We start from the raw sequence: 91151 nt of genomic DNA on the forward strand, positions 1-91151 counted from the left end.
TGGGGGACGTCGATGTCGGAGAGCTGGGCCAGCAGCAGGTCCAGGTTGGCCTTGTCGTCGCCGTGGGTACCGGCCCAGCGGGCGGAGAAGATGCCGGGGGCGCCGCCGAGTACGTCCACGCAGAGGCCGGAGTCGTCGGCGACGGCCGGGTGCCCGGTGGCCGCGGCGAGGGCGTGGGCCTTGAGAAGGGCGTTCTCGGCGAAGGTGACGCCGGTCTCCTTGACGTCGGGGATCTCGGGGTACGCGTCCGCGCCGACGAGTTCGAGGTCGAGGCCGGCGTCGGCGAGGATCGCGTGGAGTTCGGTGATCTTCCCGGCGTTGCGGGTGGCGAGGATGAGACGGGTCATGTCCCCCAGTATCGGGGACGGGACAACGGCGCAGGTCGGCGCATGGCCCCGGCCGTCGCACGGCACCGGTCGGGACCGGACCCGCCGGGACGCGAACCCCCGGCCAGAGGCCACCCGATGGGCTCTCAGAGCCTGCCGGGTGGCCTTCGGCCGGAAAGCGGACGCGGCATGGCGCGTGCGATTCCAAGGCACCGGGAGGGCCCGGTAGCGGAGCTACTCGGTCGTCCCGGCAACACCGGAAGCGCGTGTGCCAGGACGTGACCGCCCGGCCAGAGGCCACCCGGCAGGTTCTCAGAGCCTGCCGGGTGGCCTTCGGCCGGAAAGCGGACACGGCATGGCGCGTGCGATTCCAAGGCACCGGGAGGGCCCAGTAGCGGAGCTACTCGGCCGTCCCGGCAACACCGGAAGCGCGTGTGCCAGGACGTGACCGCCCGGCCAGAGGCCACCCGGCAGGCTCTCAGGGGGTGCAGATCTTGCCGATCTCCTTGGCGGCGTCGGCGACGGGGGTGACGTCGGGGGCGGCATCGCCCTTGTCGATGGCGGTGCGGACGTTGTTGACGGCGGTGGTGAGGTGGTCGACCGCCTTGCCGAGGTCGGCGTCGCCGGTCCGGTCGCCGAGGTCGCCGAGGTTCTTCTCGATGTCGTCGAGGGCCTCGGACGCCCGGCCGGGGTCGTCGGAGGCATGGGAGACCGCCTGTCGCAGGTTGTCGACGCTGCTCGCGATGGCATCGGCGGTGCGGACGCAGTCGAGCGCCTTGTCGACGGCGCCGCAGCCGGTCGCCGCGGTGAGGGCGAGGCCGAGGGCGGCGAGGGTCAGCGCGGTGGCGGTGGTACTGCGGCGGGTGGTGGCGGCCATGGTGCGGTTCCTCCCCTGGTGCGGACACGCGGACGGGCGCACGGTTCGACCCGTGCGCCCGTGTGCGTGAGGACGCGTCGCGGTGCGTGTGCGGTTGCCTCGGTGCCGGAGGAGGGGATCCGCGCGATGGCACGGGGGAGGCTACGGTCCCGCCCGGGGCGTCACGCGCCGAGGGTGCGGGCGAGGGCCTCGTGCTGGAGGGCGGTGAGGTCGGCGCAGCCCGCGGTGGCGAGGTCGAGGAGGGCGCCGAGCTCCTTGCGGTCGAAGGGGGCGGCCTCGGCTGTGCCCTGAACCTCGACGAAGCGTCCGTCGCCGGTGCAGACGACGTTCATGTCGGTCTCGGCGCGGACGTCCTCCTCGTAGCAGAGGTCGAGGAGGGGGGTGCCGTCGACGATGCCGACGCTGATGGCGGCGACGGTGTCGGTCAGCGGCTTGCGCCCGTGCTTGACGAGCTTCTTGTGCTGGGCCCAGGCGACGGCGTCGGCGAGGGCGACGTAGGCACCGGTGATCGCGGCGGTGCGGGTACCGCCGTCGGCCTGGAGGACGTCGCAGTCGAGGACGACGGTGTTCTCGCCGAGGGCCTTGTAGTCGACGACGGCGCGCAGCGAACGGCCGATGAGCCGGCTGATCTCGTGGGTGCGGCCACCGATCTTGCCGCGGACGGATTCGCGGTCGCCGCGGGTGTTGGTGGAACGGGGCAGCATGGAGTACTCGGCGGTGACCCAGCCCTCGCCGCTCCCCTTGCGCCAGCGGGGGACGCCCTCGGTGACGGAGGCGGTGCAGAAGACCTTGGTGTCGCCGAAGGAGATGAGTACGGAGCCTTCGGCGTGCTTGCTCCAACCGCGTTCGATGGTGACGGGGCGGAGCTGTTCGGGGGTGCGGCCGTCGATGCGAGACATGGCGCCGACCCTATCGGGTGCCGGGGTGTCGGCCGTTCGGGTGCGGTGCGCGGCCGGTGGCGTGGGGCTGTGCCTCTTCGGGTGCGGTGCGCGGCCGGTCGGGTGCGGTACGGCCACAGGCCCCGTCCGGAGGGGCGGGGCCTGTGGGGTGCCGGGGGTCCGGCTCGGCCGAAGGACCGTCAGCAGGTTCGGCGGGTTCCGCAGGTTCGGCGGGGTCGAGCGGGGTTCCGGCGGAAGGTCCGGCCGGTCACATCATGTCTTCGATGTCGGCGGCGATCGGGTCGGCGTCGGTGCCGATGACGACCTGGATCGCGGTGCCCATCTTGACGACGCCGTGGGCCCCGGCGGCCTTGAGCGCGACCTCGTCGACCTTGCTGGGATCGTGGACCTCGGTGCGGAGGCGCGTGATGCAGCCCTCGATCTCGTCGATGTTCTCGATACCGCCGAGCCCGGCGACGATCTTCTCGGCCTTGCTGGCCATGGCGTTCTCCCTGCGTGTTCACATGCGTGCGACGGCCCACCCTGGGTCCGTTTCGTCACCGTAACGCACGTTTGGCCCAGCTTCGCGAGCGGGCGACTGGACCGTCCTCAAAGATGACGATCACCGGCCCCCGTGTTCCGGGCGGGTTACGAGCCGGGGAGCAGGAGGGGGGCAGGCTCGCGACGCCCTGCGAGTCCGCCTCGGACTCGAAGCCGCTTGACGCCGCCCACCACTCCACCCCCTCCGGCTCCCCAGCTCGTTACGCACCGTACCCCGAGTGGTCTACACCAGTTTGCAACGACTGCCGAACGCCTCGTGTTCCGGGAGGACGCCGATGAGCTCCAGCAGCGCCGCCGCGGTGCCGCGCAAGACATGGTGGAACACCTTCTTCCAGGGCCTCCAGAAGATGGGCCGCAGTCTCCAGCTCCCGATCGCGGTGCTGCCCGCCGCGGGCATCCTCAACCGGCTGGGCCAGTCCGACGTCTTCGGCGCCGACGGGCTGGGCTGGACGAACGTCGCCAAGGTGTTCGCGGCCGCGGGCGGCGCCCTGCTCGACTCGGGGCTCGGCCTGCCGCTGCTGTTCTGCGTCGGTGTCGCGATCGGCATGGCGAAGAAGTCGGACGGCTCGACCGCGCTCGCCGCGGTGGCCGGCTTCCTCGTCTACTACGCGGTGCTGCACGCCTTCCCGGTGGACTGCGCGCCGGGCTCGACGTTCACGTCGAGCGGCACCTGGTTCGGTACCTGCGTGACCGGGGACGCGAAGGTCACGGCCGCCGAGTACCAGAACCCGGGGGTGTTCGGCGGCATCGTGATGGGACTGCTGTCGGCCTGGTTCTGGCAGCGCTACCACCGGGTGAAGCTGGTGGACTGGCTGGGCTTCTTCAACGGCCGTCGGCTCGTGCCGATCATCATGGCCTTCGTCGGCCTCCTCTTCGCGGCCCTGTGCGCCTGGCTCTGGCAGCCCGTCGGGGACGGCCTGACCAGCTTCTCCAAGTGGCTGGTGGACCTGGACTGGGTGGGCTCCGGCATCTTCGGCATCGCCAACCGGGCCTTGCTGGTCATCGGCCTCCACCAGTTCCTGAACACCTTCGTCTGGTTCCAGTTCGGCGACTTCACCAAGCCGGACGGAACGGTCGTGCACGGTGACATCAACCGGTTCCTGGCGGGCGACCCGACGGCCGGACAGTTCACCTCGGGCTTCTTCCCGATCATGATGTTCGCCCTCCCGGCGGCGGCACTGGCGATCTACCACTGCGCCAAGCCGCATCGCCGCAAGGCGGTCGGCGGCATGATGCTCTCGGTCGGCCTGACGTCGTTCGTGACGGGCATCACCGAGCCGATCGAGTACTCCTTCCTCTTCGTCGCGCCACTGCTGTACGGGTTCCACGCCGTGCTCACCGGTGTGTCGATGGCGGTGACATGGGCACTCGGAGTGAAGGACGGCTTCAGCTTCTCCGCGGGGCTGATCGACTACGTCATCAACTGGAGCCTGGCGACCAAACCGTGGCTGATCATTCCGATCGGCCTCGTCTTCGCCGCCGCCTATTACGTGATCTTCCGGTTCGCGATCACCGCTTTCAACCTCCAGACACCGGGGCGGGAGCCCGAGGAAGTGGAGCGGGAGATCGAGAGCGATCTCACGAAGTAGCACGTCACACGGGCCTTTCGGCCCGGTCGGCATGGGCCCTCGGACTCTGTTGTCCGGGGGTCTTCGCCGCGTCACCGAGGGTGGACGATCACTCATGCGAAGTAGTCGGAATTCGCAGGTTCCTTATCCAACCCACACCGTGCTACAACTGGTCTAAACCACTGAGTGGTACAGACCACGTGGCGCTCTGCCGCGTTCTTCGAGTCACCGCCTCCCCCCTCGTCCATGACCTGGGCGGTGCCTTGCCCCCATGGAGGAATTGATGTCCACGGCAGACGCCGCGTCCGCGGCCACGAAGAAGAAGGGCGCCGGCGCGATGGCTGTCATGCAGCGCATCGGCCGCAGCCTGATGCTGCCCGTCGCGGTGCTGCCCGCGGCCGCGCTGCTGGTCCGTCTCGGCAACGACGACATGCTCGGCAGGGATTCGTTCCCGGCCTTCATCACCAAGATCGCGTCCTTCATGGCCGCGGGCGGCAACGCGATCCTCGACAACATGGCGCTGTTGTTCGCCGTCGGCATCGCGATCGGCTTCGCCAAGAAGTCGGACGGTTCGACGGCGCTCGCCGCCGTCACCGGATACCTGGTCTTCCAGAAGGTGCTGGCCACCTTCACGGACAGCAACCTCCCGCAGGTCGCGACGGTCGTCGACGGCAAGGTCGTCATGGCGGACGCCCCGGTGGACGCGAAGGTCCTCGGCGGCGTGGTGATGGGCATCGTGGTCGCGCTGCTCTACCAGCGGTTCTACCGCACGAAGCTGCCGTCCTGGGCCGGCTTCTTCGGCGGTCGCCGCCTGGTCCCGATCCTCTCCGCGTTCGCCGGTCTGGCCATCGGCATCGTCTTCGGCTACATCTGGCCGGTGCTCGGCACCGGGCTGCACAACTTCGGCGAGTGGCTCGTCGGTTCGGGCGCGGTCGGCGCGGGCATCTTCGGTGTCGCCAACCGCGCGCTGATCCCGGTCGGCATGCACCACCTGCTGAACTCGTTCCCGTGGTTCCAGGCCGGTGAGTTCCAGGGCAAGAGCGGCGACATCAACCGCTTCCTGGCCGGTGACCCGACGGCCGGGCAGTTCATGACGGGCTTCTTCCCGATCATGATGTTCGCCCTCCCGGCGGCCTGCCTCGCGATCGTGCACTGTGCCCGTCCGGAGCGCCGCAAGGTGGTCGGCGGCATGATGTTCTCCCTCGCGCTCACCGCGTTCGTCACCGGTGTCACCGAGCCGATCGAGTTCACGTTCATGTTCATCGCCCCGGTGCTCTACGCGGTGCACGCGGTACTGACCGGTGTCTCGATGGCCCTCACCTGGGCTCTCGGCATGAAGGACGGCTTCGGCTTCTCGGCGGGCGCCGTCGACTTCTTCCTGAACCTCGGGATCGCGAGCAAGCCGTGGATGCTGGTGCTGGTCGGCCTCTGTTTCGCGGTGGTCTACTACGTGGTGTTCCGCTTCGCGATCACCAGGTTCAACCTGCCGACGCCCGGCCGCGAGTCCGACGAGGAACTCGCCGAGCTCCTCAAGGCCGAGGCGAAGTAGGGGCGGGGCGACGCAACGGGTCGCCCGTACGGCGGAGCCCCGCCCCCTCCCCCGGTGGATCCGGAAGGAGAGGGCGGGGCTCCGCCGTTTCCGCGCTCAGACCTCGTAGACCGCGCCCGCCGCCGCCACCTCCGCCGGGCCGCGGTAGACGGCACGGGCGTCGGCCAGGTTGCGGTCGGCGTCGGTCCACGGCGGGATGTGGGTGAGGACGAGCCGTCCGACCCCGGCGCGGGCGGCGATCTCGCCCGCCTCGCGGCCGTTGAGGTGGAGGTCCGGAATGTCCTCCTTGCCATGCATGAACGATGCTTCGCACAGGAACAGGTCGGCGCCCTCGGCGAGCTCGTCCAGCGTCTCGCAGGCCCCGGTGTCGCCGGAGTAGGTGAGCGTCCGGCCGTCGTGCTCGATACGGATGGCGTACGAGTCGACGGGGTGGCAGACCCGCTCCGTGCGGACCGCGAAGGGTCCGATCTCGAACGAGCCCGGCTTCAGCGTGTGAAAGTCGAAGACCTCGCCCATCGCCCGCTCGGACGGGGTGTCGCCGTGGGCCGCAGTCAGCCTCTGCTCGGTGCCGTCGGGGCCGTACACCGGGAGGGGCACGGGCCGGCCCCCGTCGTGCCGGTAGTAACGGACGACGAAGTACGCGCACATGTCGATGCAGTGATCGACATGGAGGTGGCTGAGGAAGACGGCGTCGAGATCGTAGAGTCCGATGTGGCGCTGCAGCTCGCCGAGGGCGCCGTTACCCATGTCGAGGAGCAGCCTGAAGCCGTCGGCCTCTACGAGGTAGCTCGAACACGGCGATCCCACGGACGGGAACGAGCCGGAGCATCCGACGACGGTGAGCTTCATGGAGCGTGAACCTCCGAGACGTGGGAACGGGGAGGGTTCGTGCGGGCTGTTGAGCGGGGTCCGTCGAGCCTAAGGCGCGAAACTCCCGGTCGCTCCTCCGCGGCCGTGCGTTGTGGGGGAACTCACCTGCTCTGTCACCGGTTCGACGGAAGCGGCGGGGTCGCCGGTACGGTCGGTGCATGAGCATGTCGTGGTGGTGGATCGCGTTCGCCGTTGTCGTGCTGCTCGCGCTGGTGGCGGCGGTCGCCGACGGGCGCGGCCGGGGCGGGCGGGGGCCCGGCGGACGCCGGGGCGGGGCGGCGGGTACGCGCGCCGCCGGACGGCCGGGCGGGCGGACACGTCCTCCGGCGGGCCCGGGACGCGGGCCGGAACCGGGGCGCGCGCCGCGGCCGGGCGAGATCTGGTGGGCCGAGGTGCCCTACGAGGACGGGCCCGGGGCGAAGGACCGGCCCTGCCTGGTGCTGAGGGTGCGGGGCGGCTCGGCGCTCGTCGTGAAGATCACCAGCAAGAACCACGCGGACCGGCCGGGGGTGATCGCCCTGCCGGCGGGGACGGTGGGGGACGAGCGGGGGCGCGCGAGTTTCCTGGAGACGGACGAGTTGCGGGAGGTCGCCGTGCGGGTGTTCCGGCGACGGGTGGGCGTGGTGGCTCCGGAGGTGTGGGAGCGGGTGCGCGGTCTCGGATGAGGGCTCACCGGACGGACCTGCCGGCCGCGGCTCGCCCGGCGGGCTCCGAAACGGGCGGGGCCGCCCCGGCGGAGCGTCACGGGCGACGAAGCTCCGCCGGGGCGGCCCCGGCCGGTCGGGGACTCGGTGCGGATCAGGCCCAGAGCTGGCCGTGCAGGGTTTCGATGGCGGCCTCGGTCGTCGGGGCCGTGTAGACGCCGGTGGACAGGTACTTCCAGCCGCCGTCCGCGACGACGAAGACGATGTCGGCGCTCTCCCCCGCCTTGACCGCCTTCTTTCCGACCCCGATCGCGGCATGGAGCGCGGCGCCGGTGGAGACGCCCGCGAAGATGCCCTCCCGCTGGAGGAGTTCGCGGGTGCGGGTGACGGCGTCCGCCGAGCCGACGGAGAAGCGGGTGGTGAGGACCGAGGCGTCGTAGAGCTCGGGGACGAAGCCCTCGTCGAGATTGCGCAGCCCGTACACCAGGTCGTCGTAGCGCGGCTCGGCGGCGACGATCGCGACGCCGGGCTTGTGCTCGCGCAGATAGCGGCCGACGCCCATGAGCGTGCCGGTGGTGCCGAGGCCCGCCACGAAGTGCGTGACGGACGGCAGGTCGGCGAGGATCTCGGGGCCGGTGGTGGCGTAGTGGGCGCCCGCGTTGTCGGGGTTGCCGTACTGGTACAGCATGACCCAGTCGGGATGCTCGGCGGCGAGCTCCTTGGCGACGCGCACGGCGGTGTTGGAGCCGCCCGCCGCCGGCGAGGAGATGATCTCGGCACCCCACATGGTGAGCAGGTCGCGCCGTTCCTGGGAGGTGTTCTCCGGCATCACGCACACGATGCGGTAGCCCTTGAGCGTGGCCGCCATGGCGAGCGAGATGCCGGTGTTGCCGCTGGTGGGCTCCAGGATGGTGCAGCCCGGCGTCAACCGGCCGTCCTTCTCCGCCTGTTCGACCATGTGGAGCGCGGGGCGGTCCTTGATCGAACCGGTGGGGTTGCGGTCCTCCAGCTTGGCCCAGATCCGGACGTCCTCGGACGGCGACAGCCGCGGCAGGCGGACCAGCGGCGTGTTGCCCACCGCGGCGAGCGGACTGTCGTACCGCATCAGCGCATGCCCGCGCGTCGCCCGGCTCCGGCGGCGCCCCCGGCGACGGCCGGGAGGATGGTGATGCTGTCACCGTCGCTGAGCTCGGTGGAGATGCCCTTGAGGAAGCGGACGTCCTCGTCGTTGAGGTAGACGTTCACGAAGCGGCGGAGCTCGTCGCCGTCGACGATGCGCTCACGGATGCCGTTGTGGCGGCTGTCGAGGTCCGTGAGGAGGTCGGCGAGGGTCGCTCCGCTGCCCTCGACGGCCTTCGCGCCGTCGGTGTAGGTGCGGAGGATGGTCGGGATGCGGACCTCGATGGCCATGGCGTGGGCTCCTGTCGGAAGCTCGGAAGCGGGGAGAGGGCGGGGAAGGAGGCGGGGGGGGGCGGAGTGACATGGGCGCGCTGCCCTGACCCCGCGCGGGGGTTCGGTGCGTGGGGAGACCGGTCCGCGGTGGCCGCGGATCCGGCTCAGGCCCTGCGTCCGGCGGGCCGGTGGTTCGTACAGATCGCGCTGGAGAGCCTGCACAGGTCGACGTGCAGCCGCGCGACGAGCAGCATGCCCGGCGTCTTGTCGCTCACGTCATGGGGAACCATGCGGTCATCGTATCGATTCCCGACCGCCGAATCCGAGTGTGATCTCACCTGTTGGATGAACGACGTTCGACAGATGGACGGAGCCGCGGCGGAGCCGGCCCCGTCCACCCCGCCCGGGACCCGGTCCGGGCCCGGCGTTCGGCGTCAGGCGTCAGGCGTCAGGCGGGTTCGTACGCCTCGACGATCTCGACGTCCTCCTCGGTGATCTCGCCGTCCACGATGCGGTAGGAGCGGAACTGGAAGGGGCCCGCGTCGTCGGCGTCGGCGGTGGAGACGAGGACGTAGTGGGCGCCGGGTTCGTTGGCGTACGTGACGTCGGTGCGCGAGGGATAGGCCTCGGTCGCGGTGTGGGAGTGGTAGATGATCACGGGTTCCTCGTCCCGGTCGTCCATCTCCCGGTAGAGCTTGAGGAGATCGCCCGAGTCGAACTCGTAGAAGGTGGGCGAGCGGGCGGCGTTGAGCATCGGGATGAACCGTTCCGGTCGGCCGGTCCCGACCGGCCCCGCGACCACGCCGCACGCCTCGTCGGGGTGGTCGGCGCGGGCGTGCGCGACGATCTGGTCATGGAGCGCCTGGGTGATGGTCAGCATGGCGCCAGGATAGGACCGAGCGGCGGGAGTTCCGAGGGATGGTACGCACCGGCCCGCATGCTGGACATCGTCCCGAGTGCGGGGCGGGTGACACGGGTGACGCGAGTGACCGCCCCCTCCCCGAACCCGGCTCCCCGGGACCGGGCTCAGCTCCCCGGGACCGGGCTCAGCTCCCCGGGACCGGGCTCAGTTCTTCGTGAAGGACCCGTTCCCGGGATCGCGGGCCTTGAGCACCAGGTACGAGGCACCCAGCGCGACCGCCCAGAGCGGGGCGCAGTAGAGCGAGATCCTGGTGTCCTCGTCGATGCCCATCATCACGACGACCACGCCGATGAACACCAGGGCGAGGACGCTGGTGTACGGGGCGCCGGGGGTCCGGAAGCCGGATCGCGGGAGCGCGCCGCGGTCGGCGAGGCGCCGGTAGCGGATCTGGCTGACCAGGATCATGATCCAGGCCCACATGCCGGAGATGGTGGCGAAGGAGACGACGTAGGTGAAGGCGTCGCCGGGCCACCGGTAGTTGACCCAGACCCCGACCAGCATCAGGGCGGCGGAGAAGGTGGTCCCGACGAGCGGGGTGCCGCTCGCGGTGAGCCGGGTGAACAGCCGCGGGCCCTGCCCGTTCAGCGCGAGATCGCGCAGCATGCGGCCGGTGGAGTACATGCCGGAGTTGCAGGAGGAGAGGGCCGCGGTCAGGACGACGAAGTTGACGATGCCCGCGCCGATCCCGAGGCCCATCTTCTCGAAGGCCGCGACGAACGGGGGGACGCCGGGCCGGAACTCGGTCCACGGCACCACGGAGAGGATCATGACGAGCGCGCCGACGTAGAAGACGGCGATCCGCCAGGGCACGGTGTTGATGGCCCTGGGCAGCACGGTCCCCGGGTCCTTGGACTCCCCCGCGGTGACGCCGACGAGTTCCACGGCGAGAAAGGCGAACATCACGATCTGCAGGGTCATCAGCGTGCCCCCGATACCGTGCGGAAAGAATCCGCCGTCCGCCCAGAGATGGGTGACCGAGGCGGTGTCGCCCGCGTCGGAGAATCCGACGGTGAGAATTCCGGCGCAGATGAGGATCATGCCGACGATGGCGGTCACCTTGACCATCGAGAACCAGAATTCGAGCTCCCCGAAGACCTTGACGGAGATCAGGTTCACGCCGTACAGGACGACCGTGAACAACAGCGCCGAGACCCACTGCGGAATACTGAACCAGTACGTCATGTACTGGGCGGCCGCGGTGACTTCGGTGATGCCGGTGACGACCCAGAAGAGCCAGTAGGTCCATCCGGTGACGAATCCCGCGAACGGGCCGACGAATTCCCGGGCGTATTCCGAGAAGGCGCCGGAGACCGGGCGGTACATGAGGAGTTCGCCGAGGGCGCGCATGATGAAGAAGATCACCAGGCCCGCGACGGCATAAGCCAGGACCAGGCTGGGCCCGGCCTTGGAAATCGCCTTTCCCGCACCGAGGAAGAGTCCGGTACCGATCGCACCGCCGATGGCGATCATCTGGATCTGGCGGGCGCCGAGGGCTCGTCGGTATCCCTCGCCGGACCGGTCGCCGTCCATGACCACCGCGGCCGGCTGTTCGTCGTGCCCTTCGTCCACCTGCGCCGATGTCATGTGCCGCGCCTTTCTCCACGCCGTTGCGCGCCGTCGTGGCGGCGGACCGGTCCCCGGTCCCCCGGGCAGGGGCGGGGTGCCGCCGACGTTCCGCGACGTGTCGGCGCCCTCGGGATCAGTGTGGGGCCCGGCGCGGGCGCACACCCGGGCCGCGGACGGGCGGGACGCGGCGCTCAGCGCCCCGTCGGGCGTGCGCGGCGGGGGAAATCGGGCGAGGTTTTCCGGCCGTCGTGGCGGCGGCCGTTCCGGTGACGTCGTCACCGGAACGGCCGCACGGGGCCGGTACCGGACAGCCCTACGAGCTGGGGAACAAGAGAGGGGTGGAGCAGCGAGCCCGTCCTCCATCGCTCCCCGGCCCGTTACGGCATCAGCGTCTCCACGAGGGTTTCCTGGAGCGCGCCGAGCCACAGGTAGGCCATCACCATCGGCTTGCGCGGATCGCTGTCGGGCAGCCGGTAGAGCGATCCGGCCTCGCCCTCGTCGTCGTCGGAGACGTCCAGGCGGGTGCCGATGGTGAGCCGGAGGTCGTTGAGGGAGCCGAGCCAGTTGCGGCATTCGTCGCCGGTGAGCGTGAGCACGGCGCCGCCGTCGCCGTCGATGGTCAGGGCGTCCAGGGTGCGTACGACGGCGAGTGCGTCCTCCCGTTTGCGGGAGCGCAGGTCGTTCTCGGTGAAGCGACGGAACTCGGCCGAGGCGGCGCGCAATTCGCTGTCGTCGTCGCCGTACGCGTCGGGGAAGAGACGGGCCAGGGCGGGATCGGCGGGCCGCTCGCTGGGGCCCTCGGCGAAGAGGGCGGCGAGCGGGTCGGCGCCCTCGGCGGGTTCGACGCCGGGGCCGATGAGCTCCAGCAGCTGGACGGCGAGGGAGCGCAGGATCGCGATCTCCACCTCGTCGAGCGCGACGGCCGCGCCGCCGTCGGGGGTGGCCTGGAAGTGGCCGGCCATGGGTTTACTCCGATGGTGGTTCGGACGGGGCGGGGCCGGGCCGTGTCGCCGCGGCCGGGAGGGCGCTAAGGGCTGTCCCGCAATCGGTGGTGGATCATCCGCGGTCCTGGGTCAGGGTGGCCCACAGTCCGTAGCCGTGCATGGCCTGGACGTCGCGCTCCATCTCCTCGCGGCTGCCGCTGGAGACGACGGCACGGCCCTTGTGGTGGACGTCCAGCATCAGCTTGTGCGCCTTGTCCTTGGGGTAGCCGAAATACGCCTGGAAGACATAGGCCACATAACTCATGAGGTTGACCGGGTCGTTGTGGACCAGCGTCACCCAGGGCACATCGGGCTCGGGGACGACAACGCTCTCCTCGGCCGATTCGGGACGCTCGATCTCTGTAGGGGCGACGCTCACCCCTCCCATGCTGCCACCCGACAGGGGGCATCGCACAAACGACCCGACATCTCGTCACTCTGACGAAATAGGGGTAGCATCCGGAACATGAACTCTGCGGACCTTGGGCGACGGGTCGGTGTGCCGTCGACCGCGCTCTTCACCGACCAGTACGAGCTCACGATGGTGCAGGCCGCGCTGAAGGCCGGCACGGCCGACCGGCGCTCGGTCTTCGAGGCCTTCACGCGCCGGCTGCCGGAGGGGCGGCGCTACGGCGTCGTCGCGGGCACCGGCCGGGTACTGGACGCGGTGGAGAACTTCCACTTCGATGACGAGATGCTCGCCTTCCTGCGCGAGCAGGATGTCGTGGACGGGCCCACGCTCGACTGGCTGGCCGACTACCGCTTCGGCGGGGACATCTGGGGCTACCAGGAGGGCGAGGTGTACTTCCCCGGCTCGCCGGTCCTGCGCGTCGAGGGTTCGTTCGCCGAGTGCGTGCTGCTGGAGACGGTGGTCCTCTCGATCCTCAACCACGACTCGGCGATCGCCGCCGCGGCGTCGCGGATGTCGGCGGCGGCGGGCGGGCGCGGGCTGATCGAGATGGGCGCGCGCCGCACCCATGAGCTGTCCGCGGTGGCGTCCGCGCGCGCCGCGTACGTCGGTGGCTTCGACACCACTTCCGACCTGGCCGCGGGCTTCCGCTACAACATCCCGACCGTCGGGACGAGCGCCCACGCCTTCACTCTGCTGCACGACACCGAGCGCGACGCGTTCCGCGCCCAGGTCGACTCGCTGGGCCGGGGCACCACGCTGCTGGTCGACACCTACGACGTCGCCGAGGCGGTCCGTACGGCGGTGGAGGTCGCGGGCACCGGGCTGGGCGCGGTGCGGATCGACTCCGGCGATCTGCTGCTGGTCGCGCACCGGGTGCGGCAGCAGCTTGACGAGCTGGGGGCCACCGGGACGAAGATCGTGGTCACCTCGGACCTTGACGAGTACGCGATCGCCTCGCTGGCCGCGGCGCCGGTCGACGCGTACGGGGTGGGCACGCAGGTGGTGACCGGCAGCGGGCACCCCACCTGCTCGATGGTGTACAAGCTTGTCGCTCGTGCCGGAACGGCCGATCCGGCGGAGCCGCTGCGTCCGGTGGCCAAGAAGTCGCTGGGCGCCAAGACGTCGGTGGGCGGCCGCAAGTGGGCCGCGCGCCGGCTGGACGAGGACGGGGTGGCCGAGGCGGAGGTGATCGGCACCGGTCCGGTACCGGCGGACCTCGCCGACCGGCAGCTGCTGGTCGAGCTGGTCAGGGGCGGCGAGGTGATCGCCCGCGAGCCGCTGGACGCGGCGCGCGAGCGGCATATCGCGGCGCGGGCCGGGCTGCCGATGTCCGCGATGCAGTTGTCCCGCGGGGAGCCCGTGATCCCCACGGAGTTCGTATGACGGAGTGCGGCTCGGGGCGCCCGGCGGCGTCGGCCGGCCGACGCCGCCGCGAAGACACGGCCCGGGCTCGCGTCCCCGTCCGCTCCCCCTCCACATCCATGTGACCGCCCTTCCCCCACCCTCCTCCCCCCTCAACGAAGGACACCCGTCATGCACCGCGCGTTGATCGTCGTGGACGTCCAGAACGACTTCTGCGAGGGCGGCAGCCTCGCCGTGGCCGGGGGCGCCGACATCGCCGCCGCCATCACCGACCTGATCGGCGAGGCCCAGGCCGGGTACCGCCACGTGGTGGCCACCCGCGACCATCACATCGACCCGGGCGGTCATTTCTCCGACCGGCCCGACTTCGAGCACTCCTGGCCGCCGCACTGCGTCGCCGGTACGGAAGGGGTGGGATTCCACCCGAACTTCGCGCCCGCGGTCGCCTCCGGCGCGATCGACGCGGTCTTCGACAAGGGCGCCTACGCCGCGGCGTACAGCGGTTTCGAGGGTCTCGACGAGAACGGTACGGGGCTGGCCGACTGGTTGCGGACCCACCACGTCACCGAGGTCGACGTGGTGGGCATCGCCACCGATCACTGCGTGCGGGCGACGGCGCTGGACGCGATCCGGTCGGGCTTCACGACCCATGTACTGCTCGGCCTGACGGCGGGCGTGGCCGAGGAGACCACGGACCGCGCCCTGGAGGAGCTCCGCAGGGCGGGCGTCAAGCTGTCCGGCAAGCCCGTGGTGTAAGCCCCGCGCCTCGGAGCCGCCACGCCTCCGGGCCCGGCGTCCGGGCCCCCGCGCGTCAGGACCTGCGCCCGCCTCGGACCCGCAGCGGCTCCGGACCGGCGTCCCGGGCCCCCGCGTCTCGGGCTCCACACGTCCCGGGCTCCGCGCGTCCCGGGCCCAGGCATCTCAGCCACGTCCTGGCACGCACGTGCTACCGGCGTCGCCGGAATGACCGAGCAGCTCCGCCACCGGCCCCCGGCGCCCGGGAATCGCACGCACCATGCCGCACCCCCCTTCCGGCCGAAGGCCACCCGGCGGGCTCTCAGGCAGGTCGGCCGGTCGGTGCGGCGGACGACGCCCACGGGTACCGGAGCGGGCCGCCACCGGCCGGGGACGGGCGGTGGGCCGATGCGGCGGCGGACGCGGCCGCTGAGGGCGCGGCGGGGCGGAGCAGGGCCCGGATGGGGTGCCAGAGCTCCTGCGCCCGCTCTGGTCTCGCCCGCCAGAGCACCCCGTCGGGGTGGTGCAGCACGGCGGTGATCTCGTCGGGCGTCGGCGGTTCGGCGTTCCCTCGCAGGTAGACCGCGCGCAGTCCCAGATTTTGCAGCCGGGTCAGGGCGCGGGCCCGGTTGGCCGCGTGCACCAGGACCCGGACCGAGGCGCCCGGGCCCGCTCCGTCCGTGGGCCGGGGCAGGGTGATCGCCACCACCACACTGCCGTTCGGCAACTTGCTGAACCCTCCGCCTGCCATGATCCGCGCTCCCCCGTGAGACACCGTGTCAATAAGGATGTGAACAAGACGCACCTAAACACGATCGGCCGCCGCCCGCTAGAGGGCGACGGCCGATCAAGCCCTGACCTGCAATGATGCGGAATTACTTGTGCGAGGGGCCAACCTTCACGATCATCGTCGAGCCGTTGCGGGGCTCGCTGACGATCTGGATCCGGGTGTTCGTGTCAGCGACCTGAACGCTTCCGGTCTTGTTCTCCGCATACCAGTAGGTTCCCTTGTGGTCGTCGAAGACCGGGATACCGGACTGCGGCTTGATCCGCACCGGCACGTCGGCGTTGTGCAGCGTGAAGCCGTCGGTCCGGTAGTGGCTGAAGGGCGCGTCGAACGGCTGGATCTTGTTGCGGATGATCGTGCCGTCCGCCCACTTCAGCGGCTTGGCGTGCGAGTCGATCGGCAGGATCAGACCCTTGCCCGGGTGGACGGAGACGTTGTTGTCCTTCTGGGAGAGGTCCCACTGCCAGATGAGCAGCCCGTTCTGGTACGGGAAGTGCTCGACCCAGTCCGGACGGGTCTTGGAGAAGCCGAAGTTGTACGGGCCGACCTTGAGGGTCTTGTCGTAGCTGACGTACTGGCGGTTCTCCGCGATGTAGTACTGCGCGTAGTCCTTGGTGAACGACTCGCCGACGCGGGAGAAGCCCTTGGCCGTCCAGCCGTTGTCGTCGCCCTCGGCGTCGTCCGAGAACAGCACCGCGCCGTCGGCGGTGACCGAGATGGTGTCGGCCGCGAAGCCGATGCCGCCCGCGCCGCCGTCGGTGGCGTAGCGGAACCGGATGTCGATCTTCTTGCCGGCGTAGGCGTCCAGCGGGAAGGAGAGCTGCCGGTACGCGCCGGAGACGTCGGTCAGGGCCGGCTTGTCGCTGGCGTCGCGCGGGAGCGCCTTGCCGTCGGCCGTGCCGTCGATCGCGGTCCAGCTGGTGCCACCGTTCTCCGACACCTCGGTGTAGAGGAAGTCGTAGTCCTTCTCGATGTCCCACCAGCCCGCGAGGTCCAGGCTCGCCGTGGACTTGCCGGTCAGATCCACCGAGCGGGACAGCGTGTTGTTCAGGTTGTCACCAGCGTCGCTCCACCACTGCTTGGAGCCCTGCGCGGGCTTCGTGACCGTGGTGCTGACGGGCTTGTCCGGCAGCTTGACCAGGAGGGCCTGCTTGTCCTTGGTGTTGTACTCGGACACGCCCAGCTTGTGGGTGGACTTCGTCGCGGCCTTGGCCTCGGCGTAGTTGAGCCAGCCGAGCTGGAGCTTGTCCCAGGCGGTCATGTCGCCGGGCAGGTCGCCGATCTCGCCCTTGCCCTTGCCGAGCCAGGAACCCGCCGACATCAGGGACCAGAAACCCACCGAGTTCTCGGCGGTGTTGGTGGTGTCGTACAGGTCCGGCAGGCCCAGGTCGTGGGCGTACTCGTGGGCGAAGACGCCGAGGCCGCCGTTCTCGGGCTGCGCGGTGTAGTCGCCGACCCAGATGCCGGTGTCGCCGATCTCGGTGCCGCCGGCCTTGTTGAAGGACGGGCCCTTCGCACCGGCGTCGGTGCCGTAGGCGTACCAGCGGTGCGCCCAGACGGCGTCGGTGCCCTGCACTCCGCCGCCGGCCGACTCGTCCTCGCCGGCGTGGACGATCTGGAAGTGGTCGATGTAGCCGTCCGGCTCGTTGAAGTCGCCGTCGTTGTCGTAGTCGTAGCGGTCCCACTGGTCGTACTGCGCCAGATCGGCCTTGATCTGGTCGGTGGTACGGCCCTTGGCCTTCTGGTCGGCGGCCCAGGCGTTGACGCCGTCGCGGACCATGTCCCAGACGTTGGCGCAGTTGGTGGAGCCGCAGTAGTTGGATCCGTAACGCGCTTCGTTGTACGGGACCTTGACCCAGTCGGAGACCTCTCCGTCGACCGAGTAACGGCCGGAGGAGGTCTTCTCGTAGTAGGTCTTCAGCGAGTCCTTGCCGGTACCCGTGCCGAAGTAGAGGTCCTGGAAGTGCTGCTGGTTGTAATCGGCCTGCCAGGCGGTGCTGTTGTCCTTCTTCGGGTCCGGCTTGGCGATGCTGTTGTGCGTCGGGCCGGGTTCGCCGCCGTACTTCTTGACGGGAGGCTGCGGACCGTCGCCGTCGGGGTCGTACATGGTCGTGTCGTCGACCTGGTCGCCGAACTCGACGAGGATCGTGAAGATCTTGTCGGTCTTCTCGCGGCCGAGCTCGACGTACTTCTTGTCGCCGAGCTTGACGACCTGGGAGCCGCCCCGCTTCGCTATCTTCTTGTCGCCCGATATGACCTGCTCCAGGGCGGCCTGACGCTGGGCGTCCTGCTGCTTGCTGTACGGACCCTGGAGGTCGTGGGCGTCGCCGTTGCTCGAACCCGGGTCACGGCGTTCGACCTTGGCGCTCCCGGCTCCTGACGTCTGGCCATCGGCCTGAGCGGTGGTGAAGGCGGAAGCGGTGGCAGCCATGGCGGCCATGGCCACGACAACCGCCGCGCCGCGCAGCGCCCGTCTCTTAGTACTCACGTGATGCAGTCCTCCCCGGCGTCCGCGGCAACGGCCTGCGAGTGTGGTGAGGGCCGCGCGCGGAAACGCGTCACAAGTGACGTCATTCGACCGGAGTCGCGAGAGAAAAGACAGATCTTGACTTGAACAGGCCAAGTGCACTATGCGGGAGTCGGTTTCCGTTATCCGGACATTCGCCCCATCCACAACCAGTGTTCCCCGACGTGTGGTTGAGGACGCGAAGTCGAGGAAACGAAACGGGAATGGCAACCGGAATGACTCCGTGCGCCCCCCGTGCACCGGCTTCGCGGCTTAGGTCACGCTTACCGCCGGTCCCTCTCGGGCATCCGTCGTCGTAGAGTCGATCGACAGTGCGACCGCGTTGAGAGACTGCCCATCCGATGCCCCGAGGACGGATACCGCCATGCCGCGTATCACCGCCGCACAGTTCTCCTACGGTTCGGTCACCGTCGTCTTCTCGACCCTCGCCATGCTGCTGCTGTCCCGTACGGAATCAGGGATCGGCGTCGCCGTCGTCGGGGCCGCCGCGCTCGCGCTCGGCCTGCTGGTGGCCGTGACCGTGCCCCAGCCGTCCCACGCGAAGACGACGAAGGCGGCGAAGCCTGCGAAGGCCGCGAAGGCCGGAACCGCGGCCCGCGCGGACCGGGCGCACGTGAACCAGGACGCGGTCTCCGCCGCCGTCGAGGCCGAGGGTCTCGCCCACGACGGGGTACGGGCCGCCTCGTCGGCCCACGAGGGCGAGCGGCCCGCCGCGGCACGAACCGAGAAGCCCCGGGACGAGCACTCCCTGCGGCACTGACCCGCACCGGTCAGTTGGTCTGCACGACCACCGTCTTCGCCGCCTTGTCCTGAAGGCCCTGCCGGTACGGCTTGTCCGTGAACATGAGCACGATGTTGATCAGCCACCACAGGCACGGGCAGCACAGCAGCGCCGGCAGCCACAGCACCACGGCCCGCAGGAACGACGTCCCGGCGTCCGGCACCCGTCCGTCATTGAGCATCGCCACCCGTAGCTTCAGCAGCCGCTTGCCGAGCGTACGGCCGTCCTTGTGCGTGAAGTACGTGTCGTACGCGACGTACACCACCAGCGCGATCAGCGACCAGAGCAACTGATGCCCGTTGTACGTCTGGCTGAACAGATCGCTGACATCGCTGTTGCTGCTGTTGCCGCTGTTCGACATCTCGACCGCACCGCCCCACGGCAACGAGATGAGGTACAGCGGGATCGAGATGATCAGGAAGTCGATCAGCCGGGCCAGAATCCGCTTCCCCGGCTCGCCGAGCGGCGGCATGCCCGCCAGCGGGTCCACTCCGCCGTACGGGCCTCCGCCGCCGTAGGGGCCCGGACCGTACGACGGCGGTGGGGGCGGGGGCGGCATGCTTCCGTACGGCGAACCCGACGGCGGCCCCTGTGGTTCCTGAGGGCCCTGAGGTTCCTGGGGTTCCTGAGAACCCCAGGGCTCCTGCGGCTTCTTCCGGAACGGGTCGTCCTCGGGCGGCTGACCGGACGGCGGCTGATCGTTGCTCATGGGGGCAGTGCACCCCGGTCGGAGGACCCCCGCAACGGCTCAGGTGCGTTCGGGGGAACGGCACCGCCCGCTCGCGGCCCTCACCCCGATGGCCCACCGTTCGGCCCCCGCCCGACGGGTCTGAGATCACCGACGGGCAGGAAGCAGCCCGATCGTCCGGAAGCCGTCCGACGGGCTCTCAGTCGCCTCAGTCACCTCAGTCGCCTCAGTCACCTCAGTCACCTCAGTCGGCGACGAAGGTGTGCGCCGCCTTGTCGTGCCAGCACTGTCGCCACGGACGGTCGAAGACGCACCACAGCACATTGACCACCCCGACCACCAGGATGCCCAGCACCCCGTAGACCAGCCAGCGGCGCAGCGCCGCACCGAACGACGGGGACTCGTGCGACTCGATGTCCCGCACTTCGAGCCCGCACAGCTTCTTGCCGAGCGTGCGGCCCCACTTCGCGGTCGGCAGCGCCTCCAGCAGAACGCCGAGGACGAGGAAAGCGCCGAGCAGCGCGCCGAACAGACCGGCCGTCGTGGGGTCCACGAGCCAGACGGTGACGGTCCGGCCGGACAGCTTCGCCGCGTCGATCTTTCCGTCGATGTGTTCCATCGCCCGCGAGACGAGAGGAAACCCGATGGCACCGACGAGTGCGACCAGCACCACCGTGTCGACGAGCCGGGCGGCGAACCGCTTTCCGAGTCCGGCGGGCCGGGCCGACGCCTGGGCCTGCGCAAGCTGCTGGAACGGGTCGTCGACCGGGGGTTTCCAGGGCACCACCGGCTGGTCCGGCTGCTGCCCGCTCGACGCGCCGAAGGGCGGGGGCGGCTGCTGGGCCTGGTGCGGGAAGTGCGGCTGTTGTTGCTGCGGCTGCGGCTGCGGCTGCGGCTGCGGCTGCGGCTGCGGCTGCGGCTGCGGCTGTCGCGACCGGGGCTGAGGCTGGGGTTGGGGTTGGGGTTGGGGTTGAGGCTGGGGCCGATGGGGCTGTGGCTGGGCGTGGGGAGACAGGTCGGGCCGGGCGAGCTGCTCTGGCTGCTGGGGCTGCTGGGGCTGCTGGGGCTGCTGGGCCCAGGAGGCACGGCCGCCGCCGCCCGGTCCCCGACCGGCTGTCGGTACCGGGGCCGAATTCGGGACCACCGCGGGGTTCGTTCCCGGCTCCGCGAGCGGGGCGGGGCCTGCGGACGCGCCCTGGACCGGGGCCGGTGCGCCGGTTCCCCGGGACAGCGCCCGGATCGCCATCGTCCCGTCCCCGGGTGCCTGTTCCGGCGTCGCGGCGGCGGGCGGCCGGGCGCCCGGCCCCACGGCGCGGATCGTGACCGTACCGTCGGCGGGCGGTTCTCCGCCACGGACGTCGCCGCCCGCGGCGGCACCCCGGCCCGTGTCCCCGTCACGCGTGCCGGGCAACCCGCCGCCCGCGGGCGCCTGCGGCGCGGGGCGCCGCGGATCCGCGGGAACGAGGCCGGCGGGTGGCCGGACGGCCGGTGCCCGGTCGTCCGCAACCCTTCCCGCCGACGCTTCGTCAAAGGGGGCGCGGCCACCGGGCACCGGGCCCGCCGACATCCGAGGATCCCATCCGTCCACCGCACCCGAACCGGAACCCGGACCGGGGCCGGGGCCGGGGCCGAAAGCTGGGCCGCCGTCCACGCCGGAGACGGGTTCCGGCGACGGGCCGGAACCACCCGGTCCGGTGGGCTGCGCGCCGGCGCCCCAGGAGATCCGCCGGTCGCGCTCGCCGCCGAAGCCGGTCTGCCGGGAGGCGTCGGCCTGCCAGGCCGTCGCCGGCCCCGGACGGTGGCCCTCCTGCGGCTCCTCGTCGAGAAAGACAGGACCCGTCTCGTCCACCGGCACACCGGCGGACGAGGCCGACGGATTCGCCGGGTTCGGCGGCGGCTCCGGCTGCCACCCGGCGGGCGCCGCGGGCATCGGCTCACCCTGCTGCGGGGCGGGCCGACTCGTGCCGGGCACCCATGAAGCGCCGTTCCAGTACCGGACGTATCCGGGAATGGAGGGATCGGGGTAGTACCCCGCGCGGGGGCTTTCGTCACCGGGTGCCGGAGTTGGGGCGCTCATCACCGTGGTCCCGTATCTCTTCGAGGCCTCAATTCAACGGGTCCACATCTATCAGACACCCGCCTTCCGCCGGGTCCGTCCAGGCGTTTGACCGGCTTTCCGGTCGTCCGAAAAGTTTTTTCCCGAAGTCGCGTCATAGTTGGCGGGGAGGGCGCTCTCTCCAGTGCGGGCCGGTCGTGGGACCGGCTCACAGGCACTGAGAGGACGCACTCATGGACACCATCGTGGAACGCGAGCTGGAGCTCAAGCTGGTTCTGTCGCCCGAGCGCAGCATCCCCATCCCCGCCCGGTTGGAGTACCGCACGCAGGACCCGTTCGCCGTGCATGTCGCCTTTCACATCGGCTCGGACTTCCCCGTCCACTGGACCTTCGCCCGCGACCTGTTGGTCGAAGGGGTGTTCCGGCCGTGCGGTCACGGCGACGTGCGGATCTGGCCGACCAAGGTCGACCGGCGCAACGTCATCTTCGTGGCTCTGACCTCGCCCGACGGCAACGCCCTTCTGGAGATGCCGTCCGCGGCGGTGGCGGCCTGGGTGGAGCGGACTCTGCGTCTGGTCCCCCCGGGCACGGAGACCGAACGGCTCTGCCTCGACGAGGCCCTGGCCGAACTGCTGGCGCCGTTGCCCGCCGACGACCTGTGGCTGAGCGACCCGTGGTCGTCGGACGAGTCGCAGAACGACGAGGTGTGAACGGCCGAGCAGCGGAAGAGAGACGGACGGGTACGACACCGACGGACGAGGCGTGGACGTACGGCACGTCGCCGGGGCGTGACGGGGCCGGGTACCGGGGCGTGACGGGCCGGGTACCGGACCCCGTCCACTCCGCGCCCCCGTCCGCGTCTCGTCCCCCGGCCGCTTTCCCGTCCCCGGCCGTTCCCCGACTCCGGGCCAACGAGCGGCTCCCGGCCACCCGGGAGACTCCGATCGCACCGCCGATTTCGGCCGCACAGCGGCTCCCCGCCATCCGGCAGATTCCGACCGCACGGCGGTTTCCGACCGGATGTCAGATCACCTTGCCCGGATTCAGCAGCCCCAACGGGTCGAACGCCTGCTTGATGCCCCGGTGCAGTTCCACGCCCACCTCGCCGAGCTCCCGTGCCAGCCACTCCTTCTTCAGGACGCCGACGCCGTGTTCACCGGTGATGGTGCCGCCGAGTTCCAGGCCGAGCGCCATGATCTCGTCGAAGGACTCACGGGCCCGCCGGGCCTCGTCGGCATCGGTGTGGTCGAAGCAGACCGTGGGGTGCGTGTTGCCGTCGCCCGCGTGCGCGCAGACACCGATGGTCAGGCCGTACTTCTCGGCGATGACCGCCGTCCCTTCGAGCATCGCGCCGAGCTTCGAGCGGGGTACGCACACGTCGTCGATCATCGTGGCCGAGGCGACGGCCTCCAGAGCGGTGAGCGCCATCCGCCTGGCCCTGAGCAGCAGTTCGGACTCGGCGACATCCTCGGCCGGCACCACCTGGGTGGCTCCGGCGGAAGTGCACAGCTCACCGACGGCCGCCAGATCGGCCGACGGTTCCGGGGTGTCGAAGGCGGCGAGCAGAAGCGCCTCGGTGGAGTCGGGCAGGCCCATGGCCGCCAGCCGGTTGACGGCCCGGACCGTCGTACGGTCCATCAGTTCGAGGAGTGACGGCGTGTGACCGCGCTCCATGATCCGGCAGATCGCATCGCAGGCGGCTGCCGCACTCGGGAACTCCGCGGCCATGACCAGTTGCCGCGGCGGTCGCGGCTTCAGCGCGAGCACTGCCTTGACGACGACACCGAGACTGCCCTCCGAGCCGACGAGGAGCCGGGTGAGGTCGTATCCCGCCACGCCCTTCGCGGTCCGGCGACCGGTGGTGAGCAGCCGTCCGTCGGCGAGAACGACGTCCAGACCGAGCACGTACTCGGCGGTGACCCCGTACTTCACGCAGCACAGGCCCCCGGAGGCGGTACCGATGTTGCCGCCGATGGTGCACGTCTCCCAACTGGAGGGGTCCGGCGGGTAGTGGAGACCATGTTCCTCGACGGCCCGGGACAGCACAGCGTTGATCACGCCCGGTTCGACGACGGCGATCCGGTCGACCGGATCGATCTCCAGGATCCGGTCCATCTTCACCAGGGACAGCACGATGCAGCCGTCGGAGGCGTTGGCCGCGCCTGACAGCCCGGTACGCGCGCCCTGGGGAACGACGGGGACGCGCAGAGCCGTCGCCGTGCGCATGACGTGCTGGACCTGCTCGACCGTGCGCGGGAGAACGACGACGGCAGGCGTGCCCGCGTCGCAGAAACTCGCCATGTCACGGGAGTACGAGGCGGTGACGTCCGGATCGGTGATCAGAGCCTCGGCGGGCAGCCCCGCACGCAGTCGTTCCAGAAGACCGGTCATGGTCCAAGCGTGGCACCCGGGCCCATTGGTGTGAACCCGTCCGCTGCGACCTTCGCGCAGCGCAGCGCGATGATCCTACCGACGCAGAGTGATCGGCATGGACGTCATGCCGCAGCAGTCCCCGGAGCCCTCCGACTCGTCCGCGCCTCTCCCGCCCTCCCCGAAATCCCCGGCCCCCTCGGATTCCTCCGATTCCCCGGTCTCCCCGGAGAACCGGAAACCCCAGGAAACCCAGCACCCCGAGGAGGCCCCGCAGTCCCCGCAGGCCCCAGAGACCCCGCAGTCCCTGAAGTCGCCCGAGGCACCCGAGGCACCCGAGGCACCCGAGGCACCCGAGGAGGATCTGCCGCCCCTCACCCTGCGCACCGCGCTGCGCCGGTCCGCCTGGGGAGCGGTCGCGGTCGCGGTGCTGGTGACCGGTGCGGTGGTGGCCGTGCCGGAGGACGAGCAGCGGTCCGCACCCCCGGCGCCCGGGGCGGTCTCGCGCGCTCTGCGGGCCGCCGATCTGGGGTACCCGGCCTCGCTCGCCGATCTGACGGCGCTGATCGGGGACCGGCGGCGGTGGGTGGCCTCGCACCCCTCCGACGCGCGGTCGTGGGCCGTGCTCGGCGGGGCGTACGTGGAGTGGGGACGGCGTTCCGCCGATACGACGTACTACGCGCGGGCCGAGCAGGCGCTGAAGCGCTCACTGCGCACCGAACCGGGTGAGCGGGACAACACGGCCGCCCAGGTGGGGCTGGCGCGGCTCGCCGATGCCCGGCACGATTTCGGTGCCGCGAAGGAGCGGGGCGAGGCGGTACGGGCGCGGCAGCCGATGGAGTGGGCGGTGTACCCGGTCCTGATCGACGCGTACGACGGCCTCGGCGACCTCGGGGCCGCGCGCACGGCGGTCCAGCGGTTCGCGGCGCTGCGCCCCGGGGTCGAGGCACTGATGCGGACGGCGCGAATGCACCGGGACGGCGGGCGGGACGAGGACGCGGTGGCCGCGGCGCGGGAGGCGGCGGACCGGGCGAGCACTCCGGCGCAGAAGGCGGAGTGCTTGCATCTGCTGGGCGAACTGGCCTGGGAGCGGGGCGAGCCGCAGGAGGCGGTGGCGCAGTACGAGGCGGCGCTGCGGGTCGACCGCACCCATTACCCGTCACGCGCGGGCCGGGCCAGGGCTCTGGCGGCGCTCGGCCGGACGGACGAGGCGGTGCGCGACTACGAGACGGCTCTGGCGGACCTGCCGAGACCTGTCTATCTGCTGGAACTGGGTGAGCTGTACGAGTCGCTGGGCCGCGACGAGGAAGCACGCACGCGGTACCGGCGGCTGCGCGAGATGCTCGCCCGGGACCAGGACCGGAACGTGGACGACGCGCTGCTGCGGGGCCGTTTCGAGGCCACGCACGGAGAACCGGCCGCGGCGGTGGCGCTGCTGACGGCCGAGTGGGCCCGGTCGCACCGCAGCGCGGCGGTGGCGGACGCGCTGGGCTGGGCGCTGCATCTGTCCGGCGACTCGGCGGCGGCGCTGCCGTATGCGCGGCGGGCGGTCGGTGCCGGTGGGTGGAGCGCCGTGTACGCGGCCCATCTGGGGGCGATCCAGCAGGCGTTGAAGGACTACGGTCCGGCGCGCCGGAACCTGGAGGAGGCCCTGCGGACCAACCCGCGCTTCTCGCCGCTGGAGGCCCCGGCCGCCCGGCGGGCCCTGGACGCCCTGGACCGCCTGCCGACCGTACTGCCGGACGGCGTACGACCGGCCCCGACGCCGGTGGACGAGTCGGTGGCACCGACGCCCGTACAGCCGCAGCCGCCCACGTCGGCCCGGCCGTCCGCGCCCGCCCCCGGGCCGCCCGCGCCGGGTGCGCCGGCACCGCGGCCCCGGGCCTCCGCCGGGCCACCGGTGCCGCAGACCGCACCCGTCCACTGACGGAGGTGCGGGGCCCCGGAATCGTCCGGAGGCCCCGCCCGTGCTCGCCGGTGTCCGCGTCGGCACCGATGTCCGACAGCGGCCTCGCCGGTACCGGCGCCGGTACCGGCCCCAGTACCGGTGTCCGAGTCGGCTCAGAGGTTGCCGCGCTTCTCCTGCTCGCGCTCGATCGCCTCGAACAGGGCCTTGAAGTTGCCCTTGCCGAAGCCCATCGAGCCGTGGCGCTCGATCATCTCGAAGAAGACGGTCGGGCGGTCCTGGACCGGCTTGGTGAAGATCTGCAGCAGGTAGCCGTCCTCGTCGCGGTCGACGAGGATCTTCAGCTCGCGCAGGATCTCGACCGGGACCCGGGTCTCGCCCGCCCACTCGCCGAGGGTGTCGTAGTAGGAGTCGGGAGTGTCCAGGAACTGGACGCCGGCCGCGCGCATCGCACGCACCGAGGCGACGATGTCGTTGGTGGCGAGCGCGATGTGCTGGACACCCGCTCCGCCGTAGAACTCCAGGTACTCGTCGATCTGGGACTTCTTCTTGGCGATGGCCGGCTCGTTGATCGGGAACTTGACCTTGAGCGTGCCGTCGGCGACGACCTTGGACATGAGCGCGGAGTACTCGGTGGCGATGTCGTCGCCCACGAACTCCTTCATGTTGGTGAAGCCCATGACCTTGTTGTAGAAACCGACCCACTCGTTCATCCTGCCGAGTTCCACATTGCCGACGCAGTGGTCGACGGCCTGGAAGAAGCGCTTGGCGGGCGGCTCGACGATCGGGGTGGCGGCGACGTAGCCGGGCAGGTACGGGCCGTCGTAGCCGGACCGCTCGACGAGGGTGTGGCGGGTCTTGCCGTAGGTGGCGATGGCGGCGAGCACGACCGTGCCGTTCTCGTCCTTCACCTCGTGCGGCTCGGTGAGTCCGAGAGCGCCGTGCTCGACGGCGTACGCGTAGGCCGCGCGGGCGTCCGGGACCTCGATGGCCAGGTCGATCACACCGTCGCCGTGCTCGGTCACATGGTCGGCGAGGAAGCGGCCGTGGTCGGTGGACGCCTTGATGACGGAGGTGAAGACGAAGCGGGCGGAGCCATTGGTCAGCACGTAACTCGCCGTCTCCCGGCTGCCGTTCTCCGGTCCGGAGTAGGCGACCAGCTTCATGCCGAAGGCCGTCGAGTAGTAGTGGGCGGCCTGCTTGGCGTTGCCGACGGCGAAGACGACCGCGTCCATTCCCTTGACCGGGAAGGGGTCGGCCTGCCGGGCTGTCTCGGGGGTGGTGTGCAGAGTCTCAGTCATGCCGGAAGCCTCCCGCCGCTTCGCAAGGTGCGCAATAGTTTGCGAAAACGCTGAGCAATCTGTACAGCACAAGGCCAACATGGCCGGGCTATCTGTACATGATGACCATCACAGTGAACTCTACGGCGACTCCCGGAGGCGTGCCATGGCGATCGATCATCTGGACGGGCGGCTCATCGTGCTCCTGGCCCGCGAACCGCGCATCGGCGTCCTGGAGGCGTCGCGTCGGCTGGGCGTGGCGCGCGGCACGGTGCAGGCACGGCTGGACCGTCTTCAGTCGAATGGAGTCATTCGCGGATTCGGCCCGACCGTCGATCCGGCGGCGCTCGGCTACCCCGTCACCGCCTTCGCGACGCTGGAGATCAAACAGGGTCAAGGGGCCGATGTCCGGGCCCACTTGGCGGGCGTCCCGGAGGTGCTGGAGCTGCACACCACCACCGGGCACGGCGACATGCTCTGCCGGCTCGTGGCCCGTTCCAACGCCGATCTTCAACGGGTGATCGACCGGGTTGTCGGTTTTGATGGCATCGTCCGGGCCTCCACGGCCATCGTCATGGAGAACCCGGTCCCGCTGCGCGTCATCCCGCTCGTCGAGCAGGCCGCGGGGGACGACGACTGAGCCGAGGAGTGGCGTGTGAGCTTCTGGGAGTACCTGGGCAATCGGCACCAACAGCTGCTCACCGACGCGTTCCAACACGTCAGTGCCGTGTTCCAGTGCATGGTCATCGCCACCGCGCTGGGGGTCCTGATCGGGGTCGCCACCTATCGCAGCGGATGGGCGGGGTCGCTGGCCATCACGTCGACGGCGACGGTGCTCACCATTCCCTCCCTCGCCGCGATCGGTCTGCTCATCCCGCTGGTGGGGCTCGGGGTGGCGCCCACCGTGATCACGCTGACGTTGTACGGGCTGCTGCCCATCGTCCGTAATTCCATCGTGGGGCTGCGCGGTGTCGATCCGTTGCTCGTCGACGCTGCGAAGGGCATCGGAATGTCCCGGCCGGCCCGGCTGTTCCGGGTGGAGCTGCCGCTGGCCTGGCCGCCGATCCTCACCGGCATCCGGGTGGCCACGCAGATGCTGATGGGCATCGCCGCCATCGCCGCGTACGCGTCCGGCCCCGGTCTCGGCAACGAGATCTTCCGCGGCATCGCCTCGCTGGGCAGCGCCAACGCGATCAACCAGGTGCTCGCCGGAACACTCGGCATCGTCATCCTCGCGCTGCTCTTCGACGGCGCGTACGTCCTGCTCGGACGGCTCACCATTCCCAGGGGGATTCGTGCCTGAGACAGCCGCCCCCGACCCCGAGTCCCAGGGCCCCGGCGCCGGTTCCAGTTCCAGTTCTGGTTCCGGTTCCGGTTCCGGTTCCGGTTCCGGCCTTGGTTCTGTTTCCGGTTCTGGTTCTGGTTCTGGTTCTGGTTCTGGTTCCGACCGTGGCCGCGACGGCGGCTCCGGCAGCACGGCCGCCGACCGCACCGGAGCGCCGAAGGCCACATCCGGCGCCACCATCCACCTCGACAACCTGACCAAGCGGTACCCGGGCAATCCGAACCCGGCCGTGGACAACGTCTCGATGGACATCAAGGCGGGCGAGACGGTGATCTTCGTCGGCCCGTCCGGCTGCGGAAAATCCACCACCCTGAAGATGATCAACCGGCTGATCGAGCCGTCCTCCGGCCGGATCATGATCGACGACGAGGACGTCACCGATATCGACCCGGTGCGGCTCCGCCGCAAGATCGGCTACGCGATCCAGTCGTCCGGGCTCTTCCCGCACATGACGGTCGCGGAGAACATCGCCCTGGTGCCGAAGATGGTCGGCTGGTCGAAGTCACGGGTGAAGGACCGGGTCGAGGAGATGCTCGACCTCGTGGGGCTCGACCCGCGCGAGTTCCATGGCCGCTATCCGCGCGCCCTGTCCGGCGGACAGCAGCAACGCGTGGGCGTGGCACGCGCGTTGGCCGCCGACCCGCCGGTGCTGCTGATGGACGAACCGTTCGGCGCGGTCGACCCGATCACCCGCGACCACCTCCAGGACGAGCTGATCCGGCTCCAGCACGAACTGCACAAGACCATCGTCTTCGTCACCCACGACTTCGACGAGGCGATCAAACTGGGCGACCGGATCGCCGTCCTGCGGGAACGCTCGCACATCGCCCAGTTCGACACGCCGGAGGCGATCCTGACCAACCCCACGGACGACTTCGTCTCCGGGTTCGTGGGGGCCGGGGCGGCGCTGAAGCGGCTCAACCTCACCCGGGTGCGCGATGTGGAGATGGCTCAGTTCCCGACGGTGACGGTGGACGACCCGCTCCAGTCGATCTTCAACAAGCTGCGCATCGGCCCGCACAACGAACTGCTCATGCTGGACCGCAGAAACCGCCCGTACAAGTGGCTGCGGCGCGGCGACCTGATGCGGGCGCGCGGTTCGCTGGCCCGTGCCGGGCAGTTGGTGCACGACACGGTGACGCGGGACGCCACGCTGCACGACGCGCTGGAGGCGGTGCTGACCGACAGCGGCGGCCGGGTCGCGGTGACCGGCCGGCGCGGCGAGTTCATCGGTGTCGTCGACATGCACACCCTGATGAACTCCGTGCACGAACTGCTGGAGGCCGACCGGCTGGCCGCCATCGAGCACCAGCACGACCTGGAGGAACTCCGCGCCCACCAGACCGAACAAGAGCTGGAGGGCGGTGCGGACGACGCATGACCCCCGATTTCCCCTCACGCCCCGAACCGGCCCGGGCCCGGCGTTCCTCCCGCCCGGCGCGCTCCGGACCGCCCGGGCCGTCCTCCGACAAGGACCGCCCGCCCGGCGAGCACGACGTCAAGGGTCACGCCTTCCGCGACGAGGAGGAGCAGCCACCTCCGCCGCCCGCGAAACCCCGACGACGGTTCACCTGGCGCAAGCTGCTGGTGCTGCCGGTCGCGTTGGCGGTCGTCCTGGCCCTCACCTACCTGTGGATCACCAACGTCCACCTCGACTCGATCGCGCGGAACTCGCTGACCAGGGCGAACGTGCAGCTGCGCTGGTGGCAGCATGTGCGGCTGACCGTGATCTCGACGTTCTGGGTGCTGATCATCGCGATTCCACTGGGCATCGCCCTGACCCGGCGCACCCTGCGCAGGGGCGCGCCCCTGGTCACCGCGCTCGCCAACATCGGTCAGGCGACCCCGGCGATCGGCCTGCTGGCGCTGCTGGTGATCTGGCTGGGCATCGGCCCGTCGACGGCGATCATCGGCATGGTGATCTACGCGGTGCTGCCGGTGTTCTCCAACACGGTGGCCGGGCTCAAGGCGATCGACCCCAGCCTGGTCGAGGCGTCGCGCGGGATCGGGATGTCCTCGATGGGGACGCTCGCCAAGGTCGAACTCCCCCTCGCGGTACCGCTCATCCTGGCCGGGGTGCGGACGGCACTGATCCTCAACGTCGGCACGGCGACACTGGCCACGTTCGTCGGCGGCGGTGGCCTCGGCGACCTGATCACCTCGGGCATCCAGACCCAGCGCATGCCGGTGCTGGTGCTGGGCTCGGTACTGACCGTGGTGCTGGCACTGCTGGTGGACTGGCTGGCCTCGCTGGCCGAGGTGGCGCTGACGCCGCGCGGACTGGAGGTGGGGTGAGATGGCGTCGCACGAGGCACGTGCCGCGCGTGCCGGGCTCGTGGGGGCGGTCGCGCTCACGATGTCACTGGCGCTGACGCTCTCCGGCTGCGGGCTGAAGAGCGGTTCGCCGATGGTGGACGACGTGCGGCCCGGCTCGGTGGGCCAGGACCTGCCGCTGAAGGGCGCCTCGCTGACCGTCACGTCGAAGAACTTCAGCGAGAACATCGTCCTGGGGCAGATGATCGGTTTGGTCTTCAAGGCCGCGGGCGCGGAGGTACTGGACCGGACGAACCTGCCCGGCTCGATCAGCGCGCGCGAGGCGATCGTCAAGGGTGACGCGGACGCCATGTACGAGTACACGGGCACCGGCTGGATCACGTATCTCGGGCACTCCAGACCGATCGCGAACCCGACGAAGCAGTGGCAGGCGGTCCGGGACGAGGACCGGAAGAACGGCGTGACGTGGCTGCCGCAGTCCACGCTCAACAACACCTACGCACTCGCCATCAGCAGGAAGAACAACGCGAAGTACCACCTGCGGACGCTGTCCGACGTGGCCGCGCTGGCGAAGAAGAACCCGTCGGCGGTGACGATCTGCGTGGAGAACGAGTTCGCCTCGCGCGACGACGGGCTGCCCGGCATGGAGAAGGCGTACGGCATGTCGCTCCCGGCCGGCAACATCAAGAAGATGGACGCCGGGATCATCTACACCCAGGTCTCGAAGTCCAACTCCTGCCTGTTGGGCGAGGTGTACACCACCGACGGCCGGGTCAGGGCGATGAACCTGGACGTGCTCGTGGACGACAAGCACTTCTTCCCCAACTACAACGCGGCGCCGGTCGTCCACACCAAGACCTTCGAGAAGTACCCGCAGATCGCGAAGCTCCTCGACCCGCTCAGCAGGAAGCTGACGACGCAGGCCGCCCAGGAGTTCAACGCGAAGGTGGACGTGGACGGGCAGGACCCGCACGCGGTGGCGAAGGAGTGGCTGATCCGGGAGGGATTCATCAAGAACGGCTGATCCGGGAGGGACTCACCAGGAACGGCCGATCCGGGAGGGACTCACCAGGAACGGCCGATCCGGGAGGGACTCACCAGGAACGGCCGGCGCAGGCCGCCCCGTCGTCCCTGTCAGTCCCCATCGGCCCTGGCCGACCCCACCACCCCTGCCGCCCCCGCCGCTCCTCTCGAACGGTCGGTCAACCAGGTGCCTCCGTGCACGAGTTGGCACCGGTCCACGCCCGCCAAAGTTACAAAGAAGTCGATGCAAAGAAGTACTTGCAAAGCGTTCTTTGTAAGTCTACGGTGAGTGCATGCCCGGACGAGAGAACGGCGGCAGCAACCCCGCCGAAGACCCGAACATCCACATGGTCGACGCCCGCACCCTGCGCGGACTCGCCCACCCCCTGCGCCTGCAACTGCTGAACGCTCTTCGGGAGTACGGTCCCGCCACCGCCTCCGGCCTCGCGGACCGGCTCGGCGAGTCCAGCGGAGCCACCAGCTACCACCTGCGGCAGCTCGCCTCGTACGGCTTCGTCGAGGACGCCCCGGAACACGGCAAGGGCCGCGAGCGCTGGTGGCGGGCCGTCCACGCGGGCACCGCCTTCGACACCGGCCGGTTCCTGGACCATCCGGATCCGGCGGTGCGCAGCTCCGTCGGCATCGTGCTCCACGAGATCGCCACCACGCACGCCCAGGAGCTGAACACCTGGCTCGGCACGATGCACGAGTGGTCCGAGGAGTGGCGGAGCAGCTGGGACATCAGCGATTTCAAGGTGCGCCTCACCCCCGAGCTCTCCTCGGAACTGATCCAGGAGGTCCACGACCTCATCGAGAGCTACCGGGGACGAGTCCCGGACGACGCCGAGGGAGCGGCCACCGTCCGCACCCAACTGCACTTCTTCCCCCGTCCCGCCGAGTGACGTCTTCGCCGTCCCCCGGCGCCTCCGCCCGACACCGCACCGCACCGCACTGACTGCGCTCACCACACCCACCGCACCACACCGACCGGAAGGACGCCCGTCATGAACGCCGACACCCACCTCTGCCTGCACCACGCCCGCTCCGCCGAACTCCGCGAGGACGCCACGCAGTTCCGTCTCGTCAAGTCCGAACCGCGTACCGAACTGCGTACCCGGCTGGGCTGGGCCCTGGTCGAGCTGGGGCTGCGCCTCCTGCCCCGCAACCCCGCCCGTTCCGGCCGTGGCTCGCTCGTCCCCGGTCCGGCGTGAACGGCCCGGAGAACCGCGCCCGCATACCGCTCGCCACCGTTCTGGCGGCCAACTCCATATCCACGGCCGGGACTTCACTCACCCTGATCGCGGTTCCGTGGTTCGTCCTGGAGACCACCGGCAGTGCCGGTCGGGCCGGAGTCGTCGCCTTCTGCGCGACCCTCCCCATCGTCGTCTCCGCCCTGATCGGTGGACCCGTCATCGACCGGATCGGGCGCCGCCGGGTCGCTGTGATCTCCGACCTTGTGTGCGGCATCGCCGTCGCCGCCGTCCCACTGCTCCACCGGGCGGATCTGCTCACCTTCTGGATGCTGTGCGCGCTGATGGCCGTCAACGGGCTTCTGCACACCCCGGGAAACACGGCGCGCTACGTCCTCGTGCCGGACCTGGCCGAACACGCGGGCACCACCCTGGCCCGCGCGGCCGGTCTCTTCGACGCCGTGTCACGTGGTGCCCGGATGGTCGGGGCCGCGCTGGCGGGCATGCTCATCGCCCTGGTCGGTGCGGAGACCGTCCTGCTGCTGGACGCCGCCACGTTCGTGACGTCCGCGCTGCTGATCGCGGCCGGCGTCCGGGGAATCCGCGCCGCCGAACCCCAACCGGCCGCGACACCCGTGTCCCTGCGAACCTACGGCCGTGAACTGCGCGAGGGCTACTCCTACTTGCTGGGAAACCGGCTGCTGCTCGCGGTCGTGTTGATGGTCCTCTTCATGAACGGCACCGATCAGGGCTGGAACGCCGTCCTGCTGCCGGTGCACGCCTCCACCGAACTGGGCGGAGCCGCCGACATCGGACTGCTCACCGCGCTGTTCGGCGCGGGCGGACTGGTCGGCGCGCTGCTGTACGGGGCGATCGGGCACCGCTTCTCGCGGTGGACCGTCTTCACCGTGTGCGTGCTGCTGTCCGGTGCGCCCAGGTACGCGGTCGCCGCGCTGACCGGGACGACGCTGCCGCTCGCGGTGACCATGGCGGCGGGCGGTGTCGCGGCCGGGGCGCTGAACCCGATCCTGACGACGGTGATCTACGGAAGCGTCCCCGATGAACTGCGCAGCCGGGTCTCCGGGGTGCTCACCGCGGGCGCCGAACTTGCCATGCCGGTGGGCGGTCTCGCCGCGGGCCTGCTGGTGGAGGGTGCGGGCGCCCGGGGTGCGCTGCTCGCGATGGGGGCGGTCTATCTGCTGGCGACACTGAGCCCGCTGGTGTTCCCGGTGTGGCGCACGATGGACGGGGCCGGAGCGAACGCCCCGGGTCGTACGGACACGAAGAACGACACGAAGAACGACACGAAGAACAGTACGAGGAACAGTACGAGGAACGGCACGACAGGGCCGAGAGCGGCGACGACAGTGGGAGCCGGGACAGGGCCTGGTGCGGAAACACCGCGAACCGCCGTATCCGAGCCCTCCGCACCGCGGACCGCCGCACGGAAGCCCGCCGCACGGGAGTCCGTACCGGCACCGACCGGGCCGGTCAGCAGCTCGGAACCTTCTGTCCCCGCTCAAGCGCCTGGAGCGAGGACACCGCGCCCTTCAGAGTCGTGACCGGAATCAGCCGGAGCCCCTTGGGCAGTTCGGCGCCCGCCTCCTTGCACTCGGCCTTCGGGACGAGGAAGACGGTCGCACCGTCGCGGCGCGCGGCCTGCGTCTTCAACGACACCCCGCCGACCGCCCCGACCTCACCGTTCGCCTGAATCGTGCCGGTGCCCGCGACCGTGCGGCCGCCCGTGAGATCACCGCCGGACCCGTCGCCGTTCAGTTTGTCGACGATGCCGAGGGCGAAGAAGAGTCCCGCGCTCGGGCCGCCGACATCGGCGAGGTGCAGTGAGACGTCGACCGAGCCGGGGGCCTTGCCGAGGTAGTTCAGGGCCGCGTCGACGGCGGAATTCTGCGACTTCCTCATGTCGTCGAGGTTGTGCTTCTCGATCTCCTTCTCGGAGCCGCCGGTCGGGTAGACCGAGTCCCGGGGCATGACCGCGCGGTCCGTGCGGAACCAGCCGTCGATCACGTCGCCGATGCCGACATCGGCGGTGGGCCCGGTCGCGACGATCGTCGTCATCCGCAGCTCGCCCCTGGTGGGACGGGTGGGCGCGCCCTTGATGCTGATCACGGGCGTGCCGTGGTCGTCCCCGAGCACGTTCGCGGTCGAGCCGGGCTGCGCCAGCGTGAAGGGCAACGGCGCGAACGCGGCCACGCCGAACAGAGCGAGGACCGGCACGGCACACAGGGCGAGGGCACGGGGGCGTGAGAGACGAGTGAGCACCCGCCCAATCTAACGGCCTCGTGCGCCGGCGTGCCGACCGTCAGTGTGTGCGCCGGGCGCCCATCGCCATGGCGAGCGCCACCACCCAGCCGATGAAGGTCCAGCCGAGGAAGAAATTGATGACAAATACCGAGCCGGTGTTCACCCCGCGTCCCAGGGCGATGAAGAAGGGCACGAAATAGACCGCGATACCCACGACGACGAGAAGCAGGAATACGGAACCGTCCATCATTGATCCCCCTGATCGATCCCCCTGATCGCTGCACGCCGCGATCGGAACGCAAGCTCCGAAAAGATATGGCCTGGACCGACCTCGGCGTAGGCGCGAACCGGCCAGAGTGTGTGTTCCTCGCGTCGGGGCCGGGGGCGTCTCCACCCCGGCCCCGACCGCGAGGACCGGCCCCGGACGCCGACCCCGCGGGACGTGCCCCGCACCCACCGGACGCCACCACCGCAGGACGTGCCCCGCGCCGGCGGACGCCGGCCCTGCGGGGACGTGCTTCGCGGGGCGTGTCCCGTGACCTGTGGCGGCCCGGCCCTACTTCAGTGCCTCCGCCACCTCCCGGGCCGCGTCCACCACCCGGGGCCCGACCCGTTCGGGCACCGAGTCCGAGAGCATCACCACGCCCACGCTGCCCTCGACACCCGTCACCCCCACCAGCGCGGCCGCCGCACCGCTCGCCCCGGCCTCCAGTTCGCCGTGGGTGAGGGTGAACGTCTCCTCGCCCGCCGGCTGTCGGCGGGCGGCGAGGATCGCCCGGCCCGCGGCGCCCCGGTCCAGCGGGTGACGGAAGCCGGCCCGGTAGGCCACGTGGTAGTCGGTCCAGGTCGGTTCGACGACGGCGACCGCCAGTGCGTCGCTGCCGTCGACCAGCGTGAGATGGGCGGTGGCCCCGATGTCCTCGGCGAGGGACCGCAGCGCGGGCAGCGCAGCCTCCCGTACGAGCGGATGCACCTGACGGCCCAGGCGCAGCACGCCCAGGCCGACCCTGGCCCGGCCGCCCAGGTCACGGCGGACCAGGGCGTGTTGTTCCAGGGTGGCAAGCAGACGGTAGACCACTGTTCGGTTGACGCCGAGTCGGTTGGACAACTCGGTGACGGTCAGGCCGTGGTCGGTGTCGGCGAGCAGTTTGAGGACTCTCAGTCCCCGGTCGAGCGTCTGGGAGGTCTCCGCGGTCACGACGCCCTCTCCTCTTGTGGTGAGCGGCGGCGGCTGGTTCCCACGAACTGCGCGAGCACCGGTCCCATCGGCGACGCACGGAGAGGCCGCCTGCCTGGCCAAGACACCGGCTGCGCTCCGCGGCGGCATTGCCACGAAGCGTTCATTTTTTGGACAGTAGCGAGCCAGTCCGCTCAGCGGAAGACCTCGTCCAGAATCCGGGCGTACACGAAGAAAGAATTCTGATGAAGAGACAGAAGCGCCGGTCAGCGGGGCGACGGCCGATTTTCGGACGTCTACGCGCGTCCAGGTCGGCCGACGCCTCCGCGACACTCCGTGTATCACATGCGAACGTTCGTTAACTCACCGTGAACGATTGTTGCGCGATCTTTCCGTTCACGAGGACCTCGCAGACCCTGATCGCCTTCGTCGCCGGATCGCGGACGGTGAAGTTGAGCGCGAAGGTGCCGTCGAGTCCGACGATCCGGGTGACGTAGCTGTCCGCGGTCTGCTTCCCGTCCGCGGTGCGCCCGGTCGCCGAGACGGTGGCGACGGGGGCGAAGCCCCGGCCGGTCACCTGGACCACCGTGCCGACGGGCCCTTCGGGCGGCGACAGCGCGAACGCCGGTCCGGCGGGGACGGTCCCGTCCTTGACGGTGAACGACGCCGTCTCCGTACGGGGGTTGACGAGGACCTCGCGGACCCGGATGGCGACGGTGTCGGCGGCACCGACCGTGAAGGTCTGCGAGAAGGCCCCGCCCAGCCCGACCACCTTGGTCCGCACCGGGTCGGAGGTCTGCGACCCGTCGGCCCGCAACCCGACGACGGACACCGTGGCGACGGGCGCGAAGCCCTGCCCGAGTACGGTGACGGCGGTTCCCCGCGGCCCGGAGGACGGGGTCAGGACGACGAAGGTCGGGGCCACGGTCAGCGGGGCAAGGGCCTCGGCCCCTCCGGCGGTGACCCGGAGCGCGTACACCGCTCGCGGAGTGGATCCGGCCACGGTGACCGTGCCCGTGAGCGTTCCGTCGCCGTCGATCCGGAGGGTGGAACCGCTGATCCGGCCGGTGTCGCAGGCGCTCCCGTCGGCGGCGCACAGCGCGGCGGACGGCGTGGTGCCCGACGGCCAGTCGCCCCCGGACAGGGCGAGCGTCCCGCCGGGCTTGACCTTCGCCGCGCCCGCGGAGAGCGTCGCGGAGGCGTCGGTCACGGTGAACGGCGTGGTCAGTACGGTGCCCGGGTCGTTGCCCTCGTCGACCTGGATCGCGACGATGCCCGGGTCGGAGACGGTGAAGTCGGCGGCGAACGTGCCGTCGGCGGTGCTCTTCGTGTAGACGGCGGTGTCGTCGAGCGTCGCCCCGTTCGCGTCGAGCCCGACGGTGTTGATCCACCGGTCCTGGTGGTACTCGGTGCCGGTGACCCGTACGACGCTGCCGAGGGGTGCACCGGAGCGGGAGAGCGCGATGGCCCTGGGCCCGCCGGGCACGTACGCCCGGACGGTGAGGGGCGCGGTCGCCTCCTTCGCGCCGTCGCCGACCTTCACCAGGTACGAGCCGTCGGCCACGGCTCCCGCGTCGGCGAGCACCGCGCTGCCGGTCAGCTCCCCCGAACCGCTGATGGAGAGGGTGTGCGAGACGAACTTGCCGGGGTCGCAGCCACCACCGTCCACCGCGCACAGCGACGGTACGGCGGTGGCACCGGCGGTCCAGAGGCTGCCTGACAGGGCGACACCGGTGGACGGCCGGACGGGCGTCTCGGGGGCGGACAGGGTGGCGGGCAGGCCTGCGGTGCCCTCGGCGTCCACGGTGCCGATGGAACCGCCGCCGCCGGTCACGTCGCACGGGGTCTCGTAGGTGGAGCCGAGTACCTTCGTACGCGTCAGATTGCGCACCGGAGTGAAGGCGATCGGCCCCTTCGCGTCGGCGGGGATGAGGAAGTCGCCCTCGTACGGCGGGATCTCGATCGGCTTCCCGGACGGGATGTCGAGGTTGACCTGCGGTCCGGTGACGGTGACCGTGCCGGTCGCGCCGCCGGACATGGCGAGGTCGATGCTCGGGGTGGTGGGCACGTCGCTGAGGCTGAGTCCGCTGGTGGCGGGCGACGGCCCCAGGACGACCTTGGCGTGGACCTTGCCGCCCGGGTCGACGACGGCCGGGGACAGTTCGACACTCATCTGCTGCGGCCCGGTCGCCTGCCCCTGCCCGGCGGGCAGGACGCAGTGCACGGTCGGGGTGACCGTACCGGCGTGTGCGAGGGGGGCGAGCGCGACGGTTCCTCCCGTCCAGACCAGCGCGGCGCCCGCGGTGAGGGCGACGGCACGTCGAAGCGCCGCACCCGGCCTCTCCACCGTTCCCCGGCCCCGGATTCTCCCTCCCCGCGCCCGTGCGCGCGCGTCTGCCGTCCGTCTCGGTTTCTTCGCCCCTGCCGCTCTCGACCGTGGGAACATGCGGGTCCTCCATGACTACGGGAATGCTGTGGCTGTGGACGGGAATGCTGTGGCTGTTGTTTCGGCTGTGGCTGTGGTTTGCCTGTGGCTGTGGCCCTGGCTGTGGCGTCGGTTGTGGCTGATACGGAAGTGCCACATGGCCGTACGGCCGAAAGATCGACGCCCGCCTGCTCCCTGACAGAACGGAGCAGACGGGCGCCTGCGGGCGCTCCTCCCGGCGGCTCTCAGAGCAGCGTCAACGTCAACGTGGCGCTGTACTCCCCGGGCCTGGTGAATCCCGGCACCGTCAGAGTGAGATCGGCATCGGCGTCGAACCGGCCTCCGGTGAACGGACGTGAACCGTCCGGATCCATCCTGCAGAGGCTCGCCGCCTCACCGCCGAGTGCGGCGGGCGAACCGGCCACCGGCGCCCCCACGCTCCCGCTCCGGGCCGTGCAGACAGGTGTCCACCGGACGGCACCCGCCGGGACGGTGCCGCCGTCGGCACTGGTGAAGTCGGTGAGCGTGGCGGTCAGGGACCAGCCGCTGTCGACGCCGCGCGCGTCCTCCACCTCGACCCGGTTGAGCCGGGAACGCTGCACACCGCTGCCGGTACCCAGGACCGTCGTGCCGAAGTCCACGACATCGCCGTCCTGGACCATGGACAGGGTTCCTGCCCGGACCGAGGTCCGCAGCTTCTGGTCGGCGCTGCCGCCGCCCCCTCCCCCGCCCGTGGAGACGGTGAACGGGACGGTCCGTACGGTCGCCGGGTCGTTGCCCTCGTCGGCCTGGACGGCGACGACCGCGTCGGAGATCACGGTGAACTCGACGGCGAAGGTGCCGTCCGGGCCGCTCTTGACGTAGACCGCGCTGTCGTCGATCCCGGCGCCCGCCGCGTCGAGGCCGATGACGTTGATCCAGCGGTCCGGGTTGTAGTTCCTGCCGCTGACCGTGATCACCGTGCCGACCGGGCCGCTGTTGCGGGAGAGCGCGATCTCGCGGTCGCCGGCCGCCACGGCCTCGACCGTGAGGGGGGCGGTGGCCTCCTTCGTGCCGTCGTTGACCTTCACCTCGTACCTGCCGTCCGGCACCGCCCCGGCCGGGGCGAGGGTGGCCGTGCCGTGCAGCGTTCCATAGCTGTCGATGGTGAGGGTGTGGCCGCCGAACTTCAGCGGATCGCAGCCGCCACCGCCGACGGCACAGAGCGACGGGACCGGGGTGCCGCCCGGGGTCCACCCCGAACCGCCCAGCGCGACGGGGGTGTTGGGACGCACCGCATCGGTCGGTGCGGTCAGCGTGGCGGGTTCGGATCCCGCGCCCTCCACCGTGACGGCGCCGATGGTTGCGCCTCCGCCGACCACGTCGCACGGTGTCTCGAAGACCGAACCGAGCACCTTGGTCTGCGTCAACGTGCGGACCGGGGCGAAGGAGACCGTCCCGGAGGCATCCACGGGAACCAGGAAATCCCCCTCGTACGGCGGGAGTTCGATGGGCGTACCGGCCGGGACGTCCATCGTGAACTCGGCGCCCCGCACGGTGACCGTACCGGTCGCCCCGCCGGTCATCGCCAGGTCGATGCTGGGAATGGTGGGCACGTCCTGCAACGGGATCTGGCTCGTGGCGGGGGACGGGCCCAGTGTGACCTTCGCGTGCACCCTGCCCCCCGGCGCGACGACATCGGGCGACAGCTCGACGGTCATCTCCTGCGGGCCGGTCGCCTCGCCCTGCCCGGCGGGCAGGACGCAGTGCACGGTCGGGGCGACCGTGCCGGAGGCCCGTACGTCAGCGGATGGCGAGGACCCGACGGGGAACCCGGCGGCGACCCCGACGGAACTCAGCGACAGCACAAAACAGGCGGCGAGCAGACCGATCACACCAGGTCTTCGTCGTCGGATCACCAGACACCCCTCCAAGGCCCATCGATTGCGCACATTGAGGAGGCCGGTCGCGGAGAAGTCAAGAGAGAAAAGAATGATCCTTCCGCGACATGCCCGAAAGGCATTTCACGAGCATTTTTCACGCACCGGTCGACATCTCTTGACATCTCTGGAGGGCGCCGTTTCACTGCACCCGACATGCCGGACCCGGCAGCCGGACACGCAATGGACCGCCCTCCTTGGCCCACCCCGCGCTTTCACTCCACTTGGCTCCACTTCCGCTTGGCTCCACTCCACTTGGTTCCACTCCACTTCGTGTCACTCCGTGTCACCCGCGTGTCCACACATCACGAATCCGCGCCTCCGAATCCCCGGATCCCCGGATCTCCGGATCTCCGGATCTCCGGACCTCCGAACCCGTGAACGTCGAACACCTCGCGCACGCGGTACACATTGCGCACGCCGCGAAGAAACGAACTCGCGAGGAAACAAACTCGTGAGGACGCACCGATGCGAATCCGAGGATCTTCGAATTCGCTCGACAACCGGAAGGAATTCATCCCGCCATGTCGATCAATCCGGCGCCGTCACCGACGGCAGGAAATCCGAACCGAAGACACGTCCGCCTCCCGCTGGTGCTGGCCGCGGCCTGTTCCGCGGCAGCCGCACTGGCCCTGGCCCCGACGGCCCATGCCGTGGCCCCGCTCACCGCTACCGCCACGTACGACTGCGGAGCCTGGGGCAGTGGCCTCGCCACCCTGACCGCCGCCGACTCGGGCACCGCCAAGACCGTAAAGGTCACCTCCACGGCGATCACGATGCCTCCGGGCACCAGCGCCGACCCGAACAGCATCACGACGACGCTCAAGCTCACCAAGACCTCGGGCGGCGTCACCAGCCAGGTGCAGTTCTCCGGCAAGACCAACCCCGGCATGAGCGGCGGCAGCCCGATCACCCTGGGCCCGCTGAAGCTCACCTCCGGCTCCCTGGCCGCGGGCGACAGCACCGATTCCACGGTGCTGCCCACGCCTCCGAGCACCACCCAATGGTCTCTGCAGATCGTGGCCTCTTCCCCGACCTCGGCCACCGTCCCGTGCGTGGCCACGTCGGCCCAGTCCACGGCCTTCGTCTGGTGACCGCCCGCTCCGCAGCCGGTCGCCGGTGACCTATCCGCCGCGCGCCCGGAACCACCGGGCCGGTGGCCGTCCGCCCGCCCGGTGACCGTCCGCACCGAACACACGCCCCTCTCCCATCCGCACCGCCGCACGCCGGATTCGGAATCCCGGTCCCGGCTTCCGGCTCCCGGCTCCCCGCTTCCGGCTTCCGGCTTCCGGCTTCCGCACCGATGACACCGGCCCGGGGCAAGGACTCGTGTCCCCGCCCCGGGCCGTTACCCGCATCAGCACGCCGTGGTCCCGCCGAGCCAGATCCGGAGCTCCGGGCACCAGCCCTCGACTGCCCGGCACCGCCTCGCGCGCCCGGCGTCACCGCATCCGGCGTCACCGCATCCGGGTCGCCCATTCCTGGACCTTCTTGATCCGCTGCTGGATCTGCCCCGCCGTGGCCTCCGCACTCGGCGGCCCGCCGCACACCCGCCGCAGCTCCGTGTGGATCACCCCGTGCGGCTTGCCGCTCTGATGCGTGTACGCCGACACCATCGTGTTGAGCTGCTTGCGGAGTTCCAGCAACTGCTTGTGCGTGACCACCGGCCGTGCCTCGGCCGGCTTCTCCAGCAGATCGGCCTCCCCGGCCGGCTTCTGCCTGCTGTGCGCGATCTGCCGGGACTGGCGCTTCTGAAGCAGCAACTGCACCTGGTCCGGCTCCAGCAGCCCGGGAATCCCCAGGTAGTCCTGCTCCTCCTCGCTGCCGGGGTGCGCCTGCATGCCGAACTCGGCACCGTCGTACAGCACCCGGTCGAAGACCGCGTCCGACTCCAGCGCCTCGAACGGCAACTGGTCCTCGGTCTCCTCGTCCTCCAGCCGCTCGGCGTCGGCGAGGAGCTTGTCCTCCTCCGCGAACGGGTTCTCCTCGTCACTGCCCTTCTTCGGCTTGTCCAGGACGTGGTCCCGCTCGACCTCCATCTCGTTGGCGAAGCCGAGCAGCATCGGAATGGTCGGCAGGAACACCGACGCGGTCTCGCCCCGCCTGCGGGAGCGCACGAAGCGCCCGACGGCCTGCGCGAAGAACAGCGGCGTGGAGATGGTGGTGGCGTAGACGCCCACGGCCAGGCGCGGCACGTCGACCCCCTCCGACACCATCCGCACCGCGACCATCCAACGCGAGTCGTCCCCGCTGAACTGGTCGATCCTCTTCGACGCCGCCTTCTCGTCGGAGAGGACCACGGTGGCCTTCTCGCCGGTGACCTTCTTCAGGATCTTGGCGTACTCGCGCGCCGACTCCTGGTCGGTGGCGATGACCAGTCCTCCGGCGTCCGGAATGCCCTTGCGGACCTCGGTCAGCCGCTTGTCGGCGGCGACCAGCACGTTGGGGATCCAGTCGCCGGTGGGCGACAGGGCGGTGCGCCAGGCCTGCCCGATGGCGTCCTTGGTCATCGGCTCGCCGAGCCGGGCGGCGATCTCGTCACCGGCCTTGGTGCGCCAGCGCATGTTGCCGCTGTAGCTGAGGAAGATCACGGGCCGGACGACACCGTCGCCGAGCGCGCTGCCGTAGCCGTACGTGTAGTCGGCCGAGGAACGCCGGATGCCGTCGTTCCCCTCCTCGTACGCGACGAACGGAATCGGGTTGGTGTCGGAACGGAACGGTGTACCGGTGAGCGCGAGCCGCCGTGTCGCCGGGTCGAACGCCTCCAGACACGCCTCGCCCCAGGACCTCGAATCACCGGCGTGGTGGATCTCGTCGAGGATCACCAGCGTCTTGCGCTGCTCACAGCGGTTGCGGTGCAGCATCGGCCGGACGCCCACACCGGCGTACGTCACCGCGACGCCGTCGTACTCCTTGCTCAGCGGGCCCGCGCTGTAGTCGGGGTCGAGCTTGATACCTATCCGGGCCGCTGCCTCGGCCCACTGCTTCTTCAGGTGCTCGGTCGGCGCGACGACGGTGACCTGCTGCACCACGTGGTGATGCAGCAGCCATGACGCGAGGGTCAGCGCGAAGGTGGTCTTCCCCGCGCCGGGGGTGGCGACCGCGAGAAAGTCGCGCGGCTGCTCCTGGATGTACTTCTCCATGGCGCCCTGCTGCCAGGCTCGCAGCTTGCCGGCCGTGCCCCAGGGGGCGCGGCCGGGAAAGGCGGGTGAGAGGTGGTGGGAGGCGGTAGTAGTCACGGTCTCCGGTTCGGGTCTCTCGGGTACGTGGGTGCTGTCCGTACGGGCCGGGACGGGCCCGCAGGCGATACGACAACCGGGCCACCCTACCGGGGGGTCGACCGGAACCCCGTATGGACGACCGGTGGTTCACGGCCGCTGAGACCCTCTTCACAGAGCGCCGAACCGAGCAGCCGCCCGGTGAACCGCGGATTCGGACCGGCCCCTCGTGGACGACACCTCCGCCTCGCGATCGCACGCACCCCGCCCCGCCGCCGAGCGCCGCGAAGGCTGCCCCGCGCCCCGATCCCCACGGCCCGATCCCCGCACCCTGCTCCAACCCGACCCGGCCCGAACGGAGACCGACCCACCCCGGCCCGACTCGGACAGTGCCTACCTGCCCCGGCCCGACCCGAACGAAAGCCGACCCAGTACAGCCCAGCACCACCCAATACGACCCAATACAAGCCAATACAAGCCAATGCAAGCCAATACGACTCAATCGGTCCAGATCCGAATGAAAGGCCCTAAGGCTTCGTCCGTACCCGGGACGCCACCCACGCCCCCACCAGCGCCACCCCCGCCATCGGCAGGAAGACCACCGCGAACGCGCCAGGATGTGATCCGGAGGAGGCCCCCGCCTCCGCGGCCTCGTGCACGGCTCCCACCGCCCCGCCGCCCAGCGCCGCGAAAGCCGCCCCGCCCGCGGCCAGCAGCAGGACGTTCGACAGCCCGTCGGAGATCTGGAGGGCCGCGGAGTTCGCCCCGGCCTCCTCCGGTGCCGACAGCTTCAACAACAGCACGCTCGTCGACGCGAGCACCATGCCCATGCCGAAACAACCGAAGGCCCAGGCCACGGCCACGGTCCAGACCGGCACCGCGTCGATCAGCACCGAGGGCGCGGCGGCTATCGCGGCGGCGACCAGCACCATGCCGCCCACCATCAGCCGTTCCCGGTACGGCTCCAGCCGCGGCCGGGACTGCACGAACGAACCGAGCGCCCAGGTCCCGCCGCCGGCCGCGAGCGAGAACCCGGCCATCGTCGGGCTCAGTCCGCGCTGGGTCACCAGCATCAACGGCACGAAGGACTCGGCGGCGATGAACGACCCGGCCGCCACCCCGCGCAGCAGCACCACCGACGGCAACCCGCGCACCGCCCGTCCGGTCCCCGGCGGCAGCAGCCCGCGCACGGCGGGCACCAGCAGGGCGAAGCCCACGGCGGCGGGAAGCAATGCGAACCAGTTCCGCTCCTGACCCGCGTACTGGAGCAGCCCCGCGCCCAGCGAGATAGCGAACGCGAGCAGAATGCGGCGCCGGTCGAAGGGCTCGGCGGCGGCCGACGGGTCGGGCGGCCCCGACGCCCTGCGCCGGATCGCCGGCAGCGCGAGCGCCAGCGGGAACACCACCAGCACGGGGATGCCGACGAAGACCCACCGCCACCCCAGATGCTCGGTCACGCTCCCGGAGGCGAGCGGTCCGACGACGGACGGAATCACCCAGCTCGCCGCGAACGCCGCCATGATCGACGGTTGCAGGTGTCCCGGGTACGCCCGGCTGATCACGACGTACAACGCCACGATCACCAGCCCGCCGCCGAGCCCCTGCACCGCCCTCCCCCCGACGAACATCCACATGCTTCCCGCGGTCCCGGACAGCAGCAGCCCGGCCCCGAACGCGCTGATCCCGGTCGCGAGCGGCCCCAGCGGCCCGCGCCGGTCCGCCCACTGCCCGGACAGCACCATGGCGAACAGGCTGGTCGTGAAGTACGCCGAGAAGGCGAACGCGTAGAGCGCGATGCCGTGCAGCTCACGCGCGGCGACCGGCATCGCGGTCCCCACGGCGGTCGCCTCGAAGGCGATCAGGAAGACGACGGAGACGATGCCGACGCTGAGCGCCCGATAGGTCCGCCCGAGCACCCCTCCGGTTCCGGGCCCCTCGAACCCGGAGGACGGTTCGGTCCCAGACTCATCACCGACGGTACGGACATCCACAGTTCCGGTATCGACAGCTCCGGTATCAGCGTCTCCGGGCTCCAAGGCACTCATGAGCCCCAGCGTAAGGGCCACATCCCCAGGTCGGCCCTGCCACAAGACGGTTCCCCCCTCGGCCGATGGTCGTAGGACCGGCGCTCCCTTCACAGAGAAACCCACCCACCCCACAAGGGCACACGCCCACCCCATGAGGGGCACTCGCCCACCGCCCGCGAACAAACCCGCCCCGCCATTCATGAACGGCGCATGGCAGTCGTGTTGCACCCCGCGCCGCCCCCTTGAGCCGCCCCGGCACCCGCCCCTACGTTCGAACCACAACGAGAAACACACGGCCGTGTGCCCGAGTGGTCAGGGGCTCGACTGCAACTCGAGTGACACCGGTTCGAATCCGGTCACGGCCTCCGGACGAACGCCGCCGTCCCCGCACATCCGGGACGGCGGCGTTCCTCGGTCCCGCAATCAGCTCCCGCAGGGCAGCGTCTTGCGGTATGCCTCCAGGTAGGGACGGCCTCGCTCCGGCTCATCCACCACGTGCCCTCAGGACGCGCGAGCCGAATCCTTACGGCTGAGAGACCCTGCATTCCTCTTCGCGTTGCGGCACTCGAAAGCACTGCTCAAATTATTCTTCCGCGCTCACACATTCCAGCCCGTTCGGATTCGGCATGGAAGACCGATGACATGCCGTTCGCACCGATCTCGATCTCGCCGTGGAGGATGCCTCACGGAACCGGTCTTCTCGGTGTCGCACGAGCGGAAAGTCTCACCCAAAAAAGACGGCGGAACAATCTGGTAAGAAAAAAACCGGCAGGTCTTCCCTTTCCCTTCCGATCGGCCTGCCCCTACTCCGGAAGAACCTTTGGTATCTGCGGAGAGTTGATGCAATCCAATCCAACCGCGAGCGTACGCGCAAATTCTGCCAGCATCTTCTTGCGCAACACGAGATCGAGTCCGGAATCACGCACTTCGATCTCCAAAGGCATGTCACGCATCTGCCCGGAAGGCGCCCCCGGAACTCCGCACTCAAACAGCAGCCTGGTGCCCGCCCCGCTCTCCCGGGTCTCCATGAGTACTTGGCCGTTCACCTCACGCCAGGTAGCGGCATACCTTGGCTCTCGCATGAGATTCAAAGGCGTGACGGACCACTCGACGGTGGATTCCACTTTGCGAACACGCTTACCTTTCCAGACATTGATGGAGCAAGCCGTGTAGGAGTGATTCCAATAGACATCGTCCTCCTGCTTTGACCAGGCGTTCGCCTCGCGTGCCAGATCCCCAAGAAGCACCTTGGGCGTACGAGGAGCACGAACCTCAAGATCACCTCCACCCCCAAGAGCATCGACCGCAGATCCCACATTCTTCTCACCCAGAAAATTGTGACACTTCGGGAATGCCTGTGAGGTCGAAGACTCCTCCTTCTCCCCCCCTGAACAACCGGACACCACAGCCAAACACATCACTGCAGAAAAAATTACCCGAAGCGAGAGAACCATCTTCTTCACTTCTAGCTGACCCTCTCGAGCTGATCAACGGAATCGCGACCGTTCCGATACTGATTCTCGACCAACGGCAGCAGCCCATGCCGTTCCTGAGATGTCATGCCCACCGAGTCCGCATAGTTCAGCAGTGGGAGCACAGCGCTCCGCTGCCCCGCCTCATCATTGGAATCGATGGCGTCCAATGCCTCATCATCATTCTTGTACTCATTATCCTTGAGGTACTGCAGCGTGTCAGTGGCGTACCCTGTATCCACGGCGGATCCGACAGTTTCCATCACCACGGGAACAGCAGTGACAGCAACTACACCCGCCGCCGGCCCCAGCACGACAGCGGATCCCACACCGATCACTGCGGACAGGGCGCCGCTGACTCCGCTCTTTCGCCACTCCGCCTTCTTTTCCAGTTCCAGGTTCTTTGCTTCCTCGTCATTCTTGTACTCTTGGATGATCGCATGGTCTCGCGCACCATCGAGAATTCCGTGAATCTTGGCCCCGTTTCCTCCGAAGGACAGAGCCTCATCTTGCCTTTCAGCACCAAAGGACTTCAAGCCGCTGGCTTCGTATACCTGCTGGGCAGACATCAACGTCTTGTATCCTTCCTCGTCTTGCGCAATCGATGCCAGGAATCGACGAGTAGCCATTTCCCCGAAATCTGTCCTGCTTGTTCCATCACTGCTCCTCGCGAACAAGTCGCCCCGACCGACCTCATCTCCCGCACCGCCGAAGTTATACGTGGAATAGTTCAAGGCATCAATATAGGCAGCCCCCATACGTGCCAGGCTGCCCTTCAGTGCCTCGTGCCGTTCCATCAGTCCCGAATCCTTGCCATAACTTTCGATGACGTCCTTCATGATGCCCGCAGTGACATCATCACGCCTCAAAACGGGCGAAGGATCGTCCCAGGAATGTCCGGTGGTAGCTGCTTCGAGGGCCTTTCCGAGCGCGTCAGGCATATACTCCTCGGACTTCTTCACCCCATCGGCCACCTGTCCCGACGCATCCGCGAAATCCTTGTAATCTTCATTTTGAAAGAACTCCAGATAGCCGCCGATCTTCTTTCCATCTTTATCCGTACCCAGATCAGCGACCCCAGCCCCTGAAGTACCGTCCTGGCCATAGACGGTCGGCTCCTCGGAGAAGAACTGCTTTGCCGCAGCCGGACTGTGACCCAATGCCTCCAGAACCCCGAGCACCGGGTCGTATCCCGCCCCGTTCACCCCTGACGGATTGAAGGGGTTCGCGGCGCCGCCTCGCATGTCCTTCGAGGCGTAGAAGAAGCCGTGATCCTTCTGACGCAACTGGACCACATGTTCGGCGATGGGATTGAGGAAATTCGGATCGTAGTTTCCGTACCTCAACATTCCACCGAGCAACTGATAGCCGAACGGGCCGTCGTCGTACCTCTGCAACGGAATGCGTTGAGTCCCGAGCTTGCGCAATTCCGGACCCCACTCTGCAGTAAAGTTCTTGTCGTGGGAAGCCGTGGCCAGATTGAGCCCCAGGTTTTTCTGGAGCTCCTGGACATCCTTGAGCCGCTCCTTGTCCGCCTCCGTCGGCCCGTACGCGTTCATCGAGAGCTGACCGAAGAAGGCGAGCGACTTCTCCGGTCCGAGGTTCTTGTAAAAGTTCTTCGCGAACTCCACGGACCCGCTGTTGTCCCGCAGCAGTTCATTGAGCGCCTGGAGCTGAACGTGCGTAAGGTCTCGCCCCTTCGCCGCGAGTGCGGCGGCACGGTCCGCTTCTTCCTGGTCCAACTTCGTGTACCTCGGCGCGTCGAAGTCCTTGCGATCGGCGACGTTCGCTTCCAACGCGTTCTTGAAAGCGGTATCCGTGTCGTTGCAGTTGTCGACAATCGAGTCAATCTTTTTCTGCCACGACGTGATCGTGGCCTTCTGCTGGCGCAAGAGTTCGGGGTAGTCCGGATCACGCTGAGCCGCGCCCACCACCTCATCCAGCGGATGCCGGGCCGCGACCTTCCCCTTGCTGTCGACGTGGATACCGGCCTTCGGCCCCTCCTCGTCCCGGATGCCCATCAACTCGTCCTTGGCCTTCTTAATGGCCGCATGAGCGTCGTCGAGGATCTGCTTCATGCCCTTGGCCTCGGCTGCCGCGTCCTCGAACTCCTTGACCGTCTTGCCGATGAACCCCTTGGTGACCCCGGCGTTCACGCCTTTCCACTCGGCCTTGTCCGCCTTGGCCTTCATCCCGTCACGAGCATCCCCGGCCAGGCGCTCCAGCTTTGTGACCATCTCGGCCCAGTCATCGACCGCCGTCTTCAACTTGCCTACGGGTGCGTCGACGATGTCCTCGAACTTCAGCATGTTCCCGATTCCCCCGCGTACTACTTCAGGTACTCGTTCAGCTTGGAGACAGAGAGCAGATCACCGACGATCTGGGCATCGTCCTTCGCGTGGGCAGCCTTGCTGTAGTCGAGGTGATTCGAAATCTGGGCGCAGGAATCCAGCAGGGTCCTCAGGTGCGTATTCCACCGGTCATGGACCTTCAACAAGGCCGAACCGCTGGAGAAGTTCCCATTGGTCAGAGAAGTCGCTGCCTCGAACGTCGCCGGCCGGGCGTGGTCACCTTCTTTGGAAAGCCGGGTGTGCAGATCGTATGCCTCATGCCCAATGGCTCCGAGACTGTCCTGATTGACCGCTAAATCAGCCTCACCGGACTGCGACCTCCCCCCGGCGTTGTCATCAACACCGTTGAGCCGCGTATTGACCCGTTGCGTCGACTCCTCACGCAGCGCAGCCCACTCCGCTTCAAACGCCATGAATCCCCCGGTTGCCTTGCTCTTCGAGCTCCCACACATACACGGCTTCAGTCGCGCATCCGCCGATCGCTCAAGATATCAACGCGGGTTTGCCATGGAAAAGACAGGAACGGGACACTCCGACACGCGGCGCATGGCGCATTCCGATACGGTGCTCGACCGACGCCGACGCACAGCGATGAGGTATGAAAACCATCCGCCACGCGCCGCTTCCCCAACATGCCGCTTCAGTCGACTCCATTTCCCCGGGGCCCCGCCCCGTCGCACCCCGGTCGGCGCCGACAGCTTCCCTCGGCCCACCGGCCCACCGGCCCACCGAGCTACCGAGCTACCGAGCTACCGATCCAGCCTGGGCCGTGGTTCATATCGGGAACACATGGAAATGCGCCGGCACCGCCACGACCGACGACACCGATACTGCCGCCACAACGACGACGCCAAACAGCCCGGCCGCGCCCCCTCCTGGGAGACGCGGACCAAGCCGGGCTGCTCCTCGCCCTCAGCCGGCACCGACGGCGCTGCGGAACTCGTCCATCGTCATCGTCTTGTCGTCCGACGGCATGGAGATCGTCATCTTCGCGCCGAAGTCACCGAACGTGGTACTGCTGGTCCTCCCGTTCTGCGAGGTCTCCTGCTTCAGCACGTAGTTCGGAGACTCGGGGCTGATGAAGTAGACGTCCTCCCCCACTCCCGCCGACACCTGGATGGCCTGCGCCTTCGTGCTGCCGATGGTCGTGTCCTTGTCCGGGGCGAACTGTCCGTCCGAGGAGACAGCGAAGTAGCTGGTGCAGTCCCCACCGGTGTCGCTGCTCACGTAGCGGTCGGCAAGGTTGGACGGAACGGTGATCTGCTGCCCCTTCTCCGCCAGTGTCGCGGCGAACAGGGGGGCACTGATGTAGTTCTTGCCGTCCTTGCAGTACATGCTGCCGCCCTCCGTCTGCGGCGTGCCGCCGACCTCCATGCGGAAGCCCTGCTTCGGGTCCCAGGACATCTTCTGGGTGGCCCCCACGAAGGCAGTGGTCGTGCCCGTGGCGCTGAACGATGTTTCGCGCATGGCCTTGTTGACCGCCTCGATGCGCGCCGAGACCGACGATCCCCCGCCACCGGACGAGGAATCGGATCCGTCGCCGCAGCCGACCGCGGCACTGGCGAACACCACAACGACGGCAAGGGTGCGGAGAGCTGGTTTGGTACGTCGAGCGAGCACGGATTTCCCTTCGGGAACGGCAGGCGGAGGATGCAAGCACCCTCTCACAGCGCACTTGGGCCGCATCGGACAGGCGTCGCGCGGCAGACACCCCAATCGCACCCTGGCACATCGCGGTCGCCCGGAAGCCCGGGGATGACCAACTCCTTCTCAGGTAGGCGCCACTGGGCTCTGCGCCCGTGAAAGAAGAACGACGAGGAGAGGCAGGTCAACGTGGTCTGGGAGGAATGGGAACAGCGGAAGGCTGCGGTCATGGAGAGCAGGTCGGCGCATACGCGGCTCAACCAGCTCCCTGCCGACGCTGGAGGTGGTGGCGAGGATGGGGATCTGGTGGTCCACAACGACCAACTGGGCAAACTCGGCAATATGGCGTTCGACCTGCGCGAGAGGTTCGGAACGGCTGCCGACCACGCGCGGCCGAGCACCTTCACGGCGTCCGTCGACCTCTTCAACGATGGACTCGACATGGGCTCCGCGCTCACAGAACTGCACGACGCGTGGAACACCCAACAGCAGACGCTCAAGGAAGCGTGTGCCCACATCTCCAACCATCTGGACTTCACACGCGCTCAGCACACGAAGGACGAACAGCACATCGAGACCAGCATGCGGAACGCAGCGGGCGACCGGATGACCGTCTCCAGGATCAACGAGTACCTCAAGTAGCTCGAATCGGGAGCTGAATTCACATGGCAGCGGGAACGCTGACCGTTCAGGAACTCACGGATCTCCGCCTGGGCACCCTGAACACCGCGGTATCCGACTGGGAGGTCATGGCCGGCAGGCTGGAGAACCTCACCACCGGCGGCGACGGCGGAGTCAACGCCGGGGATCGGGAGAGAAAGGCCAACGCGGCGGACTGGAAGGGCGTGAACGCCACCGTCTCACGGGAGTTCGTCACGAAGACAGCCACCCAGTTCGCGGATGCCGCAGCGGAGGCCAAAAGCGTCCTGGGCATCCTGCGAGACGCCCACACCACGTTCGCCAAGCACCAGGAAAATCTGCGCACCGCCATCGACGACCTGGCAAAGCGCAACATCTACGTCACCGACAAGGGTCAGGTGACCGCTTCGGTGCCATCCGGCGCAGCCGCAGGGGACGCCGACATCCACAACCCCACGGACGAGGAACTGGACGCGGGCCGACGAAGGATCGTCGAGATCCTTTGGGAGGCGGCCGAAACCGATCGCATCGCAGCCCGCGCGCTTCGCCAACTCGCTCGGGACGCATACGACTTCACCGACCAGGGAACGACCGGTCTGAAGGACGCTGACCGTGAGCAGGGCGAGGCGGACGCACGGTACTGGCAGAAGGAAATCGCAAAGGGCCACGTCGACCGATGGAGCGAGGAGAAACTGGCCCGCTTCAACGAGACCCTGAAGAACCAGCGTGACAACCCCGGCTTCACCGAGAACATCGCGCTCGGTCTGGGCCCCGACGGGACCCTCCAGTTCTGGCGCGACCTCGCCGACCCGGGCCGCGGCCATACCCCCGAGGGGGACCGGGCCAAGCTCCTCGGTGACGTACAGCACAACCTCAGCATGTCCCTCGCCAACGCCTCGCACAACCACAGCCCCGAGATGGAAGCGTGGAAGAAGGACCTCATAGCGGCCGGATCCATGCAGTACGGCCACGACGGCGTCATGGCCAAGCCGTACGGCTTCCAGATCATGAGCAACCTCATGGTCAAGGGAAAGTTCGACCACGCCTTCCTGCATGACTACGGCAACGCCCTGCGCACCTTCGAGACCAAGACGAAGAAGCCGTACGACCCTGCGTCGATCTGGGGAAACCCCGGTCTCGCCGCACAGCTCGACTACACGGAAAAGGGCGCCGACGGCACGTACGGGGAGCCCGGCAGCGACCCCATGTCCGGATTCCTCACGGCCGCCTCCCACAACCCTGCCTTCGCCACTGAGCTCTTCAACCGTGACGACATGGCCGACTACCTGCTCAAGGACCGCGAGTTCTACGACGAGGACGATCCGTACGGAAGGGGCGACGGCACCATGCAGTCGCGGGACGCGCTGGGCAAGGCACTGCTTGCAGCTGGCAGCGGAGTGGACCCGGACCAGCCGCCCGCAGTGACCTCCTACGACCACACGGACGCCCAGCGAAAGGTCCTGGACGGGGCTCTGAAGCGCCTGTCCGGACTTGGCAACGACTACCCGCCCGAGCTGCGCGATGACATGGCACTCCTGCTGGGAAACCACGGCAAGGTCGTCCACGCGTCCATGAGCGACGCCAGCGGTGTCCCTGTGCTCGACAAGGACCAACTGCTTGAGGTCACCAAGCAGATCTCCCGGAACCAGGACTCGTACGGCATCCTCAACGAGCAGATGAACGGTGCCATCCTCTACGACATCCAGCACCAGGAGAAGCACCCCGAGGACAGCCTCCACCAGGCCGGTTCCACCATCGGCTTCCTGGAGGATGCGCGCAAACTGTCCATCAACGACAAGGAGGCCGGCGACATCCGGGACGCCACCTGGAAGAAGGCGTGGACCTACCACGTCGTCGGTGGTGCCCTCACACCCCTTGGTGGCGGAACCATCGGCGATCCCTTGCAGCGCGGCGTGGATGCGGTCACCACCGCTTGGCTGGAGAACGAGAGCGACCGGATCTCGGAAGGGGCGACCGAGGACAGGAAGTCGAACTACGACCGTCGCGTCAAACAGCTGAAGGCCATCGCGGACTACTGGTACGAGCGCAATTCCGACTGGGCCGAGGAACCCCATCGAGACGGCTATTCCAAAGAGCAGGGAATCTACGACCAGATCAGGGCCCATGCGAACGATGGCCACGACGATGCCGAAGCAACCGCGGGAACAGCGTGATCAAGAAATCCGGCCGGACGATGACAGCGCTGGCCTTCTGCGTGGTCGTCACCGCGTCCGCGTGCTCCGGCGGTGGCCGCGAGTACGCCCTCCCCACCAAGGTGTGCGATGTCGCCGTGGGCAAGGAGATCTCTTCCGTCCTGCCCGACGGGAAGGAGCTCACACAGCGCCCGGACACGTCCGGCGTCGGCGACCGTCTGTACCGTCACGACTGCTCGGTGTCGGTCGATCACGACCTGGCACTGCTCACAACGGTGACGGAGACGAACGAAAAGGTCGACCCCATGCGGGAGATCGCCACGTCGTTCTTCACGAACCGAGAGAGGATCACCGGCATTCCCTTCTCGGGCGAAGGCGCGCTGGGAGATGAATACGCCGAAATCACCGCGAAATGCTCCGCCCGGGGAAGCGCCTACCTGCATACCGAGGTCAGTCTTTCGGGGCAGAAGCGGCTCACCTCTGACATTCCCCAACGCCGCAAGGACCTGAGGGAGTTCGTCATCGCCTTCACGCGTGACGCCAAGCATGCATACGGCTGCACCGCATAGAACGCTCCCCACCGCACAGGGCGAGACGGCGCGCCGGGTCCCTCAGGGTGCCGGAGCGCGCCGCCTCGTTCCGTGATCGGGGCCCGGTCCGGCAGCGCACGCCCGGCCCGGCCCCCGGGTCCGAGGACAGGCTTGAGTAGGCCCCCCTGTTGTGCCGACACTCGGGGGATCTTCATGTACAGGCCGCACTCCGGTTCCGTCCGGCAGGTCGGGCCGTACTCCGTCATCACCCGGCTCGACACGACCGGCCCCGGAACCATGCCCGTACCAGAGCGGCGCTCTATCGCGCGCACTGCTGACGGCGAGCGGACCGTCCTGCTGAGCATGCCGCTCGACGGTACCGATCCCGAGCGATTCCTCGTGGAGGCGCGGGCCGCCCAGAACCCGCTCGGGCCATGGGCCGTCACTGTCACTGACTGATCCCGATCCGGCCCGTCACCGTGGTACGCGCACGCCTACGAACCCGTCCTCCCTCTCCCGACGGTCCTGGCCGTCCACGGCGGTCCGCTCCCGGAGGACACGCTACGCAGGCTCGGCACCTGCCTTGCGGAAACGCTCATCGTCCTTCATGCCGCCGGAGCGACACACGCCGGAATCTCGCCCGCGGTCGTGTTGCTGGCCTGGGACGGCCCCCGGCTCACCTGTCACGGCGCGGCACGGACCGCCGCACCGGACGGCACGACCCGCGATCCGGCCGCACGGCCTCGGGCCGCCGACATCCGGCGCGCGTTGGCCCCTCCGCGCCCGGCCTGATTCCGTCCCCCCTCCCCCAGCGTCATCGATCAGGGTCCGGGAGCGTTCCCGTTGCCCGGGCGGGTGATCGCGGCCCTCGCCCGCCAGTCCGCAAAAGTCCTCGCCGCCGAACTGTCCCTGCCCACCGGCCCCGGCTTCCTCCCGCCGACCGGAAGCTGACCATGCTCGAACCGCTTCTCCACGACGACCCGCACCCCATCGGTTCCTACCGGCCGACCGCCCGGCTCGGCAGTGGCGGCATGGGAACGGTCTACCTGGCCCGCTCCCCGGGCGGCCGCACCGTAGCGCTCAAGACCATGCACGCGCGGATCGCCGCCGGCACCACCTTCCACACCCGCTTCCGCCTCGAAGTCGATGCGGCCCGTTTCATCGGGGGTCTGCACGGCGTCCGGGTGCTCGACGCGGACCCGCTCGCCGAAACGCCGCCGACGCCGCCCGTGCCACGCAGCGCCGGTATGTCCCGCCGCAAACTCCTCGGCGTCGCGGGCGTGTCGGCAGCGGTCGTGGGCGCGGGCGTCTGGGCCGGGACGGAACTCCTTGGGGCAGACACGTCGAACACCGCCGCGTCGCACGGAAAGACCGGGCCGAAGAAGTCGGACCTGCTGCGCCCCCTGTGGACGTACGACGGGGTTGGTTCCCAGAGATACGGGACACCGTTCTTCCACGGCAACACCCCCGTGGTCCTGAGCATCGACCGCCTGGTGGCACTGAACCCCCGCAACCGGCAAGGAACGCTGGCAGTCCAGAAGGCCGGCGTCCCTCGGTCAGACCGCCGCCGACGAATCCCAGGTCTACTTCGTCCTTCCTGACGACAAGAAGCGCCTGGCAGTCGTCACGCTCGATGGCGCCGGCGAGCCGGACCGCACGATCTCACACTGCCGGGCGTGAAGGCCCTGGGTGCCTCCCAGACGGCCGCCGCCCTTCTCCACACCTCGGACGACACACTCCACCTCGCCGCCGGGCGCGACACACAACTCCGGGCCAGGGACTGGTATCTCCTCGCGGTGGACACCGTGTCGAGGAAGGTCCGGTGGCAGAGGCCCTTCAACAAGAAGGAAAAGGATGAAGAGGATCCGTGGTTCGACAGCGGCATGTGGTTCGCCATAACCGTCGGAGACGTACTCGCTCTCGGCGACGCGTTCAATTCTCTGGGGCTTCACGCCTACGACAAGCGCTCGGGAAAGCATCTCTGGTCGAGCAGGATCGAATTGGGCCGACGGCACCACCGCACCGGTCGCCAGTGGTGCGGAACTCGCGGACGACGGACGGAACATGTACGTAGGTGCCAGCCTCGTCCCATCCATACGCACATCCGACGCCACCGTCATCTGGGAGTTCGGCAGCTTCCGCGACTTCGGGAACGTCCCTTCGCTCGCCACACACTACGGAGCGCCCGCCCTCCACAAGGGGGTCGTGTACGCGGCGGAGCGCACCGGAGCGCTACGTCCCGCGCCCGGCGCCGACGGAGGCTCCGGGGCGACGGGCGCGACGAAACATGTTCACCTGGCCGGGTCGCCCTGGTCCGGAGCACCGCGGTGGGGCGCACCGGCCTCCGGACCGCCCGGCGGCGGCACCTGAGGTGCGTACGGCTGCTGCGACGGATAGGCATGCGGAGGCTGATACGGCTGCTGCTGGTAACCCTGCGGCGATTGGTAGAACTGATGGGACGGCTGCTGATAGACGTGCGGCGGCTGATGTGGCGGCGAGGCAGAGGCCGCAGCCCGCCGCCGCCGGGAGCGAACGACACCGAAGGCCGCCCCGGCACCGACGACCGCGACCCCGGCCACACCCAGACCAACCCAGAGTCCGGTGTTGCCGCCCTGATCGTCGGCAGCCGGAGACGCCGCAGAAGGCTTGGCACCCTCACCGGCGCCGTCACCATCCTTGGACGGCTGGGTGGAGGGCGACGGAGAGGCGGACTCCGCCGCGGCGAGATCGGGCAGCGGGTACTCGTCGGCGGGACCGGGATCGCCGGGGTTCTTCAACGCGATCCGGGGGCGGACGACCCCATAGCCGACGTTGTCGTTGCGCTTCACACCGTCGGACGGCCCACCGGCGGTATTGAGCAGAACCCGCAGCACCTGGTTGTTGGTCCACTTGGGGTGCTTGGACCAGATCAACGCGGCCGAAGCGGAGGCGAGAGCGGTGGCGTCACTGGTGCCATTGGACTTGCACATTCCAGTGCCTCCGCCGCAACTATGCACTATGTTCACACCCGGGGCAGTCAGATCGACCTGCGGACCGAACTGAGAGAACTTCGCTCTGTACAAGTCCTGCCCGATCGCCCCCACCCCCACAACCCCCGGAGTCGCGGCAGGGTACTCAACCTGGTTTCCCTTATCTGCACTGTTACCCACGGCGGCGAACACAAGTGCCCCTTTGTCCAGGGCATACCTGACGGAATCCGTGAGCTGCCGCGAGCCGCCAACTGCGTTACCGACCGAGGCATTGATGATTTTCGCACCATGATCGACCGCGAAACGAATGGCTGCAGACAAGTCTTCGTTGAAATTTACGTTCCCTGTCGCTCCATTCACCTTACCGGTATCGTCACGCAGACGAATCGGGAGGATTTTCGCTCCGGGGGCGAGCCCGAAAGAACCACCACCACCACTCACATTGCCAGTTCCAGCGATGATGCTCGCGATACCCGTGCCGTGGCCGTCGTAGTCGGTGAGCTCATCTCCTGGAGAATCCTTCGCCAGGTCGAGCCCTTTGAGCACCTGCCCACGGAGGTCCGGGATGGACGTGTCCACACCAGAGTCGACCACCGCTACGGTGACGTCCTTCCCTGTGCTCAGCTCCCACATCCGCTCGGCCTGCATAGCGTCCAGGTACCACTGCCTGGAGCGGACCGACTCCGCATACGCGGGGCCGACGCCGACCAGCAGCAACGCAGCTGCGGACGAGACGGCAAATCCACGACGGACAACCGCTGCGGTGCTGGTACGCATCCCATTCCCTGTTTCTGGTGTCGGCTGCTCAGTCGATAACCGGCGGGACGACCCGTCGGTCACCCTGCTGCCAGGTTTCCTCGTCCTCGACGAGGTAGTCCGGACGTCCCCGCTCATCACTGCGTGAGTCTCCGCCCTTGGGCTGGATGGATCCTCCACGGCCCATCGGCCCGACGCCCCGACCGGAGTCACCAGTTGATGAGCTTCGTACCAGGCCGGTACCGCCGGGCGTGAAGGGGCGAGCGCCCGCGCGACCGGGCTGCTGAGGACGTCCCCCCACGACGCCGCCTGTCTCGCTCGCCAGTCGACGGCCGCCGACGATTCCGCTTTGGCCACCGCCCCCGGTCCCACCCATCCCGGGTCCGTGCCCCATCATCCCGCGACCGGTCTGAGTACCCTCGCCACCGGCCACGGGGCCCCGCGAAAAACCTGTCGCGGAACGACCGGTGGGCTGCGTGACCTGACGGCCACCTGTGATCCCGCTGTCCTGCGGTGGCCTTCCCGAGGGCCCCACCACTGTTCTCCCTCCACCCGAAGACATGGGAGGACGAGGAACAGCCGTCTCTCTGCCACCACCCGTGGACGTCGGACCGAGCTGCACCACGGACTTGCCGCCCACATTGGGGGACAAGATGGGAGGCAGGACGGGCGGGGCACCGTCAACCTTTCCCGGACCCGACACACCGGGTTGAGGCAATGGGGGATTAGGCGCGGTCGTCGGCGGCGTCGCGAGGCCATCGATCTCCATGCCCACCGGGCGCGACGCGGTACCACCGACCGGAGGGGCCACACTCGCGTGCACGGTTGCGGGTGCCACACCGGCAGACGCCCCATGACCGACAAAAGCCGTTGAGATGCCGGGCGCCACCGCACCGGGGGCACCTGCTGTTCCACCACCACCAGGTATGTAGGTGTCGTCTCCGCGTAGGTCATCCGTGTCCGGCGCGATCACTGTCGGCGGCGGCGGGAATTTCGGCATCTTCAGCTTGCCGAGCCCATGCGACGACTGCTCGTACGCCTGGGAGAGGTTCGTCATCGCCCTGGCCATCGCGTCATGATCCGTACGGAGCTCCGCGTTCAGCTTCGTCACCAGCGCCGACGCGTCCGGATCGTTCGGGGTCGAGAGAGCCGCCTCCAGGGACGCCTTCGCGTCCGGTCGGAGATCGGGCGCCGCGCCCTTGGCGGTGACGATCGCCTCGGCGGCTTCGCTGAGGGACTTCGACGCCCCGTGACCGTACTGGGCAAGGCTCAACGTGGCGTTGGCGAGGTCAGCAGTCCACGTCCGGAACGACTGCGCCCCCGCGCCCTTCCAATTCACCCACTGCGGACGAATCTTCAGCTCTTCGCCGATCTTGTCGATCTCGGTCGCCGCCTTCGACAGCCGGTCGGCCGCGGCCTGGACCGCCTCGTTGTTGGCCTGGCTCAGCCACGCCATCATCTCCTCGTGGGACTTGCCACTGAACGATGTCGTCATCCCGCTCCCCCATTCTCACCCGGTGTCGAATTAACGATCCTGATCATCAGGTGCCCGCGACGCTCTCCGTAGCAGACTCAGACTGCGCGGAAGTCGGCTGCGCGGCACCCTGCTTCGTCTCCTCGGGCACCGGGTTGTACACCCCGTCGTAGTGCTCCTGCGTGGCTCCCTTGATCGCGAGCATGCGCTGACGGATGTCGAGGTCGAGGTTCTCGTAGCCCTTGTGCGCCGCCAGGACCGCGATGCTCATTCCCTCGATGCTGTCCGACAGCAACTGCGAAAGGGTTTCCAGCTCCGTGACGACCTTCTTGTACGACCCGTACAGGGAGGTCGCCTCTTTCCACGCCTCGTTGCCGAACTGCCCCTTGCTGATGGCGACTTCGCCCACGGTCTTCGAGTTCGCCGGGGACTTCTTGAGGTCTTCGAGGATTTCGTCGATGCGTGTACGGAACTTGGTGAACGACTCCAGCTCGGTGACCAGATCGCCCACGGCGGTCTGCGCGACGGCTCCGATGGCCGTGACGCCTCCGAAGACGCCAAGGGCGCCGAGCCCGCCCACGATGGCCGCGTTGGCCGGAGACCCCGCCCCCGGTTCACTCTGTCCCACGGTGTTCTCCCCCGTCCGGCAACAGCCGACTACTGCTTAGGGGTTCACCTTAATCAGCCCCCATGACAATGTGCACCTCCGGGTTGCAGGTGCAACCCGGATCACGCCATCGGTGCGGGGGGGGTCAGGACGCGGGTACCGCCACTGCCGCCTGCGGGCGGATGGGGAGGCGGTTGATCGGGCGACCGGTCGCGGCGCGCACGGCCGCCGCGACGGCGGCCGGAGAGGTGACGACGGGCACGGCGGAGGCCGGCTTGGCGCCGAAGGGGGCGACCACGTCGCGGTCCTCGATGAGTTTGACGATGCGAATGTCGGGCGCGTCGAGCGCGGTCGGGAGTGCGTATCCGGTGAGGTCGGGGTGGCGGACCAGGCCCCGGGCGGTGCGGAGGTTCTCGGTGAGGGCCGCGCCGATGCCCTGGGTGATGCCCGCCTCGATGCGGGTGGCGAGCTGGGACGGGTTCAGGACCCGGCCGACGTCCTGGGCCACCGCCATCTCCACCACGCGCACGGAGCCGAGTTCGATGTCGACGTCCACCACGGCGCGGATCGCGCAGAAGGCGAGCCCGACGAAGGCGTCCCCCTGGCCGGTTTCGTCCAGCGGCTCGGTCGGATGGGGGCGGCACTGGGCGGTCGCCCAGAGTTCCTTGCCGTCCATGGCCTCCGTGACCGTGGTGGACAACACGCCGTCGTACGACGTGATCAGGCCGCCGCTGATCTGCAGCAGCTCCGTGGACATGCCGAACTTGTGGGCCAGCGGCTGGAGGAGCTGGGTCCGGACCATCTTGGCGGCGCGTTCCACCGCTCCGGCCGACACCCAGGTGTGGCGGCCGTGGGTGGCGGGACCCGCCGGGGGCTGGTCGGTGTCCACCGGCGCCACGTGCACCTCTTCGATGCCCAGCGTCTCCTGGACGACCTGGCGCGCGAGCGTCGAGAAACCCTGGCCGGTCTCGACGGCGGCGCAGATGACCGTGGCCACGCCGTCGTGAACCCTGACCGTGGCCGTGGAGACCTCGTCGGCGCCCTCGGCCCCGAGCATGTGGACCATGCCGAGCGCGTAGCCGACCCCCCGCCGCACCGCACCCGGTTCACTCGCGCCCTCCGGCCCCCCGGGGAGCAGCCAGCTGTCCTCGGGAGCGTCCTTGGGGAGTTCGGGGAGGGGGAAGTCCCTTACGGCGTCCAGGAGTTCGGCGACCGGTGCGGGACAGGTCACCGTCTGGCCGGTGGGCAGGATGTCGCCGGTGGCCAGGGCGTTGCGCAGGCGCAGTTCGGCGGGGTCGATGCCCAGCTTGGCGGCCAGCTTGTCCATCTGGCCCTCGTACGCGGCACAGACCTGCATCGCGCCCTCGCCGCGCATGTGACCGGACGGCGGGTTGTTGGTGCGGACCGCCCAGCCCTCGATGAAGGCATGCGGTACGACGTACGGGCCGCAGGCGAACGCGACCGCGGCGGCCAGTGACTCGGACGAGGAGTCGGCGTAGGCGCCCGCGTCGAGCAGGATCTGGGCCTCGACCTTCACCAGCCTGCCCTCGGCGTCCGCGTGGTGGCGGTAGCGCAGCAGCGTGGGGTGGCGGTGGGGGTGGCCGAGGAAGGACTCCTCGCGGGTGGCGGCCAGTTTGACCGGGCAGCCGGTGCGCAGTGCGAGCAGGCCGAGCGGGAGTTGGAAACCGGGGTCCTCGCGGTCGCCGGTCGCGCCGGGGACACCGGTGACGACGACCTTCACCCGGTCCGGTTCGAGGCCGAAGCAGGCGGCGGCGAGGTCGCGGTCGGTGTGCGGGTCGGTGGAGGCGGTGTAGAGCTCCACACCGCCGTCGGGGCGGGGCACGGCGAGTCCGGCCTCGGCGCCGATCGGGGCGGGGTCCTGGCGGCCGATGCGGTACAGGCCGTCGACGACGACCTCGCCGGTGATCTCCGGGTCGCCGTAGCACAGCGGGATGTGGCGGATCAGGTTGCCGTCGGGGTGCAGCGGTTCGGCGGCGAACGCCTGCTCCGGGTCGGTGACGGGTTCCAGGACCTCGTACTCGACGGCGATGGCCGCGGCGGCGAGGCGAGCGGTGTCGGGGTGGTCGGCGGCAACCGCGGCGATCGGCTCCCCGTGGTGGCGCACGAGGTCGGAGGCGAAGACCGGGCGGTCGACGACCTTGCGCCCGTACGCGGTCTCGCCGGGGACGTCCGCGTGGGTCACGACGGCCCGTACCCCGGACATTTCGACGGCGCCCGAGGTGTCGATCGAGAGGATGCGGGCGTGCGGGTGCGGGGAGCGCAGGACGGCTGCCCAGAGCAGCCCCTCGGCCCAGAGGTCGGCGGCGTAGGGGAAGGTGCCCTCGGTCTTGGCACGCGCGTCGGCGGGCGGGAGGGAGATGCCGAGGCCGAGCGTGGGCGGCTCGGGGTCGGGGCTCCCGGTCGACGGCGCGGTGATCCGTGTACTGGTCGTGTGGGCGGCGGTGGCCGCGTCGTTGCTCACGCCATGCCTCCGTCCTGCGGCTGCGGCTGGACACCGGCGGCGCCGGGGGCCGTCTGGTGCGGGATGCGGACCTCGTCGGACTCCGGGGACGTGGAGTCCGGCGAGGCGGGTTCGGTGTGTGCTTCGCGGCCCGCGACGACCTCGTTCACGGCGTCGAGGATGCCCCGGTAGCCGGAGCAGCGGCAGAGGTTGCCGCAGAGTGCCTGGCGCGTCTCCAGTTCGCTGGGGGCGTGGTTGCCCTCCAGCAGGTCGTGGACGGTCATCGCCATGCCGGGGATGCAGAAACCGCACTGGACGGCGCCGCATTTGGCGAGGGCGCGCTGGACGTCGGACGGTTCGCCGTTCACGGCAAGGCCCTCGACCGTGCGTACCTCGCTGCCCGCGGTGGTCGCCGCGGGGACCAGGCAGGAGGCGACCAGACGCCCGTCCACCTGGACGTTGCAGGCGCCGCACTCGCCTTGCGAGCAGCCGTCCTTGGCACCGGCGAGACCGAGGCGCTCGCGGAGTACGTAGAGCAGCGACTCGCCGATCCAGGCGTCGGTGACGGGGCGGTCGGCGCCGTTCACGTGCAGCACGTAGGAGACGGCGGGGTGTTCGCTCGGGGCGTCGGGGCGGGTCGGCTCGACGGCGGGCAGTGGTTCGAGAGCGACCGGCGGTTCGGGAGTGACCGGCGGTTCGGGAGTGACCGGCGGTTCGGGAATCACCGGGGGTTCGGTAGTGACCGGGGGTTCTGGGGTCACCAGGAGTTCGGGAGTGACCGGAGGTCCGGGAGTGACCGGGGGTTCGACGGCGGGCGGCGGCTCGGCGGCAACCTGCTGCTCAACGGCAGGCGGCTCGGCGGGACCCCGGTCCGCCGGACCCCGGTCGACGGCGCCCGGACCGGTGGGCTGTGGCTTCGCGGACCCGGCCGCGGCCTCCGATGTCTCGGCGGGCTCGGACGGGGTGGGAACGGACTCGACGTGAACGGAGTCGACGTGAACGGGCCCGGCAGGAACGGGCCCGGTCGGAACGGGCTCGGTGGTTCGCGCTTCCGGCATCGCGGGTTTCGACAGGGTGTCCGTCGAGGCTTCCGCCGGGACCTCTGCCGGGACCTCCGCCGCGGTGCTCGATGCCGTCGCTCCGGTGGGCGCGTCGGTGGCGGTGGTCGTGTCCGGTACGGGGGCGGCCTCCGCGTCCGGGGCGGCCACGACATCGGCCGGGACCGGCCCGGGAACGGCGGCGTCCCCCGCGACGGGTGCCGACGCGGGCGACGACGGGGGCCCTGCCACGGCTGCGGGCCCGTCCCCGGCGGGCGGCCCCCCGTCCGCCCCGGCGGTCCGGGAGAAGTCCTCGTACACCGTGGGCGATGCCCCGTCCTGTGCGGCGGGGTCCGTCGTGGACGGCCGGCCCGATGGGGCGGCGAGCGACTCCGTCGCGGACGTGGCCGCGGCTTCCGGCGCGAGTGCGGACCCGGGGCCGGGTCCGGGTACGGCCTCGTCGTCCGCGCCGGGCACATAGCTGTCGTCAGGCGCATAGCTGTCGGCGGGCACATAGCTGTCGGCGGGCACATGGCCGTCGTCGGGCGCATGGCCGGTGCTGCTCCCCGGCCGGGCCTCGGGCTCGGGGTCCGGCCCGGGTTCCGCGGTCGGCTGCTGGGTCGCCCACGGCGCGGGCGCGCCCCCCGGCAGCCTGGCCGGGGGCGTCCGGTCCTGGTACCACGGGGCGGCCAGTGCCGAGGCCGCGAACTCGCCGGACTCATCCGGAAGGTCGCCCTCGGCGACCGGAATCGTCCACTGCCCGGTGTGGCCGGAACCCCCGGCCGGAGTAGTGGGATCGGTGGGAGCGGTGGGGCCGATGCCGGTGTTGTGGTCGTCGGGCCGGGCGTCGTGGCCGGGCCGGACCGCGGCTTCCGAGTGAACCGCGTGGTCGGTGTGGTCGGTGTGGTCGGTGCGGATCGGTGGACCGGGGAGGCCGGCCGGGGCCTCGTGGGCGCCGTGACCGGTGTATCCGGGATGGCCGGTGTGATCGACGTGGCCGGTGTAATCGGCGTAACCGCTCAGGTCGGCATAACCGCTCAGGTCGGTGTGGCCGCTGTGATGAGTGGGGCCCGCGAACTCGGTGGAGGTGCCCCCCGACTCGAACCCGGCGGGCATGGTGTCCCCGGGCCCGAACCCGGCGGACGCGGCGTCCCCGGACTCGAACCCGGCGGACGCGGTCCCCCCCGGCCCGAACCCGGCGGGCGCGGCGTCCTCGGTTCCGAACCCGGCGGGAACGTCCCCGGTCGGCTCGGCGGGCCGGACGGGTTCGGCGGGCTCGACCGCCTCGGTGAAGTTCCAGTGACCCGTCGCGGCCGGTGTCTCCCCGTACGTCCCTCCGTACGGCGCCTGCTGCGGATATCCGTACCCGTACGGCGCCTGCTGCTGGTTCGGATCCGGCCAGTGCACCGCGTCGGGGGCCTGGGCCGCCACATGCCCCTGGGACTGCCGCTCCGTGACGGCGTCCTGGTCCTGTGCGTCCCGGGGGCCCACGGCTCCGTCCTGGGGCTGCACGACCCAGTTGCCCGTGGACGCCGGGTCGAACCCCGCCGCGGGGGTCAGCGGCACGATCATCGGCGGTACGTAACCATGGCCGGGCGCGGCCAGCGGGATGTCCGCCAGGTCCTCGGGCGGCAGTTGGACGAAGGCGGTCGCGTCGGCGTCGTACTCGCCGCCCTGCGGCGTCGGCCGCCAGCCTCCGTGCTGCGGCGGCCGCTGCTCCCGCTGCCCGTTCCGCTCGTTGTGGTCCTCGTTGCTCATGACAGTGCCCTCCCCAGCGCGCGTCGGGCCAGTGTGGCGACGGTACGCCGCAGGTGCAGTACGGCGGGGGACAGCGGTGGCGCCTCTCCCCCGTCGGCGGACGGTGCCTGGTCCGGGATGCAGGCCGCGGCGACGTACTCGCCGAAGGCCGCCAGCGCGTCGGGGGCCAGACCGCGTTCGCCGTCCCAGTCGATCAGCGAGGCGATCCAGTGCTCGGCCTCCAGCGGCCGCAGCGGCATCGGCGCGATGGCGCCGACCGCGCAACGCACCCCGCGACGGGCCGGGTCGAGGACGATCGCGACGGACGCGGAGGCACGGCCGGGGCCGGTGCGGTTGGTGACCTTGAGGAAGACCTGGGGGGCGTGCAGCAGCGGTACCCGGACGAAGCCGATCAGCTCGGCGGGTTCGAGCATGTCGCGACCGGCCAGCAGGTGCGAGACCGGGATCTCGCGGCGCGCGCCGCCCGGTCCGGCGATGACGAGGTGGGCCTCCAGCGCGGCGAGGACGGGCAGCGCGTCACCGGTCGGGGCGGCGGTGGCGATGTTGCCGCCGAGCGTTCCGGCGTTGCGGATCTGGGGCGGGCCCGCGGCGCGCGCGGCGGCGGCCAGCGCGGGGATGAGGGCGGCGAAGTCGGGCCGTCCCATGCGGGCGTGGGTGAGCCCCGCACCGAGCAGGGCGTGACCGTCCTGGTAGTGCCAGCCGCGCAATTCGCTGATGCGGCCGAGGCCGACCAGCCCCGAGGGACGCAGCAGCCCCTTGTTGACGGCGGACATCAGGTCCGTCCCGCCCGCCACGGGAACTGCGGCGGGCATGGCGCCGAGTGCCGCCACGGCCTCGTCGAGCGAGGCCGGCAACGTCACGGACTGCGTCGCCTGCGGTGCGTGCGTGGTCAACCCAGCTGCCCCTTCCCGGTGTCCCGGCTGTCCGGCTCGTATCGCCGTACGGTACGTGCTCGGAGCCCGGACGTGGCAACTCTGGCACATCTTCCGACCGGACCGACGCGAGGGTCCACGAAGGACGCATCCGTCCACCGACAGGGGGATGATCCCACTTCGTCCCGCTTGGACGCGAAGTGAGAATTGTCGCGGTTCGGCGAATCCGGCGTGGAGCGCGGGGTGTTCCGTGCCCTCGGCGGGCGGGCGTTCCCCGCGACCGGGAACGGCTCCGGCCGCCGCACTCGCCAGGAGCACGACGGCCGGAGCCCGGTGAGGGATTCGTCCCGGACCGGATCGGGATCACACGTTCGGGGGTGGTCCCTCCAGGGGGCGTCCGGCCACTCCCGGGCGCTGCTGCCAGGGCAACGGACCGGACGGTGGCCGGTAGTCGACGCCGAGCGCGTCGAGTCGGGCATAGTGCGCGGCCAGTCGGCGCTCGAAGGCGGCGAAGTCCCGGTCCGCGGAGGCGGGCAGCGGCGACCAGGCGACCTCCGCGAACGCGGCGAGGCGCGGAAAGACCTGGTAGTCGACGCGGGCCCGGTTCTGCATGACCTCGGTCCAGACGTTGGCCTGGGTGCCGAGGATGTGCCGGGCCGCCTCCTCGGAGAGGCCCGCGGGCACGGGTTCGAAGCGGTAGACGTCCTCCAGGGTCCGGATGAAGCCGATGGGCATCGGCTCGTCGGGGCCGCCGTCCTGACGGTGGTCCAGGTAGACGTGCTGCTCCGGGCACATCACGACGTCGTGGCCGGCCTCGGCGGCCGTGATGCCGCCCCCGTAGCCGCGCCAGGACGACACGGCGGCACCGGTCGGCAGCCCGCCCTCAAGGATCTCGTCCCAGCCGATGAGGCGGCGTCCGCGCGCGGTGAGCCAGGCGTCGAAGTGGCGGATCACCCAGGACTGGAGCTCGTCCTCGTTGGCGAGGCCGAGTTCGTCGATCCGGGCCTGGGCGGTCGCGGAGTCCTTCCACTGCTCCTTGCGGCACTCGTCGCCGCCGACGTGGATGAACGGCGAGGTCTCGGCGGGGAAGAGTTCCAGGACCTCTTCGAGGACGCCCTCGAAGAAGCGCAGGGTGTTGTCGGTGGGGGCGAGTACGTTGGCGTTGATGCCCCAGGTGTCCCAGACGGAGAGGGCGGTGGTGTCGATGACGTCCGCGTTGCCCAGTTCCGGGTACGCGGCGATGGCGGCCTGCGAGTGGCCGGGGATGTCGATCTCGGGGACGACCCGGATATGCCGCTCGGCGGCGTACGCGACGATCTCGCGGATGTCGTCCTGCGTGTAGTAGCCGCCGTGCGGGGTCTCGTCCCACAGCTCCGAGGCCCGGTGGCCGTGCTTGGTGCGGCGCCGCCAGGAGCCGACCTCGGTGAGCCGGGGGTGGCGCTTGATCTCGATGCGCCAGCCCTGGTCGTCGGTGAGGTGGAAGTGGAAGACGTTCAGCTTGTGGGCGGCGATGAGGTCGAGGTAGCGCAGGACGTCGTCCTTGGGCATGAAGTGCCGCGCCACGTCGAGCATCATGCCGCGCCAGCCGAAGCGGGGATCGTCCTCGATGCGGGTGAAGGGGACGAGGCGCGGTGCGCCGGGCCTGACCGGCGCGCGGCGGAAGGCTTCCGCTCCCAGGAGCTGGCGCAGGGTCTGCGCGCCCCAGAAGACGCCGGCCGGGCTGCCCCCGGTGATCTCGACACCCGAGCCGGGCGCGGAGACGAGGCGGTATCCCTCGGCCTCCAGCTCCGGGTCGAGGGAGAGCCGGATGGTGTGCGCCGCGCCCTCCCCTCCGGGGCGTGCGCCGTCCTCGCCCCCGGCGTGCGCGGTGTCCCCGACACCGCCGGGTGCGAGCGGGAGGCCGAAGGCGGCGCCGAGCGTGGAACGCAGCCAGCGTTCGGTGTTCTCGGTGCCGGGGGCCGCCGTGATGGTGGTGGCGGAGTCCAGCGGAAATCCGCCCGGTTCCGCGTCACCGGCATCACCGACGCGTACGGGTGCCGGGATCAGGTTGATGCCCATGTCCATGACGTCAGTCAGTCCTTTACCGCTCCGCCCAGTCCCGAGACCAGACGGCGCTGTACGAGTACGAAGAAGACCAGAACGGGAATGGTCATCACCGTAGAGGCTGCCATGATCCCTCCCCAGTCGTTCTCATCGGGTTTGAAGAAGACCAGCAGCGCCATCGGGAGCGTCGACTGGGAGGTGTCGCTGATGATGAACGACTTCGCGAACAGGAAGTCGTTCCAGGTCGAGATGAACGAGAAGACGCTGGTGGCCACCAGGCCGGGGAAGACCAGCGGGAAGAGGATCTGCCACAGGAAGCGGGTGCGGCTGGCGCCGTCGATGTACGCGGCCTCCTCCAGCGCCTCGGGGACGGCCTTGACGAAGCCGCGCAGCATCCAGATCGCGAACGGCAGCGAGAAGGCGAGGTGCGGAAGGATCAGCGAGCCGAGGGTGTTCAGCTGGCCGAAGTCCCTCATCAGGAAGAAGAGCGGGATGGTCAGCGCCTCGACCGGCACCATCTGCGCCACCAGGAACATGATCAGCAGCGTGGTGCGGAAGCGGAATCTGAACCGGGTCACCGCCGTCGCCGCCAGGAAGGCGATCAGCGCGGAGACGATGACGACGGTGCCCGCGACGATCAGGCTGTTGAGGAAGTAGCGCCCGAAGTCGTTCTGTTCGAAGACCCGGCGGAACGAGTCCAGCGACGGCGACAGGGTCCACGGGCGTGGTTCGGTGGACTGGATCTCGCCCGCCGGTTTCAGTGCGGAGAGCACCATCCAGTACAGCGGGAAGGCGACCGCGGCGGCGATCAGCAGGGCCGCGGCCTCGGCGGCCAGCCGGCCGGGCCGACGGATCCGCAGCATGTTCCGTGCGCTCACAGTTCCTCCCCCTGGCGCCGCATCAGGCGCAGGTAGACGAGGGTGACGGCCAGCAGGATCAGCAGCATCACGACGCCGATCGCCGAGCCGAGGCTGTACTGCGAGGACGCGAACGCCTTCTGGTACGCGTACACGTTGAGCACCAGGTTCTGGCCGGCGATGCCGCCGCCGCCCGTCATGACGTAGATCTGGGTGAAGACCTTGAAGTCCCAGATGATCGACTGGATGGTGACGACGACGAGGATCGGCCGCAGCATCGGGGCCATGACCGAACGCCAGATCCGCCACTGCGAGGCCCCGTCGAGCGAGGCCGCCTCCAGCACCTCGGTGGGGATCGCCCGGATGCCCGCGTACACGGTCACCATCACGAACGGGAACGAGCACCACAGGACTTCCATGAGCACCAGGGCGAAAGCGCTGTAGCGCCCGTACGTCCAGGAGAAGTCGCCGAGCCCCAGCACCCGGTTGACGGGGCCGAAGTCGGGGTCGAAGAGGAACATCCAGACGGTCGAACCGGTGATCGCCGGGGTGGCCCAGGCGCCGAGCGCGGCCATCATCAGGACGAGCCGGGGCACCGCCCTGACGCGGGTCAGCAGGACGGCGAGCGCGCAGCCGACCAGCAGCGTCGCCAGGACGCAGGCGGCGGCGAAGACCACGGTCGCCAGGAGGACCTGCCAGAACTGGCTGTCGCCGAAGAGCGTCGCGTAGTTCCCGAACCCCTGGAAGGTGGTCGGCTCGCCGCCGCTGACCTGGGCCTGGCTGTATTCCAGAAAGGAAATCAGGCCAAGTTGATAGATCGGGTAGACGAGCAGTCCGCCGAGGAGGACGAGCGCGGGCAGGAGGTAGAGCCAGGGCGTCCAGCCGGAGCGGCGCGCGGGTGAGGCGGCGCGGCGGCGCGGGCGGGAGGACGGGCCGCCCGCGCCGGACGTGCCGGGTGTGTCGGGCGTTTTGTACGCCGTGCTGTTCGCGGTCACGGTCAGCCCGCGTCGGTGAACGCGGCGTCCATCTTCTTCGCCGCGTCGTCCGAGGCCGCCGCCACGTCCTTGCGACCGCTGACGATCTCCTGGAACATCGTCGGCAGGATCAGCGAGGAGTCGATGCCGCCCCAGCCGGCCGAGGCCGGGACGAACTTGGCGCCCGCGCCGAGCGTCTTGACGAACGGTTCGACGAACGGCTCCTTCTTCGCCACCTCGGCCCGCACGTCGGTGTACGTCGGCAGGAAGCCCATCGCGTCGAACATCTTGGCCTGCGCCTCCTTGCCTGTCAGGGACTTCATCAGGTCCACGGCGAGGGTGCGGTGCGAGCTGCTCTTCAGCACGCCGATGTTGTTGCCGCCCGCGAACGCGGGGGCGATGGAGCCCTCCGCGACGCCGGGCAGCGGCACCACGGCGTACTTGCCCTTCACCGTGCCCGCCTCGACGGCCGCGTGGCTGAAGTCGCCGCCGATCGCCATGGCGGCCTTGCCGGAGGCGAAGGCGGTGACGGTCGCGTTGCCGCCCATCGCCGCGCACTTGGCGGCCGGGCAGTTGTCGTCGCCGAAGAGCGAGGTGTACGCCTCGATGCCCTTGCGGGCCTTGTCGCCGTTGATGGCCGCCTTGTACGTGCCGCCGCTCTCCTCGGCGAGTTCGCCGCCGTTCGCCCAGATGAACGGCATCGCGCCGTAGGTGTACGCGCCGCCGACCGCCAGCCCGTACAGGTCGGGCTTCTTCTGGTGGATCTTCTTCGCGGTGGAGATCAGTTCGGCCTGGGTCTTGGGGGCCGCGATGCCCAGTTCCTGGAAGACGTCGGTGCGGTAGTACAGCGCGCGCACACCGACGAAGAGCGGGGCGCCGTAGATCTTCCCGCCGACCGTGACGGACTGCTTGGCGGTCGGGTCGGTGTCCTTGGCCTCGTCCCAGGCGGCGAACTCCGCGCTGATGTCCGCGAGTCCGCCGTCCTTGACGTATCCGGCGGTGTCGGTGTTGCCGTACTCGATGAGGTCGGGCGCGCTCTTCGGGTCGTTGAAGGCGGCCTTGATGCGCTGGGCGCGGGTGTCGACGGGTATGTACTCGATCTCGGCCTTCACCCCCTCGTGCGCCTTCTCGAACGCGGCGACGGCCGCGTCGACGACCTGTTCCTTGGGCTTGTTGCCGACCTCCTGAAAGAGCCAGACCCGCAACGTGCCGGTCTTCTCGTCGCCCTTCGCCCCGGTGTCGGAGGTCTGCGGCGCGCAGGCGGTGGCGGTGAGTCCCGCCAGCACAAGCGCTGCGGCCGGTGCGGCAATTCGGGCAGAAAGCTTCATCCGGGAACACCCCTACCGGTAGGCATTGCAACATGCGCAACGCGCGTTTCGTTCTGCACAACTGGCAGGAGAGTAGGTGCGCGCGGGGGCGCCGACAAGTGGTCTCAACCACTCTGTGACCCGGGGGTGCAGCCCGTGCAACGCGAAGGGTCCCCGGGGCGCGCGTTCACGCGCGCCCCGGGGACCCTTCGCATGGTGCCCGAACGACCGGGACGGCCCCCGCGCCGCCCGCGGATTCCTCCGCACGGCCGGGTCTTCCGTCCCGCTCCCCGACGGGCCGCCCCCGGCAGTCCGCGGACTGCCGCCGAACGGCCCGAGGAGCTACTTCTTGTCCTTGCCGCCCTTGCCCTTGTCCTTGTCGCCACCGGCGCCCATGGACTCGTAGATCTCCTTGCACATGGGGCAGACCGGGTACTTCTTGGGGTCGCGCCCCGGTACCCAGACCTTGCCGCACAGTGCGACCACGGGGGTGCCCTCCAGGGCACTCGCCATGATCTTGTCCTTCTGGACGTAATGGGCGTAGCGCTCGTGGTCGCCGTCGCCGTTCGACACCTGCGGAGTCGGCTCCACGAGGGTGCCCGTACCTGCCCCGCGCTCGGGCTCAAGAGTGCTCATGCACGCAAGGGTACTGAAAGCGCGCGGATTCAGTTCAGCGAAGGGTCGTCGGGATACGTCGCGATCATGGCCAGTTCGCTGCGCTGACGGCGCAGTACGGCCCGCCAGAGGTGTTCCGGACGCGGAAAGGAGACGTCCCCCGGTTCGGACTCGACGACGTACCAGGCACCCTCGGTCAGTTCCTTCTCCAACTGTCCGGGGCCCCAGCCCGCGTACCCGGCGAAGATCCGCAGCGAGCCGAGGGCCGCGGCCAGGAGCTCCGGCGGCGCCTCCAGGTCGACCAGACCGATCGCCCCGTACACCCGGCGCCATCCGAGGGGGCCCTCGTCGCCGGGGATGACGGCGACACCGAGCGCCGAGTCGAGCGAGACCGGGCCGCCCTGGAAGACGACGCCGGGCTCGCCGGCAAGCCCCGCCCAGGGCGTGAGGATGTCGCCGACGCCCACCGGGGTCGGCCGGTTCAGGACCACGCCGAGCGAGCCCTCCTCGTCGTGGTCGAGGAGCAGCACCACGGCACGGTCGAAATTCGGGTCCGCGAGCGCGGGTGTGGCCACGAGCAGTCGCCCTGTGAGCGAGGACACCTCGGTCATGGCAGAAATGATCCCGCATCTCGGCTCCCCGTGGGGCCCGAGTGGGCCGCCCCGGCCGTCGGCACGGACCGCTCGCAGCTCAGGGCGCACGGATGCACGAGGAGCGCACGGGTCGGGGGACTTGCGGCCCGGGGAGCAGGACGGGGACGGGCTCGTGGCATTGCTCCCCGGACCGTTAGCGGACGGTCACCCTCCGCAAGAGAGGGCGAGCAGAGCGTGTTGTGGCGAATTCATGACGTTCGCACACCCCCCGTTCCCTGCCCTGGCGGGGGCGGGGGGCCATTACCCTTTCGTTTGGCCCCCTGCCCGACCACTCCGGAACGCGAGATTCATGACCGGCACAGACGATGTCCTGCTTGTCCACGGCGGAACCCCGCTGGAGGGCGAGATCCGCGTCAGAGGCGCCAAGAACCTGGTGCCGAAGGCGATGGTCGCCGCGCTGCTCGGCAGCGGGCCCAGCCGGCTGCGCAACGTGCCCGACATCCGCGACGTGCGCGTGGTGCGGGGGCTGTTGCAGCTGCACGGCGTGACGGTGCGGCCGGGTGACGAACCGGGCGAGCTGGTGCTGGACCCCACCCACGTGGAGAGCGCCAACGTCGCCGACATCGACGCCCACGCCGGTTCCTCGCGCATCCCGATCCTCTTCTGCGGCCCGCTGCTGCACCGGCTCGGCCACGCGTTCATCCCCGGGCTCGGCGGCTGTGACATCGGCGGCCGGCCGATCGACTTCCACTTCGACGTACTGCGGCAGTTCGGCGCGACCATCGAGAAGCGGGCGGACGGCCAGTACCTGGAGGCCCCGCAGCGGCTGCGGGGCACGAAGATCCGGCTCCCGTACCCGTCGGTGGGCTCCACCGAACAGGTGCTGCTGACGGCGGTGCTCGCCGAGGGCGTCACCGAGCTGTCCAACGCGGCCGTCGAGCCGGAGATCGAGGACCTCATCTGCGTGCTGCAGAAGATGGGCGCGATCATCTCGATGGACACCGACCGGACGATCCGGATCACCGGCGTCGACCGGCTGGACGGCTATACCCACCGGGCGCTCCCGGACCGCCTGGAGGCGGCCTCCTGGGCGTCCGCGGCGCTGGCCACCGAGGGCAACATCTACGTGCGGGGCGCACAGCAGCGCTCGATGATGACGTTCCTGAACACCTTCCGCAAGGTCGGTGGCGCGTTCGAGATCGACGACGAGGGCATCCGCTTCTGGCACCCGGGCGGCGCGCTGAACGCCATCGCCCTGGAGACGGACGTGCACCCCGGTTTCCAGACCGACTGGCAGCAGCCGCTGGTGGTGGCCCTGACGCAGGCGTCGGGCCTGTCCATCGTCCACGAGACGGTGTACGAGTCCCGGCTCGGCTTCACCTCGGCGCTCAACCAGATGGGCGCGCACATCCAGCTCTACCGCGAGTGCCTGGGCGGCTCCGACTGCCGCTTCGGCCAGCGCAACTTCCTGCACTCGGCGGTGGTGTCCGGGCCGACCAGGCTCCAGGGCGCGGACCTGGTCATCCCGGACCTGCGCGGAGGATTCTCGTACCTGATCGCCGCGCTGGCGGCGCAGGGCACGTCGCGGGTCCACGGCATCGACCTGATCAACCGCGGCTACGAGAACTTCATGGAGAAGCTGGAGAAGCTCGGCGCGAAGGTGGAACTGCCGGGCGGGTCGTTGGTCTGAGGAACGGTCTCCCGCCCGTCCGCCACGCGCGGGCCGCGCGTGGCGGCCGGGCGGGCCGACGGCCGTCGACGGGGGTTCGGAGCACTGCTCCGGGCCCCCGTTCCGCGTTGCCGGGCAGGGCTGAGGGCCCTGTCGCCGGGGCCGGGACGACACGGAACGGGGAGCCGGACGGCGCGGAACGTGGAGCCGGACGGGTCGGTCAGAGGGCCGGACGGCGCGGACCTGCGCGGGCCGGGCCGCACGACCCCGGCGCCCCGAAGCCCCGGCGACCCGGGAGCCCGGCGGAAGCCCGGAACCGACGCGGTCCCCGGTCCCGCGAGGCCCGGCGGAAGCCCGTAACCGCTGTCCCCGGTTCCGTGAGACCCGTCGAAGGCCCGACGGAAGCCCGTAACGGGCCTTCTCGGGCCGGAACGCGGAGGGGCGGCCGCCCGGTGCCGGGTGGCCGCCCTTCGTCGCGCCTGTGGGCCTGCTGTTCGCCCCGGGCGGCTTACTTGCCCTTGGCGGCTTCCTTGAGCTTGGAGCCCGCGGAGACCTTCACGCTGTAACCGGCCGGGATGTTGATCGGGTCGCCGGTCTGCGGGTTACGAGCGGTGCGAGCGGCACGGTGGGTCCGCTCGAAGGTCAGGAAGCCGGGGATGGTGACCTTCTCGTCGCCCTTGGCGACGATCTCACCGACGGTCTCGGCGAGCGCGGCCAGCACAGCGTCGGCGTCCTTGCGGGTCACCTCGGCGCGGTCGGCCAGGGCGGCCACCAGCTCACTGCGGTTCATGTTGTTACTCCCGTGTTCTTCTTGCCTGTGAGGCGTGAGATCGAAGCCGATGCTGCCAGGGCCCTCGGACAGTCCCCGGACCCGGGTCTGTCGTCAGACCCTCGCGCCCGATTACGCATCCTGCCCCCACCTGCGGCGGGAAAGCCAATCCGGCACCCCCCGGAGTCGCACGAAAAGCACCACTTCCTCGTCGTGGTGACGTTCCGTCGATACCGCGGAAGCGGTCCGCAGCGGGTGCGGGGCCGTGCGGGACGCGCCGCCCGCCCACCCTAAAGGGGCGTTTGGGGCGCCGCGGCCCGCGACGCGCCGTGGGTCAGATCGACGTGGGGGCCGTCACGGCACCGCCGGCCGTCTTCGCGGCGTCCCGGACGGCACCGGCGACCGCGCCCGCGACCTTGTCGTTGAAGACCGACGGGATGATGTAGTTCGCGTTCACCTCGTCCTCGGCGACGACATCGGCAAGCGCGCGGGCCGCGGCGAGCATCATCTCCGTGTTGACGGTCCGGGACTGGGCGTCGAGCAGACCGCGGAAGACACCGGGGAAGACCAGCACATTGTTGATCTGGTTCGGGAAGTCGGAACGCCCGGTGGCGACAACTGCGGCCGTCTGACGGGCGATTGCCGGGTCGACCTCGGGGTCCGGGTTCGCAAGCGCGAACACGATCGCGCCGTCGGCCATGGCGGCGACGTCGTCACCGTTCAGCACGTTCGGGGCGGAGACGCCGATGAAGACGTCGGCGTCCACGACCGCCTGCTTGAGGGTGCCGGTGACGGACTCGGGGTTGGTGTTGTCGGCGATCCAGCGGAGCGGCGAGTCGGCGGCGGCGGACACCAGGTCCTCGCGGCCGGCGTGCACCACACCGTGGATGTCGGCGACGACGGCGTGCTTGACGCCCGCGGCGATGAGGAGCTTCAGGATGGCCGTGCCGGCCGCTCCGGCGCCGGACATGACGACCCGTACGTCCCCGATCCCCTTGCCCGCCACGCGCAGCGCGTTGGTCAGTGCGGCCAGCACCACGATGGCGGTGCCGTGCTGGTCGTCGTGGAAGACCGGGATGTCCAGGGCCTCGCGCAGCCGCGCCTCGATCTCGAAGCAGCGGGGCGCGGAGATGTCCTCCAGGTTGATGCCCGCGAAGCCGGGCGCGATCGCCTTGACGATCTCGACGATGGCGTCGGTGTCCTGGGTGTCCAGGCAGATCGGCCAGGCGTCGATGCCGGCGAACCGCTTGAAGAGGGCGGCCTTGCCCTCCATCACCGGCAGGGCGGCCTTCGGCCCGATGTTGCCCAGGCCCAGCACCGCGGAGCCGTCCGTCACAACTGCGACGGAGTTGCGCTTGATGGTGAGACGGCGGGCGTCCTCGGGGTTCTCGGCGATCGCCATGCAGACCCGCGCCACACCCGGGGTGTAGATCATCGAGAGGTCGTCACGGTTGCGGATGGGGTGCTTGGACGCCATCTCGATCTTGCCGCCGAGGTGCATCAGGAACGTACGGTCGGAGACCTTTCCCAGGACCACGCCCTCGATGCCGCGCAGGTTCTCGACGATCTCGTCGGCGTGCGCGGTCGAGGTGGCGGCGATGGTGACGTCGATCCGCAGCTTCTCGTGGCCGGAGGCCGTCACGTCGAGACCGGTGACCGAACCGCCGGAGGACTCCACGGCCGTGGTGAGCTGGGAGACTGATGTGCCGCTCGCGGGCACCTCCAGCCTGACCGTCATCGAGTACGAGACGCTGGGCGCCGTTGCCATGGCCGAGTCCTTCGCTTTCCTTAGCTTCTTTGCTATGCGCGGCCGGGGCGCTCGCCTCGGACGTGCTTTCCGATGGTCGCACCTACTGACCAGTAGCCGTTAATGACTGCCACTCTTCGGAAAACTGTTTCCACCATACGAGATTCAACGGTCTCGGCGGAAGCCCCGGCCGACGGCCCGTGCGCACCGGCGCCCCGCAGGAGGAGCTGCCGGGAGCGGGCCCGGCAGCGGGCCCCGGGAAACAAGAACAGACCCGCGTCACCGAAGGGTGACGCGGGTCTGTCCACTGCTTGAACGACACCGACCCGCCATGCTCGCCTCGCGGCAAGTGGTCGCTCGAAGCGACGAAGGTTGGGCCCGGGGGCTTGGATCGGGTCGGTGCCGCACACCAGGCTAACAAACGCTCCGGAAAAGTGATTCCCGGAGCACGGATCGATTCTGCGGCGTCACGTCGACGTCATGGCCCGCCGCGGCTCCGGTCAGTCCCGCAGCAGGTCCGGGACCCCGTCCTCGTCGGGCAGGTCCCGCTCCCCGGAGACGACCGTGAGCTGCTGCGTCGCACGCGTCAGCGCCACGTACAGCACCCGCAGGCCGGCCGGGGACTCGTCGGCGATCTCCGCGGGCGAGACGACGACCGTGGCGTCGTACTCCAGCCCCTTCGCCTCCAGACTGCCCAGCGCCACCACCCGCTCGCCGAGACCGTCGAGCCAGTCGCGGGCCTGCGCCCGCCGGTTCATCGCGACGACCACGCCGACCGTTCCGTCGACCTCGTCCAGCATCCGCCGCGCCTCCTCGCGCACGGCGGCGGCCAGGTCACCGTCCCGCGCGGTCTCGAAACGCGGCTTCACGCCGGTGGAACGGACCGCGGTCGGTGCCTGCGTCCCGGGCATCGCCAGCGCCAGGACCTTCGAGGCCAGCTCGGCGATCTCCGCCGGGTTGCGGTAGTTGACCGTGAGGGTGAAGCGGCGGCGCGGACGGCTGCCGAGCGCCTCGTCGCGCGCCCGCGCCGCCTCGTCCGGATCGGACCAGGAGGACTGTGCCGGGTCCCCGACGATCGTCCAGGTGGCGTGCCGGCCGCGGCGGCCCACCATGCGCCACTGCATGGGGGTGAGGTCCTGCGCCTCGTCCACGATGACGTGCGCGTACTCGGTGCGTTCCGCGGCCAGCCGCTCGGCCCGCTCCCACTGGGTCTCCTCGCGCTGTGGCATCAGCTCCTCCAGCCCGGTGAGCTGGTCCAGCGGGTCGAGTTCGCGCTTCCTCCGCGGCCGGTGCGGGGTGCCGAGCAGCGTATGGAGTTCGTCGAGGAGCGCCACGTCGTGGACGGAGAGCGGGCCCTCGCCCGCGCCGTCGAGCCGCTTCAGGGAGCGGGCCAGGCGGCGCACCTCGCCCTGGTTGAGGACCCGGCGCGCCCACCGGCCCAGCCGCTTCTCGTCGGCCATGGCGGCGAGCACCCCGCGCGGGGTGAGCTCCGGCCACCAGGCGTCCAGGAAGGCGAGGAAGGGGGTCTCGGTGGAGACGTCCTCGTCGAAGGAGGAACGCAGTTCGGCGGCCAGCTCGGGGTCGGTGTAGCGGCCCCGGCCGGACGACTTGTTCCACAGGGCGTCCAGAAGCATTTTGCGGGCGCGCGGGCGCAGCAGGTTGACCGGGGTGGTACCGCCGAGCACCGACTGCCGGATGCGGCGCAGTTCGGCGGCCTCCAGTTCGACGCGGGCTCCGAACGCGACGACCCGCAACCGGGCAGGGGCGGCCGGAACCGCGCCGGGCCCCCCAGAGGCGCCGGGCGTGCCGGCCTCCTCGCTCGCGTCGCCGAAGGACAACTGGCCGTCGCGGGCCCCGGGCAACGGGGCGCCGGGGCGTTCCAGCGCGCCGCGCGCCGCCTTCCGCAGCACCGCGAGCATCCGGGAGGAGCCCTTGATCCGGGCGACGGCGGGCTCGTCGTACGTGGTGGCGCCCGCGGGGCCGGCGGCCTCGTCGGACAGCGAGCCCACCGCCCGGATCGCGACCTGCCCCTCCTCCCCCAGCGAGGGCAGCACCCCCTCGGTGTACGCGACGAGGAGCGGTGTGGGCGAGACCACGAGGATGCCGCCCGCGTAGCGCCGGCGGTCCTGGTAGAGGAGGTAGGCGGCACGGTGCAGGGCCACGGCGGTCTTGCCGGTGCCGGGGCCGCCGGACACCTCGGTGACGGAGGCGGCGGGGGCCCGGATCACCAGGTCCTGCTCGGCCTGGATGGAGGAGACGATGTCCCGCATGGTGTGGCTGCGTGCCTGGCCGAGCGCGGCCATCAGGGCGCCGTCGCCGATGACGGGCAGCGGCTGTCCGTCCAGGTACGCGGTGAGTTCGGGGCGCATCAGGTCGTCCTCGACACCGAGGACCTTGCGCCCCTTGGAGCGGATGACCCGGCGGCGGACCACCCTGCCCGGCTCCTTCGGCGTCGACCGGTAGAAGGGCGCGGCGGCCGGGGCCCGCCAGTCGATGACCAGCGGCGCGTAATCGGAATCGAGAACTCCGATCCGGCCGATGTGCAGCGTCTCCGCGATGTCGGCGGAATGGTCGGCACGCACGGCGTCGTCGGCCGGTTCGACCGAGGTGTAGGCACCGTCCGGACCTCGTTCGCCGTCCTTGCCGAGCAGCAGGTCGATCCTTCCGAAGAGGAAGTCCTCGAACTCGCTGTTCAGCCGGTTGAGATGAATTCCGGCCCGGAACACCTGGGCGTCGCGCTCGGCGAGCGCCCCCGGAGTACCGACCTGGCCGCGCTTGACGGCGTCGTCCATGAGGAATTCGGCCTCATGGATCTTCTCCTCAAGTCGGCGATAAACAGCGTCGAGATGTTCCTGCTCGACACCGATTTCCCGGTCCCGCAACGAATCGACAGCGGCATCCTGCGCGGCCACCGAGGCCCCTTTCTGATGTGCATTGGGCAGCCGTCAACCATATGCGAAGGGGGGCCACGGCGCATCCGCCGTGCGCCGAAAAGCAGGTGGTGGCCCTTCTTCCGTGATGACGTCGATTCCTGACGCCCCGCCGGAAACGCCCGTTACGACGCTTCGGGGACGCTCGTCACGCCACGGTGGGAACGCCCGTTCACGGGGCCCCCGGCGGGGCCTGCCCGCCGGTTCTCCCCGTCCTGCCGGAACCGGGATCGGCGACCGCGGCTGCCGCTGCCGCCCGGCGCCGGTGCCGCGCCACCCGTTCCCGGTTCCCGCACCCCTCGCCGGAGCACCAGCGGCGCCGGTGCCCGCGCGAGGTGTCCAGGTAGAGCCGACGGCAGTTGTCGGCCTCGCAGCGCCGCAGTCCGGCCCGGGTCACCGGATCGGTGAGGAGCTCCACCGCGTCGCGGGCCACGGCCGCCAGCAGCGCTCCGCAGTCCGGGTCGGCGCTCAGCACTCGTACCAGGGTGCCGCCCCGGCCGCGGACGGCCCGCAGTCCCGGCGGCGGCATCGCGGCGAGCGCGTTGACGCGTTCCAGGGCGCCCTCGGCCCGGTGTCCGCCGAGTTCGGCGGTCAGCAGCCGGTCGACGCCGGTCCTCAGCTGTCGGAAGCGCACCACCCAGCCGTCGTCGACGACACCGAGATGGGTGCCCTCCGGTACGAGACCGGTGGCCAGCAACCAGTCGGCGAGCCGTTCGGCGCCGTCGAGCAGCTCGCGGTTCCCGGGGGCACCGGTCGCCGTCGCCACCAGGTCCAGGCAGGGGCGGCCGGAGCCCAACCGCCAGCCGTACGCACTCTTGCCCGCTGCCATGTGTGTGTCACCGCCTCGGGTCTCCGGTGGAGGTCTCCCCCAGAGTGCCCGCCGGACGAGCGGCCCGGAACCCCCGCACCGGCCTCCCCGGACCGGTGGCACGGCCGTCGAGGGCCACGTTCCCCCGTACGTCCGGGCTCCGTGCCTCCGTGGCGCGACCGGGCCGTCGGCTCTCAGCCGAACGGCGGGTCGTCGTGCAGAATCCGCTGGAACATCCGGTGGTCACGCCATTCGCCGTCGATGTGCAGCAGGCGCGGGGCCACCCCGTACTCCTCGAAGCCGCACTTGGCGAGCACCCGCTGCGAGGCCACGTTGTGCAGCACCGTCCCCGCCTCGACCCGGTGCAGCCGCAGTCCGTCCCGGGCCATCTCGCAGACCTGGCGCACGGCCGCGGTGGCCAGCCCCCGGCCCGCGTGCTCGACGTCGACCCAGTAGCCGAGCGTGCCGCTGCGGAGCGGTCCGAGCACGATGCCGTTGAGGCTGATCGAACCCATCGCGCGGTCCTGCTCGTCGGCGAACACCCACGTCATCGACCGCCCGGCGTCCTGGTCGGCGATCAGCCCCTCCAGTCGTTCCCGCTGACCTCGCTCGGTGTAGAAGATCTCCGGCCGCAGGGGCTCCCAGGGGCGCATGTACGCGCGGCTGCGGGCCAGGGAAGCGGCGAGTGAGGCGGCGTCGCCCGGGGTGACGGGACGGAGTCGTACCTCCGCGTCGAGCCGGCGGGAATCACGAATCATCCGTTCAGGCTATCCCGGCACCGTGGTCGCCCCCCGTCCCCACGAGGTCGTCCGGCTCCTTGTCCCCGCGCCGCCGGGCCGCTCCCCCCGGCCTCGTCCCGGCGTGCCCTCATCCCGCGGCCCTCTCCCTCGCCAGGTCCGCCAGCCGGTCGAAGGTGCGGATCAGCTCCGCCCGCCTGCCCTCCTTGTACTCCGGATCGGGCTCCAGCTCGTCGATGGTCCGCTCCCACACGTCCATGAACGTCTTCTTCCACCCCTCGACCACCGCCGCCTCCGGGACCGCCGCACCGACATGGCCCTGCTCGGCGATCAGGCACAGCAGCTCGACATTGCACGGCACGACCACACCGTCGTAGTCGTCGGGCTCCAGGCCCGACGGGTCGCCCGCCATCGCCGCCTCGATGTCCGAGACCAGCCGGCCGGTGATGTCCGACAGATGGTCCGCGGCCGTGTCGCTGTCGAAATTCCCGTTGCCCCAGGTACCCATCGGTTCCCCTCCGTCGTTCGTCCCGCGCGTGTCCTCGCGCTGCCCCCACTCATAGCGGACGGGACTGACAACGGCGGGTCCCGAACACCTCAGGAATCCGTGTGCCCGGCGCCCGCGGCCGGGTCGAGCGCCAGCCGGTAGCCGCGTTTGACGACCGTCTGGACGAGACCGGGCGCGCCCAGGGCCGTGCGCAGCCGCGCCACGGCCGTCTCCACCGCGTGCTCGTCCGTGCCGCCGCCCGGCAGCGCACGCAGCAACTCGGTGCGGGACACCACCCGGCCCGGCCTGCGGGCCAGGGTGTGCAGCAGGGCCATCGGGGCGGGCGGCACCCGGCACGGCTCGTCGTCGACGATCACCGCATGGCCGCGGATCTCGACCCGGTGACCGTCGATCGTCAGTACCGGGGTCCGCGCGGGCAGTTCGTGGCACAGGAGCTGGACGAGCGGCGCGAGCCGGAAGCGTTCCGGGTGGACGGATTCGACGCCGAGCGCCCGCAACGGCCGGGCCGTGACGGGGCCGACGCAGGCCACGAGGACGTCCTCGCGCAGCGCGCCCAGGAGTTCCGGCAGCAGTCCGCGCCTCCGGGCCCGGCCGAGCAGCGAGGTGGCGGCCGGGGCACTGGTGAAGGTGAGGGCGTCCAGGCCACGGGCCAGGGTGGTGTCGAGCAGCCGGTCGAGCGGGGCGATGTCCTCGGGGTCCGTCCAGCGGTAGACGGGGACGGGGACGACCTCGGCGCCCGCGGCACGGAGCGGCTCGATGAAGCCGGGCACGGGTTCGCCGTGGAGTTGCAGGGCGATCCGACGCCCCGTCACGCCCTCGGCCAGGAGCCGGCCGAGCACCTCGTCCATGGATTCCGAGGCGGGCGACCAGGTCTCGGTCAGTCCGGCGGCCCGGACGGCACCCTTGGCCTTCGGGCCGCGGGCCAGCAGTTCGGCACCGCGCAGGGCCGTCGACAGCTCGTCGCCGAGCCCCCAGCCGTCGGCGGCCTCGGTCCAGCCCCGGAAGCCGACGGCGGTGGTGGCGACGACCACGTCGGGAGCGGACCGGATGACGTCCCGGGTGGCGGCGCGGAGTTCGCCGTCGTCGGCGAGCGGCACGGTCCGCAGGGCCGGCGCGTGCAGGACGGTGGCTCCGCGCCGCTCCAGCAGGGCGCCGAACTCCTCCGCACGGCGTGCGGCGGTGACCCCCACGGTGAAACCCGCGAGGGGTTCGTTCCGTTCGCGCATGTGCTCCACCCGGCTGTTGTCCCGCCGCGGCCCGGCGGTGCGAAGGGCGAGCCTGCCAACGGTGCGTGACGGGCCCGGTTCACCCATGTTTCCCGCGCGTTACGTCCGCGGCCACTTCGGCGTCGTGTTCACGTCACGGTGGGGGCGGCCCGGACCCGACGACTGCTGCCGCCCCTGCCGTTCCCGCCGTCCCTCCCGCCCCTGTCATCCCTGTCATCCCTGCCGGTCCCGCCGTCCCGGCAGCTCCGGCCGCCCCGGTTCGCGCATGAGGGCGGCGTCGGCAACGGGCAGCCAGCTCCCCTCCGGCCGCACCAGCCAGTTCTCCTCGGCGCCCAGCCGGGCCGCGGCCTCGCGCAGGGCGTCGAGACCCGGATGGCGCAGCCCCCTGCGCCAGACCAGCATCAGCGGGGAGACCGGTACCGGCCGGACCAGCGGGCGCACCACGGTCCCCGGCAGCGGCGGGAAGCCGACGACGCACAGCACCGGATGCCCCGACTTCGCCATGACCCGCTGGAACTCGGCGACGCCGACCGCGAGCGGAACCGGAGGCGCCAGTGCGATGCCCCAGTCGGCGAAGAGCAGCCGGGCGAGATCCGTCCACTCCTCGGTACGCGCGTTCCCGTTGCCCGCGTACACGGTCTCGCCGGCCAGATCGCCCGGCGCGAGGGCCGCCCGGTCGGCAAGCGGATGGTCGACGGGCAGCAGCACCGCCATGGGCTCGTACCGCACCGGCTGCGTGCCGAGCCCGGCCCGCACCGCCGGATCGAGCCCCGCGGCACGGCCGAAGGAGACATCGAGCCGACCGGCGAGGATCTCCCCCGCCGCCCAGGTGAGACCGCTCTCGAAGCGCGCCATCAGCTCGCACGCCGGGGCAAGTTCGCGGGCGTGGGCGAGCACCCGGGCGGCGGTCATGCCGTCGGTGTTGAGATCCACGAAGAGCGGCCGGTCCACGGGATCGGCGAACGCGGCGGCGAGATCGGCGTGCGCCCCCAGCACTCGCCGGGCGTACGGAAGGAGCCGTTCCCCGTCGGCGGTCGGGGACACCTGCCGGGTGGTGCGCACGAAGAGTTCGACGCCCAGCTCGCGTTCCAGCCGCCGGATGTCCCGGCTCAGCGCCTGCTGCGCGACGTAGAGCCGCGCGGCGGCCCGGGTGAAGTGCAGTTCCTCGGCCACGGCGACGAAGGCGCGGAGCAGTCGGGGGTCGGTGTCGCCGTACCGACCGGGCGTCCGGAGGTACGACCGGCCGTCCGGGGCGGCGTCGTCGGAAGCGGGCACCCGGAGAATTTACAACACGGATGCGTCAATCCACGCCCAGAAGGTGTTGGACCCCGCGGGCGGACCGCCACGAGGCTGCTCGCATGCCGTACGAGAGAAATCCGCCCACCGATACCCTGCTCGCCCTGTCCGGGGACGTGCTGGTCGTCGCCCGCCGTGCTCCCCTTCCCTGCCGCGTCCGGCGGGTCCCCGCCAATCCCTACCTCCGGCTGCTCGCCACGCCGGGCGCCCGCGCGTTCACCGCGGGCAACCTCCTCGCCCGACTGCCCATGGGCATGTTCAGTGTCAGCGCCGTCATCATGGTCGCCGGGGCGCACGGCTCGTACGCGCTGGCCGGCGCGGTGACCGCGACCGGGCTCGCCGCGACCGCCGTGGTCGCCCCGTGGACGGCCCGGCTGGTCGACCGTTACGGGCAGGCGAGGATCGCGGTGCCCGCCACCGCCGTCGCCGTGCTCGGCTCGCTGGCGCTGGTGCTCTGCGTGCACTACGACGCACCGGTCTGGACGCTCTTCGCCGCGTACGCCGCCACCGCGACCACCCCGAACACCGGCGGCATGTCCCGCGCCCGCTGGGCTCATCTGCACCGGGGCGACCCGGCGGCCCTGCACACCGCGAACTCCTTCGAACAGGCCGCGGACGAGCTGTGCTTCATGCTCGGCCCGGTGCTGGCGGCCGTGCTGTGCGGGGCGCTCTTCCCCGAGGCGGGCACCCTGACCGGCGCGGTCCTGCTGATGACCGGCATCCTGGTCTTCGCCGCGCAGCGGGCGACCGAACCGCCGGTGGCACCGCGTGCGACGACGTCCGCCGGTTCCCCGCTCCGCAGTCCCGGCATGCCCGCGCTGCTTGCCGTCTTCCTGGCCACGGGGGCGGTCTTCGGATCGATGGAGGTCGTGACCATCGCCCATGCCGGGGGCGCGGTCCTGGCCCTCCAGGCCGCCGGTTCCTGCGTGGCGGGGCTGGTCTACGGTTCGCGGCGCCCCGCCGGGGACGTCCGCCGCAGGCTGTTGTGCTGCCTGACCGGGATGACGGCGCTGATGTCACTGCCGCTGCTGGCCGCCACCACGACCGGCGCGCTGCCCGTCCTGGCCGGCTGTCTGCTGCTGGCGGGCGCCGCCACCGCCCCGACCATGGTCACCGGGATGACCCTGATCCAGCGGCTCACCCCGCGCGGGCAGCTCAACGAGGGCATGACACTCGCCGTCACCGCCATGCTCGGCGGCATAGCGGCCGGCTCGGCGGCCGGGGGCTGGCTGGCGCAGCACCTCGGAACGGTGACCGGCTACGCGGCACCGCTGTGCGCGGCGGCGCTGGCGCTGGTCCTGGCGGCGGCCGGGGCCCGCGCTCCTCGGGGATGACCCGCCGGGGCGGCACGCCGCACGACGACGAGGACCCCGTCACCGGTGGCGACGGGGTCCTCGTTCACATGGGATGGTGGAGATGGCGGGAATCGAACCCGCGTCCAACGGTGCGGAATCAGGGCTTCTCCGTGTGCAGTTCGCTGCGCTTTTCTCAGCCCCGGAGATCACGCGAACAAGTCTCCGACGGGCTCAGTCACTGTTTGATTTCCTTCTGGGCCCCGTGACCGGGCTCAGAAGTTTAGATCCCTTGATGATGCCAGGATCCGGGTCGGGATCACCCCCGGGCTGACACTTCGCAAGTCGCTACTTAGGCAGCGAGGGCGAAGGAATCGCGCTTGGTGTTGGCGATTATTGGTTGCGACATATGGTTTACGAGATCATTGCCGCTTCCTCGACACGCTTCCCCTGCTTCGACATCCGCTGTCGAAACCGATCATCCCCATGTGGTGTTTTCAATGCGTGCACCCGCTGTGAGGTGCGTTGCCATCGTACGTGACCAACGCACGACGATGCCAGCCCATTCCCGGCGGCCCCGCCCCGCGTGCCCCGCTCCTCTCAGCCGGTGCCGCGCTGACGCCTGCGCGCCGCCGCGATCGCCCGGTTCGTCTCCCTGGTGTCCTGCTTCTCCCGCAGGGTCTGCCGCTTGTCGTACTCCTTCTTGCCCTTGGCGAGCGCGATCTCGACCTTGACCCGGCTGTCCTTGAAGTACAGCGCGAGCGGCACAATCGTGTGGCCGGTCTCGCTCGCCTTCGACTGCAGCTTGTCGATCTCGGCCCGGTGCATCAGCAGCTTGCGCTTCCGCTTCGCCGAGTGGTTGGTCCAGGTGCCCTGCACGTACTCCGGCACGTGGATGTTGTGCAGCCACGCCTCGCCGCCGTCGATCTGGACGAAGCCGTCCACCAGGGAGGCACGGCCCAGCCGCAGCGACTTGACCTCGGTGCCCATCAGGACGAGACCGCACTCGTAGGTGTCGAGGATGTGGTAGTCGTGCCGCGCCTTCTTGTTCTGCGCGATGAGCTTGCGCCCCGTGTCTTTTTGTTTGGCCATAGTGCGGTCATTTTCGCACTACGACCCACCCCCGAGGCCACTCAATACTGTCTCCGCCCGCTCCTCGGCCCCGGAGCCGACCACCAGGTCCGGGGTGATGCCCCGGCCGTCGACACCGCGTCCCATCGGGGTGCGGTAGTGGCCGACGGTCAGCTCGGCGACGGAGCCGCCCGGGAGCTTGCTGGGCATCTGGACCGAGCCCTTGCCGAAGGTGCGCGATCCGACGGTGACGGCGCGGCCCCGGTCCTGGAGCGCGCCGGTGAGGAGTTCGGCGGCGCTCATCGTGCCACCGTCCACGAGGACGACGAGGGGACGGACGGTGTCGCCGCCCGGGTCCGCGTAGAGCGCCCGCTGTGCCCCGTGCACGTCGTACGTGGCGACCAGACCGCCGTCCAGGAAGGCCGAGGCGGCGGTGACGGCCTCGGTGACCAGGCCGCCGGAGTTGCCCCGCAGGTCCAGCAGCACCCCGGCACCCGCCGGGGCCTTCCGGACGGCGTCGCGGACCTCGGTGCCCGAGCCCCTGGTGAACGAGTCGACGTCGATCATCACCGCGTCGGAGGGGTCGGAGGGCTTCGGTCCGATCCGCCGGACGGTGACGGCCGCGGTGCGGAGGCTGGCCCTGGTGAGCGTCTCGGTCCGCAGCACGGAACCGTGCTGGATCCCGAGGACGACGGTGCTGCCCGCGACCGCCTCCTCGCCGTCCCCGCGCAACAGGGCGACGGCCTCGGCGACGGGACGCCGGTCGACCCGGTGGCCGTCGATGGTGCGGAGCAGGTCGCCCGGCTCGACCCCGGCCCGGTCGGCGGGCCCGCCGGGCTGCACCCGGGCCACCTCGACCCGGCCGTCGGCGGAGCGCTTCGCGGCGATGCCGACACCGGTGTACGAGCCGTCGAGAGCCTGCTCGAACTCCTCGTACTGCCGCTCGTCGTACACCGCGCCCCAGCGGTCACCGCTGCGGCTGACGACCTCCTCGGCAGCTTCCGTACCGGACTTGCCGTCGGCCACGGCACGGGCGGCGGCGGCGGCCACCTCGTCGCCGTCGACGGTGGAGGAGACCGAACGGGTCGCCGGGTGCGAGGACTTCGCACCGTCGCGCGGCAGCGAGCCGGTGGCGGCCGCGGTGGCCAGCACGCTCGCGAAGACCAATGTCAGGGCCGCCCCGCGGCGTGCGCCGTGGGGCCCGAAACACCGTGCGGGACCCGACATGGCGATGAGTCTAGGACAACGTCCCTGCGGCGCACGGCCGGTTGGCCGCGCACCACAGCGGCGCTCGTCACACCTTGAGGTACTTGCGGAGCGCGAAGAGCGCGGCGACGGCGGGCATCAGCAGGCCGATCGCGAGGACCAGCGGCAACTTGGTGAGGACCGCGTCCCAGCCGATGAAGTCGATCAGGGTCAGCTTGTTCTGGAGCGCCAGGCCGCCGTCGATCAGGAAGTACCGGCCGGCCAGCAGCATCACGCAGGCGAGCACGCCGCCGATGAGCCCGGCGAACGCGGCCTCCATGATGAACGGCATCTGGATGTAGAAGCCGGAGGCACCGACCAGCCGCATGATGCCCGTCTCGCGCCGCCGGCTGAACGCGGACACCCGGACGGTGTTCACGATCAGCATCAGCGCGATGATCAGCATCAGCGCCATCACGAACAGGGCCGCCACGTTCATGCCGTTCATCAGCCCGAAGAGGTTGTCCAGGATGGATCTCTGGTCCTGGACGGACTGCACCCCGTCACGGCCGGCGAACGCCGTGGCGACGACCTTGTACTTCTTCGGGTCGTGCAGCTTGACCCGGAACGACTCGGGCATCATGTCCGGCGTGATGTTGCCCGCCATGGGCGAGTCGCCGAACTGCTCCTGGTAATGCTTGTACGCCTCGTCGGCCGACTCGTACGTGACGGTGTCGACGGCGTCCATCTTCTTCAGGTCGGCCTCGATCTCCTTCTTCTGCTGCCCGGTGACGGCGCCCTTGGCGCACTTGGGCGTCGAGGTCACATCACTCTTGTTGCAGAGGAAGATCGAGACGTTGACCTTGTCGTACCAGTAGTCCTTCATCGTGCTGACCTGCTCGCGCATGAGCAGCGCGCCGCCGAACAGGGCGAGCGAGAGGGCGACGGAGACGACGACGGCGAAGGTCATCGTGAGGTTGCGACGGAGGCCGACGCCGATCTCCGACAGGACGAACTGGGCGCGCATGGCGTCCTTTCAGTGCTCGGTGCTCAGTGCTGGTAGCCGTAGACGCCACGGGCCTGGTCACGTACCAGACGGCCCTTCTCCAGCTCGATGACGCGCTTGCGCATCTGGTCGACGATGTTCTGGTCGTGAGTCGCCATGATCACGGTGGTGCCGGTCCGGTTGATCCGGTCCAGCAGCTTCATGATGCCGACGGAGGTCTGCGGGTCCAGGTTGCCGGTCGGCTCGTCCGCGATCAGCAGCATGGGGCGGTTCACGAACGCCCTCGCGATCGCCACGCGCTGCTGCTCACCACCGGAGAGTTCACCGGGCATCCGGTCCTCCTTGCCGCCGAGGCCGACGAGGTCGAGGACCTGGGGCACCGCCTTGCGGATCTCGCCCCGCGGCTTGCCGATGACCTCCTGCGCGAACGCGACGTTCTGCGCGACGGTCTTGTTGGGGAGGAGCCGGAAGTCCTGGAACACGGTGCCCAACTGGCGGCGCATGTGCGGCACCTTCCAGTTGGAGAGGCGTGCGAGGTCCTTGCCCAGGACGTGGACCGAGCCCGTACTGGCACGTTCCTCGCGGAGGATGAGTCGCATGAAGGTGGACTTGCCGGAGCCGGAGGAGCCCACCAGGAAGACGAACTCGCCCTTCTCGATATCGAGGGACACATCCCGCAGAGCGGGGCGGCTCTGCCTCGGATAGGTCTTGGAGACGTTGTCGAATCGGATCACGGATGCACCACGGTCGGCCGGGAGTAGGTGTGCGTGACCATACGCGAACCGGACTGACGCGTGCAGGCGCGCGCCCGGGGATGGGTGTTTTATGGCGGAACGGCACCGACCGGAGGCGGGGCGGAAGTGCTACGGAACGGGTGATGTCCGGCGGGCCGCGCCGAAATCCGCGCGAGCTGGCACAGTGGGAGGGGGAACGGTTGCGTTTCCGTGAGCGTTGTGCGGAGAGAGGCACGGGCGGCTCCGCCGCGCGGGAGGAGGAAAGCGCATGACCTATGACCGATTGGTGTGCGCGAACTGCGCGGCGCCGGTGAGCGAGGGCCGCTGCCCCGTCTGCCGGGCGAGCCGGGAGCGGTTGCAGCAGCAGGAACAGGGCGTCTTCGCCGGGCTGAGCCCGGTGACGCTCGTGGCGCTGCTGGTGGTGCTGCTGGGCGCGCTGGCCCTGCTGGCGCACCAGACCGTGTAGCGGCCGGTCCGTACGCCCGCCGGAGCGGGCAGACGCACGAGGAGGGCCCGGGAAGGGCGGGTTCTATTGATCCCCGCAACACCCTGTTGTTCAGGGAGTTGCGGGGATCAATAGAACCCGCCCTTCCCGGGCCCTCCTCGTGCTCACGCGTGGCTCATGCCCGCCGTCAGGCGACGGTACGACCGCTCACCAGGCGCGGCAGGATCCGGAAGCCGATGCCTCCGGCGATCATCGTCGCGGCGCCGACCAGCAGGAACGTGGTCTCGGCGGCACCGGTCTCGGCAAGCTCGTCCTTGCCCTTGCCCTGCTCGACCGGCTGGTTGCCGACGGAGTCGGGGGTGGTGTTGTCGGCGCACTTGGCACCGTCGAGGTCGACGGTGCAGGTGCTGGTGTCGCCGCCGGTGGTACCGGAGGAGCCGTTGCCGGCGGTGGAGCCGGAGTCGCCACCGGTCACGCCACCGTTCGAGGTACCGCCCTGGCTGCCCGAACCACCGTGGCTGCCGGAACCGCCCTGCTCACCGGCACCGCCCTGCTGGCCCGCACCGCCCTGCTCACCGGCACCGCCCTGCTGGCCCGCACCGCCCTGCTCACCGGCGCCACCCTGCTGGCCCGCACCGCCCTGCTCACCGGCACCGCCCTGCTGGCCCGCACCGCCCTGCTCACCGGCGCCACCCTGCTGGCCCGCACCGCCCTGC

At 70.0% G+C, this 91151-nt stretch carries 79 protein-coding genes, 1 tRNA gene, 1 other RNA gene and 1 pseudogene (1 of these 82 only partly in view); 27 read left to right on the top strand and 55 right to left on the bottom strand.

What is annotated here, in order from left to right; translation table 11 throughout:
• The 4 genes from rdgB to ACF1CT_RS22210 form a co-directional block, all read right to left on the bottom strand.
• Positions 1-347 carry the 5' portion of an RdgB/HAM1 family non-canonical purine NTP pyrophosphatase gene (gene rdgB, locus ACF1CT_RS22195; protein ID WP_391785635.1) on the bottom strand. 256 nt of this gene lie to the left of the window's left edge, so the window shows 347 of its 603 coding nt (coding positions 1-347); its start codon is at positions 345-347; the stop codon falls past the left edge of the window.
• A gap of 457 nt (positions 348-804) precedes the next feature.
• Positions 805-1203 (bottom strand): hypothetical protein, encoded by a 399-nt coding sequence (locus tag ACF1CT_RS22200; RefSeq protein ID WP_391785636.1) that lies wholly within the window; start codon positions 1201-1203, stop codon positions 805-807.
• Between the two features lie 161 nt (positions 1204-1364).
• Positions 1365-2102: a ribonuclease PH gene (gene rph / locus ACF1CT_RS22205; RefSeq protein WP_391785637.1), complete on the bottom strand. Its 738-nt coding sequence runs from the start codon at positions 2100-2102 to the stop codon at positions 1365-1367.
• 247 nt (positions 2103-2349) lie between these two features.
• Positions 2350-2583 carry a glucose PTS transporter subunit EIIB gene (locus ACF1CT_RS22210; protein WP_205020067.1) on the bottom strand — a complete coding sequence of 78 codons (234 nt, stop codon included), beginning with the start codon at positions 2581-2583 and terminating at the stop codon, positions 2350-2352.
• Positions 2584-2917: 334 nt separating this feature from the next.
• Here ACF1CT_RS22210 and ACF1CT_RS22215 point away from each other — a divergent pair, with 334 nt between their 5' ends.
• Positions 2918-4231, top strand: coding sequence for a PTS transporter subunit EIIC (locus ACF1CT_RS22215; RefSeq protein WP_391785638.1), 1314 nt, complete (start codon positions 2918-2920; stop codon positions 4229-4231).
• A gap of 262 nt (positions 4232-4493) precedes the next feature.
• On the top strand, positions 4494-5759 hold the full coding sequence (locus tag ACF1CT_RS22220) for a PTS transporter subunit EIIC (RefSeq protein ID WP_391785639.1): 1266 nt from the start codon (positions 4494-4496) through the stop codon (positions 5757-5759).
• Between the two features lie 96 nt (positions 5760-5855).
• On the opposite strand, the gene ACF1CT_RS22225 is transcribed toward ACF1CT_RS22220, so the two are convergent.
• Complete coding sequence (locus tag ACF1CT_RS22225; RefSeq protein ID WP_391785640.1) at positions 5856-6608, bottom strand: MBL fold metallo-hydrolase; 753 nt, start codon at positions 6606-6608, stop codon at positions 5856-5858.
• Positions 6609-6787: 179 nt separating this feature from the next.
• Between ACF1CT_RS22225 and ACF1CT_RS22230 the strand changes: the two genes are divergently transcribed.
• Positions 6788-7294 carry a type II toxin-antitoxin system PemK/MazF family toxin gene (locus ACF1CT_RS22230; protein ID WP_391785641.1) on the top strand — a complete coding sequence of 169 codons (507 nt, stop codon included), beginning with the start codon at positions 6788-6790 and terminating at the stop codon, positions 7292-7294.
• Between the two features lie 133 nt (positions 7295-7427).
• Here ACF1CT_RS22230 and ACF1CT_RS22235 read toward each other — a convergent pair whose 3' ends face one another.
• The 7 genes from ACF1CT_RS22235 to clpS all read right to left on the bottom strand — a co-directional run bounded on the left by ACF1CT_RS22235 (position 7428) and on the right by clpS (position 12524).
• Complete coding sequence (locus ACF1CT_RS22235; protein ID WP_391785642.1) at positions 7428-8378, bottom strand: PLP-dependent cysteine synthase family protein; 951 nt, start codon at positions 8376-8378, stop codon at positions 7428-7430.
• The gene (locus ACF1CT_RS22240) at positions 8378-8683 is read right to left on the bottom strand and encodes a MoaD/ThiS family protein (protein WP_391785643.1); all 306 of its coding nucleotides are present in this window, start codon (positions 8681-8683) and stop codon (positions 8378-8380) included. The genes ACF1CT_RS22235 and ACF1CT_RS22240 overlap by 1 nt, the downstream gene beginning before the upstream one ends.
• Positions 8684-8829: 146 nt before the next feature.
• A complete protein-coding gene (locus ACF1CT_RS22245; protein ID WP_391785644.1) occupies positions 8830-8955 on the bottom strand; it encodes a putative leader peptide in 126 nt (41 codons plus the stop codon).
• 158 nt (positions 8956-9113) lie between these two features.
• Entirely contained in the window at positions 9114-9545 is a 432-nt protein-coding gene (locus ACF1CT_RS22250) for a Mov34/MPN/PAD-1 family protein (RefSeq protein ID WP_391785645.1), read from the bottom strand.
• A gap of 186 nt (positions 9546-9731) precedes the next feature.
• Positions 9732-11171, bottom strand: a complete 1440-nt coding sequence (locus ACF1CT_RS22255; protein WP_391785646.1) for an amino acid permease — start codon at positions 11169-11171, stop codon at positions 9732-9734.
• 359 nt (positions 11172-11530) lie between these two features.
• Entirely contained in the window at positions 11531-12115 is a 585-nt protein-coding gene (locus tag ACF1CT_RS22260; protein WP_391785647.1) for a DUF2017 domain-containing protein, read from the bottom strand.
• Between the two features lie 94 nt (positions 12116-12209).
• Positions 12210-12524: an ATP-dependent Clp protease adapter ClpS gene (clpS, locus tag ACF1CT_RS22265; protein WP_391785648.1), complete on the bottom strand. Its 315-nt coding sequence runs from the start codon at positions 12522-12524 to the stop codon at positions 12210-12212.
• 78 nt (positions 12525-12602) lie between these two features.
• Here clpS and ACF1CT_RS22270 point away from each other — a divergent pair, with 78 nt between their 5' ends.
• Positions 12603-13931 (top strand): nicotinate phosphoribosyltransferase, encoded by a 1329-nt coding sequence (locus ACF1CT_RS22270; protein WP_391785649.1) that lies wholly within the window; start codon positions 12603-12605, stop codon positions 13929-13931.
• Positions 13932-14081: 150 nt separating this feature from the next.
• Entirely contained in the window at positions 14082-14666 is a 585-nt protein-coding gene (locus tag ACF1CT_RS22275; protein WP_391785650.1) for an isochorismatase family protein, read from the top strand.
• Between the two features lie 415 nt (positions 14667-15081).
• On the opposite strand, the pseudogene ACF1CT_RS22280 reads toward ACF1CT_RS22275, so the two are convergent.
• Both ACF1CT_RS22280 and ACF1CT_RS22285 read right to left on the bottom strand, forming a co-directional pair.
• A pseudogene (locus ACF1CT_RS22280) lies at positions 15082-15396 on the bottom strand (hypothetical protein); the annotation flags it as partial.
• 124 nt (positions 15397-15520) lie between these two features.
• A complete protein-coding gene (locus ACF1CT_RS22285) occupies positions 15521-17920 on the bottom strand; it encodes an immune inhibitor A domain-containing protein (protein ID WP_391785651.1) in 2400 nt (799 codons plus the stop codon).
• A 403-nt stretch (positions 17921-18323) separates the two neighbouring features.
• On the opposite strand from ACF1CT_RS22285, the gene ACF1CT_RS22290 reads away from it, so the two are divergent.
• Complete coding sequence (locus ACF1CT_RS22290) at positions 18324-18719, top strand: hypothetical protein (RefSeq protein ID WP_391785652.1); 396 nt, start codon at positions 18324-18326, stop codon at positions 18717-18719.
• A gap of 10 nt (positions 18720-18729) precedes the next feature.
• Here the strand turns inward: ACF1CT_RS22290 and ACF1CT_RS22295 are convergent, their stop codons facing one another.
• A complete protein-coding gene (locus ACF1CT_RS22295) occupies positions 18730-19449 on the bottom strand; it encodes an RDD family protein (RefSeq protein WP_391785653.1) in 720 nt (239 codons plus the stop codon).
• A gap of 223 nt (positions 19450-19672) precedes the next feature.
• Positions 19673-21505 (bottom strand): RDD family protein, encoded by a 1833-nt coding sequence (locus ACF1CT_RS22300; RefSeq protein WP_391785654.1) that lies wholly within the window; start codon positions 21503-21505, stop codon positions 19673-19675.
• Positions 21506-21717: 212 nt separating this feature from the next.
• Between ACF1CT_RS22300 and ACF1CT_RS22305 the strand changes: the two genes are divergently transcribed.
• A complete protein-coding gene (locus ACF1CT_RS22305; RefSeq protein WP_391785655.1) occupies positions 21718-22194 on the top strand; it encodes an SsgA family sporulation/cell division regulator in 477 nt (158 codons plus the stop codon).
• A gap of 313 nt (positions 22195-22507) precedes the next feature.
• Here the strand turns inward: ACF1CT_RS22305 and ACF1CT_RS22310 are convergent, their stop codons facing one another.
• The gene (locus ACF1CT_RS22310) at positions 22508-23875 is read right to left on the bottom strand and encodes an FAD-binding oxidoreductase (protein ID WP_391785656.1); all 1368 of its coding nucleotides are present in this window, start codon (positions 23873-23875) and stop codon (positions 22508-22510) included.
• A 97-nt stretch (positions 23876-23972) separates the two neighbouring features.
• On the opposite strand from ACF1CT_RS22310, the gene ACF1CT_RS22315 reads away from it, so the two are divergent.
• Positions 23973-25781 carry a tetratricopeptide repeat protein gene (locus ACF1CT_RS22315; protein ID WP_391785657.1) on the top strand — a complete coding sequence of 603 codons (1809 nt, stop codon included), beginning with the start codon at positions 23973-23975 and terminating at the stop codon, positions 25779-25781.
• 134 nt (positions 25782-25915) lie between these two features.
• Here ACF1CT_RS22315 and hppD read toward each other — a convergent pair whose 3' ends face one another.
• Positions 25916-27061, bottom strand: a complete 1146-nt coding sequence (gene hppD, locus ACF1CT_RS22320) for a 4-hydroxyphenylpyruvate dioxygenase (RefSeq protein WP_391785658.1) — start codon at positions 27059-27061, stop codon at positions 25916-25918.
• Positions 27062-27206: 145 nt separating this feature from the next.
• On the opposite strand from hppD, the gene ACF1CT_RS22325 reads away from it, so the two are divergent.
• From ACF1CT_RS22325 to ACF1CT_RS22360, 8 genes are all read left to right on the top strand, one after another.
• Positions 27207-27680 carry an Lrp/AsnC family transcriptional regulator gene (locus tag ACF1CT_RS22325; protein WP_391785659.1) on the top strand — a complete coding sequence of 158 codons (474 nt, stop codon included), beginning with the start codon at positions 27207-27209 and terminating at the stop codon, positions 27678-27680.
• 15 nt (positions 27681-27695) lie between these two features.
• Positions 27696-28343, top strand: coding sequence for an ABC transporter permease (locus tag ACF1CT_RS22330; RefSeq protein WP_391785660.1), 648 nt, complete (start codon positions 27696-27698; stop codon positions 28341-28343).
• A gap of 220 nt (positions 28344-28563) precedes the next feature.
• Complete coding sequence (locus ACF1CT_RS22335) at positions 28564-29766, top strand: ABC transporter ATP-binding protein (RefSeq protein WP_391785749.1); 1203 nt, start codon at positions 28564-28566, stop codon at positions 29764-29766.
• Positions 29763-30680, top strand: a complete 918-nt coding sequence (locus ACF1CT_RS22340; protein WP_391785661.1) for an ABC transporter permease — start codon at positions 29763-29765, stop codon at positions 30678-30680. Before ACF1CT_RS22335 ends, ACF1CT_RS22340 begins: the two co-directional genes overlap by 4 nt.
• 61 nt (positions 30681-30741) lie before the next feature.
• Positions 30742-31683, top strand: coding sequence for a glycine betaine ABC transporter substrate-binding protein (locus ACF1CT_RS22345; protein ID WP_391785750.1), 942 nt, complete (start codon positions 30742-30744; stop codon positions 31681-31683).
• Between the two features lie 292 nt (positions 31684-31975).
• A complete protein-coding gene (locus ACF1CT_RS22350; RefSeq protein WP_391785662.1) occupies positions 31976-32584 on the top strand; it encodes an ArsR/SmtB family transcription factor in 609 nt (202 codons plus the stop codon).
• Positions 32585-32686: 102 nt separating this feature from the next.
• Entirely contained in the window at positions 32687-32893 is a 207-nt protein-coding gene (locus ACF1CT_RS22355; RefSeq protein WP_391785663.1) for a hypothetical protein, read from the top strand.
• Entirely contained in the window at positions 32890-34434 is a 1545-nt protein-coding gene (locus ACF1CT_RS22360) for an MFS transporter (protein ID WP_391785664.1), read from the top strand. Before ACF1CT_RS22355 ends, ACF1CT_RS22360 begins: the two co-directional genes overlap by 4 nt.
• Here ACF1CT_RS22360 and ACF1CT_RS22365 read toward each other — a convergent pair.
• The 5 genes from ACF1CT_RS22365 to ACF1CT_RS22385 all read right to left on the bottom strand — a co-directional run bounded on the left by ACF1CT_RS22365 (position 34364) and on the right by ACF1CT_RS22385 (position 40634).
• Entirely contained in the window at positions 34364-35152 is a 789-nt protein-coding gene (locus ACF1CT_RS22365) for a S16 family serine protease (RefSeq protein WP_391785665.1), read from the bottom strand. The genes ACF1CT_RS22360 and ACF1CT_RS22365 overlap by 71 nt on opposite strands.
• A gap of 40 nt (positions 35153-35192) precedes the next feature.
• Positions 35193-35381 carry a superinfection immunity protein gene (locus tag ACF1CT_RS22370; protein WP_391785666.1) on the bottom strand — a complete coding sequence of 63 codons (189 nt, stop codon included), beginning with the start codon at positions 35379-35381 and terminating at the stop codon, positions 35193-35195.
• A 309-nt stretch (positions 35382-35690) separates the two neighbouring features.
• Positions 35691-36332 (bottom strand): IclR family transcriptional regulator, encoded by a 642-nt coding sequence (locus ACF1CT_RS22375; protein WP_391785667.1) that lies wholly within the window; start codon positions 36330-36332, stop codon positions 35691-35693.
• A 337-nt stretch (positions 36333-36669) separates the two neighbouring features.
• Positions 36670-38658 carry a hypothetical protein gene (locus ACF1CT_RS22380; RefSeq protein WP_391785668.1) on the bottom strand — a complete coding sequence of 663 codons (1989 nt, stop codon included), beginning with the start codon at positions 38656-38658 and terminating at the stop codon, positions 36670-36672.
• 323 nt (positions 38659-38981) lie between these two features.
• A complete protein-coding gene (locus ACF1CT_RS22385) occupies positions 38982-40634 on the bottom strand; it encodes a hypothetical protein (protein WP_391785669.1) in 1653 nt (550 codons plus the stop codon).
• Positions 40635-41179: 545 nt separating this feature from the next.
• Here ACF1CT_RS22385 and ACF1CT_RS22390 point away from each other — a divergent pair.
• The gene (locus tag ACF1CT_RS22390) at positions 41180-41749 is read left to right on the top strand and encodes a hypothetical protein (RefSeq protein WP_391785670.1); all 570 of its coding nucleotides are present in this window, start codon (positions 41180-41182) and stop codon (positions 41747-41749) included.
• Between the two features lie 363 nt (positions 41750-42112).
• Here the strand turns inward: ACF1CT_RS22390 and ACF1CT_RS22395 are convergent, their stop codons facing one another.
• Complete coding sequence (locus tag ACF1CT_RS22395) at positions 42113-43894, bottom strand: DEAD/DEAH box helicase (RefSeq protein WP_391785671.1); 1782 nt, start codon at positions 43892-43894, stop codon at positions 42113-42115.
• 506 nt (positions 43895-44400) lie between these two features.
• Complete coding sequence (locus ACF1CT_RS22400) at positions 44401-45864, bottom strand: MFS transporter (RefSeq protein WP_391785672.1); 1464 nt, start codon at positions 45862-45864, stop codon at positions 44401-44403.
• Positions 45865-46194: 330 nt separating this feature from the next.
• Between ACF1CT_RS22400 and ACF1CT_RS22405 the strand changes: the two genes are divergently transcribed.
• Positions 46195-46265, top strand: a tRNA-Cys gene (locus ACF1CT_RS22405).
• A 438-nt stretch (positions 46266-46703) separates the two neighbouring features.
• On the opposite strand, the gene ACF1CT_RS22410 is transcribed toward ACF1CT_RS22405, so the two are convergent.
• From ACF1CT_RS22410 to ACF1CT_RS22425, 4 genes are all read right to left on the bottom strand, one after another.
• On the bottom strand, positions 46704-47363 hold the full coding sequence (locus ACF1CT_RS22410) for a hypothetical protein (RefSeq protein WP_391785673.1): 660 nt from the start codon (positions 47361-47363) through the stop codon (positions 46704-46706).
• Positions 47364-47365: 2 nt separating this feature from the next.
• Positions 47366-49681, bottom strand: a complete 2316-nt coding sequence (locus ACF1CT_RS22415; RefSeq protein WP_391785674.1) for a hypothetical protein — start codon at positions 49679-49681, stop codon at positions 47366-47368.
• 20 nt (positions 49682-49701) lie between these two features.
• A complete protein-coding gene (locus ACF1CT_RS22420) occupies positions 49702-50136 on the bottom strand; it encodes a hypothetical protein (protein ID WP_391785675.1) in 435 nt (144 codons plus the stop codon).
• Positions 50137-50635: 499 nt separating this feature from the next.
• Complete coding sequence (locus tag ACF1CT_RS22425) at positions 50636-51343, bottom strand: hypothetical protein (RefSeq protein ID WP_391785676.1); 708 nt, start codon at positions 51341-51343, stop codon at positions 50636-50638.
• Positions 51344-51595: 252 nt separating this feature from the next.
• Here ACF1CT_RS22425 and ACF1CT_RS22430 point away from each other — a divergent pair, with 252 nt between their 5' ends.
• The 5 genes from ACF1CT_RS22430 (at position 51596) to ACF1CT_RS22450 (ending at position 56290) form a co-directional block, all read left to right on the top strand.
• Complete coding sequence (locus ACF1CT_RS22430) at positions 51596-52009, top strand: hypothetical protein (RefSeq protein WP_391785677.1); 414 nt, start codon at positions 51596-51598, stop codon at positions 52007-52009.
• A gap of 23 nt (positions 52010-52032) precedes the next feature.
• Complete coding sequence (locus ACF1CT_RS22435) at positions 52033-54180, top strand: hypothetical protein (protein ID WP_391785678.1); 2148 nt, start codon at positions 52033-52035, stop codon at positions 54178-54180.
• Positions 54177-54728: a hypothetical protein gene (locus tag ACF1CT_RS22440; RefSeq protein ID WP_391785679.1), complete on the top strand. Its 552-nt coding sequence runs from the start codon at positions 54177-54179 to the stop codon at positions 54726-54728. Before ACF1CT_RS22435 ends, ACF1CT_RS22440 begins: the two co-directional genes overlap by 4 nt.
• 174 nt (positions 54729-54902) lie before the next feature.
• The gene (locus ACF1CT_RS22445) at positions 54903-55148 is read left to right on the top strand and encodes a hypothetical protein (protein ID WP_391785680.1); all 246 of its coding nucleotides are present in this window, start codon (positions 54903-54905) and stop codon (positions 55146-55148) included.
• 494 nt (positions 55149-55642) lie between these two features.
• On the top strand, positions 55643-56290 hold the full coding sequence (locus ACF1CT_RS22450) for a hypothetical protein (protein WP_391785681.1): 648 nt from the start codon (positions 55643-55645) through the stop codon (positions 56288-56290).
• A 690-nt stretch (positions 56291-56980) separates the two neighbouring features.
• Here ACF1CT_RS22450 and mycP read toward each other — a convergent pair.
• The 12 genes from mycP to ACF1CT_RS22510 form a co-directional block, all read right to left on the bottom strand.
• A complete protein-coding gene (mycP, locus tag ACF1CT_RS22455) occupies positions 56981-58435 on the bottom strand; it encodes a type VII secretion-associated serine protease mycosin (RefSeq protein WP_391785682.1) in 1455 nt (484 codons plus the stop codon).
• 28 nt (positions 58436-58463) lie between these two features.
• A complete protein-coding gene (locus tag ACF1CT_RS22460) occupies positions 58464-59909 on the bottom strand; it encodes a WXG100 family type VII secretion target (RefSeq protein WP_391785683.1) in 1446 nt (481 codons plus the stop codon).
• 46 nt (positions 59910-59955) lie between these two features.
• Entirely contained in the window at positions 59956-60516 is a 561-nt protein-coding gene (locus ACF1CT_RS22465) for a hypothetical protein (RefSeq protein WP_391785684.1), read from the bottom strand.
• 124 nt (positions 60517-60640) lie between these two features.
• Positions 60641-62977: a xanthine dehydrogenase family protein molybdopterin-binding subunit gene (locus ACF1CT_RS22470; protein WP_391785685.1), complete on the bottom strand. Its 2337-nt coding sequence runs from the start codon at positions 62975-62977 to the stop codon at positions 60641-60643.
• The gene (locus ACF1CT_RS22475; protein WP_391785686.1) at positions 62974-65751 is read right to left on the bottom strand and encodes a 2Fe-2S iron-sulfur cluster-binding protein; all 2778 of its coding nucleotides are present in this window, start codon (positions 65749-65751) and stop codon (positions 62974-62976) included. Before ACF1CT_RS22475 ends, ACF1CT_RS22470 begins: the two co-directional genes overlap by 4 nt.
• Positions 65748-66644 (bottom strand): FAD binding domain-containing protein, encoded by an 897-nt coding sequence (locus ACF1CT_RS22480; RefSeq protein WP_391785687.1) that lies wholly within the window; start codon positions 66642-66644, stop codon positions 65748-65750. The genes ACF1CT_RS22475 and ACF1CT_RS22480 overlap by 4 nt, the downstream gene beginning before the upstream one ends.
• Before the next feature lie 342 nt (positions 66645-66986).
• The gene (locus tag ACF1CT_RS22485; protein ID WP_391785751.1) at positions 66987-68681 is read right to left on the bottom strand and encodes a beta-N-acetylhexosaminidase; all 1695 of its coding nucleotides are present in this window, start codon (positions 68679-68681) and stop codon (positions 66987-66989) included.
• Positions 68682-68695: 14 nt separating this feature from the next.
• Entirely contained in the window at positions 68696-69544 is an 849-nt protein-coding gene (locus tag ACF1CT_RS22490; RefSeq protein WP_391785688.1) for a carbohydrate ABC transporter permease, read from the bottom strand.
• A complete protein-coding gene (locus tag ACF1CT_RS22495) occupies positions 69541-70518 on the bottom strand; it encodes a carbohydrate ABC transporter permease (protein WP_391785689.1) in 978 nt (325 codons plus the stop codon). Before ACF1CT_RS22495 ends, ACF1CT_RS22490 begins: the two co-directional genes overlap by 4 nt.
• 2 nt (positions 70519-70520) lie before the next feature.
• Complete coding sequence (locus ACF1CT_RS22500) at positions 70521-71825, bottom strand: extracellular solute-binding protein (protein ID WP_391785690.1); 1305 nt, start codon at positions 71823-71825, stop codon at positions 70521-70523.
• Positions 71826-72146: 321 nt separating this feature from the next.
• Positions 72147-72440: a DUF3039 domain-containing protein gene (locus ACF1CT_RS22505; protein ID WP_072484142.1), complete on the bottom strand. Its 294-nt coding sequence runs from the start codon at positions 72438-72440 to the stop codon at positions 72147-72149.
• Positions 72441-72469: 29 nt separating this feature from the next.
• Positions 72470-73030, bottom strand: coding sequence for a YqgE/AlgH family protein (locus tag ACF1CT_RS22510; protein WP_391785691.1), 561 nt, complete (start codon positions 73028-73030; stop codon positions 72470-72472).
• Positions 73031-73361: 331 nt separating this feature from the next.
• Between ACF1CT_RS22510 and murA the strand changes: the two genes are divergently transcribed.
• On the top strand, positions 73362-74702 hold the full coding sequence (gene murA, locus ACF1CT_RS22515) for a UDP-N-acetylglucosamine 1-carboxyvinyltransferase (protein WP_391785692.1): 1341 nt from the start codon (positions 73362-73364) through the stop codon (positions 74700-74702).
• Between the two features lie 487 nt (positions 74703-75189).
• Here the strand turns inward: murA and ACF1CT_RS22520 are convergent, their stop codons facing one another.
• From ACF1CT_RS22520 to ACF1CT_RS22555, 8 genes are all read right to left on the bottom strand, one after another.
• Positions 75190-75471: an HU family DNA-binding protein gene (locus tag ACF1CT_RS22520; RefSeq protein WP_003968811.1), complete on the bottom strand. Its 282-nt coding sequence runs from the start codon at positions 75469-75471 to the stop codon at positions 75190-75192.
• Positions 75472-75784: 313 nt separating this feature from the next.
• The gene (locus ACF1CT_RS22525; protein ID WP_391785693.1) at positions 75785-77218 is read right to left on the bottom strand and encodes an NAD-dependent malic enzyme; all 1434 of its coding nucleotides are present in this window, start codon (positions 77216-77218) and stop codon (positions 75785-75787) included.
• A gap of 479 nt (positions 77219-77697) precedes the next feature.
• Positions 77698-80109, bottom strand: a complete 2412-nt coding sequence (locus ACF1CT_RS22530; protein ID WP_391785694.1) for a HelD family protein — start codon at positions 80107-80109, stop codon at positions 77698-77700.
• Positions 80110-80299: 190 nt separating this feature from the next.
• Entirely contained in the window at positions 80300-80956 is a 657-nt protein-coding gene (locus tag ACF1CT_RS22535; RefSeq protein WP_391785695.1) for a CGNR zinc finger domain-containing protein, read from the bottom strand.
• A 173-nt stretch (positions 80957-81129) separates the two neighbouring features.
• Positions 81130-81693: a GNAT family N-acetyltransferase gene (locus tag ACF1CT_RS22540; protein ID WP_391785696.1), complete on the bottom strand. Its 564-nt coding sequence runs from the start codon at positions 81691-81693 to the stop codon at positions 81130-81132.
• Between the two features lie 109 nt (positions 81694-81802).
• Positions 81803-82180: a DUF4259 domain-containing protein gene (locus ACF1CT_RS22545; RefSeq protein ID WP_391785697.1), complete on the bottom strand. Its 378-nt coding sequence runs from the start codon at positions 82178-82180 to the stop codon at positions 81803-81805.
• Positions 82181-82269: 89 nt separating this feature from the next.
• Positions 82270-83406, bottom strand: coding sequence for a uroporphyrinogen-III synthase (locus ACF1CT_RS22550; RefSeq protein WP_391785698.1), 1137 nt, complete (start codon positions 83404-83406; stop codon positions 82270-82272).
• A 213-nt stretch (positions 83407-83619) separates the two neighbouring features.
• Positions 83620-84600, bottom strand: a complete 981-nt coding sequence (locus ACF1CT_RS22555) for a LysR family transcriptional regulator (protein ID WP_391785752.1) — start codon at positions 84598-84600, stop codon at positions 83620-83622.
• 164 nt (positions 84601-84764) lie between these two features.
• Between ACF1CT_RS22555 and ACF1CT_RS22560 the strand changes: the two genes are divergently transcribed.
• Entirely contained in the window at positions 84765-86036 is a 1272-nt protein-coding gene (locus tag ACF1CT_RS22560; protein WP_391785699.1) for an MFS transporter, read from the top strand.
• Positions 86037-86110: 74 nt separating this feature from the next.
• On the opposite strand, the gene ssrA is transcribed toward ACF1CT_RS22560, so the two are convergent.
• The 5 genes from ssrA to ftsE form a co-directional block, all read right to left on the bottom strand.
• Positions 86111-86480, bottom strand: a transfer-messenger RNA (tmRNA) gene (ssrA, locus tag ACF1CT_RS22565).
• 114 nt (positions 86481-86594) lie between these two features.
• Positions 86595-87086 carry an SsrA-binding protein SmpB gene (gene smpB, locus ACF1CT_RS22570; protein ID WP_391785700.1) on the bottom strand — a complete coding sequence of 164 codons (492 nt, stop codon included), beginning with the start codon at positions 87084-87086 and terminating at the stop codon, positions 86595-86597.
• A gap of 18 nt (positions 87087-87104) precedes the next feature.
• Positions 87105-88292, bottom strand: coding sequence for a S41 family peptidase (locus ACF1CT_RS22575; RefSeq protein WP_391785701.1), 1188 nt, complete (start codon positions 88290-88292; stop codon positions 87105-87107).
• A 67-nt stretch (positions 88293-88359) separates the two neighbouring features.
• Positions 88360-89277 carry a permease-like cell division protein FtsX gene (ftsX, locus tag ACF1CT_RS22580; RefSeq protein WP_391785702.1) on the bottom strand — a complete coding sequence of 306 codons (918 nt, stop codon included), beginning with the start codon at positions 89275-89277 and terminating at the stop codon, positions 88360-88362.
• Between the two features lie 23 nt (positions 89278-89300).
• On the bottom strand, positions 89301-89990 hold the full coding sequence (ftsE, locus tag ACF1CT_RS22585) for a cell division ATP-binding protein FtsE (protein ID WP_376245564.1): 690 nt from the start codon (positions 89988-89990) through the stop codon (positions 89301-89303).
• A gap of 268 nt (positions 89991-90258) precedes the next feature.
• Here ftsE and ACF1CT_RS22590 point away from each other — a divergent pair, with 268 nt between their 5' ends.
• Positions 90259-90456 (top strand): hypothetical protein, encoded by a 198-nt coding sequence (locus ACF1CT_RS22590; protein ID WP_391785703.1) that lies wholly within the window; start codon positions 90259-90261, stop codon positions 90454-90456.
• A gap of 166 nt (positions 90457-90622) precedes the next feature.
• Here the strand turns inward: ACF1CT_RS22590 and ACF1CT_RS22595 are convergent, their stop codons facing one another.
• Positions 90623-90910 (bottom strand): LPXTG cell wall anchor domain-containing protein, encoded by a 288-nt coding sequence (locus ACF1CT_RS22595; RefSeq protein ID WP_391785704.1) that lies wholly within the window; start codon positions 90908-90910, stop codon positions 90623-90625.
• A gap of 39 nt (positions 90911-90949) precedes the next feature.
• On the opposite strand from ACF1CT_RS22595, the gene ACF1CT_RS22600 reads away from it, so the two are divergent.
• Positions 90950-91151, top strand: a 202-nt coding sequence (locus ACF1CT_RS22600) for a hypothetical protein (protein ID WP_391785705.1), incomplete at its 3' end; no start/stop codon positions are given.

Source organism: Streptomyces sp. NPDC014734 (assembly GCF_043083325.1).
In the GTDB taxonomy this organism is placed as follows: Bacteria; Actinomycetota; Actinomycetes; order Streptomycetales; family Streptomycetaceae; genus Streptomyces.

Coding starts and splice junctions, on each gene's coding strand:
- ACF1CT_RS22200 (WP_391785636.1), bottom strand. CDS start 1,203: ATGGCCGCCACCACCCGCCGCAGTACCACCGCCACCGCGCTGACCCTC.
- rph (WP_391785637.1), bottom strand. CDS start 2,102: ATGTCTCGCATCGACGGCCGCACCCCCGAACAGCTCCGCCCCGTCACC.
- ACF1CT_RS22210 (WP_205020067.1), bottom strand. CDS start 2,583: ATGGCCAGCAAGGCCGAGAAGATCGTCGCCGGGCTCGGCGGTATCGAG.
- ACF1CT_RS22215 (WP_391785638.1), top strand. CDS start 2,918: ATGAGCTCCAGCAGCGCCGCCGCGGTGCCGCGCAAGACATGGTGGAAC.
- ACF1CT_RS22220 (WP_391785639.1), top strand. CDS start 4,494: ATGTCCACGGCAGACGCCGCGTCCGCGGCCACGAAGAAGAAGGGCGCC.
- ACF1CT_RS22225 (WP_391785640.1), bottom strand. CDS start 6,608: ATGAAGCTCACCGTCGTCGGATGCTCCGGCTCGTTCCCGTCCGTGGGA.
- ACF1CT_RS22230 (WP_391785641.1), top strand. CDS start 6,788: ATGAGCATGTCGTGGTGGTGGATCGCGTTCGCCGTTGTCGTGCTGCTC.
- ACF1CT_RS22235 (WP_391785642.1), bottom strand. CDS start 8,378: ATGCGGTACGACAGTCCGCTCGCCGCGGTGGGCAACACGCCGCTGGTC.
- ACF1CT_RS22240 (WP_391785643.1), bottom strand. CDS start 8,683: ATGGCCATCGAGGTCCGCATCCCGACCATCCTCCGCACCTACACCGAC.
- ACF1CT_RS22245 (WP_391785644.1), bottom strand. CDS start 8,955: ATGGTTCCCCATGACGTGAGCGACAAGACGCCGGGCATGCTGCTCGTC.
- ACF1CT_RS22250 (WP_391785645.1), bottom strand. CDS start 9,545: ATGCTGACCATCACCCAGGCGCTCCATGACCAGATCGTCGCGCACGCC.
- ACF1CT_RS22255 (WP_391785646.1), bottom strand. CDS start 11,171: ATGACATCGGCGCAGGTGGACGAAGGGCACGACGAACAGCCGGCCGCG.
- ACF1CT_RS22260 (WP_391785647.1), bottom strand. CDS start 12,115: ATGGCCGGCCACTTCCAGGCCACCCCCGACGGCGGCGCGGCCGTCGCG.
- clpS (WP_391785648.1), bottom strand. CDS start 12,524: ATGGGAGGGGTGAGCGTCGCCCCTACAGAGATCGAGCGTCCCGAATCG.
- ACF1CT_RS22270 (WP_391785649.1), top strand. CDS start 12,603: ATGAACTCTGCGGACCTTGGGCGACGGGTCGGTGTGCCGTCGACCGCG.
- ACF1CT_RS22275 (WP_391785650.1), top strand. CDS start 14,082: ATGCACCGCGCGTTGATCGTCGTGGACGTCCAGAACGACTTCTGCGAG.
- ACF1CT_RS22290 (WP_391785652.1), top strand. CDS start 18,324: ATGCCGCGTATCACCGCCGCACAGTTCTCCTACGGTTCGGTCACCGTC.
- ACF1CT_RS22295 (WP_391785653.1), bottom strand. CDS start 19,449: ATGAGCAACGATCAGCCGCCGTCCGGTCAGCCGCCCGAGGACGACCCG.
- ACF1CT_RS22300 (WP_391785654.1), bottom strand. CDS start 21,505: ATGAGCGCCCCAACTCCGGCACCCGGTGACGAAAGCCCCCGCGCGGGG.
- ACF1CT_RS22305 (WP_391785655.1), top strand. CDS start 21,718: ATGGACACCATCGTGGAACGCGAGCTGGAGCTCAAGCTGGTTCTGTCG.
- ACF1CT_RS22310 (WP_391785656.1), bottom strand. CDS start 23,875: ATGACCGGTCTTCTGGAACGACTGCGTGCGGGGCTGCCCGCCGAGGCT.
- ACF1CT_RS22315 (WP_391785657.1), top strand. CDS start 23,973: ATGGACGTCATGCCGCAGCAGTCCCCGGAGCCCTCCGACTCGTCCGCG.
- hppD (WP_391785658.1), bottom strand. CDS start 27,061: ATGACTGAGACTCTGCACACCACCCCCGAGACAGCCCGGCAGGCCGAC.
- ACF1CT_RS22325 (WP_391785659.1), top strand. CDS start 27,207: ATGGCGATCGATCATCTGGACGGGCGGCTCATCGTGCTCCTGGCCCGC.
- ACF1CT_RS22340 (WP_391785661.1), top strand. CDS start 29,763: ATGACCCCCGATTTCCCCTCACGCCCCGAACCGGCCCGGGCCCGGCGT.
- ACF1CT_RS22345 (WP_391785750.1), top strand. CDS start 30,742: ATGTCACTGGCGCTGACGCTCTCCGGCTGCGGGCTGAAGAGCGGTTCG.
- ACF1CT_RS22350 (WP_391785662.1), top strand. CDS start 31,976: ATGCCCGGACGAGAGAACGGCGGCAGCAACCCCGCCGAAGACCCGAAC.
- ACF1CT_RS22355 (WP_391785663.1), top strand. CDS start 32,687: ATGAACGCCGACACCCACCTCTGCCTGCACCACGCCCGCTCCGCCGAA.
- ACF1CT_RS22370 (WP_391785666.1), bottom strand. CDS start 35,381: ATGGACGGTTCCGTATTCCTGCTTCTCGTCGTCGTGGGTATCGCGGTC.
- ACF1CT_RS22390 (WP_391785670.1), top strand. CDS start 41,180: ATGTCGATCAATCCGGCGCCGTCACCGACGGCAGGAAATCCGAACCGA.
- ACF1CT_RS22415 (WP_391785674.1), bottom strand. CDS start 49,681: ATGCTGAAGTTCGAGGACATCGTCGACGCACCCGTAGGCAAGTTGAAG.
- ACF1CT_RS22420 (WP_391785675.1), bottom strand. CDS start 50,136: ATGGCGTTTGAAGCGGAGTGGGCTGCGCTGCGTGAGGAGTCGACGCAA.
- ACF1CT_RS22430 (WP_391785677.1), top strand. CDS start 51,596: ATGGAGAGCAGGTCGGCGCATACGCGGCTCAACCAGCTCCCTGCCGAC.
- ACF1CT_RS22435 (WP_391785678.1), top strand. CDS start 52,033: ATGGCAGCGGGAACGCTGACCGTTCAGGAACTCACGGATCTCCGCCTG.
- ACF1CT_RS22445 (WP_391785680.1), top strand. CDS start 54,903: ATGTACAGGCCGCACTCCGGTTCCGTCCGGCAGGTCGGGCCGTACTCC.
- ACF1CT_RS22450 (WP_391785681.1), top strand. CDS start 55,643: ATGCTCGAACCGCTTCTCCACGACGACCCGCACCCCATCGGTTCCTAC.
- mycP (WP_391785682.1), bottom strand. CDS start 58,435: ATGCGTACCAGCACCGCAGCGGTTGTCCGTCGTGGATTTGCCGTCTCG.
- ACF1CT_RS22460 (WP_391785683.1), bottom strand. CDS start 59,909: ATGACGACATCGTTCAGTGGCAAGTCCCACGAGGAGATGATGGCGTGG.
- ACF1CT_RS22475 (WP_391785686.1), bottom strand. CDS start 65,751: ATGAGCAACGAGGACCACAACGAGCGGAACGGGCAGCGGGAGCAGCGG.
- ACF1CT_RS22485 (WP_391785751.1), bottom strand. CDS start 68,681: ATGGGCATCAACCTGATCCCGGCACCCGTACGCGTCGGTGATGCCGGT.
- ACF1CT_RS22500 (WP_391785690.1), bottom strand. CDS start 71,825: ATGAAGCTTTCTGCCCGAATTGCCGCACCGGCCGCAGCGCTTGTGCTG.
- ACF1CT_RS22505 (WP_072484142.1), bottom strand. CDS start 72,440: ATGAGCACTCTTGAGCCCGAGCGCGGGGCAGGTACGGGCACCCTCGTG.
- ACF1CT_RS22510 (WP_391785691.1), bottom strand. CDS start 73,030: ATGACCGAGGTGTCCTCGCTCACAGGGCGACTGCTCGTGGCCACACCC.
- murA (WP_391785692.1), top strand. CDS start 73,362: ATGACCGGCACAGACGATGTCCTGCTTGTCCACGGCGGAACCCCGCTG.
- ACF1CT_RS22520 (WP_003968811.1), bottom strand. CDS start 75,471: ATGAACCGCAGTGAGCTGGTGGCCGCCCTGGCCGACCGCGCCGAGGTG.
- ACF1CT_RS22525 (WP_391785693.1), bottom strand. CDS start 77,218: ATGGCAACGGCGCCCAGCGTCTCGTACTCGATGACGGTCAGGCTGGAG.
- ACF1CT_RS22535 (WP_391785695.1), bottom strand. CDS start 80,956: ATGGCAGCGGGCAAGAGTGCGTACGGCTGGCGGTTGGGCTCCGGCCGC.
- ACF1CT_RS22540 (WP_391785696.1), bottom strand. CDS start 81,693: ATGATTCGTGATTCCCGCCGGCTCGACGCGGAGGTACGACTCCGTCCC.
- ACF1CT_RS22545 (WP_391785697.1), bottom strand. CDS start 82,180: ATGGGTACCTGGGGCAACGGGAATTTCGACAGCGACACGGCCGCGGAC.
- ACF1CT_RS22550 (WP_391785698.1), bottom strand. CDS start 83,406: ATGCGCGAACGGAACGAACCCCTCGCGGGTTTCACCGTGGGGGTCACC.
- ACF1CT_RS22560 (WP_391785699.1), top strand. CDS start 84,765: ATGCCGTACGAGAGAAATCCGCCCACCGATACCCTGCTCGCCCTGTCC.
- smpB (WP_391785700.1), bottom strand. CDS start 87,086: ATGGCCAAACAAAAAGACACGGGGCGCAAGCTCATCGCGCAGAACAAG.
- ACF1CT_RS22575 (WP_391785701.1), bottom strand. CDS start 88,292: ATGTCGGGTCCCGCACGGTGTTTCGGGCCCCACGGCGCACGCCGCGGG.
- ftsX (WP_391785702.1), bottom strand. CDS start 89,277: ATGCGCGCCCAGTTCGTCCTGTCGGAGATCGGCGTCGGCCTCCGTCGC.
- ACF1CT_RS22590 (WP_391785703.1), top strand. CDS start 90,259: ATGACCTATGACCGATTGGTGTGCGCGAACTGCGCGGCGCCGGTGAGC.